The sequence below is a fragment of the Pantoea sp. VS1 genome (assembly GCF_002207995.1).
Taxonomy (GTDB): domain Bacteria; phylum Pseudomonadota; class Gammaproteobacteria; order Enterobacterales; family Enterobacteriaceae; genus Pantoea; species Pantoea dispersa.
Genome location: NZ_NHZE01000013.1, coordinates 1 through 110,681 on the forward strand (window position 1 = coordinate 1; position 110,681 = coordinate 110,681).

Sequence of the window (110,681 nt, forward strand, 5' to 3'; positions counted from 1 at the left end):
CGTATTATGACCGGGCAGAAAAGCGTATTATCCGAATCGACTGACCACAAAAAGTGTTACCTGTGTGCCCGGTCTGATCTGTTACCCATGTGCCCGGTCGTACCTGAATGCGCACCCTACAGAAAGCGTTGCCATGAATGCGTTGCCGCAGGCAGGTCGCCATGCATGCGCTGCATGTGACATCAGGTCGCCCTGAAGGCGACCTGACTGGACCGTTACTCGAATCCCACCACCGGATGCGGTTGGTAGACGCTCTCCAGCTCGGCGATATCGGTTGAACTCAGCTCCACGTCCACGGCTTTCACCAGTTCGGCAAACTGCTGCTCGCGCGAGGCACCAATAATCGGCGCGGTAACCACCGGCTTATGCAGCAGCCACGCCAGCGCCACCTGCGCGCGCGTCACGCCTTTGTCCGCAGCCACCGTTGCCAGCCGTTGCGCAATGGCCGCGTCATTCTCTTCGGTGCCGGTATAGAGTTTTTCCATTACGTTATCCGACACTGAACGCGCAGTGGTTTCTCCCCACGGACGCGTCAGCTTACCGCGCGCCAGCGGGCTCCACGGCAGCACCGCGATGCCTTCGCGCTGGCACAGCGGATGCATCTCCTTCTCTTCTTCGCGCTGAATCAGATTGTACTGATCCTGCATACTGACAAAACGCGCCCAGCCATGCTGCTGCTGTAACTGCAGCGCCTGCGCAAACTGTGTGGCATGCATCGAGGAAGCCCCGATGTAACGCGCTTTGCCTGACCGCACTACCTGATCGAGCGCTTCCAGCGTCTCTTCAATCGGCGTGGCGTAATCCCAGCGATGAATCTGCAGCAGATCGACATACTCCATGCCAAGCCGCGTCAGGCTGTCATCAATCGACTGCAGAATATTGGTGCGCGACAGCCCCTGCGACAGGTTGCTCAGCGGAAAATAGACTTTGGTCGCCACCACCACCCGATCGCGCTGCGCATAATCTTTGAGCGCGCGGCCGAGGATCTCCTCACTGCTGCCGTCGGAGTAGCTGTTAGCGGTGTCGAAGAAGTTGATGCCCGCGTCCAGCGCCTGCTTAATCAGCGGTCGGCTGCTCTCTTCCGGCAGCGTCCAGGCGTGGTTACCGCGCAGCGGATCGCCATAGGTCATACAGCCTAAACAGAGACGTGAAACCTGCAGATCGGTCTGGCCTAAACGAACGGTTTTCATGAAGGGCTCCTGCTCTTATGCGTGGGGTTTTACCCTCAAGCATAGCAGCAGGAGCGGGGAAGGGCGGTTACTGCGCCAGCCAGGCGGCGATTTGCTGCTGGATGCCTGCGGCGTCCAGCTGATAATCCTGACGCACTTCTTCCTGCGTCCCCTGCGGAATGAACTCATCCGGCAGGCCGAGGTTAAGTACCGGCACGCGCAGGCGTTTCGCCATCACGTATTCGTTGACGCCGCTGCCGGCACCGCCTTTGATCGCGCCTTCTTCCAGCGTAATCAGCGCGTCGTGGCTGGCCGCCAGCTCGCTAATCAGGGCTTCATCCAGCGGCTTAACAAAGCGCATGTCGACCAGCGTGGCGTTGAGCGCCTCGGCGGCGGCCTGCGCTTCCGGCAGCAGAGTACCAAAGTTGAGGATGGCCAGTTGCTCGCCGCGACGCCGGATGACCCCTTTGCCAAGCGGCAGGCTGGCCAGCGGTTCCAGCGTGGCGCCGGTGCCGGTGCCGCGCGGATAGCGCACCGCGCTCGGGCCATCCTGATAGTGGTAGCCGGTGTAAAGCATCTGGCGGCACTCGTTTTCATCGCTTGGCGTCATGATCACCATGCCCGGCACGCAGCGCAGATAGGCGATATCAAACGCCCCCTGGTGCGTCTGGCCGTCGGCACCCACGATACCGCCGCGATCGATAGCAAACAGTACCGGCAATTGCTGAATTGCCACGTCGTGAATCACCTGGTCGTAGGCGCGCTGCAGGAAGGTGGAGTAAATCGCCACCACCGGCTTATAACCGCCGATGGCCATGCCCGCGGCGAACGTCACCGCATGCTGCTCGGCGATCGCCACGTCAAAATACTGCTGCGGATAATCACGCGAGTAGCTCACCATGCCGGAGCCTTCGCGCATGGCCGGCGTCACCGCCATCAGCCGCGCATCGTCGGCGGCCATCTCGCTCAGCCAGTTACCAAAAATTTTCGAGTAGCTCGGCAGGCCCGGCGCGCTTTTCGGCAGCGAGCCGCTGGCCGGATCGAATTTTGGCACCGCGTGCCAGGTTATCGGATCTTCTTCCGCCGGCGCGTAGCCCTTGCCCTTTTTGGTCATGATGTGCAGGAACTGCGGCCCTTTCAGATCGCGCATATTCTTCAGCGTGCTGACCAGCGTCAGCACATCGTGACCGTCGACCGGACCGATATAGTTAAAGCCCAGCTCCTCAAACAGCGTGCCCGGTACCACCATGCCTTTCAGGTGCTCTTCGGTGCGCTTCACCAGCTCTTTGATCGGCGGCAGCCCGCCCAGCACGCGCTTGCCGCCTTCGCGCAGGCGTGAATAGGTTTTCCCCGAGAGAATCTGCGCCAGGCGATTGTTCAGCGCGCCCACGTTTTCAGAGATCGACATTTCGTTGTCGTTGAGGATCACCAGCATGTCCGGCTTGATATCACCGGCGTGGTTCATCGCTTCAAACGCCATGCCCGCGGTAATCGCGCCGTCGCCAATAATGCAGGCGGTGCGGCGACCTTTGCCTTCGCGTTCGGCGGCCACGGCCATGCCGAGACCGGCGCTGATGGACGTCGACGAGTGGCCCACGCTCAGCACGTCATATTCGCTTTCGCCGCGCCACGGGAACGGGTGCAGGCCATTTTTCTGGCGGATTGTGCCAATACGGTCGCGGCGGCCGGTCAGAATCTTGTGCGGATAGGCCTGATGGCCGACGTCCCACACCAGATGGTCAAACGGGGTGTTATACACATAATGCAACGCGACGGTCAGCTCGACGACGCCCAGACCCGATGCAAAGTGGCCGGACGAGCGGCTCACGCTGTCCAGCAGATACTGACGCAGCTCGTCGCACAGGTCCGGAAGTTTTTCTTTAGGCAGTAAACGTAATTCCTGAACCGTGCCTGCTAACGCCAGTGTCGGGTATTTTGCAATATCAAAACTCATCAGAGACTCATTATATAAGTTATTTATCGCGTTCAATTATAAAGCTGGCCAGCGCCTGCAGAGCGGACGTGTCATACGACTGTGCCGCCAGCACCTCCAGCGCGCCCAGTGCTTCGCGATAGAGATCCTGCGCTTTGGCCCGCGCGTTATCCAGTCCCAGCAGCGCCGGGTAAGTGCTTTTCCCCAGCGCCTGATCGGCTCCCTGGGTTTTGCCCAGAACGGCGGTATCGCCGACCACATCGAGGATGTCATCCTGCACCTGAAACGCCAGTCCGATGGCGTTGGCGTAGATATCCAGCTGCGGCAGCGCATCGCGGCCCGCTGCACCTGCTGTGAGGGCACCGAGACGCACGGCGGCGCGGATTAGCGCGCCGGTTTTGTGGCGATGGATCTGCTCCAGCTGGTTCAGGTCCACGGATTGGCCTTCGGCGGCTAAATCCAGCGCCTGGCCACCGCACATGCCGGCCACGCCGCTGGCCTGCGCCAGTTCGGAAATCATGGCAATGCGATCCTGCGGGCTTACGCCGGGCATCGGCTGGTCCGCAAGAATGGTAAACGCCAGGGTTTGCAGGGCATCGCCGGCCAGAATCGCCGTGTCTTCGCCATATTTGATATGGCAGGTTGGCTGCCCGCGACGTAACGCATCGTCGTCCATCGCCGGCAGGTCATCATGAATCAATGAGTAAGCGTGAATGCACTCCACCGCTGCGGCGGGGGCATCCAGGCTGGCCGCCTCGGCGCGCAGCATCTCGCCAGTGGCATACACCAGAAACGGGCGCAGGCGCTTACCGCCTAATAGTGCCCCATATTGCATGGCGTTCACCAGAGGAGAACTCTGAAAAGGAAGTGGATCTATTAAGCGCGTCAACGCCTGGTTCACGCGCTCATGGTAGGCGCGCTGCAGTTGCACGAAATCCATTACTCATTTTCCGGCGTGAAAGGGGTGAGCGGGGCGTCTTTGTCGTCGCTCAGCAGAATCTGCACGCGCTGTTCCGCCGCCTGCAGGGTTTGCTGGCCGCTGCGTGCCAGCTGTACGCCGCGCTCGAATTCATTCAGCGCCTCTTCCAGCGGCAGTTCGCCACTCTCCAGACGGCTGACAATCTGTTCCAGCTGCTGCAGTGCGTTTTCAAAACTCACGGGCGCTTCGGCTTTTTTCGGCATAATCAGTGTCGACTCACAGGTTGGGACATTATGTTGCAATCGGTCATGGTAGCCGACGGGCATTGATTAGCAAAATAATCAATGCGGCGAAGGTTGCTTACAGCAGTCACCCGACAAAGGTGATATACTTGCGCGCCTCGGATGCGGTGGCTGATGCCAACCCGCAATTATATGATTTTACCAGCTAAGTGTTGATGATTTTAGCACTTATTTGCCCAACGAAGCTGTGTCGCCATGAAGTTTATCATCAAGCTCTTCCCTGAAATCACCATCAAAAGTCAGTCGGTGCGCCTGCGCTTTATCAAAATTCTGACCGGTAATATCCGTAATACCCTGCGCACCCTCGACGAAGAGATCGCCGTGGTGCGCCACTGGGATCACATCGAAGTGCGCGCGAAGAAGGAAGCGCTGCGTGCCACCGTCACGGAAGAGCTGACGCGCATTCCCGGTATCCACCATGTGCTGGCGGTCGAAGACCGCGCCTATACCGACATGCACGATATCTTCGAGCAGACGCTGGCGCTCAACCGCGAGCGGCTGGAAGGCAAGAGCTTCTGCGTGCGCGTGAAGCGTCGCGGCAAGCACAGCTTTAGCTCGCAGGATGTGGAGCGCTACGTCGGCGGCGGTCTCAATCAGCACATTGAAAGCGCGCGCGTGCAGCTGAATCACCCGGATGTGACGGTGAATCTGGAGATTGAAGACGATCGTCTGCTGCTGATTACCGGCCGCTATGAAGGCCTGGGCGGCTTCCCGATCGGCACCCAGGAAGATGTGCTGTCGCTGATTTCCGGCGGCTTTGACTCCGGCGTCTCCAGCTATATGCTGATGCGCCGCGGCTGTCGCGTGCACTACTGCTTCTTTAACCTTGGCGGCGCGGCGCATGAAATCGGCGTGCGTCAGGTGGCGCACTATCTGTGGCAGCGTTTTGGCCGTTCACATCGCGTGCGTTTTGTCGCCATCAATTTTGAGCCGGTGGTGGGCGAGATTCTGGAAAAAGTTGATGACGGCCAGATGGGCGTGGTGCTGAAGCGCATGATGGTACGTGCGGCATCGATGGTGGCTGAGCGTTACGGCGTGCAGGCGCTGGTGACTGGTGAGGCGCTGGGCCAGGTCTCCAGCCAGACGCTGACTAACCTGCGTTTGATTGATAACGCGTCCGACACGCTGATTCTGCGCCCGCTGATCTCGCACGATAAAGAGCACATCATCAATATTGCGCGTCAGATCGGCACCGAAGACTTTGCCCGCACCATGCCGGAGTACTGCGGCGTGATTTCGAAAAGCCCCACGGTGAAAGCGGTGAAGGCGAAGATCGAAGCCGAAGAGCAGAACTTCGATTTCGACATTCTGCAGCGCGTGGTGCAGGAAGCCAGCAACGTCGATATCCGTGAAATTGCGGAGCAGACGGAAGAAGAAGTGGTGGAAGTGGAAACCGTGGCGTCATTCAGCGGCAACGATGTGGTGCTGGATATCCGTTCGATTGATGAACAGGACGACAAGCCGCTGGCGCTGACCGGCGTGGAAGTGAAATCGCTGCCGTTCTATAAGCTGAGCACCCAGTTCGGCGATCTCGATCAGAGCAGAACCTGGTTGCTGTACTGCGATCGCGGCGTGATGAGCCGGTTGCAGGCGTTGTATCTGCATGAGCAGGGCTTTAAGAACGTGAAGGTGTACCGTCCGTAACCGCGGCGGGAGTTAAGCCTGGCGCGCCTGATTTCGGATGCACGGGCAAAACCCGGTGCGCAGGAATGCGCACCCTGTAATCACCGCGACGAATAAAACTGTGCGCTGATCTCGTGGGGTCGCCATTGATGGCGACCTTTTTTACGCGCGTTCTTCAAATTCCTGATAATTATAAATCCCTGCCGCCAGCACCAGCTGTGACGCGACTTCACGCGCTTGCTCTTTATCCACCAGAAGATCAATCAGCTTCAGGGCAAAATCGATCGCCGTGCCCGGCCCCTGGCTGGTCAGCAGATTAACGCGCGGATCCCACACCACGCGGCGCTCCATCCATTTCTCCTCCGGAATGGTGTGCTTCAGGCCGGGAAAACCGGTCATGTTGCCCACCGGAAACAGGTCATGCGGTACCAGTACCGTGCCCGGCGCGGCACAGATCGCCGCGACGATTTTGCCTGACAGATGACACTGGCGTACCGTCTCCACCAGCAGCGGGCTGTCGCGGAAGGTTTCAGCGCCTTTGAGGCCGCCCGGCAGGACGATGGCGGCAAAATCGTTATCCGCCACTTCCACCAGCGGTGCGTCAGCCAGCAGGCGTACGCCGCGGGAGCAGACAATCTCGCGCGTGCCGTCGCTCTCCACGCTGGCGGTGGTCACCTTCAGGCCGGCGCGGACCAGCAGGTCAATGGTGGTGACCGCTTCTATCTCTTCACTGCCATGGGCCAGGCAAACCAGCACTGATGCGTTCGCGCTCATATTGGGACTCCTTGCGTTTAATCAGGTCGTACAGGCGGGTGTTTTCCGGCAGTGCAATCCCCTGCGCACGGGCGCGACGCAGCAGGTAGCCGGTAATGTAATCAATTTCAGTCTGACGCTGCGCACGCACATCCTGCAGCATTGAGGAGACGTTGGCGGCGGTGCTGTCGATGACGTCGTAAATAATGTCGCGCAGGTTATCCAGCGCAATGTGCTGGCCCTCGCGCTCCATCACCCAGGCCAGCTCCTCGCACAGCCGGTTAATCTGCTCCGGCCAGGCGCGCAGCGCGCCGTTCTGGCAGTCGTGCTCAACCGTCAGCGTGTTGATCACGCAGTTAACTGCCAGCTTGCGCCAGCTGGCGGACGCGATGTTATCGTGCCACGCTACGTCCGGCAGCGCCTGATGCAGAATATCGGCGATATCGCTCAGCGCCGCGCTTTCGCGGCTGGCAGGTCCGATGTGGGTGATGCCCTGCGCGACATGCTTGATCACCGTGCCGTCGCGCATCGCCGCGTGCGTGGTGATGCCGCGCAGCAGCGGCTGCTGCACTTCTTTGAGCTCTTCGATCGTACCCATGCCGTTGTGCAGCAGCAGGATCGGCGCGTGGCGCGGCAGCACGCTTTGCAGGTTTTTCACCGCAGGGGAAACCTGTGGCGCTTTCAGGGTCACCAGTAGCAGCTGGCTTTCGGCCAGAAACAGCGGATCGTTAGCGATGAAGGTGTGATTGCTGACGTGGCCCTGCGGATCGACCACGTTGACCGAACAGTACGGCTGCGGTACGCGCAGCCAGCCCTGAACGTCATGTCCCTGGCGTGCAAGGGCCGCGAGCCAGATTTGCCCCAGGGCGCCGCAACCCAACACGGTAATTTTCATTATGCCTCCCGCTGGCGGGTGGGTGAATGGGTGTCACACCCTTAATTATAGCTTTCCGCGTCGCGTGTTTTATTAGCGCGACAAGACGCGTATTATGCATGTCACTTTAGTATCAGGAGAAGAAAAGATGCCATCTTTCGATATCGTTTCCGAAGTCGAACTGCCGGAAGTGCGTAATGCGGTGGAGAATGCCAACCGTGAGATCTCAACCCGTTTCGATTTCCGCAACGTGAGCGCCAGCTTTGAGCTCAACGAAAAGAATGAGACCATCAAAGTCACCAGCGAATCGGATTTTCAGGTGAAGCAGCTGGTGGATATTCTGCGTGAAAAGCTGCTGAAGCGCGGCATTGAAGGCGCGGCGATTGAAGTACCGGAAGATATTGTCCATAGCGGCAAAAGCTGGAGCGTTGAAGCGAAGCTGAAAAAAGGCATCGAAAGCGATGTCGCGAAGAAAATCGTTAAGCTGATCAAAGACAGCAAACTGAAAGTGCAGACACAGATTCAGGGTGAAGAGCTGCGCGTCACCGGTAAATCCCGCGACGATCTGCAGGGTGCGATGGCGCTGGTGCGCGGTGGCAACCTGGGTCAGCCGTTCCAGTTCAAAAACTTCCGCGATTAATCCCCTCTGTCGCGCGCCGCACGACGATACAGCGTGCTGCGCGCGACCCCCAGCGCCTGCGCCGCTTTACTGATATTGCCGTCATAGCGCTGCAGCGTTTCACTGATCAGCTGTTCATCGTGGCGTTCGCGCAGCGGCGGGGCCGGCGGGCGGCGATACTCTGCCGGCAAGTGACTTTCCGTCAGCGTTTCGCCCTCATCGGCGAGCGCCAGCAGCACGCGCAGCAGACTGCGTAACTGGCGCACATTGCCCGGCCACGGCTGCTGCGCCAGCGCCGTCAGCAGCGCCGGAGACAGCTGTACGCCACGCTGCGCGGCTCCCAGTTCCTGCCATAAATCGCGGATAAACCCGGCGACGTTCGGCCAGGCGCGCAGCGGCGGAAGGGTCAGGGCGAACTCCTGCAGACGATAGAGTAAATCTTCACGAAATTCGCCGGCGGCCACGCGCTGGGCCAGATCGCGATGCGTGGCGCAAATCACGGCAAAATTCACCGGCCAGCTGCGACTGGAGCCGAGCGGCGCCACCTCTTTTTCCTGCAGCACGCGCAGCAAACGGGTCTGCAGCGTCAGCGGCATATCACCGATTTCATCCAGAAACAGCACGCCGTCATCCGCTTCGCGAATTTTGCCGATGTAGCCATTTTTACTGGCGCCGGTAAATGCGCCGGGCTGGTAGCCAAACAGTTCGGATTCAATCAGTGCTTCGGGGATGGCGGCACAGTTGATGGCGACAAACTTGCCCGTGCGCCAGCGGCTTTGCTGGTGCAGCGCGCGGCTGACATACTCCTTGCCGCTGCCGGTTTCACCATAAATGCACAGCGAAACGCCGGCATCCAGCAACCGCAGCATTTTTGCGCCGTCAGCTCCCAGCACGCGCGGCAGATCATGCGTGCGACTGTCCCGCACGCTGACGTGGCTGCGCTGCGGCGCGCGCAGGCGGAACCAGTAGCGCTGCGTGCCAATGTCGACCGCGGCGGGAACGCTGTTGGCCTGCTGCTGCAGTTGCGGAAACAGCTGCTGAAACGTCAGGCTGGCAAAGCGGTCGGCGCTGAGAGCCAGTTCGCGCATCGCCAGCCGGTTGGCTGCGGTCAGCACATTGTCAGAGAATACCAGCAGCAATTCATCACTGGTGTCGATGCCCTGCGGCTGCGGATGCAGACTGAGCAGCCACTGCTGCGGATGCAGGCTCTGCTTCACCCACAGGTACTCGATCTGCTTTGCCGCTGCTTTCACCCGGTTCAGGGTATGCGGATGCGGAAAGTGTGCCGGACCCGAGATATCCAGCACGCCGGCTATCTGTCCGTTGGGCATCTGCAACGGCATCGCGGCACAGTACAGACCCTGATTGCGCGTCAGGAAATGCTGCTGGCCATCAATTTCACAGCCGTCATCAATCGCCAGCGCGGTGCCAATCGCATTGGTGCCGCGTCCGCATTCACTCCACAAATTACCGGGTGCCAGGGCAAAGCGCTGGGCTTTCTCCAGCGCCTGCATATCGCCAAAGGTGTTCAGCACCAGCCCGCTGGCATCGGACAGGATCACCACCGACTGCGTCTCCGCCATCTGCTGCGCCAGCTGGCGGATGACCGGCTGCGCAAACTGCTGCAGCCCGGTGTTGCTGGCCAGCACATCGGCCAGCTCGCCCTGACGCACGCGCGGGAAATCGTCGGCGCTGCGCTCTAATCCATACAGCTGGCTGCGGAACCAGGAGTCGCTTAACAGCGGGTTGGCGTGCACGGCAGACGCGGCTGAATTTCCCTGCATGAGTGACCTCAGAACGGCGTGTAAGTGTTGCAACATTGTAGCGTTCGGGTTTCAGCACTGTTGCGATACGCAACACAGATACAGTGTTTGTCCCGGGGAACTGGCAGGGTTGCTGGCGGGGCATGAATTTATTTGATTGATAAATAATGCATTTATCGCTTTTGCGCCTGATGAGAAAAAACTGGCACGCGCGCTGCAATACCAACACAGGCAGTTGCGCTGCCTGTTCAGACCCTCTGACCTGATAATAAGGAGTTTGCGATGCGTTATGCACATCCCGGCACGCCCGGCGCGCTGGTCTCTTTCCAGGCGACCTACGGCAACTATATCGCCGGCAACTTCACCGAGCCGCTGAGCGGCCAGTACTTTATGAACACCTCGCCGGTAGACGGCAGCGATATTGCCGGGTTCCCGCGCTCCGACGCGCGCGACATTGATCTGGCGCTGGATGCGGCGCATCAGGCTGCGGATGCGTGGGGCAAAACCAGCGTACAGCAGCGCGCCAACCTGCTGCTGCAGGTGGCCGATCGTATGGAAGCCAGTCTTGAGAAGCTGGCGGTAGCGGAGAGCTGGGATAACGGTAAACCGATTCGCGAGACGCTCAACGCCGATCTGCCGCTGGCGGTCGACCATTTTCGCTATTTTGCCGGCTGCCTGCGCGCGCAGGAGGGCAGTACCGCCGAGATCGACGAAACCACGGTGGCCTATCACTTCCACGAGCCGCTGGGCGTGGTCGGACAGATCATCCCGTGGAACTTCCCGCTGCTCATGGCGGCGTGGAAGCTGGCACCGGCGCTGGCCGCCGGTAACTGCGTGGTGCTGAAACCGGCTGAGCAGACGCCGCTTGGTATTACGCTGCTGATGGAGCTGATTGGCGATCTGTTCCCGCCGGGCGTGCTGAATGTGGTGCAGGGCTTTGGCCGCGAAGCCGGCGAAGCGCTGGCCACCAGCAAGCGCATCGCTAAAATTGCCTTTACCGGATCCACGCCGGTCGGGCGGCATATCATGGCCTGTGCGGCGGAGAACATCATTCCCTGCACCGTCGAGCTGGGCGGCAAATCACCTAACATCTACTTCGCGGATGTGATGTCGGGCGAAGAGGCGTTCATCGAGAAAGCGGTCGAGGGGCTGGTGCTGGGCTTCTTTAATCAGGGCGAAGTCTGTACCTGTCCATCGCGCGCGTTGATTCATGAATCGATCTACCAGCCCTTTATGGAGCGGGTGCTGGCGAAGGTTGCCACCATTCGCCGTGGCGATCCGCTTGATACCGACACCATGATCGGTGCTCAGGCTTCCCGCCAGCAATTCGACAAAATCCTGTCCTATATCAACATCGCCCGTGAAGAAGGCGGTCAGATTCTGACAGGGGGCGAGCGTGCGCATATCGCCGCGGAGCTGGATAACGGATTCTACATCCAGCCCACCCTGATCAAGGGCAGCAACCAGATGCGCTGTTTCCAGGAGGAGATTTTTGGGCCAGTGATTGGCGTCACCACGTTCCACGATGAGGCAGAGGCGCTCGCTATCGCCAATGAAACCCAGTTTGGTCTGGGCGCGGGCGTGTGGACGCGCGATACCAATCTGGCGTATCGCATGGGCCGCGGCATCAAAGCCGGTCGCGTCTGGACCAACTGCTATCACATCTATCCCGCCCATGCGGCATTCGGTGGCTACAAGCAGTCGGGCGTCGGGCGTGAAACCCACAAAATGGCGCTCAGCGCCTATCAGCAAACCAAAAATCTGCTGGTCAGCTATGGCACAGCGCCACTGGGGCTGTTCTGAGTCCGCATCCGTTCAAATGGAGAGTGAAAGATGAATATGCAAATCAAAACCACCATGAAAGCCGCGATTGTGAAGGCGTTTGGTGAACCGCTGGTGATTGAGCAGGTGCCGGTGCCGTCCGTTGGGCCAGGACAGATTCTGGTGAAAATCGCCGCCACCGGCGTGTGCCACACCGACCTGCACGCCGCCGAAGGCGACTGGCCGATCAAGCCCAATCCGCCGTTTATTCCCGGCCATGAAGGCGTCGGGCAGGTGGTGGCCATTGGCGAAGGGGTGAAGCATCTCAAACTGGGTGATCGCGTCGGGGTACCGTGGCTCTACTCGGCGTGTGGCCACTGCGAGCACTGCCTCGACAGCTGGGAGACGCTGTGTCTGTCGCAGCAGAATGCCGGCTATTCGGTCAACGGCAGCTTTGCCGAGTACTGCCTGGCGGATGCCAACTACGTCGGCATCATTCCGGATAACGTTGAGTTTAATGAAGTGGCACCGATCCTGTGTGCCGGTGTGACGGTTTACAAAGGCCTGAAGATGACCGATACCAAACCGGGTGACTGGGTGGTGGTTTCCGGCATCGGCGGCCTGGGGCACATGGCTATTCAGTATGCGGTGGCGATGGGGCTTAACGTGGCGGCGGTCGATATCGACGACGATAAGCTGGCATTTGCCAAACGGCTCGGTGCCAGCGTGGTTGCCAATGCGAAGCAGGTCGATCCGGCGAAAGTGTTCCAGGAAAGTTTTGGCGGTGCGCACGGCGTGCTGGTGACGGCGGTCTCGCCAAAAGCGTTTGAACAGGCGATCGGCACGCTGCGTCGCGGCGGCACCATGGTGCTTAACGGCCTGCCACCAGGGAAATTCGATCTCTCGATCTTCGACATGGTGCTGGATGGCATCACGGTGCGCGGCTCAATTGTCGGCACGCGTAAAGATCTGCAGGAGGCGCTGGATTTTGCCGGTCGCCATAAGGTGAAAGCGAATGTCGCGGTTGAGCCGCTGACTAACATCAACGATATCTTTGCGCGCATGCACGCCGGTAAAATTGAAGGGCGTATTGTGGTGGATATGTCGCTGTAACGTCGCTGAGCGGACCGCGTGGAGCCAGATCATCGCGGTCCGCTGAGGCTAAATCATTAACTGCTGGCGAGCAGCGCCTCCAGCTCCACGCGGCTCGTCACTTTGCTGTCAATTTTAATGTAGGCGCTTTTCTCTTCCGGCACGATAAACACCGACGCCACGCCGGGCTGCGCGCGCAGCCGTTTCTCCAGATTCGGTACTGCCAGCACCGCATCACTCAGCACCAGGCGCAGGCTACTGACATACGGCGGCTCCTGCATCGACATGGCGACAAACAGCCACGCCGCAGCCACTATCGCGCCGACCAGAAACACCGTTTGCGCATCGAAGTGGCCGAAAATCCAGCCGCCCAGGCTGCCGCCAATCGCGACGCCAATAAACTGGCTGGTGGAATAAATCCCCATGGCCGTGCCTTTGTAGCCCGCCGGCGACTCTTTGCTGATCAGCGACGGCAGAATCGCTTCCATCAGGTTAAAGGCGAGGAAAAACAGCTGCACGCCAATCACCAGCGTCCAGAAGTGGCCCGCGGCGCCCCACAGTACAATTTCCGCGATGATGATCAGCGCCACGCAGCCGACAAACACCCGCTTCATGCGGCGCTTTACCTCGGCATAGATAATAAACGGCACCACGGCGACAAACGCCACCAGCATGGTCACCAGATACACTTTCCAGTGTTCAGCCGCCGGGAAGCCCGCCTGTTCAAACTGGCCCGGCAGCGCGACGAAGCTCGACATCAGCAAAATGTGCAGACAGAGAATGCCGATATTCAGCTTCAGCAATTTGGGATTGGCCAGCACCGCGCGAATGCTGCCTTTGACCATGCCGGATTCGCGGTTCAATACGTGGCCCGGCGCATTAGGCACGACCAGCAGGGTGATCACGATACCCAGGCTGGCGAGCAGGGCAATCATCCAGAACAGCGCGTGCAGACCCAGCGCGTGCGTGACAATCGGGCCGACCACCATGGCAATCGCAAAGGTAACGCCGAAGCTGATGCCGATAAACGCCATCGCTTTGGTGCGGTTCTGTTCACGGGTCAGGTCTGACAGCAGCGCCATCACCGCCGCGGCAATGGCACCGGAACCCTGCAGCGCGCGACCAAGGATAATGCCCCAGATGGAGGTGCTGGTGGCGGCAATAAGGCTACCGAGCACAAACAGCAGCAGGCCACCGACAATCAGCGGCTTGCGGCCAATACGGTCGGACAGCAGACCAAAGGGGATCTGAAACACGGCCTGTGCCAGACCATAAATACCAATTGCCAGACCGATCAACGTTTCGCTGGCGCCCTGTAAAGCCATACCGTAAGTGGTCAGTACCGGCAGGACCATAAACATTCCCAGCATGCGCAGGGAAAAAACTGTGCCTAAACCCCATGTTGCCCGAAGCTCAACTGGTGTCATTCTATTATCGTTCATTCCAACCTCTGTAAGTTTATGCCCCTGGGACTTCAGGTTGCAGCGGCACAGGTTGCGCGCCCTTATCTGCGACCCGGCTCACCGGGACATGCAGCGCTTATTTTAGAAAGCAGGGCAGGGCGGGTAAAACAATTGTTTTTAAGCAGTGGTAACAAAAAGAAAGGGCGCGAAATTCGCGCCCTTGTCCGGAGTAACGGTCTGACTTACCAGACGTAAGTCAGCAGGTCCTTAGAGGCCGGGGCCATAAAGTCCACCGACATCATCACGCTCAGCGCAGTGATGGCGACAATGGAGAACACGAACAGTTTACGCGCCCAAACTTTGTCGTTTGAGGTTTTGTAACCTGACAGTGCCATACCCAGCCACCACACGCTGACGGCGGCAGCCACCACCAGATATTTGTAGCCAGCATAACCGCCCAGCGACAGCATCAGCGTGGCAATCATGAACGCCAGGATGTACAGCGTAATATGATTTTTCGCCACGGAGATGCCTTTCACCACCGGCAGAACCGGAATATTGGCGGCCTGATAATCTTTGAAGCGGAAGATGGCAATCGCGTAGGAGTGCGGCATCTGCCACAGGCTAAAGATAGCCAGTAAGATTAACGCGCCAGCATCAAACTGGTTGGTCACCGCACAGTAGCCAATCACTGGCGGCGCAGCGCCAGAGAGGCTGCCAATCAGCGTGCCATAGACCGAATGACGCTTCATGTAGAGGCTGTAAATGCCGACATAGACGACGAAGCCCATCACCGCCAGCCACATGGCCAGCGGGTTAGCGCCAAAATACAGCAACGCAAAGCCAGCAATACCCAATGCGGTTGCATAAACCAGGCTTACTTTCGCCGAGATCAGGCCTTTGACCAGAACACGGTTCCGCGTTCTCTCCATTTTGATGTCGATGTCACGGTCAATCACATTGTTGAATACACAACCGGATGCGACCACCAGCGAAACGCCCACCAAAGCGACGAGAAACAGGGGGTAATCAATGCTGCCTTTTGAAGCCAGCAGGAATCCACCGATCACAGAAATTAAATTGCCGAAAATAATTCCTGGTTTTGTTACTTGCAGGTATTGCTTAATCATTACGCGTGACTCTTTAGTGGGCCATCATGTTGTAGTTGAGGTTCCACATAATCCACAGTGAGCCAATCACCACAATCAGGATAATGACCGCGGAGAAGACAATGGCCACCATGTTCCAGCCACCCTCGGATTTGCTGTCCAGATGCAGGAAGTAGACCAGGTGCACCAGCACCTGAACCACTGCACACACCAGAACCACACCCAGAATGGTGCCGTGAGAAGCACTGCCATCCATCACCATCCAGAACGGGATCGCCGTCAGGATGATCGAGAGGATGAAGCCGATCATGTAAGACTTCACGCTACCGTGAGATGCACCATGTTCGTTTACAGAATGACTCATTACATGGCCCCCATCAGATAGACAACGGTGAATACGCAGATCCACACCACATCCAGGAAGTGCCAGAACAGGCTCAGACACATGATACGGGTGCGGTTGGTGGCGCTCAGACCGCGTTTAGCGATCTGGAACATCAGCACGGCCATCCAGATCAGACCAGAGGTCACGTGCAGACCGTGCGTACCGACCAGCGTAAAGAAGCCAGACAGGAAGCCGCTGCGGTCAGGACCGAAACCTTCCTTGATCAGGTGATGGAATTCATAGATTTCCATCCCGATAAATCCGGCACCGAACAGGAAGGTCAACGCCAGCCAGCTGATGACCGAACCTTTGTTCTGGTTGTTCATCGCAATCACTGCCATACCATACGTGATGGAGCTCAGCAGCAGCAGCGCGGTTTCAACCAGCACAAACGGCAGTTCGAAGATATCTTTACCTGCCGGGCCACCGGCAGTGTTGTTAACCATGACCGCATAGGTCGCAAACAGGGTTGCGAAGATAATGCAGTCACTCATCAGGTAGATCCAGAAGCCAAAGACTTTATTGGCTCCCGCATCGTGATGCCCATGCTCCGCATGGGCGTCGTGGTGGTGTTTAACGGTTTCAGTTGACATTATTTCAGACCTGCTTTGCTGATGTCATCAAAGTGCTTCTTCTCGATCTGCTCGATTTCAGCAACCGGTACGTAGTAATCCACGTCTTCATCGAAGCTCTTCACAATCCAGGTCACGATGGTGCCAAGGAAAGTAAGACCTGCCAGCCACCAGATGTGCCAGATTAGGGCAAAACCGAAGACTGTCATGAAGGCAGCGATAACAATGGCCGCGCCGCTGTTTTTCGGCATATGAATTTCTTCATATTTTTCTGGCTGCTTGTACGCTTCGCCTTTCTCTTTCATTTCCCAGAACGCATCACGCTCGTGGATATGTGGGATCACAGCAAAGTTGTAGAACGGCGGAGGTGAAGAGGTTGCCCACTCCAGCGTACGGCCGCCCCACGGGTCACCGGTCAGATCGCGGTTCTGCTCACGGTCACGTACCGATACCCAGAACTGGATAAGCTGGCACAGGATACCGCAGGCGATCAGCGCTGCACCGCCTGCTGCAACTACCAGCAGAGAGTGGAACTGCGGATCGATGTCCTGGCTCAGACGACGGGTCATCCCCATGAAGCCCAGAGCGTACAGCGGCATAAAGGCAACGAAGAAGCCGATGATCCAGAACCAGAAAGCACGTTTGCCCCAGGTTTCGTTCAGGGTGAAGCCGAAGGCTTTCGGGAACCAGTAGGTCACGCCAGCCATACAACCGAACACCACACCACCGATGATAACGTTGTGGAAGTGTGCAATCAGGAACAGGCTGTTGTGCAGCACGAAGTCTGCGCCTGGTACCGCCAGCAGTACGCCGGTCATCCCACCAACGGAGAAGGTGACCAGGAAGCCGATGGTCCAAAGCATCGCCGAGTTGAACTCGATACGACCCTGATACATGGTGAACAGCCAGTTAAAGATTTTCACCCCGGTCGGAATCGCGATGATCATCGTCATGATACCGAAGAAGGCGTTAACGTTCGCACCGGCACCCATGGTGAAGAAGTGGTGCAGCCAAACGATGAACGACAGAACGGTAATGGCGATGGTTGCCCACACCAGCGAGGTGTAACCAAACAGACGCTTTTTCGAGAAGGTGGCCGTGACTTCAGAGAAGACACCAAACACCGGCAGAACGAGGATGTACACCTCCGGGTGACCCCAGACCCAGATCAGGTTGACGTACATCATCATGTTACCGCCCATATCATTGGTAAAGAAATGGAAGTCGAGGTAACGATCAAGCGTCAACAGTGCCAGCGTCACGGTCAGAACCGGGAACGCAGCGATAATCAGGACGTTAGTACACAGTGCTGCCCAGGTGAATACCGGCATCTTGAACAGGTCCATGCCCGGTGCACGCATCTTCAGAATGGTTACGAAGAAGTTGATACCGGTCAGCGTGGTACCAATACCGGAGAGCTGGAGACTCCAGATCCAGTAATCGACCCCGACGCCAGGACTGTATTCTGCCCCCGAGAGCGGTGGATAAGCCAGCCAGCCGGTCTGTGCGAATTCGCCCACACCCAGTGACAGGTTAACCAGGATCACACCGATAGCGGTGAACCAGAAGCTCAGGTTGTTCAGGAACGGGAAGGCAACGTCACGGGCACCGATTTGCAGCGGAACCGCGATGTTCATCAGACCCACCACGAAAGGCATCGCCACGAAGAAGATCATGATCACGCCGTGAGCGGTGAAGATCTGATCGTAGTGGTGCGGTGGCAGTATGCCTGCTTCCCCGGCGGAAGCCATCACCTGTTGGGTACGCATCATTACCGCATCGGCAAAGCCGCGCAGCAGCATGACAAAGGCCATGATGATGTACATGATACCCAGTTTTTTGTGGTCGATGGAGGTTAACCATTCAGACCACAGATACTGCCATTTACCGAAATAGGTAATAGCAGCGATCAGCGCCAGACCACCAATGATGATACCGGCGACCGTAACCATGATAATGGGTTCATGGTAGGGCACTGCATCCAGTGTTAATTTTCCGAACATCGTATTATTCCTCGGCTCCCGCAGCTGCGGCGTGATTCATGTCCATGCCTTCGTGCGACATGTCCATTTTCCCGTGGCTCATCATGAACTTATCAATAACCTGCTTGAACAGTTCCGGATTCGCAGTTGAGAAATATTCCACCGGGTGATTTTCACTTGGCGCAGCCAGTTTTTCGAAATCATCCATGGTGGTCAGCGTGTTAGGTGCCGCTTTAACTTTGGCAACCCACTGCTGGAATTCCGCATCGTCTTTGGTGGCAATGGCTTTGAACTTCATGCCAGAGAAACCGCGACCGCTGAAGTTAGCAGAGATACCGTCGAACGTACCTGGCTCGTTGGCGATCAGGTGCAGTTTGGTCTGCATACCCGCCATGGCGTAGATCTGGCTGCCGAGCGTAGGAATAAAGAAGGAGTTCATGACGGAGTTCGAGGTGATCTTGAAGTTCACCGGAGTATTTGCCGGGAAGGCAATCTGGTTGACGGTTGCAATACCCTGTTCCGGGTAGATGAACAGCCATTTCCAGTCCAGTGCCACTACGTCGATCTCAACCGGTTTCACGTCAGAGGCCAGCGGTTTGCTCGGCTCCAGCGCGTGGGTTGATTTCCAGGTCAGCACGCCGAGGAAGAGAATGATCAGGATCGGAATGGTCCAGACCACGGCTTCCACTTTGTTAGAGTGTGACCAGTTAGGGCTATACTTCGCGTTGGTATTGGTTGCCCGATATTTCCAGGCGAACACAACAGCCATTAAGACTGCCGGAATAACGACGATCATCATCAAGCCGAAAGCTGTCAGAATCAGTGAACGTTGCTCCAGTGCAATCTGTCCCTTGGGATTTAACAACGCACTATCGCAGCCGCTGAGTAATACAGCGCCTGCAATTAATGACAAAATCCCCAAACTTTTATTGTATTTCCTGAGTCTCATTTAACGACCTCAATGACAAAGGGCTCTATTGTCGTTTAAGTGTGCGCGCATTTTACGGGAAGGTTTATGCAGTGTAAACCAGCTTAAGGATGTGTCAGAAGGCTGTTGACACCTTTTGCTAAGGGTGTCACAGATGTTGCGCAGGGTGACAAATTATTAACTGCGACAAGCAGTTGGCGGCAATATAACAAAAACCAATGACATTAACCGCAGAGAAAACAGGGAAAGCATAAACCGGAGTTTTAATACTCATTTATTTAACAATTCTGCATCATTTTGGCGATGAAATTTCTACAAATTAATTGCTCACCGGATTTAAATATTACGCAGGATTGTTAATTTAATGTTTCTATTTCGCGTTAAAAAAAATGCTATCGCTTAAAATTCGCCAGGAGCTATTTTTAAGCGATTTATCCCCGTCTGGCAAATAGCGCAGCGTTAATGTGCACGATTTGACGCTGTTTTTCTTAATGCCAGCCAGTCCAGCATCACGCCGAGTAGCACCGCCAGCAGCGCCAGCGCCATCCCTGCCTCAAACAGATGGGTTGGCAGCGTCGCGCTGTGCCAGATATCCGCCGCACGCAGTGCCAGCGTCAGCAGCCAGAGCGCCAGCAGCGTACAGCCCGTCGCGAACAGGCGTACCGTCCAGCGATAACCCTGTGGCCACAGGCTGCGCTTCATGAATTCACCGCTGTGCTGCATTGCCTGTAGCGTGCCGCGACACGCCCACAGCAGCAGCAGGCCTGGTACGGCGGCCACCACGGTAAAGGCATAAAATACCGGCCAGCCCCATAGTTCGACCAGCCAGCCAGCCGCCGGACCGACATACACGCGTCCAACCGCTGACAGCGCTGACAGCAGCGCGAACTGCGTGGCCGAGAACGATTTGTTGCACAGCGTCATCAGCAACGCCACAAAGGCGGCGGTGCCCATGCCACCGCACAGGTTTTCGATAAATACCGCGCTGGCCATGCTCCACAGATGCGGTGGCGTTACCGCCAGCAGCCAGTAAGCGAAATTAGATACCGCCTGCAGCACGCCGAAGATCATCAGCGCGCGGAACAGGCTCAGGCGCTGCATCAGCACGCCGCCGTACAGCGCACCAATAATAGTCGCCAGCAGGCCGAGCGTTTTATTCACCAGACCGACATCACCGGCGCTGAAGCCCACGCCGCGAATCAGGAAAGTGGTGGTGAGCGAAGCGGCGAACGCGTCGCCCAGCTTGTAGAGAATGATTAAGGTGATCAGCAGCCAGGCGTTGTTGCGCTGAAAGAAATCCTTCAGCGGAAACGCGACGGCCTGACGCAGCGAGTGCGGCTCGCGCACCGGCGCCTCAGGTTCACGCGCCAGCAGCGTAGCGATCAGACCGGGCACCATCAGCAGCGCCATCAGCCAGTAGGTGGCCTGCCAGCCGAGATAGCGATCCGCCAGCCACAGCGCCAGGCCGCCGGAAATCAGCATCGCCAGCCGGTAACCGAGCACGGTAATCGCCGCGCCGCTGCCACGCTCTTCCGGCGGCAGCACATCGGTTTTCCACGCATCAAACACAATATCCTGCGAGGCTGAGCAGAAAGCCACCAGCACCGCCAGCGCCGCCAGCAGGGTAAGGTCGCGTGACGGCTGCATAAAGCCCATCGCCACAATGCCGGCAATCAGCGCTAACTGCGTGACCAGCAGCCAGCCGCGCCGCCGGCCAAGAAAGGGCGGGGTATAGCGATCCATCATCGGCGACCACAGGAACTTAAACACGTAAGCCTGACCGACGAGGGAGAAGAAACCAATGGTTTTCAGGTCGACATTCTCTACCGTCATCCAGGCCTGGAGCGTACCGGCGGTCAGCGCCAGCGGCAGACCGGAAGCGAAACCGAGCAGCAGCAGGACCGCAGCGTTACGTTGGGTAAAAATACGCAGATAGTGAGATGTCATAGCCAGCCTGAAATGAAGCCCGGTCAGCGGGGACCGGGCAGGTTACTGCGGAAAATTAACGCGCGTTTTGCTTGATGAAGTTATTGACGCTGGTGTCCTGCGCCATATCGGCAATCACGTCGCTCAGGGTCGAGTTAACCGCGTTGGTGATCTTATCGTTAGTGGCGCTGAAGGCACCCTCTACGCTGTAAGTCTGACGGTAGTTTTTCACCTGCTTGTTGCCGTTTTTCGCGGTAGCGATAATAGAGATATCCGCTTTGGTGGTGATGCTGTAACGCACGTTGCCCTGCGTAACATCGGCGTACAGGCCATTAACCACGATCTGCAGATCCACCGCGCCGTTCGGGCCAATCATGTAGCCGCGCGAGGTCATCTGCTTCTCCAGCACTTCCTGCAGCAGGAAACGCAGGTCACGTGATGGGGTCAGGGTGATCAGCTGGCCATCGCGGTTCACTTTGGCCAGCGCCTGATCGCTGCGCTGATCGGCACCGTTAACGCTGACGGTAACGCCCATCAGGCTCGGATCCTGCTGTGGCAGCTGGATTTTTGGCTGGATGTTTAGCGTGGTGTTATTGCTGGCGCAGCCGGCCAAAATAAAGGCAGCCAGCAGAGGGAATAACAGTTTTTTCAACATACTCATTCTCGTTAGCATATGGGTTGGTTTGCAAAACTGCGGCCATCATAGCATTGCGGCACGGCGAAAAAAGCCCCGCACCAGGGGAAATTGATTGTAAAGGATTTTTTCGGACAGCCGGACGCGGTAACCGATTGACCGACAGCCTGAGCAGGCTAAGATGCGCAGCGCAGCAGGATTTATTTCCTGCCAGACTGCGGGAAAGGTAAAAAACCTACTAATATTTAAACAGATGGGGCACAGCGCTCGCCGTAGAGGAGTGTTAACAATGATTCGCGAACAAATAGAAGAAAAGCTGCGTAACGCTTTTGAGCCTGCACATCTCGAAGTGCATGACGAAAGCTATCGTCATAACGTGCCTGCCGGTTCTGAAAGTCACTTCAAAGTGGTGATCGTCAGCGACCTTTTCACCGGACAGCGCTTCCTGCAGCGTCACCGCGCCATTTATGGTGAGCTGGCGACCGAACTGGCAGGCAGCGTCCATGCGCTGGCGCTGCATACCTACACGCGCAAAGAGTGGGATGGACTGCAGGATACCGTACTCGCCTCACCGAACTGTCGCGGTGCCGGTACGCTGGCCTGAGTTTTCCTCTCCAGCTTCCTCCAAAACGGCCTGCGGGCCGTTTTTTCTTACCTCAATGATGCACAAACGCGATCTGCGGCGCAAAAAAGCAGCAAAACCGTTAAAAAGTGGTGAGTTTGCAGCCTCGACTCATTCCGGGGATGCCGCTATAATGCGGCGTCTATTTTTCCGGAATGTCTTCGGGACGCTTCTGGTGACAGGGATTAGGTTCTGCCTGCAGAGGCCGTCCCGGTTGTTGGATACGGCGCATTAATTGTGTGGTGTCTGAAGTTGACCGAGCACGTGATTTTTTGAGGTAACAAGATGACAGTTTCAGTAGAAACCACTCAGGGTCTGGGCCGTCGCATTTCGATTACTGTTCCTAAGGACAGCATCGAAAGCGCAGTGAAGAAAGAACTGGTGGAAGTGGCTAAGAAAGTCCGTATCGACGGTTTCCGTAAAGGCAAAGTGCCGGCTACCATCATTAATCAGCGCTACGGTGCCTCTGTTCGTCAGGACGTCCTGAGCGAGCTGATGACGCGTAACTTCGTTGACGCCATCATCAAAGAGAAGATCAACCCAGCTGGCGCACCGAACTACGTGCCGGGTGAGTATAAAGAAGGTGAAGATTTCACCTACGCGGTTGAGTTCGAAGTGTATCCGGAAGTTGAGCTGAAAGGCCTGGATGCAATCGAGGTCGAAAAACCGGTGGTTGAAGTGACCGACGCTGACGTCGACACCATGCTGGAAACCCTGCAGAAGCAGCAGGCGACCTGGAAAGAGACTGATGCCGCTGCATCAGCAGAAGATCGCGCGACCATCGATTTCACCGGCTCTGTAGACGGCGAAGAGTTCGAAGGCGGCAAAGCGTCTGACTTCGTGCTGGCGATGGGTCAGGGTCGTATGATCCCAGGCTTCGAAGAAGGCATCACTGGCAAGAAAGCCGGCGACACCTTCACCATCGACGTGAAATTCCCGGATGACTACCACGCGGAAAACCTGAAAGGCAAAGATGCGAAGTTCGACATCGTGCTGAAGAAAGTGGAAACCCGCGAACTGCCGGAGCTGACCGCTGAATTCATCAAGCGTTTCGGCGTGGAAGATGGCTCCATTGAAGGTCTGCGCGCTGAAGTGCGTAAGAACATGGAGCGCGAACTGAAAGGCGCTATCCGTAACCGCGTGAAGACGCAGGCGATTGACGGTCTGGTTAACGCGAACGAAATCGACGTGCCAGTGGCACTGATCGACAGCGAAATCGACGTTCTGCGTCGTCAGGCTGCACAGCGTTTCGGCGGCAACGAGAAGCAGGCGCTGGAACTGCCACGTGAACTGTTCGAAGAGCAGGCAAAACGTCGCGTTGTGGTCGGTCTGCTGCTGGGCGAAGTAATTCGCATCAACGAGCTGAAAGCCGATGAAGATCGCGTTAAAGCGCTGATCGAAGAGATGGCTTCTGCGTACGAAGATCCGCAGGAAGTGATCGAGTTCTACAGCAAAAACAGCGAGCTGATGAACAACATGCGCAACGTTGCGCTGGAAGAGCAGGCGGTTGAAGCGGTACTGGCGAAAGCCAAAGTAACTGACAAAGCCACTAACTTCCAGGAGCTGATGAACCAGACCTCTGCGGCCTGATTCGTGAGTTAACCCTGAGTGCTAAAGCCCGCGACCGCTGTGTCGCGGGCTTTTTCGTTTCTGGCGGAAACCAACCACATTTGTGCGCTATTTGACTAATTAATCGGCAAATTCTTCGCTAAGCTGTTTTTCCGTGTTAGCGAATGGGGAAAAGGTTGTTATGCTTGAAACAACTGGGCTGCATCCCCAGATACAGGGAGAATGCGTGAAAACAGTAAGACTGGCTGATTAACCGTCCTGTTATGTCGGAACGAGACCGCTGCGCATAGTTTTCGCCGCGCGCCTCGCGTAAAATCGGTACAGAATGTTGCCAATGAAATTTATCAGGAGACGGTAATGTCATACAGTGGCGATCGTGAATTTACTGCACCAACCAATGCGCTGGTGCCAATGGTGGTCGAACAAACCTCGCGCGGCGAGCGTTCTTACGACATCTACTCCCGCCTGCTTAAAGAGCGCGTGATCTTCCTGACCGGTCAGGTTGAGGATCACATGGCGAACCTGATTGTGGCGCAGATGCTGTTTCTGGAAGCTGAGAATCCTGAAAAAGACATTTACCTCTACATTAACTCGCCAGGTGGTGTAATTACCGCCGGTATGTCGATTTATGACACAATGAAGTTCATCAAGCCGGACGTGAGCACCATCTGTATGGGCCAGGCCTGTTCGATGGGCGCATTCCTGCTGACGGCGGGGACCAAAGGCAAGCGCTTCTGTCTGCCAAACTCACGCGTGATGATTCACCAGCCGCTGGGCGGTTATCAGGGCCAGGCGACGGACATTGAGATCCACGCGCGTGAAATCCTGAAAGTGAAGCAGCGTATGAATGAGCTGATGGCGGAACATACCGGCAAATCGCTGGAGCAGATTGAACGCGACACCGAGCGCGATCGTTTCCTCTCTGCCAGCGAAGCGGTAGAGTATGGCCTGGTCGACTCCATCCTGACGCATCGCCAATAAGACACATCTGTCTGCCCCTTACGCTATAGTTAACGGGTGCAGACAGGTGAGTTGCATGCATATCGGCCGTTGCTGTGCGGCCATTGCCGTACACCAATTAGGTCTGAGAACGAAAAGAGGTTAGCTGATGACAGATAAGCGCAAAGACGGTTCAGGTAAGTTGCTGTACTGCTCTTTCTGCGGCAAAAGCCAGCATGAAGTCCGTAAGCTGATTGCCGGGCCGTCAGTGTATATTTGCGACGAATGTGTCGATCTTTGTAACGACATCATTCGCGAAGAGATTAAAGAAGTGGCCCCGCACCGCGAGCGCAGCGCGCTCCCGACGCCGCATGAGATCCGCCATCACCTTGACGATTATGTTATCGGTCAGGAGAAGGCGAAAAAAGTGCTGGCGGTGGCGGTGTACAACCACTACAAACGTCTGCGTAACGGCGACACCAGCAACGGGATTGAACTGGGCAAAAGTAACATTCTGCTGATCGGTCCAACCGGTAGCGGTAAGACCCTGCTGGCGGAAACGCTGGCGCGCCTGCTGGATGTGCCTTTCACCATGGCGGATGCTACTACGCTGACCGAAGCCGGTTACGTGGGCGAGGATGTGGAAAACATCATCCAGAAACTGCTGCAGAAGTGCGACTACGACGTACAGAAAGCGCAGCGCGGCATCGTGTACATCGATGAAATCGATAAGATTTCCCGTAAATCAGACAACCCGTCTATCACCCGTGATGTGTCAGGTGAAGGCGTGCAGCAGGCGCTGCTGAAACTGATTGAAGGCACAGTGGCTGCCGTGCCGCCGCAGGGTGGACGTAAGCATCCGCAGCAGGAGTTTCTGCAGGTCGACACCTCGAAAATCCTGTTTATCTGTGGCGGTGCGTTTGCCGGCCTCGATAAAGTGATTTCACAGCGTGTTGAAACCGGCTCCGGTATTGGCTTTGGTGCGACTGTCAAAGGTAAATCGCAGAAAGCCAGCGAAGGCGAGTTGCTGTCACAGGTTGAGCCGGAAGATCTGATCAAATTTGGTCTGATTCCGGAGTTCATTGGTCGTCTGCCGGTGGTGGCGACGCTCAACGAGCTGAGCGAAGAAGCGCTGATCCAGATCCTGCGTGAACCGAAAAACGCGCTGACCAAGCAGTATCAGGCGCTGTTTAACCTGGAAGGCGTGGAGCTGGAGTTCCGTGACGAAGCGCTGACGGCGATTGCGAAAAAAGCGAACTCGCGTAAAACCGGGGCACGTGGTCTGCGTTCTATCGTAGAAGCGGCGCTGCTCGAAACCATGTACGACCTGCCATCAATGGAAGGCGTAGAGAAAGTGGTGATCGATGAGTCAGTAATCGAGGGGCAATCTGACCCGATGCTGATTTACGGTAAGCATGAAGCCCAGGCTTCTGGCGAATAAATAATCAATTACACCACGTTGTTATCTTAAAAAAGGGGAAAATGTTTCCCCTTTTATTTTTCTCACCTCTGTGACATTGAATGTCGTGCAAGCATCCCCATATACTCATAATCCTGTGGGTCTAACTGCATACAGCCTGTATCACGCGGTTCCCATCACCTGGCGGACATTAAACTAAGAGAGAGCTCTATGAATCCTGAGCGTTCTGAACGCATTGAAATCCCCGTGTTGCCGTTGCGCGACGTGGTGGTTTATCCGCACATGGTAATTCCGTTGTTTGTTGGTCGGGAAAAATCGATTCGTTGCCTCGAAGCGGCGATGGATCATGACAAGAAGATCATGCTGGTTGCCCAGAAAGAGGCTTCAACGGATGAACCTGGTATTAACGATCTCTTCGCAGTAGGGACCGTTGCTTCCGTACTGCAGATGCTGAAACTGCCAGACGGCACCGTTAAGGTGCTGGTGGAAGGTCTTCAGCGCGCACACATCACCACTTTAGCGGACAATGGCGACCACTTTGTTGCCCAGGCCGAATACCTGATCTCGCCGGAAATTGAAGAGCGCGAGCAGGAAGTGCTGGTGCGTACCGCCATCAATCAGTTTGAAGGCTATATCAAGCTGAACAAAAAAATCCCGCCGGAGGTGCTGACTTCACTCAACAGCATCGACGACGCGGCGCGTCTCGCCGACACCGTCGCGGCGCATATGCCGCTTAAGCTGGCTGATAAACAGTCAGTGCTGGAGATGTCCGACATCAATGAGCGTCTGGAATATCTCATGGCGATGATGGAATCGGAAATCGATCTGCTGCAGGTTGAGAAGCGTATTCGCAACCGCGTTAAAAAGCAGATGGAGAAAAGCCAGCGCGAGTACTATCTGAATGAGCAAATGAAAGCGATTCAGAAAGAGCTGGGCGAGATGGATGATGCGCCGGATGAATACGAAGCGCTGAAACGCAAAATCGACGCGGCGAAAATGCCGGCTGAGGCGCGCGAGAAGGCCGAAGCCGAACTGCAGAAGCTGAAGATGATGTCACCGATGTCAGCGGAAGCCACCGTGGTGCGCGGCTACATCGACTGGATGGTGCAGGTACCGTGGAACGCGCGCAGCAAGGTGAAAAAAGACCTGCGGAAAGCGCAGGAGACGCTGGATACCGACCATTACGGTCTGGAGCGCGTGAAAGACCGCATCCTTGAGTATCTTGCGGTGCAGAGTCGCGTCAGCAAAATCAAAGGGCCGATTCTGTGTCTGGTCGGACCGCCGGGCGTGGGTAAAACCTCGCTGGGACAGTCAATCGCTAAAGCCACCGGCCGTAAATATGTGCGTATGGCGCTGGGCGGCGTGCGTGATGAAGCGGAAATCCGCGGCCACCGTCGTACCTATATCGGGTCGATGCCGGGCAAACTGATCCAGAAAATGGCCAAAGTCGGCGTGAAAAACCCGCTGTTCCTGCTGGATGAGATCGACAAAATGTCATCCGACATGCGCGGCGATCCGGCTTCAGCGCTGCTGGAGGTACTGGATCCGGAGCAGAACATTGCGTTCAACGATCACTATCTGGAAGTGGATTACGATCTGTCAGATGTGATGTTTGTGGCTACCTCTAACTCCATGAACATTCCGGCTCCGCTACTGGATCGTATGGAAGTGATCCGTCTCTCCGGCTACACCGAAGATGAGAAGCTCAACATCGCTAAACAGCACCTGCTGCCGAAGCAGATCGAGCGTAATGCGCTGAAAGAGAAAGAGATCAGCGTTGACGATAGCGCCATTATCGGCATTATCCGCTATTACACCCGTGAAGCGGGCGTGCGTAGCCTGGAGCGCGAACTCTCCAAGCTGTGCCGTAAAGCGGTGAAAGCGCTGCTGATGGACAAAGCGAAAAAGAGCATCAAAATCAACGGCGAAAACCTCAAGGATTTCCTGGGTGTGCAGCGCTTTGATTACGGCCGTGCCGACAGCGAAAACCGTGTTGGTCAGGTCACCGGCCTGGCGTGGACCGAAGTGGGCGGCGATCTGCTCACCATCGAAACCGCCTGCGTGCCGGGCAAAGGCAAGCTGACCTACACCGGTTCACTCGGTGAGGTGATGCAGGAGTCAATCCAGGCGGCGCTGACGGTAGTCCGCGCCCGTGCGGAAAAACTCGGCATCAACGGTGACTTCTACGAGAAGCGTGACATCCACGTGCACGTACCGGAAGGAGCGACGCCGAAAGATGGTCCAAGCGCCGGTATCGCGATGTGTACCGCGCTGGTCTCCTGTCTGACCGGTAACCCGGTGCGTTCGGACGTGGCGATGACCGGCGAGATCACGCTGCGCGGTCAGGTACTGCCGATTGGTGGCCTGAAAGAGAAACTGCTGGCGGCGCATCGCGGCGGCATCAAAACCGTGCTGATCCCGGACGAAAACAAGCGCGATCTGGAAGAGATTCCACAGAACGTGATTGCCGATCTGTCGATCCATCCGGTGAAGCGTATTGAAGAAGTGCTGAGCCTGGCGCTGGAAAATGCCCCGTACGGGATGCAGGTTGCCACGGCAAAATAGTGATTAGCGACAAAAAGCGCTAAAAAGCGAAGCTGGCAGGCCAAATCGGGCTTGCCAGCTTTTTTTTGTGCCGCTAATTTAGGGGGCTGCTGGATCAACGATTAAGATGAATACCGTTGTTTCAGCTCCACAGGCTTGATATAACTGGCTGCGCGTTCGCACCGGGCGGGAAGCGCGGGTGCGAGTGAATAATAAAAGAGGGGATGAAGAGAGTGAATAAGTCACAGTTGATCGACAAAATTGCTGCAGACGCTGACATTTCTAAAGCGGCAGCGGGACGTGTGTTAGATGCATTCATGGGCTCCGTTTCTGACGCGCTGAAAGGCGGTGACGAAGTGGCACTGGTCGGTTTCGGTACCTTCTCTGTACGCGAGCGTGCTGCCCGCACCGGCCGTAACCCACAAACCGGTAAAGAAATCACCATCCCGGCTGGTAAAGTACCGGGCTTCCGTGCAGGTAAAGCACTGAAAGACGCCGTCAATTAATGACCGCTGACCTGTCCATCGAAGCATTTTCTTCCATGGATTGAGGACGAAAAAGGCGTTCTCATGTAACATACGGGCACATCATTTTTGATGTGCCTTTTTTTATCTTGATGCGCGACTTTAGCCGCTGGCTTCAGTCTCCGCATGGTTGCCAGCTGCCAGCCTGAACCGCAGCTGCACGATGATGACATCGTGTCAGAGCTTTACATCCACACTACAGCGGAGTGTTGTCATACCATGATGGACAATTTACGCGCGGCGTCGAACCATGTCGTGCTCAAGATCATTCTGGGATTGATCATCCTGTCATTCGTACTGACCGGGGTGGGCAACTACCTGATTGGCGGTAACAGCGATTACGCTGCCAAAGTGAACGGCCATGAAATTAGCCGCGGTGAGCTGGAACAGGCGTTTAACAACGAGCGCAACCGTCAGCAGCAGATGCTGGGCGACCAGTTCTCGCAGCTGGCCAGCAACGACGGCTACATGCAGCAGATGCGCCAGCAGGCGCTGTCACAGCTGATCGATCAGGCGCTGCTCGATCAGTACATCAAAGATCTGCACATTGGCATCAGCGACGATCAGGTGAAGCAGGCTATTTTCAATCAGCAGGCTTTCCAGACCAACGGTAAGTTCGACAACGCGAAATACAACGGCCTGATCGCCAGCATGGGCTTCAGTGCCGATCAGTACGCCGAAGCGCTGCGCAAGCAGCTGGCGACGCAGCAGCTGATCAACGCCATCGCCAATACCGACTTCATGCTGAAGGGTGAAACCAGCAAGCTGGTGGATCTGGTCTCGCAGCAGCGCGAGATTCGTCAGGCGGTGATTGACGTTAATGCGCTGGCCGCGAAACAAACCGCCAGCGACGACGAAATCAATCAGTACTACCAGCAGCATCAGAGCAGCTTTATGGCACCTGAGCAGTTCCGCGTCAGCTATATCAAAATGGATGCGGCCAGCCTGCAGGAGAACGCCAGCGAAGCGGATATTCAGAGCTGGTACGATCAGCACAAAGCCGACTATTCACAGCCGCAGCGCAACCGTTACAGCATCATTCAGACCAAAACCGAAGCCGATGCCAACGCGGTGCTGGATGCGCTGAAAAAGGGCGAGGATTTCGCCACGCTGGCGAAGAGCAAATCCATCGACCCAATCTCTGCGCGTAAAGGCGGCGACATGGGCTGGCTGGAGCCGAACACCACGCCGGATGAGCTGAAAAACGCCAACCTGACGCAGAAAGGTCAGCTGTCTGGCGTGATCAAGTCCTCAGTAGGTTTCCTGGTGGTGCGTCTGGACGATATCCAGCCAGAGCAGGTTAAACCGCTGGCGGAGGTGCACGATGCGGTGGCGGATAAAGTGAAGCAGGAAAAAGCCGTCGACGCCTTCTATAAGATGCAGCAGAAGGTGAGCGAAGCCGCCAGCAACGACAACGAATCCCTGGCGGGCGCCGCACAGGCATCTGGCCTGAAAGTAGTGGAAACGGGCTGGATCACCCGCGATAACGTGCCGGCCGATCTCGATTTCGATGCGGTTAAACAGGCGATCTTCAACGGTGGCCTGACCGGTCAGAACGGCGCGCCGGGCAACAACTCCGACATCATCAGCGTTGATGGCGATCGGGCGTTTGTGTTGCGCATCAGCGAGCACAAACCGGAAGCGGTTAAACCGCTTGATCAGGTCAAAGCGCAGATTGCCGACAGCCTGAAGCATGACAAAGCGACGCAGCAGGCCAAAGCGCAGGCAGACAAACTGCTGACCGAGCTGAAAGCGGGCAAACAGGACGCGCTGCAGGCGGCTGGCCTGACGCTGAGCGCCAGCAAAACCGTCGATCGCAACGCGCAGGATCCGGTGGCACAGGCCGCATTCAACCTGCCACAGCCAGCGGATAACAAGCCGTCTTGGGGTGTCAGCGAAGATATGCAGGGCAACGTGGTGCTGGTCGCGCTGGATAAGGTCAGCGCGGGCAACATGCCGCAGGCGCAGATCGATGAAATGGTAAAAGGCGTGACGCAAAACAACGCGCAGATTGCCTTTGAAGCGCTGCTGGAAAACCTGCGTAAAGAGGCGAAGATTAAGTACGGCGCCGCCGCACAAAACCAGTAAGCCTCACAAAAAAAGGTAAACTGCTGCAATACCGAAAGGCCGCTTCTGCGGCCTTTTCCATTTCTGATCATCGCCTTTTGAGTGCGTTTCTCGCTTGTGCCACCCTGCAGTGGCTGTCAAACACAAGGAGAAACACAGCATGGTTAAATCAACATTTCGTGCCTTTTGCATCACGCTGGCGCTGGGCGGCGCGCTCTGGACCAGCGGACTGGCGGCGGCGGAAAGCCCCAGTGAAACGCAGGCGACGCAGGTGTCCACGCCGCAGCCGGAACAGGTCAGCATCAATCAGGCCACGGCCGAGCAGCTGGCCGCCGCCATGAACGGTATTGGACTGAAAAAAGCGCAGGCGATTGTCAGCTATCGTGAGCAGTACGGGCCCTTCAGCGCCATCGAGCAGCTGAAAGAAGTGCCGGGTATTGGCAGTGCGCTGGTGGAGCGGAACAGCGCGCGGCTGAAATTGTGAAGCGGCTCGCGACTCTGAAGGATTGCTAAAGCGGCCCATCAGGCTGTGCTATGCTCAACAGGTCCAACCAGTTGTCATTCACAGCCTGAACAGGAGCTATCATGCAAACCACCATCAAAGTGCGCGGCTATCATCTTGACGTCTATCAGCATGTGAACAATGCGCGCTACCTGGAATTTCTGGAAGAGGCGCGCTGGCAGTGGCTGGAAGATGCCGATGCCTTTCACTGGCTGCTGGAGCAGCAGCTGGCATTTGTGGTGGTGAATATCAACATTAACTATCGTCGTCCGGCGGTGCTGGGCGACGTGCTGCACATTGAGAGCGAGGTCTCGCAGCTCAACGGCAAAAGCGGCATTATTTTACAGCGGGTGGTGCTGGCAGGAGACAACACGCTGGTGGCGGATGCGGCGCTGACTTTCGTCTGCATCGATTTGCGCACGCAAAAAACCGTGCTGCTGGAAGGGGAGTTACGTGAACGCCTGGCGGCATTGATGACCGCGACTTCCTGAGCTGGCATGCCCAGAAAGCACGCCAGCCCGCAGCGCGGCCGCAATCAGCGCAGGCCGCTTTTCTGTTTCATCGCCGCCATCACGCTGGCCGCATTGGCCTGGTAATCGGCCAGGCCGCGTGCGCGCAGGTGGCAGGCCGCACACTCACCACAGCCGTCGCCTTTGACGCCGTTGTAGCAGGTTAGCGTCTCAGAGCGGACCAGCGGCAGCTGCTGCCAGTAGTCCGCCAGCGCCCAGGTTTCTGCTTTATTCAGCCACATCAGCGGCGTTTCAAAACGCACGTCGCGCGCCATGCCCAGGCTGACAGCGTTGTTCAGCGCTTTGACAAACTCGTCACGGCAATCCGGGTAGCCGGAAAAATCGGTTTCACACACGCCGGTGATCACCGCTTCGGCTTCCACCTGATAGGCATAAATTGAGGCCAGCGTCAGAAACAGGATGTTACGCCCCGGCACGAAGGTGCTGGGCAGGCCGCTGGCCTGTGGATTGTAGGCTGGCACCGGGATGTTATCGCGCGTCAGGCTGCTGACCGCCAGTTCATTGAGCAGCGTTACGTCCAGCACTTTGTGCGCCCGCGCGCCCAGCTGGTGCGCCAGCCCTGCGGCGACGCTGATCTCTTCGCGATGGCGCTGACCATAATCAAAGGTCACGCAGTGCACTTCATCATACTGCTGCAGCGCCTGAATCAGACAGGTGGTGGAGTCTTGTCCGCCACTGAATACGACAACGGCTCGTTTCATGTTTTCTTCCCCATAAATCAGTGCGCCTATGGTACTGGCTCCGGCGCGGGCTGAACAGCACCGCCTGCGGCAGGCGGCGGGATCCAGGCGCGGGTGAAATCGAACCAGCCCATGCTGTTAAGCTGAATACCTTCGACGCCTGGCGGAGCAAACACCTGGTAGCGATAGTTAAACAGCGGCAGCAGATGGCCGTCGCGCATTAGCTGCTGAAACAGCTGATGAATCGCGGCGCTGCGCAGTGCCGGACTGGCCTGACGGGCGATAGCGTGCAGCGGTGCCTGCAGCACCGCCGGACGCAGCGGTTGCCAGGCCGCATCATTTTCCAGCCAGTTCACCAGGGTAAACTGCGGCGCATCACCAATCAGACGGTCGCCCATGATGATGTCGGCGTCACTCAGATCGATGTCGTCGCGCCAGCTTTTGACGTCGTGAAATACGCAGGTGAGGGTACAGCCCTGTGCCGCCAGCAGCGGCACCAGCGCCTGCGCCATGACGTGCAGTTCGATGGGCAGGTGATAATGCAGCGTTAGCGTTGCGGGCAGTGGGCCATCCGGGCGGTGCGGGGCGGGCAGCGGCCAGCCGGGCAGCAGCTCTGCGATTGGCGTAATTAAGCCTTCATCCAGCGGCAGCTGCTGAATAACGCCGCTGTGCTGAATCAGCGCGAGCAGCGTTTTGGCCTGCGCCTGGCTGAAGCGAGCCGAGAAACGCGGCGCCAGATAACAGAAACCGAGACTGATGCTGCGATCCACCGGCCGCAGCGTGTCCAGCTCGTCGGGATCGCCAATGGCGATCTGCACCGGATGGCGACAGCTGGTGCCCAGCCCGCGATCGAACAGCTGCGGCGTAATCCAGTATTCCACCACCTGAATCAGCGGACGCTGATGGTGCCAGCGCGCATGGCTCTCCAGCCGCACCAGCTCGCGGGTAAAGTGCGTCAGGCGCCACGGTCCGCTGCCGGTATCGGCATGCTCCGGATGCGGCAGCAGGCAAAACTGATGCGCCAGCCGCTGCGGCAGCCAGTAATCGCTGGTGCGTAGCCGGATACGCAGCGCCAGCGGATGTGGCGCATCGATGTGTTCCACCGCCGCCAGCAGACGGCCGCCCTGCGGCGTCTGCATGATACGTTGCAGCTGCTGAACCAGCTGTGCCGCCTGCACCGGTTCGTCGTTGTGCCAGCTGAGCAGTGGCCGCAGCCAGAAATACCATTCGCGGCCCTGCGCATCGTGCTGCCAGTGATGTGCCAGATCGCCCTCGACATCATCCGCGTTAAAGCGCGTCAGGCCGGAAAAAATCTGGCGTACCAGATGCTGCTCGGCGCGTCCGGTGAGCTGCAGCGGATCCAGCGCCTCCATCGCGCGATAATAGGGAATGCGCAGCACCGGCGCCTGATTCTGCCACTGGCCGCCCATCAGTGGGCGCAGCATTTTCACCAGCCGTTCAGGCGCGACATCCAGTACCTGCAGTGCCTGTACCGCTTCACCGGCTGCCAGCTGCTGGCTGAGCAATTGCTGACGCAGCTGTTCGGGAGAGAGCAGAAAGCGCAGTTCGCCCTGTTTACCGCGTCCCGCCGCACCGTGCCACTGCAGCCAGCCCGCCTGCTGCCACTGCCGCAGCAGGGTACGCACGTGGCGCTCGCTGCAATAGCAGTGCTGCGCCATGGCCGCAACGCTGATGCGCTGCGCTTCGCCCTGGCTAAGCTGCCACAGGCGCTGAAACTGATTAACCCGATGAAGCTGTCGCATGATTAAACCCGGAACAGTTTTTTGAAAGTATTCACTATTAGTTCCGTAATTACCAGGCGATAGTAAACCCCTCATTCAGACCGGAGAGTTGCTATGGCCCGCCTCGCGGCATTTGATATGGACGGTACACTGCTGCTGCCTACCCACCGTTTAGGTGCGGAGACGCTGCAGAGCCTCAACGCCCTACACCAGCGTGGCGTTACACTGGCGTTTGCCACGGGGCGTCACCTGCTGGATATGCAGGCAGTACGTCAGCAGATCACCTTGCCCGCCTGGCTGATCACCGGTAACGGCACGCGCATTCACGATGTCGAGGGCAGGCAGCTGTACGGCTGTGATTTAGCGCCGTCGGTGGCGGAAGAGGTGTTGCACAGTCACTGGCAAACCCCCGCGTCGATCCACATCTTTAATGACGAAGGCTGGTTTACCGATAAACCGCTTCCGGGATTGCTGGAAGCGCACGCGATGAGCGGATTTCACTATCAGCTGCGTGATTTACGCCGCATGCCGGCACATGAAGTCACCAAGATCTGCTTTATCGCGCCGTATGAGATGCTGCTGGCGCTGAAGATTGAACTGCAACAGGCGCTCGGCGATCGCGCCAGCCTGTGCTTCTCCGCCAGGGAGTGTCTGGAAGTTTTGCCGGTGGATTGCCACAAAGGCGCCGCGCTGGCGCGGCTGTGCCAGCATCTGTCGCTGTCGCTGGCGGATTGCATGGCATTTGGCGATGCGATGAACGACCGCGAAATGCTGGAGCGCGTCGGGCGCGGTTTTATCATGGGCAACGCCATGCATCAGCTGAAAACCTCGCTGCCCCATTTACCGATTATTGGCCATTGCGAGACACAGGCGGTGTCTCACTACTTAAATCACTGGATGACCACACCACACCTCGATTATTCCCCCGAATGCTGAGGCTTACAGTGAACCGGACAGGATGTCCGGTTTTTTATTGCAGCTCGCGCTGCCACGCCTGAATATCGCCGATCTGCTCAGCGACCCACTGCGGATTGTAATAGGTATCCGGATAGCGCTCGCCGCTGTCACACAGCAGCGTGACCAGCGCGGCGGACTGCCCCTGCGCACGCAGCCGTTTTGCCACCTGCAGCATGCCCCAGAAATTGGTGCCGGTAGAGGCACCCGGACGCCGGCCGAGAATCTGCTCCAGCCTTAACATGGCCGCCACGGTGGCGCCGTCGGGCACTTTCATCATTTCGTCAATCACATCCGGTAAAAACGACGGCTCAACGCGCGGGCGACCAATCCCCTCAATCAGGCTGCCGCGCTCGCTGCGCAGCGTACGATCGCGGCTGTGCCAGTAATCGAAAAACACCGAGTGTTGCGGATCGACCACCAGCAGGCGCGTGTCGTGGCCCTGATAGCGGATGTAGCGCCCCAGCGTAGCCGAGGTGCCGCCGGTGCCGGCGCTCATGATCAGGGTGTGTGGCACCGGGAAAGGTTCATGCGCCATCTGGCGGAAAATGCTTTCGGCGATATTGTTGTTGCCGCGCCAGTCGGTAGCGCGTTCGGCGTAGGTAAACTGGTCCATAAAATGGCCGTTGAGTTCACGCGCCAGGCGCTCGGATTCGCTGTACAGCTGGCACGGATCGGCCACGAAGTGGCACTCCCCGCCGTAAAAGCGGATCAGCTCGATTTTGCGCCGTGCGGTACTGGCTGGCATCACGGCGATAAACGGCAGGCCAAGGAGGCGGGCAAAATAGGCTTCCGACACCGCGGTGCTGCCGGAGGAGGCTTCGATGATCGGCGTATTTTCTCCAATCCAGCCATTGGCCAGACCATAGAGAAACAGCGAACGCGCCAGGCGATGTTTCAGGCTGCCGCTTGGATGGGTGCTTTCATCCTTAAGATAAAAGCGAATGCCGGGGAAATCGTCCAGCGTAAAACGGATCAGGTGCGTATCAGCGGAGCGCTGAAAGTCGGCGTTAATTTCATTGATAGCGTGGCGAACCCAGGGCGTTTGCATGGTGCGATTCCGGCAGCGAGATTGCGCTCAGTGTAAGGCACTGGCAGGAAAAAGAGGTTGCTAAAATTTGGTTATAATTGGCAAATAAGAGAAAATTTTTCTCCTGAGGTGGCGAATGCTAGATAAAACTGACCGCACACTGCTGGCGCTGCTGCAAAAAGACTGCACGCTGTCGCTGCAGGCGCTGGCCGATGCGGTGAATCTCACCACCACACCGTGCTGGAAACGCCTGAAAAAGCTGGAAGATGATGGCATTATTCGGGCGCGCGTCGCGTTGCTGGATGGTGAAAAGCTCGGCCTGTCGCTCACCGCCTTTATGCTGATCAAAACCCAGCAGCACAGCAGCGACTGGTTTCAGCAGTTTGTCGCGGTGGTACAGCAGATGCCGGAAGTGATGGCCTTTTACCGCATGGCGGGCGAGTACGACTACCTGCTGCGCATTCAGGTGGCCGATATGAAGAGCTACGACGCGTTTTACAAGCGTCTGGTTAACGGCGTGCCGGGACTGATTGACGTCACCTCCAGCTTCGCTATGGAAGAGATTAAATACACCACCGCCTTGCCGGTAGCGCCCTGAACGGGCATCACAAGAGATTGTTTTGTGCGATTATTCAGCCAGTTAAGTTGGTATTTTTTGCGCGAGTGGCGGCGCTATCTGGGCGCCATCAGCTTGCTGATTATCATTGCGCTGCTGCAGCTGCTGCCTCCGCATCTGGTCGGCGTGATTGTCGACGGCGTGACCCAGCACAGCCTGACGCGCGGCGAAATTTTTCTGTGGATCGGCGTGATGCTGGTGACCGCAGTGATTGTCTATTTGCTGCGCTACGTCTGGCGCGTGCTGCTGTTCGGCGCCTCTTACCAGCTGGCAGTGGAGCTGCGCGAAGATTTTTACCGCCAGCTTAGCCGCCAGCATCCGGCGTTTTACCTGCGCCACCGTACCGGCGATCTGATTGCGCGCGCGACCAACGATGTCGATCGCGTGGTGTTTGCCGCGGGTGAAGGGGTGCTGACGCTGGTGGATTCGCTGGTGATGGGGCTGGTCGTGCTGGCGGTAATGAGCGTGCAGATCAGCTGGGAGCTGACGCTGCTGGCGCTGATTCCCATGCCGATTATGGCGCTGGTGATCCAGAAAGACGGCGCGCGCCTGCATCAGCGCTTCAAAGTGGCGCAGGCGGCGTTCTCCAGCCTGAACGATCAAACGCAGGAGAGTCTGACCAGCATCCGCATGATCAAAGCCTTTGGCCTGGAAGATCATCAGTCGAGCCAGTTTGCCGATATCGCCAGCGACACCGGCCGCAAAAATCTGCACGTGGCGCGCGTCGATGCGCGCTTCGATCCCATCATTTATATCGCCGTGGGCTTTTCGAATTTGCTGGCGATTGGCGGTGGCGGCTGGATGGTGTGGCACGGTTCACTGACGCTCGGGCAGCTCACCAGCTTCGTCATGTACTTAGGGCTGATGATTTGGCCGATGCTGGCGCTGGCGTGGATGATTAACATCGTCGAGCGCGGCAGCGCGGCGTGGAGCCGTATTGGTGCGCTGCTGGCGGAAGCGCCTGCGGTTGAGGATGGTCAGCAGCCACTGCCGGCGGAAGCGGGCGTGCTGCAGGTGGCGATCCGCGCCTTCCACTATCCGGCGAGCAGCGCGCCGGTGCTGAGCGACGTGCATTTCCAGCTACAACCGGGGCAGATGCTTGGGCTGTGCGGGCCTAACGGCTGCGGCAAAAGCACGCTGCTGAGCCTGATTCAGCGCCATTTTGATATCGATCAGGGCGAGATTTGCTATCACGCCATTCCGCTGCCGCAACTGCGGCTGGACAGCTGGCGCAGCCGGCTGGCGGTGGTCAGTCAGACACCGTTCCTGTTTTCCGATACCGTTGCGAATAACCTGGCGCTGGGCCGCCCGGAGGCAACACAGGAAGAGATTGAGCGCGTGGCGCAGATGGCCTGCGTGCACGATGACATACTGCGTTTGCCGCAGGGGTACGCGACCGAAGTGGGTGAGCGCGGCGTCATGCTCTCTGGCGGGCAGAAACAGCGCATCGCCATTGCGCGTGCGCTGTTGCTCAACGCGGAGATTCTGATCCTCGACGATGCGCTGTCGGCGGTTGATGGCCGTACCGAACATGAAATCCTGCATAACCTGCGCCTGTGGGGCAAAGGGCGCACGCTGATCATTAGCGCGCATCGACTGTCGGCGCTGACCGAAGCCAGCGAGATTCTGGTATTGCAGCAGGGCGCAGTGGCACAGCGCGGCGATCACGATACGCTGGCGGCGCAGCCGGGCTGGTATCGCGATATGTATCGCTATCAGCAGCTGGAAGCCGCACTGGATGAGGACGAGGCAGAACAGGGAGCCGACCATGGCTAAATCGCAACGCTTATGGCCAACGCTGAAACGCCTGCTGGCCTACGGTAAACCGTGGCGCAAATCGCTGTGGCTGGCCGTCGGCATGCTGTGGATCGCTGCCGCTGCCGAAGTCACCGGTCCGGTGCTGGTGAGTTATTTTATCGATAACCTGGTGGCAAAACACCAGATGCCGTGGGGCATCGTGGCCGGGCTGCTGGTGGGCTTTGTGCTGCTGCAGCTGCTGGCAGCGGGCCTGCACTATTTCCAGGCGCTGCTGTTTAACCGCGCGGCGATTGGCGTTGTGCAGCAACTGCGCGTCGACGTGATGAATGCGGCGCTGCGCCAGCCGCTCAGTGCTTTCGACACTCAGCCGGTGGGGCAGATTATTTCGCGCGTCACCAACGACACCGAAGTGATCAAAGATCTTTACGTCACGGTGGTGGCCACTGTGCTGCGCAGCGCTGCGCTGATTGGCGCGATGCTGGTGGCGATGTTTGCACTCGACTGGCGTATGGCGCTGGTGGCGCTGGTGATTTTCCCGCTGGTGTTAACGGTGATGCTGATCTATCAGCGCTACAGCACGCCGATTGCGCGCCGCGTACGTAGCTATCTGGCCGAGATCAATAATGGCTTCAACGAAGTGATTAACGGCATGAGTGTGATCCAGCAGTTTCGCCAGCAGGCGCGCTTTGGCGAGCGCATGGGCGAAGCCAGCCGTTCACACTATCTGGCGCGGATGGAGACGCTGCGGCTGGACGGCTTCCTGCTGCGTCCGCTGCTCAGCCTGTTTTCTGCACTGATTTTGTGCGGTCTGCTGATGCTGTTCAGCTTTGCCACGCCGGGTGTGTTTGAGGTTGGCGTGCTCTACGCCTTTATCACTTATCTTGGTCGCCTTAACGAGCCACTGATTGAGCTCACCACGCAGCAGTCAATGCTGCAGCAGGCGGTGGTGTCGGGCGAACGTATTTTTGAACTGATGGATGCGGCGCAGCAGGGCTACGGCAGTGACGTTCAGCCGCTGGCTTCCGGGCGTATCACCCTGCGCGATGTCAGCTTTGCCTACCGCGACAACCGCGACGTGCTCAGCCATATCGATCTCGAGGTGCCGGCGCGCGGCTTCGTGGCACTGGTCGGTCATACCGGCAGTGGCAAAAGCACTTTAGCCAATCTGCTGATGGGCTACTATCCGGTGACGCGCGGCAGCATTGAGCTGGATGGCCGCCCGCTGCGCCAGCTGACGCACAATGCGCTGCGCGGCAGCGTGGCGATGGTGCAGCAGGATCCGGTGGTACTGGCCGATACGCTATTGGCCAACGTGCGCCTGGGACGCGATATCAGCGAAGAGGATGTGTGGCGCGCGCTGGAGAAGGTGCAGCTGGCACCGCTGGCCCGCGCGATGCGCGACGGTATTCATACCCGGCTCGGTGAGCAGGGGAACACGCTGTCGGTCGGGCAGAAGCAGCTGCTGGCGCTGGCGCGCGTGCTAGTGTCGCTTCCGCAGATTCTGATCCTCGATGAGGCCACTGCCAATATCGACTCAGGCACCGAGCAGGCGATTCAGCAGGCGCTGCGTACGTTGCGCCAGCACAGCACGCTGGTGGTGATTGCTCACCGTCTTTCCACCATCACCGAAGCGGATCAGATTCTGGTGCTGCACCGTGGTCAGGTAGTCGAACGCGGTACGCACACCGAACTGCTGGCGCAGCAGGGCCGTTACTGGCAGATGTACCAGCTGCAGCAGGCTGGCGATGAACTCGCGGCGGGCATACCCGCAACCGCAGAGGGGTGATTTGCACCTTTTTTGCGCAGATTTATCGGAATGTTCTGTATTGATGCACTCCTTTGAGGCCGCAAGCACCAAAGGAGTGCAGTAAAGTCCCACCTTTCTGTTTTTCCGAATGAAAACCTTGCCCGTTACGCCATACCGGAGCGCGATACTCTGCGCCCGGCAGCCTTAGCGCCCACTTTTGCCATTTGTGGCACAGCCTTTGCTTAACTCTCTGCGTGTCCGCGAAGACTCACCTATTTTTATATCCGGAGGGGAACGTATGAAGCTGGTTACCGTGGTAATCAAACCATTTAAGCTGGAGGACGTGCGTGAAGCCTTATCCTCCATTGGCATTCAGGGCCTGACCGTGACCGAAGTGAAAGGCTTCGGTCGTCAGAAAGGCCATGCAGAACTGTACCGCGGTGCCGAGTACAGCGTTAACTTCCTGCCAAAAGTAAAAATCGATATTGCGATTGCGGACGATCAGCTGGATGAAGTGGTGGATGTGATCAGCAAAGCCGCGTACACCGGCAAAATTGGCGACGGCAAAATTTTCGTCGCGGAACTGCAGCGCGTGATTCGTATTCGTACCGGCGAGACCGACGAAGCAGCACTGTAACTGGGGCTCTGAATTGTGATGGGATGGAAAGAAATGAATAAAGTAATGACTAAGTTGGGCCTCACCAGCCTGGCGCTGTTACCGTCTCTTGCGATGGCAGCTGCGCCTGCCGTAGCGGATAAAGCCGATAACGCGTTTATGATGATTTGTACCGCGCTGGTACTGTTCATGACAATTCCCGGCATTGCCCTGTTTTACGGCGGCCTGATTCGCGGCAAAAACGTGCTGTCGATGCTGACGCAGGTCGCGGTGACGTTCGCGTTAGTGTGCGTACTGTGGATCGTCTACGGCTACTCGCTGGCGTTCAGTGAAGGCAACGCCTTCTTCGGTAACTTCCAGTGGGCGATGCTGAAAAATATCGAGCTGAAAGCGGTGATGGGCAGCTTCTATCAGTACATTCACGTGGCGTTCCAGGCTTCCTTTGCCTGTATCACCGTGGGGCTGATTGTTGGTTCGCTGGCTGAGCGTATTCGCTTCTCCGCGGTACTGATTTTCGTACTGGTGTGGCTGACGCTGGCCTATCTGCCTATCGCACATATGGTGTGGGCTGGCGGCTTCCTGGCACAGGATGGCGCGCTGGACTTCGCTGGCGGTACCGTGGTGCACATCAACGCCGCCGTTGCGGGTCTGGTTGGTGCTTACCTGGTAGGCAAGCGTGCTGGCTTCGGTAAAGAAGCGTTCAAACCGCATAACCTGCCGATGGTGTTTACCGGTACCGCGATTCTGTACGTTGGCTGGTTCGGCTTCAACGCCGGCTCTGCGTCTTCCGCGAACGAAATCGCGGCGCTGGCCTTCCTGAATACCGTGGTGGCCACTGCGGGTGCCGTGCTGTCGTGGGTGTTTGGTGAGTGGGCGCTGCGCGGTAAGCCTTCACTGCTGGGTGCGTCTTCTGGCTTCATCGCCGGTCTGGTTGCCATCACGCCAGCCTGTGGTTATGTCGGCGTCGGCGGCGCACTGATTATCGGTCTGGCCGGTGGCCTGGCAGGTATCTGGGGTGTGACCACGCTGAAGAAATGGCTGCGCGTGGATGACCCGTGCGACGTGTTCGGTGTGCACGGCGTGTGTGGCATCCTCGGTTGTGTCCTGACCGGCGTGTTTGCCTCCTCGTCACTGGGCGGCGTGGGCTACGCAGAAGGCGTGACCATGGGCCATCAGGTTTGGGTTCAGCTGTTCAGCTGTGGCCTGACCATCGTCTGGTCTGGCGTGGTCGCATTCATCGGCTTCAAGCTGGCAGATATGATTGTTGGCCTGCGCGTACCGGAAGAACAGGAACGTGAAGGTCTGGATGTGAACAGCCACGGCGAGAACGCTTACAACCAGTAAGTGCCGGCTGGCAGAAGAGCAGTGCGCTATAACTATAATGATGAGAAAGGGGCGAGATAATCGCCCCTTTTTTTATGCTTCGCGCTGACGCATCACCCCTTCCTGCACCGTCGTCGCCACCAGCGTGCCGTCCTGGCTGAAGAACTCACCGCGCACGAAGCCGCGCGCGCCGGACGCTGAGGTGCTTACCACGCTGTACAGGAGCCACTCCGAGAGATCGAATGGACGGTGGAACCACATGGAGTGGTCAATCGTCGCCACCTGCATATCCGGCTCAAGGAAGCCTTTGCCATGCGGCTGCAGCGCGACCGGCAGAAAGTTGAGATCGGAAGCGTAGCCCAGCAGATATTGATGAATGCGGCGATCGTCCGGCAGCTGGCCATTGGCACGCACCCAGACCTGGCGCAGCGGCTCATCAACGTGGCCTTTCAGCGGATTATGGATCTGCACCGGACGGATATCCAGCGGGCGCTCGGCGAGGAATTTTTCTTTCAGCTTGAGCGGCAGGTGCGCAGCCAGCCGGTGGGCGAGATCCTGCTCGGAGGGCAGGTTATCGGGTCCGGGCACCTGCGGCATGCTGTTCTGATGTTCGAAGCCATCTTCCGGTGCCTGAAAGGAGGCGGTCATGTAGAAGATCGGCTGACCGTTCTGTACGGCGCTGACGCGGCGGGCGCTGAAGCTTTTGCCGTCGCGCAGGGTTTCCACATCGTAAATAATGGCTTTCTGGCTGTCGCCCGGGCGCAGAAAGTAGCTGTGGAACGAGTGGATAATACGGGCTTCCGGCACGGTTTGTTTTGCCGCATACAGCGCCTGTCCCACCACCTGGCCGCCAAACACCTGGCGCAGGCCGAGATCTTCACTCTGGCCGCGAAACAGACCCTCTTCCAGTTTTTCCAGATTCAATAAATTAAGCAGGTTGTGCAGTGCCTGGCTCATAACGGATTCCTCAGTGATGCCAATGGCGTCAGTGTGAAAGATCCGACCAGTTTGCGCAACGCTTTTACCCGGTTTTCAGCAGGATGGCGGGGCTTCAGGCGCAAAGCGGATTTTTGTGCCAGAATTAACAGCAATCGGCGGTGGAAAACCCAGCCAATAAATTTACCGCCGACAATCATAGTGTTCATAAGGAGACGACATCGATGAAACTCTGGCATGTAATTAGCGGTATGACACTGGCGGTGGCAATCACAGGCTGTGCCGATCACAGTAAACCCGTGCCGACGCCAACTTTAGGCGCCAGCGTGGCCGGGCAGCCGTCGGCGATTGCCCAGCCAAACGTAAGCGGTTCCGTCTATATTCGCCAGCGTATTGCGCTGCCGCCGGATGCGGTGCTGACCGTGACGCTGGCCGATGCGTCACTGGCGGACGCGCCGTCCAAAGTGCTGTCACAGCGTGTGGTTCGCACCGAGGGCAAACAGGCGCCGTTCCAGTTTGTGCTGCCCTTTAACCCGGCTGATATCCAGCCGAACGCGCGCATTTTGCTGAGCGCAGCGATCACCATCGACGGCAAGCTGGCGTTTATCACCGATACGGTGAAACCGGTGATTAATCAGGGTGGAACGAAAGCGGAACTGCTGCTGGTACCGGTGACCAATATGGCGATGCCAACCCAGCCGGGCGCTGCTACCACCGTGCCTTCGACGTCGCCAACCCAGGTTACGCCGTCAGCCTCCGTGCCGGCACCAACCAGTCTGTAACACACCCATCGCAGCAGACAGGCTCCCGGGCCCGCTGCCGTGAAGTAAAGCGTCACACGCCAGGGATGGCGTGTGCCGAGCGATCAGGGACGAGACAACGGCTTTACGTAACGGCTGCGGGCTCGGGGGCCACATTTTGCACCGCTTGCATTAATACTCCCAGCGATACTTCGCCAGTTCGATTTCTCCTGCATCACTCACTTCAATACCTTCGGCTTCCAGCGCATCGCGCTGACGAAAAAGATCATCGCCCTGCAGCGAAATACGACCATGACGATTTATCACGCGGAACCACGGCAGTTTGCTGCCTGGCGGCAAGCGCCGCAGCACGCCGCCCACCTGACGTGCGGCACGCGGTGAACCGGCCAGCAGCGCGACATCGCCGTAGGTCGTCACTTTACCGGCAGGAATAGCGGCAACAATTTGCCAGACGCGCTCGGAAAAATTGCTCTGTTCACTCACTGGCGCACCTCGTCTGCGGGAAAAGCGCCACTTTAGCATGCGATTGCGGCTATCTGCAGGGTTTTGCCGCCGGCCTGTTCAAGAAACCAACGGTTGCCCGGCCTGCGCTTGCAATTGCCAGGGGCTTCCCCGATAATGCCAGCGCTCTCAACATGAGAGCTCGTCAATGGGGGCCCTGTTGGTTCTCCCGCAACGCTAACTTGTGAACTCGGTCAGGTCCGGAAGGAAGCAGCCGCAGCAGGCGACGCGTGTGCCGGGATGTAGCTGGCAGGGCCTCCACCATTTCTGCCCATGTAAAATCCCTGCGCGCAATGCGGCACAGCACCGTATCGGCACTCCTTTGCCTGCCTGTCATCCGTGGAAATAGGTGAGTAACGAAGCGACCTGCGGGGAGAAAACTTAGCGGACGTATTTCCAGACAGATCCGGGCACTTTGTCATAGAGCTTGTTCATGGTCAGCTCGGCCAGACGGTGATCGGCTGCGGAGTAGAATACCGCTAACTCATCATCGGGTAATTCATACTTGTTCTTTTCAATCACCCGTTCAAGGGTGTCAATTGAGCGACAACGACGCAGTCGCATCAAATAGTCTGTTTTGGTTAAGGCTGGGTTGCTCATAAATAAACCGGTCTCACTCTGATGCTAAAAGGAATGGCTGGGTTGCTGGAGATAAGCGCACTCTTCGGCAAACAGATTAAATAAGCGTTTTGCTGAACGTTGCCACCGTTGAAGATCCTGCGTATTGATTCCATAGCTGCTAAACAGCATAAAGGTATCATCAAGATATTCATCGATTTGCGTAATCAGCGCTTCATCTTCAACATGCTTAATTTTGTAATTCATCGTGAAAGAGGCGATATGCTCAATCAAATCGTTGAGCTGTAAATTGCCTGGCGAAGTGGGATCATTAACCCAGCCGTGATGGCTGTCGGTTAGCGTCGCCATACTTTCGTCAAACAGGTTCTCACACAGAAATTTAAGCTGGGCAATATCATGCCGTTTCGGTGAGTATTCGTCCATCTTTTTCCCCTCCATAGCGAGCACAGTTACCGCGACGCGGCGAGATTTGGAAAAGCTACCAGGGAGCGATCACGAATAAAAAGAATTCAGCGACCTTTTAAATATAATCCACAATCATTAGTTTTGCTCACCCAATTACTAAATATTACAATTCGTCGCACGGTGACGGGCGGGTATTGTCTATCACCTCAAACACCAGCGCACCGGGCGTTGTCTGGAACATAACTTCTTCACGTTGGGTAAAGGTTTCATTTAAATCAAGGCAGGGATTAAATAAATCCCACGTGAAATCGTAAAGCATTTTAAATCGTTTGTGGCCGATGGGCTGAATGGAAATAATGGTAAAACTGTCCGGAACTAATTGCGCGTTTTGAGAATACCACTGTAAATCGCCGGCAAGGTCCTGGGCTATTTTGAGAATATTCCCCTGGATAATCTGGCGTAACTTACCGCAATCATCCTCATTCACATCAATATCACTATGAATAATAGACTGCATTCTGCATCCCGTAAAAAGCAAGGAGAGTTCTATCATTGGCTTTCAGCCCGGACATTGCAAGCCATTGGTAAACAGAAAGGGCGATTGCTGCGATGGGCGTTGGCTTGATGGCACAAATCGCCCAGGCGTATCGCCGCTGATCAACTTTTGAAACACTTTCGTCCGCGCGTCGCGATGATGCCATCAGGTAGTATATTGTTATGTTATAACATTTTGGTTGCCTATCATGAATCACAGTGGATTACTTCTCTCGCTCGGCGGGCGCCTGCTGGTAGCGCTACTGCTGAGTAGCCTGCTGGCTTTAGCCATCGTCTGGGGCCTGCACCAATGATGCGTTTTCATCGTCTGCAGGGCGGCTATCAGGGCAGGGCTGTGACGCCGGTGGTGAATGGCGAACTGGCGGCCGGCAGCATGACGGCACTGGTCGGGGCCAACGGTACGGGCAAATCAACCTTGCTCAAAACTATCGCCGGACTGCTGCCGCCAGTGGCGGGACGCTGTGAACTGCAGCTGCCGCGAAAAGCGCTGGGCTGGTTGCCGCAGCGCAGCGAGCTGGACACCCGCTTCCCGCTCACCGTCTATGAGCTGGTGGCAATGGGCTGCTGGCCGCGCTGCGGCTGGTTCGGTGGCATCACGCGTGCGCTGAGGCAGGAGATTGATGCGGCGCTGGAGGCGGTGCAGATGCGCGACTTCGCCACTGCGCAGCCCGCGATGCTATCCGGCGGGCAGTTGCAGCGCGTACTGTTTGCGCGCCTGATGCTTCAGCGCAGTCAGCTCTGGCTGCTGGACGAACCCTTCAACGGCATTGATACGCCGACGATAACCTTACTGATGTCGATTCTCGAACAGCAGCAGCGGGCGGGCACCACGCTGCTGGTGGTGCTGCACGACAAGCTGCTGGTGGCGCGCCATTTTCGTGACGTGCTGTCGCTGGATGAGCGTGACAGTGCGCAGCAACCGCGGCTGTGTCGGGTGGCGTCATGACGTTACTCCAGCCGTTTATTGAGTTTGGTTTTATGCGCCGGGCGCTGGTGGCCTGCATGGCGCTGGCGATCAGTGCGACGCCGCTCGGCGTCTTTCTCTCGCTGCGCCGTATGAGCCTGGTGGGCGATGCGCTGTCCCATGCGGTACTGCCGGGCGCCGCCATCGGCTATCTGGTGTCCGGCCTGTCGCTGGTGGCGATGGGCATTGGCGGCCTGATTGCCGGGCTGGCGGTGGCGCTGCTGTCCGGTGCGGTCAGCCGTTACACCCACCTGAAGGAGGATGCCAGCTTTTCCGGCTTCTATCTGGGTTCGCTGGCGCTCGGCGTCACGCTGGTATCACTGCGCGGTTCCAGTGTCGATCTGCTGCACGTGTTGTTCGGCTCGCTGCTGGCGGTGGATAACGGCGCGATTGTGCTGGTTGGCAGCATCGCCGCGTTCACCCTGCTGATGCTGGCCGTGATCTTCCGGCCGCTGGTCATTGATGCCTTTGATCCTGATTTTCTGCGTGCGCAGGGAAAATGGAGCGCACCGCTGGTGCACGGTATTTTCCTCACGCTGGTGGTGCTGAATCTGGTGGCGGGTTTTCAGGTGCTCGGCACGCTGATGTCCGTTGGGCTGATGATGCTGCCCGCCACCAGCGCGCGCTTCTGGAGCCGTCACCTTACGCGCATGCTGGCGATTGCCATGCTGCTGGCGCTGATCGCCGCCTTTATCGGCCTGCTGCTCTCCTGGCACTATGCCCTGCCTGCCGGACCGGCGGTGGTACTGAGTGCGGCCGTACTGTTTTTGCTGTCTGTGTTGACAGGACCATGTGGCGGCCTGCTGCGCCGTCGATAATAAGATGACAAGGGGATAGGTATGAAGAAGTTACCGTTGAGTCTGGCGATTGGCGCGATGCTGATTAGCCCGCTAACGCTGGCAAAAACCGTTGATGCCGTAGCCAGTTTTACCGTGCTGGCAGACATCGTTAAACAGGTCGGCGGCGATCACGTTAAGGTGAAATCGCTGGTGGGGCCGGATGGCGATCCGCACACCTTTGAGCCCACGCCGCAGGATAGTCAGGCGCTGGCGCAGGCCGATGTGGTGTTCGTCAGCGGGCTGGGCATGGAAGGCTGGATGGACCGGCTGATTAGCGCGTCCGGCTACAAGGGCACGGTGGTGGTCGCCTCGAACGGCGTCAATACGCGCAAAATGGAGGAGGATGGCAAAACCATCACCGATCCACACGCGTGGAACAGCATGCACAACGGCGTGATCTACGCCACCAACGTGATGAACGCGCTGATCAAAGCCGATCCGGACGATGCCGCCGACATCCGTCACAGCGGTGAACGCTATATTCAGCAGTTGCAGAAGCTGGATAGCTGGGCCAAAAGTGAATTTGCCGGCGTGGCGCAAAGTAAACGCAAGGTGCTCACCAGCCATGATGCCTTTGGCTACTTCGGCCAGCGCTACGGCGTGACATTCCTCGCGCCGGTGGGCTTCTCAACCGAAGCGGAAGCCAGCGCCAGCGATGTCGCCGCTATCATCAAACAGCTCCGGGCCGAGCACATCACGACCTACTTTATGGAGAACCAGACCGATCCGCGTCTGGTGAAACAGATCGCCAGTGAAACCGGTGCGCAACCCGGTGGCGAGCTCTATCCTGAAGCGCTGTCAGCGGCCAGCGGACCGGCGCCCACCTATGAGGCGGCGTTTAAGCACAACGTGGAAACTCTGCTGCACAGCATGAAGTAAAAAAAAGGCCGGGGAGCATCCCGGCCAATTATCACGACACTTTCCTAACGTTTTTTCTTTCTTCCCTGCACCGCCTTAAAGCGCGGGTTGGTTTTGCAAATCACATAAATACGACCTTTACGCCGCACGACTTTGCAATCTTTGTGACGGGTCTTGGCAGACCGCAATGAACTGACAACTTGCATGTGGCTGAACTCCGGTTATTTGCTGCGCGTCAGGAAGCTGCCAAAACGCTTGTTGAAGCGTGCGGCGCTGCCCTCTTTGGCAAACTCTTTCTGTTTACCGGTGTAGTAAACGTGCGACTTCGACGACACATCAAGCGTGACGTACGGCAGCTCTTCGCCCTCAAACTGAATGGTACGATCGGTCTGAATCGTTGAGCCGACTTTGAAGTATTCGTCGACGGTGGTGTCATGGAACACCACAGGACGGTAGTGCGGATGAATGTTTGGTTTCATAATAGCGCTCTCATGTAATGTTATAATATAACAATATTATGAACCTCACGCCGCAGGATTGCAACCACGCGTCCGGTGCGGCTTTGTCATGGGACGAGCGGGCAGGGGAGTGCGCAATAAAAAAGGCCGCTTGCGCGGCCTTTTAGCAGAGAGAAACTATCAGTGAGGGTGATCCACCGGATGGCCCTGTTCCAGCTCAGACTTGTTCTTGCTGAAACGGCGGCGCACCACTACGAAGAACACCGGCACGAAGAAGATCGCCAGCGCGGTGGCCGTCACCATCCCGCCCATCACGCCGGTACCGACGGCGTTCTGTGCGCCGGAGCCGGCACCGCTGCTGATCGCCAGCGGCAGTACGCCGAGGATGAACGCCAGCGACGTCATCAGAATCGGACGCAGACGCATACGTGAGGCTTCCAGCGTCGACTCGACCAGCCCTTTGCCTTCCTTCTCCATCAAATCCTTGGCGAATTCGACGATCAGGATGGCGTTCTTCGCCGAGAGACCAATGGTGGTCAACAGACCCACCACAAAGTACACGTCGTTACTCAGACCGCGCAGCGTGGTGAAGAGCAGGGCGCCAATCACACCCAGCGGCACCACCAGCATGACCGCGAACGGAATCGACCAGCTCTCATACAGCGCGGCCAGACACAGGAACACCACAATCAGCGAAATGGCGTACAGTGCAGGCGCCTGGTTGCCGGACAGGCGTTCCTGATAGGACATGCCGGTCCAGTCGTAGCCGATACCCGCAGGCAGCTTCGAGGCGAGGCTCTCCATCAGGTTCATGGCATCACCCGAGCTCTTGCCCGGTGCTGCCTGACCCAGGATCTCCATTGATGGCAGACCGTTGTAACGCTCCAGACGCGGTGAACCATACTGCCACTTCGCCGAAGAGAAGGCAGAGAACGGCACCATGGTCCCGGCGCTATTGCGCACGTACCATTTGCTGATGTCATCCGGCAGCATGCGCGAGTCGGCCTGACCCATCACGTACACTTTCTTCACGCGACCACGGTCGATGAAGTCGTTGACGTAAGAACCGCCCCAGGCCGCACCCAGCGTGGTGTTGATGTCAGACAGCGACACACCAAGCGCCTGCGCTTTTTCCTGATCGATAATCAGTTTGTACTGCGGCGTATCTTCCAGCCCGTTCGGACGCACGCCCACCAGCGTATCCGGATGCTGGGCAATCATGCCAAACAGCTGGTTACGCGCGGCGGTCAGCTTCTCATGGCCGAGGTTACCCTGATCGATCAGCTGGAAGTCGAAACCGGTGGCGTTACCCAGTTCGATAATGGCCGGCAGGTTGAACGGGAACACCATGGCATCTTTGATCTGACCCAGCGCCTGCATCGCACGTCCGGCAATCGCCGGCACTTTCAGGCTGGCATCACCACGCTCATCCCATGGCTTCAGGCTGACGAAGGCGATACCGGTGTTCTGTCCACGACCGGCGAAGCCAAAGCCGTTAACGGTAAACACCGAATTCACGCTGTCTTTCTCTTTGGTCAGGAAGTAATCCGTAACCTGATCCAGCACCTTCTGAGTACGTTCCTGGGTCGCACCGGCAGGCAGTTGCGCCTGCGCAAGTAACAGCCCCTGATCCTCTTCCGGCAGGAACGAGGTAGGCAGTTTCAGGAACAGGTAAGCCATGCCGACCACAATCAGCAGATAAATCAGCAGATAGCGACCGGTGCTGCGCACAATGTGGCCGACGCTGTCGACGTAATGGTTGGTGCTCTTATCAAACAGGCGGTTAAACCAGCCGAAGAAACCGGTGGTTTTGCCGTGTTCGCCTTTTTTGATGGGCTTCAGCATGGTGGCACACAGCGCTGGCGTCAGAATCAACGCCACCAGCACCGACAGCGCCATCGCCGAAACGATGGTGATCGAGAACTGACGATAAATCACCCCGGTTGAGCCGCCGAAGAACGCCATCGGGATAAATACCGCTGACAGCACCAGCGCGATGCCAACCAGCGCGCCCTGAATCTGTTCCATCGAGCGTTTGGTGGCTTCTTTTGGCGGTAATCCCTCTTCCGCCATGACGCGCTCAACGTTTTCCACCACCACGATGGCGTCATCAACTAACAGGCCGATGGCGAGCACCATGCCGAACATCGTCAGGGTGTTTATCGAGTAGCCAAAGGCACTGATGATGGCAAAGGTGCCCAGCAGCACCACCGGCACGGCGATGGTAGGAATCAGCGTCGCGCGGAAGTTCTGCAGGAACAGATACATTACCAGGAACACCAGCACGATGGCTTCGAACAGCGTTTTCACCACTTCGAAAATGGAGATCTTAACGAATGGCGTGGTGTCGTACGGGTAAACGGTTTTCATGCCGGCCGGGAAGAACGGTTCCAGCTTAGCCAGTTCCGCTTTCACCGCGTCGGCGGTATCCAGTGCGTTGGCGCCAGTCGCCAGTTTGACACCGATACCGGAGGCTGGTTTGCCGTTATAGCGGGCAATGATCTCGTAGTTTTCACCACCGAGTTCAATCTTCGCGACATCGCGCAGGCGCACCTGTGAGCCGTCCTGATTGACCTTCAGCATGATGTTGCCGAACTCTTCGGTCGAGGTCAGTCGCGTCTGGGCAATGATCGAGGCGTTAAGCTGCTGACCTGGCACCGGTGGGGTACCGCCCAGCTGACCAGCGGCCACCTGGGTGTTCTGGGTTTGCAGCGCGCTGATCACATCCACCGGCGTCAGCTGGTAGTTGTTAAGCTTGTGCGGATCGAGCCAGATACGCATCGCATACTGCGCACCAAACACCTGAGTATCACCGACGCCAGGCGTACGGCTGATCGGATCTTTGATGTTCGACGCTACGTAGTCTGAGATGTCGTTCTGCGTCATGCTGCCATCTTCGCTGACGAAACCGGCGACCATCAGGAAGCTGCTGGAGGATTTTTTCACCTGAATCCCCTGCTGCTGTACTTCCTGCGGCAGCAGCGGCATTGCCAGCTGCAGTTTGTTCTGCACCTGCACCTGAGCAATGTCGGCATCAGTGCCAGACTGGAAGGTTAGCGTCAGCGTCAGCGTACCAGAAGAGTCACTGCTCGAGGACATATACATCAGCCCGTCGATGCCGTTCATATTCTGTTCGATAACCTGCGTTACCGAATCCTGTAGCGTTTTCGCATCTGCACCCGGATAAGATGCCTGGATTTCAACTGCCGGCGGCGCAACGTTGGGATATTGCTCGATCGGCAGTTTGATAATCGATAGCGCACCCGCCAGCATAATAATGATGGCAAGCACCCAGGCAAAAATGGGGCGATCGATAAAGAACTTAGCCATGTATCAACGGCTCCTGTTTATGACGATGATTTAGCAGACTGAGATTCCGGTGCGGCTTTGGCATCATCTTTGACTTCCTGCGGCGTCACCTGAGCACCCGGTTTAGCACGCTGAATACCGACGGTAATCACGCGATCGCCCTCTTTCAGGCCATCGGTCACCAGCCATTTGTCGCCAAACGCCTGGTTCGCGGTAATCTTACGCACTTCAACTTTATTATCCGCGCCCACTACCATCGCGGTGGCTTCACCGGTTGGCGTGCGGGTTACGCCGGTCTGTGGTACCAGCAGCGCCGTTGGGTTAGTGCCCTCATCCAGACGTGCACGCACGAACATGCCCGGCAGCAAACGATGATCCGGATTCGGGAAAATCGCGCGCAGGGTAATCGAGCCGGTGGTTTCATCCACGGTAACATCAGAGAATTCCAGTGTGCCCGGCTGGCTGTATGCGCTACCGTTCTGCATCAGCAGGGTAACGTTAGCTTTGCCGTCGTTCTGTTTCAGCTGACCAGACTCCAGCTCGCCGCGCAGGCGCAGGAAATCATCGCTGGATTGGGTCACATCGACGTACATCGGATCGAGTTGCTGCACGGTCGCCAGCGCGGTGGTCTGGCCGTTCGACACCAGCGCACCTTCCGTCACCGAGGATTTACCAATGCGGCCGCTGATTGGCGAGGTCACTTTGGTGTACGCCAGGTTAATGCGGGCGGTTTCCACATAGGCCTGCGCCGCCTGTACGGCTGCGGCGGTCTGCGCGGCGGTGGCCGCGGCGTTATCGTAGTCCTGCTGGCTGATATATTTGGTACCCAGCAGTGGCTTGTAACGATTCACCGTCAGCTGGGCAACGCGCGCGTTGGCCTGCGCCTGGGCTAAATCGCCTTTTGCGCTGTCGTACGCGGCCTGATAGGTGGCGGGATCGATCTGGTACAGCGAATCGCCGGCTTTAACATCACTGCCTTCAACAAAATTACGCTTGAGAATGATACCTGACACCTGCGGACGCACTTCAGCCACGCGGAACGCCGAAGTACGGCCTGGCAGTTCGGTGGTGATTTTCAGGGGCTCGTTTTTTAACGTGACAACACCCACTTCCGGGGGCTGCTGCTGGGCGGCTTGCTGGGATTTATTATCATCACATCCTGTTAACAAAAAGCTGCCTGTAAGCATCACGGCGGCCGCCAGAGGCGCTAATCCTCTGTTTTTATTCATAAATAAACCTCTAGTGTCCGATATCAAATGATCAATGGATCACAAACCGTTAAACCCATTGCTGCGTTAAAACACGGGTCGTGCTATGGTACATACATTCACAAATGTATGTAAACTTGCCAGTTTGTAAAAACAGTCCTCTATGGCACGAAAAACCAAAGCGCAAGCACTTGAAACGCGACATCAAATTCTGGATGCCGCTTTAGCTCACTTTTCTGAACACGGTGTGGCCGCCACCTCACTGGCGGATATCGCCGCGGCCGCTGGCGTCACGCGCGGCGCTATCTACTGGCATTTTAAAAATAAAGCCGATCTGTTACAGGAGATCTGGCTGCGCTGCGACGCCGGGCTCGACGATGTGGAACTTGAGTATCAGACAAAATACCCTGGCGATCCACTTTCTGTAATGCGTTCGATGCTGATCTATATCCTTGAAGCCACAGCAAAGGATCCACAAAGACGCGCATTAATGGAGATTATCTTCCATAAATGTGAGTTCGTTGGCGAAATGTCGACGTTAATGGCGATGCAGCAGGGGCTGCTGCAGGCGTGTTATGACCGCATCGAAGAGGTGCTGCGCAGCTGTATCGAGGCCGGGCAGCTTCCGGCCAGCCTCAACACCCGCCAGGCGGCGCTGCTGATGCGCGGCTACATCAGCGGCATGATGGAGAGCTGGTTATTCAATCCGCAAAGTTTTGATCTGGTGAGTGAGGCGCCGCAGGTGGTCGAGGCCTTTATAGATATGTTGCGCCTGAGCCCGACGCTCGCCGGAACGCGCTAAGCGGTGCGTTCGGCCGCCAGCTTCTGCTCGTAATCGCGCTGGACAATCGCCAGCGCAGCCAGCACCGTGGCCGTGGGTACCTGGTTTTCCTCCAGCAGCTGAATTAAATCGACAGCCAGCTTGATGTCGTCCGGCGCGGTATCCAGCGTCATAGTGTCTCCTAAATACGTAGTTTAGCGGCGACCAGCAGCATCAGCAGGGCACCGGCCAGCGCCACGGCAAAGCCCGTCGGATGCAGCGTACCGAGGTCGCCCGTGGTGAAATACGTGGCGATGTAGCCGCCAATCAGCGCGCCGATCACCGCCAGCACCAGCGTCGGCACCAGTCCGCCGGGACGGCCGGGAAACACCCTCCGCTTCAGCCAGCCGGCAGCCAGGCCAATAATAATCCAGATGATAAGGGTCATGCTTCTCCTCCCGTCAGCGCTGTTTCCAGTATAGAGGAAAGCGAACGGCTTACGGCTGCGCCGCGATCTCCAGTTTATGCAGCGCGGCGCGGCAGCGCGCCAGCCGCTCCTGCAGAATCTCCACCTCGCGCATCAGCTGCTGCTGCACGCTCAGCGTTTCAGCTTGTGCCAGGTGCTGTTCGCGCTGCTGCAGCATGGCCAGCAATCGCGTTTCGTAGCCGCGGTACTCATCACGCTTCGGCTGCAGCGGATCGCGACACGGCCGTTCACGCACCACGCGCAGTTGCTGGCTACTGCACTCGCGCTGCAGCGCGGCAATCTGGTCCAGCACCTTCTGCGCCAGCCACTGGCGGCGCGACGCATCACTGTCGGACGCCGCGAGCTGCGCCGCATTGTGCTGCAGCTCTTGCAGATAGTCAGCCAGCCGCGTGCCTTTGCAGCGAAACAGCTGCGCGTCAAAGCGCGGCTGACGGCAGCTACCGTCCGGCTGCTGCGCAATCTGCTGGCGCAGCGTGTCAATCATTGCGTGCAGACGCTGTTGGGCGGGCAGTTGAGGCATCACTTCGATTCCGTCTGTGTTAACGTAGCGCTGTTGTGACATTTTTCAGGCATCTGGCATGCAGCGCATTTTACTGTTAAGCCTTGGCTGGCTGGCGATTGTGCTGGGCACGCTGGGCATTGTATTACCTTTACTACCGACCACGCCATTCGTGTTGCTGGCCGCCTGGTGTTTTGCCCGCTCGTCGCCACGCTTTCACCACTGGCTGCTGTGGCGCTCGCCGTTTGGCCGCTATCTGCGCCACTGGCAGCAGCATCGCGCCATGCCGCCCGGTGCCAAAAGCCGCGCCATGTTGCTGATTGTCATCACCTTTGCGGTTTCAATCTGGCTGGTGAAGCTGCTGTGGCTGCGCATCCTGCTCGGTGTGATGCTGGCGCTGCTGCTGCTCATGCTGTGGCGCATCCCGGTTGTAGCAGAAAGTGCGAACCCGCACGAACCGTAGCATCAGGGTTGCATTTAGCCGGCTGTTTGCTTAGATTTGGGCATCTTCGTGCGTGGCTTCCCTTTGAGAAACGACTTCGCTTAACCCGGTTTCCGGGTATTGGCGTTGTGGAAGCTGCGCGTTTTAGATATTTTTCCAGGCGTAACCTTTATGACCGCAACTGCGCAGCAGCTTGAACTGATCAAAAACAGCATCAAAAGCATTCCTGACTATCCGAAGCCGGGCATCCTGTTCCGTGACGTCACCAGTCTGATGGAAGATCCGCAGGCGTATGCCGCAGCGATCGCCATTCTGGTGGAGCGTTATCGTAATAAAGGCATCACCAAAGTGGTGGGCACCGAAGCGCGTGGCTTCCTGTTCGGGGCGCCGGTTGCGCTGGGTCTGGGCGTGGGATTTGTGCCGGTGCGCAAGCCGGGCAAACTGCCGCGTGAAACTTTCAGCGAAAGCTACGAACTGGAGTACGGTTCAGACGCGCTGGAATTGCACAAAGACGCCATCAAACCCGGCGATGTGGTGCTGGTAGTGGACGATCTGCTGGCTACCGGCGGCACCCTTGAAGCCACGGTGAAACTGATTCGTCGTGCGGGCGGTGCAGTTAAAGATGCCGCGTTCGTGATCAACCTGTTTGATTTAAGCGGCGAAGCGCGCCTGAACGCGCTGGGTATCGACTGCTACAGCCTGGTCAACTTCCCCGGCCACTAAGGCCATCGCGCCGCCAGCCTTGATGCCCGGCGGCGCCTCTCTTCGCACTCCCTGACAGGCGTATTCCGCCCTGAAGCGCAGCGCGCAACGTATCACGGGTATAGGCATATCCGGCTGTGGCTGTTACACTCCTGTCAAAATAAACAGGGTTTGCGTCACCGCATTTTTCCCCTAAGTCCCACGGCAGAATCGGCGCAACTGAGCGTGCTGCTGTGCCAGGTTAAACAACTCCAGTGATTGAATCCACATGAGCTATCAGGTACTTGCGCGAAAATGGCGTCCCCAGGCTTTCGCCGACGTAGTCGGTCAGGAACATGTGCTGACGGCGCTGGCCAACGGGTTGTCACTGGGACGCATCCATCATGCCTATCTGTTTTCCGGCACGCGCGGCGTGGGGAAAACCTCGATTGCGCGTCTGCTGGCCAAAGGTCTCAACTGCGAAACCGGTATCACGGCCACGCCCTGTGGACAGTGCGATAACTGTCGCGAGATTGAACAGGGGCGCTTTGTCGATCTGATTGAAATCGATGCCGCCTCGCGCACCAAAGTGGAAGACACGCGCGACCTGCTGGATAACGTGCAGTATGCGCCCGCACGCGGGCGCTTTAAGGTCTATCTGATCGATGAAGTGCACATGCTGTCGCGCCACAGCTTTAATGCGCTGCTGAAAACGCTGGAAGAGCCGCCGTCGCATGTGAAATTCCTGCTGGCGACCACCGATCCGCAGAAGCTGCCGGTAACCATTCTGTCGCGCTGCCTGCAGTTCCACCTGAAAGCCCTCGACGTCGAACAGATTCAGCAGCAGCTGGCGCACGTGCTGCAGCAGGAGCAGATTGACGCCGAGCCGCGCGCGCTGCATCTGCTGGCGCGCGCCGCCGACGGCAGTATGCGCGATGCGCTCAGCCTCACCGATCAGGCGATTGCCATGGGGCAGGGCAGCGTCACGCGCGACAGCGTGGCGCAAATGCTGGGCACGCTGGATGATGAGCAGCCGCTGGCGCTGATTGAAGCGCTGGTGGAAGGCAACGGCGAACAGGTGATGGCGCTGCTGAATCAGGCCGCATCGCGCGGCGTGGAGTGGGAGGCGCTGCTGGTGGAGATGCTGCGTTTGCTGCACCGTATCGCGATGGTCCAGCTGCTGCCCAGTTCGCTTGGCGAAGATGATGCCAGCCAGGCGCAGCGCCTGCGCGAACTGGCGCGCGTGCTGCCGCCTGCTGACGTTCAGCTTTATTATCAGACGCTGCTGATGGGGCGTAAAGATTTGCCGCTGGCGCCGGATCGCCGGCTGGGCGTGGAAATGACGCTGCTGCGTGCGCTGGCGTTTCATCCGCAGGCCACCATCGCTGAACCGGTAGCGCGCCCGTCGCTGACGCCGCAGGCCGCACCGGCCGTTGCCGCGCCAGCGCCTCAGACCAAAGCCGCCCCCGCTGTGGCCGCGCAGCCGCAGATGGCACCGCCGATGGATGAGTCGCCGCCGCCGGCCGATGATTATCCCGATATGGCACCGGCCCCGGATAACTTGCCCGACGCCACCAGTCAGCTGTTACAGGCGCGGACGCAGCTGCTGCGTCAGGGAGCCGGCAAAGCAAAAAAGAGTGAGCCGGCAGCGCGTTCCGCGCGGCCGGCAAACCCGGCGCTGGAACGTCTGGCAAGCGTCACCGAGCGCGTGCAACAGCGCGCGTCTGAACCGGCGGTAAAAGCGCCGGCGAAACCGGAAGCGTATCGCTGGAAAGCCCAGCAGCAGGAGGAGATCAAGCCGGAGCCGGTGGCGACGCCAAAAGCCTTGCGTTCTGCGCTGGAGCATGAGAAAACGCCAGAGCTGGCGCTCAAACTGGCGGAAGAGGCGCTGCAGCGCGACGCCTGGGCGGCGGAAATCGCCACGCTGACGCTGCCGAAGCTGGTCCAGCAGGTCGCGCTGAACGCGTGGAAAGAGGTGAATGAGCAGGGCGTGACGCTGCATTTGCGCAGCAGCCAGCGTCATCTCAACTCTGCCCCGGCGCGCCAGGCAATTCAGGACGCGCTGAGCCAGGCGGCCGGCCAGCCGGTTGAACTGACCATCGTGGAAGACGATAATCCGGCGGTATTGACGCCGCTGGAGTGGCGTCAGGCCATTTATGAAGAGAAGCTGGCGCAGGCGCGTCAGTCGATCGAAAGCGATACCCACATTCAGACGCTGCGTCGCTTCTTTGATGCGGACCTGGATGAAGAGAGTATCCGACCCGTATGATCACGCTGTCGCGCAGCGTTGCGCGCAGCCCCAGCAGAGAGAGAAAACTATGTTTGGTAAAGGCGGATTGGGCAACCTGATGAAACAGGCCCAGCAGATGCAGGATAAAATGGCCAAAGTTCAGGAAGAGATCGCCGCACTGGAAGTCACCGGCGAATCAGGGGCTGGCCTGGTCAAAGTGACCATCAACGGTGCGCACAACTGCCGCCGCGTGGAAGTCGATCCCAGCCTGCTGGAAGATGACAAAGAGATGCTGGAAGATCTGATCGCTGCGGCGTTCAACGATGCGGCGCGCCGTATTGATGAAACGCAGAAAGAGAAGATGGCGTCCGTCTCTGCCGGTATGCAGCTGCCGCCTGGCTTCAAGATGCCGTTCTGATGCAAACCAGTCCACTGCTTGAAGCTTTGATGGAGTCGCTGCGCTGTTTACCGGGTGTTGGCCCGAAATCGGCGCAACGCATGGCGTTTCATCTGTTGCAGCGCGATCGCAGCGGTGGCATGCGTCTGGCGCAGGCGCTGACCCGCGCCATGGCAGAAATCGGCCACTGTTCCGACTGCCGCACCTTCACCGAGCAGGAGATCTGCACCATCTGCGCCAATCCCCGCCGTCAGCAAAACGGCCAGATTTGCGTGGTGGAGAGCCCGGCGGATATCCACGCCATCGAGCAGACCGGCCAGTTTGGCGGTCGCTACTTTGTGCTGATGGGCCATCTGTCGCCGCTGGACGGCATCGGCCCTCAGGACATTGGCCTGGATCGGCTGGAGCAGCGCCTTGAACGTGAGACGCTGCAGGAGGTGATCCTCGCCACCAATCCCACGGTGGAAGGCGAAGCCACGGCTAACTATATCGCCGAGCTGTGCGGCCAGTATGGCGTCGACGCCAGCCGCATTGCGCACGGGGTTCCGGTTGGCGGTGAACTGGAAATGGTCGACGGCACAACGCTGTCGCACTCGCTTGCCGGACGGCACAAGATTAAATTCTGACCACTTGCCGGTATCCTGCTGCGATACCGGCTTGAAATTCTTCCCGCCATCCCCATTTCACTCTCAACAATTGATCAACCCCGATTCTGTTGAGGTAGCAATGACCATGAAAGGACAAGAGACGCGTGGCTTCCAGTCAGAGGTAAAACAACTTCTGCACCTGATGATCCATTCCCTCTATTCAAACAAAGAGATTTTCCTGCGTGAACTGATCTCCAACGCCTCCGATGCGGCTGACAAGCTGCGCTTCCGCGCACTTTCGACGCCGGATCTGTACGAAGGCGATGGCGACCTGCGCGTGCGTATCTCGGTCGACAAGGAAAAACGCACGCTGACGCTGAGCGATAACGGCATCGGGATGCGCCGTGATGAGGTGATTGAAAACCTCGGCACCATCGCGAAATCCGGTACCAAAGCGTTTCTGGAATCGATGGGTTCCGATCAGGCGAAAGACAGCCAGCTGATCGGCCAGTTCGGCGTCGGTTTCTACTCGGCGTTTATCGTGGCTGACAAAGTGACGGTACGCACCCGTGCTGCGGGCGCCAAAGCCGACGAAGGCGTGTTCTGGGAATCTGCCGGCGAAGGCGAATATACGCTGGCGGAGATTGAGAAAGCCGATCGCGGTACCGAAATTACGCTGCACTTCCGTGAAGGCGAAGATGACTTCCTCGACGCGTGGCGCGTGCGCAACGTGATCAGCAAATATTCCGATCACATCGCGCTGCCGGTGGAGATCGAGACCAAAGACGAAGAGAACGATACCGTCACCTGGGAGAAGATCAACAAAGCCCAGGCGCTGTGGACGCGCAACAAAGGCGAAATCAGCGACGAAGAGTACAACGAGTTCTACAAACACATCGCCCATGATTTCAGCGATCCGGCCATCTGGAGCCACAACCGCGTCGAAGGTAAGCAGGAGTACACCAGCCTGCTGTACATCCCGTCGCGTGCGCCCTTCGACATGTGGAACCGCGACAGCAAGCACGGTCTGAAACTGTACGTGCAGCGCGTCTTCATCATGGATGACGCGGAACAGTTCATGCCGAACTACCTGCGCTTTGTGCGTGGCCTGATAGATTCCAGCGATCTGCCGCTCAACGTTTCCCGTGAGATCCTGCAGGACAGCCGCGTCACGCAGAGCCTGCGCGCCGCGCTGACCAAACGCAGCCTGCAGATGCTGGAAAAACTGGCCAAAGACGACGCAGAGAAATATCAGCAGTTCTGGAAAGAGTTCGGTCTGGTGCTGAAAGAGGGCCCGGCGGAAGATCCTGCCAACCAGGAGGCGATTGCTAAACTGCTGCGTTTCGCCACCACCCAGAGCGAAGGCGCGGCGCAGACCGTTTCACTGGAAGATTACGTTAGCCGCATGGTTGAAGGGCAGGAGAAGATTTACTACATCACTGCCGACAGCTATGCCGCAGCGAAAAGCAGCCCGCATCTGGAGCTGTTCCGTAAGAAAGGCATCGAGGTCCTGCTGCTGTCCGATCGTATCGACGAGTGGATGATGAGCTACCTGACGGAGTTCGATGGCAAAGCGTTCCAGTCGGTGAGCAAAGCGGATGAGTCGCTGAGCAAGCTGGCGGACGAAGAGACGGAAGCACAGAAGGAAGCGGAAAAAGCGCTGGAGCCGTTTGTTGATCGCGTGAAAACCCTGCTGGGCGAGCGCGTTAAAGAGGTGCGCCTGACCCATCGCCTTACCGACACGCCGGCGATTGTCACCACTGACGCCAACGAAATGACCACGCAGATGGCGAAGCTGTTCGCCGCGGCCGGTCAGGATGTGCCGGAAGTGAAGTACATCTTTGAGATCAACCCGGAGCATACGCTGGTGAAACGCGTGGCTGATACCCAGGATGAAGCGCGCTTTGCGGAGTGGGTTGAACTGCTGCTGGATCAGGCGCTGCTGGCCGAGCGCGGCACGCTGGACGATCCTAACCAGTTTATCCGCCGCATGAATCAGTTGCTGACGGCGTAACGCGGTGCGGTAATCGGAACGGTCGGCATGAATGCCGACCTTTTTTTATTTATGCCGCCCTTGCTTACTTCAGCGCTTCATCCCGAAGCCAATCCCGGAACAACGTAATCTCCGCATCGTGCTGGCGTGACCGCTTGGTCATCATCCAGGTGGCACGGTCGGCGCGCACAAACCCCAGCGGCGCAATCAGCGTGCCGTCGTTCAGCTCCTGACGCACCAGCAGGCGCGGCGCCACAATCACGCCCAGCCCGTTTCTCGCGGCCTGAATCGCCAGCGTCAGATTATCGAAATGTTTGCCCAGCCAAAAATTACCGCGCACGCCGCTGATCTTCGCCCATTCGGCCCAGGCCTGCAGGCGGGTATCGGCGTGCAAAAGCGGCAGCGACGCCAGATCCTGCTCGCTGTGAAAACGCGCCGCGTACTGTGGGGCGCACAGCGGGCCAACGTAATCATCGCTGATGAGCGAGGCATCTATGTCGTCGTCCGGCGCCTGTTCATAACTGAGGATCAGCACATCGGTGTGTTCGCTGCGCAGCTGAGCAATCTCGCCCTGCGGCTGAAATTGCACTTCAATATCGGGATAGCGCTGGTAAAAGCTGCTGATGCGCGGAATCAGCCACTGGGATAAAAAACTTGGGGTACAGGCGACGCTCAGATGATTGCGCATCCCGGTGCGAATACTTACGCAGGTGGTAGAGAGTTCGCTAAAGGCTTTCTGGCAGCTCACCAGCAGACGTTCGCCGTGAGAGGTTAAGCGCACGCGCCCGTTAGTGCGGATGAACAGGGGTTTGCCCATCCAGCTCTCCAGCTGGCGAATCTGATGGCTGATGGCGCTGTGGGTGACATGGAGACATTCGGCCGCGACGCTAAAGCTGCAATGCAGCGCCGCCTGATGAAAATAGTGCAGTGCACGTAACGACGGAAGCGCGGTCATACTCATCCCCTGTGTAAAAACCTAACAGGGATTGTCAGTTTATATCATTTTAATGTCCAGCCGCATTAACCTAACCTTTCCTGCTTAATCTGGCGGGTTGACGGACCGGCTGCGCTGTGTACAGCAGCGGCGATGTCCGCTGCCAGCGCCAGCTTCACACAGCAGAATAACCAAGAGAAATGTCACGTGATGACTTCACAACAGGCTACTGCCATGGCGGCGGCGCGCGATCGGCTGCGCGGCTTGCTGTCCCGTCACTATCGGCTGGAAAATTACGATCTGTTTTTTGCCCCTTCACTGCACATCGCGCGCGTGCTGCTCTCGCAACTGTTTCTGCGCCAGGAGCAGGCGCGCAATCAGACGCGCTACGCCGCGCAATATCCGGTCAGCGAACTTAGCGTGCTGCCGGCCCTGCCGATGATGGCGGGCAATATCGCGCTGGTCGATCACGTCGATATGCAGCAGGGCCGGGTGCGCAATCTCAGTGCCTGCCAGAGCCAGGGCGTGACGCACGCGTCCGGCTCCTTCGCCAGCGTGTTGCATAAACGACTCATCAGCGAGGCGCGACTGTTTGTCACCCAGCTGAATCAGCATGCGATGCTGAGCGACGATCTGGTGCTGATTGCGCTGCGTACCCATGATTTTAGTACGCTGGTGCGCAGCGAACTGCGGCTGTTCGAACAGGGACTGGCGCTGGGTGACGCGCCGGAACGCGCGCTGGAGTGCATGGCGCAGGACGACTGGCAGCCCTTCAACGTTGCCAGTGTCGATAGCCTGACGCTGGATACGCCGTTCACGCTGCAGTCGATTCACCAGCCCGGCCTGCCGTTTGCGCTGCTGCCCTTGCCGCCCGGCAGTGCGCTGCCAGCGTTGCCCGCGGATATGCAACTGCTGCCCGCGCCGCATCGCCTGTTTTTGCCGGTCAGCGTACGCGGCAACGGCAATAAGCCGCAGAACGTCACCGCTGCGCTAAAAAAACGGCTGCGCGAGGTGCTCAGAGACAGCCGAAATTCTTAAAAACGCGCCTGCTACTGGCGCACCGCGCTAAAGCAGGTCAAAGTAGGCCTTTCAGCGCCCGGGGGCCCGTTGCCTTGTGGTGTGCGGGTCATAATGGTATGTTCTTGGCCTTCTCAGATTGATCAATGCGATTCGCAAGGGGAATTACGCAATGCGTATTATTCTGCTCGGGGCACCGGGCGCAGGTAAGGGCACTCAGGCTCAATTCATCATGGAGAAATACGGTATTCCGCAGATCTCCACGGGCGACATGTTGCGTGCGGCTGTCAAAGCCGGCACCGAATTGGGCCAGCAGGCGAAAGCCATCATGGATGCCGGTAAACTGGTAACGGACGAGCTGGTGATTGCGCTGGTTAAAGAGCGTATCGCGCAGGAAGACTGCAAAAACGGCTTCCTGCTCGATGGTTTCCCACGCACCATTCCGCAGGCTGACGCCATGAAAGAGGCGGGCATCAAGGTGGATTACGTGCTCGAGTTCGCCGTACCGGACGAACTGATTGTCGATCGCATTGTCGGCCGCCGCGTGCATGCGCCGTCAGGCCGCGTTTACCACATCAAATACAATCCGCCAAAAGTGGAAGGTAAAGACGACGTGACCGGCGAAGAGCTGACCACGCGTAAAGACGACCAGGAAGAGACCGTGCGTAAGCGTCTGGTGGAATACCATCAGCTGACCGCGCCGCTGATTGCTTACTACAGCAAAGAAGCCGAAGCCGGTAACACCGAATACCACAAAATCGACGGCACCCGCCAGGTGACCGAAGTGAGTGCACAGCTGGCCGATATCCTCGGCTAAGTGGTGACCAGGGCCGGTTGTCCGGCCCTTTTGCAGCAATTGCTTTCCCCCTCCGCTTTTTCCGCTACAATTTCCCCCGATTCAGAACCATTGTCTGCGACTTCAAGGAAATACAATGAGGCAAGATAAGCCTGGGGTTTTACTGGTTAACTTAGGTACACCAGACGCACCGACCACCGCGGCGGTGAAACGCTATCTGAAACAGTTCCTCGGCGATCCGCGCGTGGTGGATACGCCGCGCTGGCTGTGGTGGCCGATTCTCAATTTCATCATTCTGCCGTTCCGCTCGCCGCGTGTTTCGAAGCTGTACGCATCGGTGTGGATGGACGAAGGTTCCCCGCTGATGGTGTTCAGCAAGCGGCAGCGTGCCGCGCTGGCGCAGCGGCTGGATATGCCGGTAGAGCTGGGCATGAGTTACGGCCAGCCGAGCCTTAACAGTGCGGTTGAGCGTCTGCTGGCGCAGGGCGTTACCAAATTCATCGTGCTGCCGCTCTATCCGCAGTTCTCCTGCTCCACGGTGGCGGCAGTGTGGGATGGCCTGGCGGCCAGCTTTAAACCGCTGCGTTCCCTGCCGGAAGTGGCGTTTATCCGCGATTACGCCGAACATCCGGCCTATATCGCCGCGCTGAAGGCCTCGGTGGAGCGCTCGTTTGCCCAACACGGCGAGCCGGATCTGCTGGTGCTCTCTTACCACGGCATTCCGCAGCGCTTCGCCAATGAAGGCGACGATTATCCGCTGCGCTGCAAAGACACCACCGACGCCCTGGCCGCCGCGCTCGGCATTGCGCCGCATAAAATCATGATGACCTTCCAGTCGCGCTTTGGCCGCGAGCCTTGGCTGATGCCGTACACGGATGAGACCATGAAAAGCCTGCCGGCCAAAGGGATCAAACATGTGCAGGTGATGAGTCCGGGCTTTGCGGCGGACTGCCTCGAGACGCTGGAGGAGATCAGCGGCGAAAACTGCGAAATCTTCCTGCACGCTGGCGGCGAGAAATTTGAATACATTCCGGCGCTTAATGCGGATGATGAGCACATCGAGATGATGGTGCAGCTGGTACAAGCGCGCCGCTAAGGGTGCGGCAGAGAATGTGATATCATTCTCTGCCTGATTTTCCCTGACGGCAGCTTTCATGAAATTTCCCGGCAAACGCAAATCCAAACACTATTTCCCCGTCAACGCGCGCGATCCGCTGCTGCAGGCTTCCCAGCAGGAGCAGGAAGAGGGCAGCTGGGTGGTGGGTATCGACCAGACGCTGGTGGATATCGAAGCCAAAGTCGATGACGACTTCCTGCAGCGCTATGGTCTGAGCGCCGGTCATTCGCTGGTGATCGACGATGCGACCGCCGAAGCGCTGTACAACGAGCTAATGCGCGAGCAGCTGATCAGCCACCAGTTTGCCGGCGGTACCATCGGTAATACGCTGCACAACTACTCGGTGCTGGCTGATGACCGTTCGGTGCTGCTCGGCGTGATGTGTAACAACATCCAGATTGGCGGTTACGCCTATCGCTACCTGTGCAATACCTCCAGCCGCATGGATCTTAACTTCCTGCAGGGCGTCGATGGTGCCATTGGCCGCTGCTTTACCCTGATCGGCGAGCAGGGCGAGCGCACCTTTGCCATCAGCCCTGGTCTGATGAACCAGCTGCAGGCCGCCAGTATTCCGGAAGAGGTGATTGCCGGTGCGTCGGCGCTGGTGCTGACATCCTACCTGGTGCGCTGTCAGCCGGGCGAACCGATGCCGGAAGCGACGCTGCGGGCCATTGAGTTCGCCAAAAAGCACAATGTACCGGTGGTGCTGACGCTGGGTACCAAATATGTGATTCAGGATAACCCGCAGTTCTGGCGCGATTTTCTGCGCGAACACGTCTCGATTGTGGCGATGAATGAAGAGGAAGCGCTCGCGCTGACCGGCGAAGCGGATCCGCTGCTGGCCTCCAACATGGCGCTGGACTGGGTCGATCTGGTGCTGTGTACCGCCGGACCGACCGGGCTGTATATGGCTGGGTTCACCGAAGAGGCGTTTAAGCGCAAAACCAATCATCCGCTGTTGCCGGGGGCGATTGCCGAGTTCAACCAGTTTGAGTTCAGCCGCGCCATGCGTCATCAGGATTGCCAGCAGCCGCTGCGGATCTTCTCGCACATTGCGCCTTACATGGGCGGTCCGGAGAAGATCATGAACACCAACGGTGCCGGTGATGGCGCGCTGGCGGCGCTGCTGCACGATATTACCGCCAACAATTTCCACCGTCAGAAAGTGCCAAACTCCAGCAAACACGCCCGCGAATACCTGACCTACTCGTCGCTGGCGCAGGTGTGCAAATATGCCAACCGCGTTAGTTATCAGGTGCTGAACCAGCACTCACCGCGTCTGACGCGCGGGCTGCCGGAGCGGGAAGACAGTTTAGAGGAGTCTTACTGGGACAGGTAATAACGAACCCGTAGCGGCGCAATTTATTGCGCATTCTTCAGCGGTGATATGGCTTTAGTATGCGCAATAAATTGCGCCGCTACGGTGTAATAATGTCTTTAAATCGGGCACTCGCGCACAATCGGGTTTTGCGCGATCTCTTCCTGCAATACATGCAGCATACTGTTGGCAATCTCCCGCTCGCCCATCACCACGCGATTGGCGCCACGCTCCATGATATAGGCCACTTCGTCGTCGTAATGCGCCCGGGCGATAATCTCAATATCTGCCCGCTTTTCGCGCGCGGCGGTAACAATTTCCCCGGCTTCATAGCCGTTGGGGATGGTCAGCAGCAGCCAGCGCGCGCAGTCAAGACGCGCTAAATCCATGGTATCGACTCGCGCCGCGTTGCCCAGCACGGCTTTGATGCCCTGTTCGCGCAGCGCTTCGACGCGCGGGCGCGAATTCTCCACCACCACCAGCGGCACATCAGCTTCCATCAGCTGCTGTCCCAGCAGGCTGCCGACGCGACCGTAACCCACAATCACCGCATGATTGCAGATATCCACCGGAATCTGCTTCTCTTCTTCAATTGCCTCTTCCAGCGTCTGCTCTTCCATGGTCTCGGTTTTATCGAGGTAGCGCTCCAGCACGGTAAACAGAATCGGGTTAAGCATGATGGAGAGAATCGCCGCCGCCAGCACCAGGTTGCGGCCTTCATCGCTCAGCATACCGAGCGAAATCCCCAGTCCGGCGAGGATAAAAGCGAATTCGCCAATCTGCGCCAGGCTGACGGAGATGGTCAGCGCGGTGCGCCGCGAGTGGCCGAGCAGCGTGACCAGCAGCCAGGCGGCAATCGATTTACCCAGCACGATAATGGCCAGCGCACCCAGCACCGCCAGCGGCTGCTCCAGCAGGATCATCGGGTCGAACAGCATGCCGACCGAGACAAAAAACAGCACGGCAAACGCATCGCGCAGCGGCAGCGTGTCGTGTGCCGCCCGGTGGCTGAGCTCTGATTCATTCAGCACCATGCCGGCAAAAAAGGCGCCGAGGGCAAAGGAAACATCAAAGAATTCCACCGCGCCAAACGCGATACCCAGCGCCAGCGCCAGTACCGACAGCGTAAACAGCTCGCGTGAACCGGTGGCGGCGCTTTTGGCCAGAATCCACGGCACCACGCGGCGGCCGACCACCATCATCAGCACCATAAAGGCAGCGACTTTGCCGATGGTCAGTAACAGGTCCCACGCCAGCAGCGTCGGGCTGGCATTTCCCTGCTCCAGCATGCCGGCGATGGCCGGCAGCAGCACCAGCGTCAGCACCATCACCAGGTCTTCGACGATCAGCCAGCCGATGGCGATTTGCCCGCGCTGGCTATCAATCAGTTGACGCTCTTCCAGCGCGCGCAGCAGCACCACGGTACTGGCGGTAGAGAGACACAGGCCAAACACCAGGCCGGTCATCCATGACCAGCCCATCGCCCATGACAGACCCATTCCCAGCAGCGTGGCGACCGCGATCTGCGCGATGGCACCGGGAATGGCAATCGACTTTACCGACATCAAATCCTTAAGCGAGAAGTGCAGACCGACGCCGAACATCAGCAGAATGACGCCGAGTTCTGCCAGTTCGGGGGCCAGATTGGTATCCGCGACGAAGCCCGGGGTAAAAGGACCCGCCAGCACGCCGGCCAGCAGATAGCCGACCAGCGGCGAGATGCGCAGGCGATTCGCCAGCATACCAAGGAGAAATGCGAGGACCAGACCTCCGACAATGGTGGTGATCAACGGGGTAGTGTGATGCATGCCTGTCTCCTTGTGTGCAAATGTATCCGCTTGTAACAACCTAGTGTAATGCACAATCGTTCGCCGCGTTTAAACATTTGAGCGGTGAAAGACGAAAAAATTGAAAAAATGAGACAAAAACGCAGCCGAAGCGCTATTTTCCTCAGTTATCTCAGCATATCGGCAGGATTTCTGCAGAATGGAGGGGGCAGAGAAAAATAGTTGCCCCCCGAAATGGCTCAGCGCTGCTGCTGATCAGGTAAGAAAGCGGTCAACAGGCCAATAAGTGGCAGCCAGGCGCAGATTTGATACACCCATTCGATACTGGTGTGGTCGGCTACTACGCCCAGGACCGCCGCGCCGAGGCCGCCCATGCCAAAAGCAAAACCGAAAAACAGCCCGGAAACCATGCCAATACGCCCGGGCAGCAGCTCCTGGGCATAGACCAGAATGGCGGAAAACGCCGAGGCCAGGATCAGGCCAATTATTACGCTCAGCACGCTGGTCCACATCAGGCTGGCATGCGGTAACAGCAGGGTAAACGGCGCCACGCCGAGAATCGATCCCCAGATGACATATTTCCGCCCGATTTTATCGCCTATCGGCCCACCGATAATGGTGCCGGCGGCGACCGCGCCGAGAAAGGCAAACAGATGGAACTGCGAGGCCTGCACGGACAGCCCGAATTTGTGCATCAGATAGAAGGTGTAATAACTGCTCAGGCTGGTGAGGTAAAAGTACTTAGAGAAAATCAGCAGCAGCAGAATGCCGATGGCCAGCGCCACTTTATTGCGCGGCAGGGGGTTGCGCGGCCTGCTGGCAGCGCTGGCCTGCGTGGCGCGCTGCTGGTGGCTGTACCAGCGGCTCACCTGCAGCAGCACAATGATGCCGAGCAGCGCGGCCAGCATGAACCAGCTGAGATGGCCTTTGCCATAGGGCGCGACGATGATGGCGGCCAGCAGCGGCCCCAGTGCGCTGCCAAAGTTACCACCGACCTGAAACAGCGACTGAGCCAGCCCGTGGCGGCCGCCGGAGGCCATGCGCGCCACGCGCGACGATTCCGGATGAAACACCGATGAGCCGCAGCCAACCAGCGCCGCGGCCAGCAGCACCTGCGGATAAGTGCTGGCAAAGGTCAGCAGCACCAGACCGAACAGGGTAAACCCCATCCCGACCGGCAGTGACCAGGGTTTCGGATATTTGTCGGTGTAATAGCCAATCAGCGGTTGTAATAATGAGGCCGTAACCTGATACGTCAGCGTAATCAAACCAATTTGCACAAAGCTGAGGCTGAAATCTTTCTGCAGCAGCGGATAGATCGCCAGTAATAGCGATTGCAGCATATCGTTCAGCAGATGCGCGAGACTGATGGCACCAAGAATGCCAAAAGCGGTACGCCCGGTGCGCCGCGTCGGGGTTAGCGTCTGTTCACTTGCCATAAAGATCCTGAAGGGGTGGGAATTTCGTTATCAGATTGTTACGTCATGCATGACTGTATTCGCCTTTGGCCTTGAGTTAAAGGGCGAACTGTGCGACACAGAAGGGCGAAAAAGCACATCCGGCGCACCGCCCGGTAAAAAACGCAGAATAAGGAGATCGGCTTTGTTGTTATCACCGCACAGAGGGCGCTGGCTGGCGCTGATTATGCTGCTGTTGCCGCTGCTGGCGCAGGCGTGGCAGCCTGACCGCAGCTATCGCTTCAGCATTTTGCACACCAACGATCATCACGGCCATTTCTGGGCCAACGCGCAGGGTGAATATGGTCTGGCTGCGCAAAAAACGCTGATGGATCAGCAGCGGTATGATGTACAGGCCAAAGGCGGCGGCGCGCTGATTCTGTCGGCGGGCGACGTTAACACCGGCGTGCCGGAATCGGATGTGCTGAACGCCGAGCCGGACATTCGTGGCATGAACCTCATCGGCTATGATGCGATGGCGCTCGGTAACCACGAATTCGACAAACCGCTCAGCGTGCTGCAAAAGCAGCAGAAATGGGCGAAGTTCCCTTTCCTTGCCGCCAACATTTATGCCAAAGGCAGCGATAAGCGCCTGTTTAAGCCGTGGGCGATTTTTAATCGCATGGGGCTGAAAATTGCGGTAATCGGCCTGACCACCACTGACACGCTGCGCATCGCCAATCCGCAAAACGTGGCGCAGATAGAGATTCGCGATCCGGTGAAAGAGACGGAAAAAGCGGTGGCGGAACTGCGCGCCAGCGACAAGCCGGATGTGATTATCGCGCTGACGCACATGGGACACTACGACGACGGGCAGCATGGCAGCAACGCACCGGGCGATGTGGAGCTGGCGCGCAGCCTGCCGCCGGGCACGGTTAATGTGATCGTCGGCGGGCATTCGCACGATGCAGTGTGCATGGCAAAAGAGAACGTCAGCGTGGCGGATTATCAGCCCGGACAGCCGTGTCAGCCGGATCGCCAGAACGGCGTGTGGATCGTGCAGGCGAAAGAGTGGGGGAAATTTGTCGGTCGCGGCGATTTCACCTTCCGCAATGGTGAGCTGACGCTGGATAACTATCAGCTGATTCCGGTCAACCTTAAGCACAAGGTGAAGAACCTTGATGGCAGCGAAACGTGGCTGCCGTATCAGGAAGCGATAGCGCAGAACGGCGCAATGATGAAGCTGCTGACGCCGTATCAGCTGCGCGCCGGCAAACAGCTGGCGGTCAACGTGGGTCGCAGCGACAGCGTGTTTGAAGGCGACCGCAGCAAGGTGCGCTTTGAACAAATGCCGCTGGCTCAGCTGATCCTGCGTGCGCAGATGGCGGCTACTCAGGCCGACTTTGCCGTTATCAGCGGCGGCGGTATTCGTACCTCGCTGGCGCAGGGCGAGATCAGCTGGCGCGATCTGTTGCAGATCCAGCCGTTTGGCAATCAGGTGGTGTCCGTGACGCTGACGGGCAAAGAGCTGCTGAACTACCTGGCGACGGTGGCGAATATCAAAGCCGATTCCGGCGGTTTCGCGCAGTTCAGCAACATCAGCCTGGTGGCCGATGGCAAAAGCGTCAGCGCAGTGAAAATCAATGGCGAGCCGCTGCAGCTGGATAAAACCTATCGCATGGCCACCAACAGCTTTAACGCCAGCGGCGGCGACGGCTACCCGGTGATTGATGGCCATGCTGGTTTCCGCAACAGCGGCCTGCGTGATGCCGAGGTGCTGCGCAGCTATGTCAGTCAGCACTCACCGCTGCGCGTCGCCGATTATGCGCCACCGCAGATTGTGCACCTGACACCGCAGCAGGTTGAGGAGCGCGACAAAGCGCTGGAGAAGCAAAAGAAGCGCAGCTATCCGCAGATGATCCTGGCATGGATCTGGCCGCGCGCGGCGCACGAGTGACAAAACGGGCGGCACTTCAGCCGCCCGTGGTTTTTCAGGCGCGGCAGGATTTCTGGCTCACCCAGCGCTGGCGCAGCTTATCCCATGCCCAGTTGTAAGCCATGGTGTAGGGCAGAAAGAACAGAAAGAACGCCACTTCCAGCAGGAAAGCCTCCAGCAGCGAAATGTGCAACATCCACGCGGCAATCGGCAGGCCAATAAGGATAAAACCGCCCTCAAAGCCGAGCGCATGCAGCGCGCGCAGGCCGAGACCGCGCTGGCGCTGCGGCGGACAGAGGCGGTCAAAACCGCTGTTATAAATGATGTTCCACAGCATGGCGACGGTCGACAGCATAATCGCCAGCGCGCCCATCTGAAACAGCGGTTTATCCATGACCCAGGCGGCCAGCGGCGCAACCGTGACGATCGCTAACCCTTCAAAGCCTGCGGCATGACAAAAACGTTCTTTCAGTGAACGGGTACGCATATAAACCTCCTTTTGAGTAACGCCACGCATTTTCTCACTGCACAATGCTAAGATAAAATGATTACCTATCGATAAAAGCGATGGTTCAGCATGAAGTACTCACCAGAATCCCTTGAGGCATTTGTCCAGACCGTCGCCAGCGGCTCGTTTTCTGCAGCGGCGCGTGCGCTGGCAAAAAGTCAGTCCACCATCAGTAGCGCGGTGGCCAATCTCGAAGATGACTTAGGCTTTGCGCTGTTTGATCGCAGCGGTCGCCAGCCGGTGCTGACCGCTCAGGGCCAGCGCGCGCTGGCGCAGGTGCAGCAAATTCTTGCTGCCAGCCAGCGGCTGGATGAACTGGCGGTGCGGCTGTCGCAGGGCGTTGAGCCGCGCCTCAGCCTGGCCATTTCCGACTTCTGGCAGGCCGATCACCATGAAAATCTGCTGACGCGCTTTGAGGCGCGCTATCCGGATATCGAATTTGAATGCATGATTGCAGAAGATGAGGATGTGCTGGATTTACTGCAGGCCGGGCGCGTACATCTTGGCGTGGTGCGCGCCCAGCCGCGTTTGCCGCCGGATCTGGCGGTGGCGCGACTGCAGGTTGAAGCGCAAATGGCGATTTTCCTGCATCAGGATCACCCGCTGGCAGCCCGTTCGCAGGTGAGCGAGGCGCAGCTGGGCGAATTGCGTCAGCTGCGGCTCAATACCTGGGTGGAAACCCGCCAGCCGCTGCCGGCGGGCCGCACCTGGTCGGCCCCAACTTATCTGTTGTTGCTGGAGATGGCGGAGCAGGGGTTTGGCTGGAGCGTACTGCCGCGCTGGCTGGTGCAGCAGTTTGGTCATCAGGTCTTGCACGAGCTGCCGGTGCCGGGCTGGCCGCAGCATATTGCGGTGGATGTCATCTGGTCGCGGCGCAATCCGCCGGGCCCGGCCGGGCGCTGGATGATCGACCAGCTGTGCGCGCAGCAGCCTGATTAATCGCGGCGCGCCACGTCAGCCAGCGTGGCATCCAGCAGCCGTGCCAGATCCTGCGCGGCCAGTTCGATATCCAGCCCGCGCTTGCCGCCGGAAATAAAGATGGTCGGGAATTCGCTGGCCTGCTGATCGATCACCGTCGGCAGCCGCTTTTTCTGCCCCAGCGGACTGATGCCACCCACCAGATAGCCGGTGACGCGCTGCGCCAGTTGCGGATCGGCCATGTCGGCTTTCTTCGCCCCCAGCGCTTTGGCGACTTTTTTCAAATCCAGCTGTGAGGAGACCGGCGTCACCGCTACTGCCAGCGCTTTGCCATCACCGTTAAGCGCCACCAGCAGGGTTTTAAACACCTGGCGCGCATCCAGGTTGAGCTTGCGCACCGCCTCGTCACCGAAGTGGGTTTCATGGCTGTCATGCTCATAGGGATGCAGGGTAAAAGCGACCTGTTGTTTTTCCAGCAGTTTTACGGCGGGTGTCATATTCAATCCTTGCTACGAAAATTCTTATCTCGGTTTGCGTGAAAGTACTGGCGAAAATCTGAACTTTGCGCGAAAATTGGCCGGCGCCAGTCACCCTGGCGATAACCAAAATCATAAACAAATTCCTCTTTGACGGGCCGATAGCAATATTGGCCTTCTTTTTTTATGCCTTCAGCAGCTGCGGCAAATTGTCTTCGCCGTACAGATGCAGTGCACCGACCGCCACCACATAGCGCCCGCGCGGCAGCGCCAGCAGCAGCTCGCGCCAGTGCTGATTACGGTTGCGCATCAGGGTATCGTTCAGTTCACTACTGAACGTAGTCGGCAGCGCCACCGGCTGACTGGCGGGCGGCGCATCCAGCCACCAGCTGATCATGGTTTGCAGCAGTCGCGCGTTGGTGTGCCAGTGTTCCAGCGTATCCAGCAGCAGCGCCAGGCCATCCTGCGGTAGTGATTTCAGCAACGCGATCTGCATTTCCGGCCCTTCCAGCTCAATAATGCGTTTTCCTGCCGCCTGCGCTGCCTGCAGCAGCTGATAGTCAATACCGTACTGCGGTCGCAGCCCCAGCCGCTGCGCCTGCTGCGCCTGCAGCATCAGCGCAATTTGCCAGAACGGCAGGCTATCAAACAGCGCGATGTTCAGTGACAGCTCATCGCACAGCGCCGTCAGCTGCTGCAGCGTCTCTGGCGTCAGCCGCGTTGCCAGCGGCGGATACGCTTCACCCTCACTAAACGGTGAACTGCCGCGGGTAATATCCGCTTCCACCACCAGCGCATCGGCTTTCTGCAGCTGGCGCAGCAAGCCGGCCGGCAGCGGTTGCATATCGCGCGTGCCCATATGAATACTGCCAGCCAGATGCAGACGGCGGTCTCCGAGTCTGATATCCATGGCGGGCCAGCTGTAGCTGGCGGGGAACAGGCTGCTGGCCAGTTGTTGCAGGCGGTGCCACACACTGCGTCTCATGCCGTGTCCTTTTTAAGTCAAAAATCCATGCTAGCGATTTCGCTCAGCGAAAGACAGGGCAGAGGTTGCTATTGCCGCTGCGCCGGTTTAAAGCGCAGCAAACGGTTAGCATTGCTCACCACAGTGATCGACGACAGCGCCATGGCGGCACCGGCGACGATGGGGCTGAGCAGCACGCCGGTAAATGGATAGAGCACGCCGGCAGCAATCGGAATGCCCAGGCTGTTATAGACAAAGGCACCCAGCAGATTCTGCCGCATATTGCGCAGCGTGGCGTTGGCCATCGCCAGCGCGTCGGCCACGCAGTGCAGATCGTTGCGCATCAGCGCCATCGCCGCGGTTTCAACCGCCACATCGCTGCCGCCGCCCATGGCGATCCCCACATCCGCCTGCGCCAGCGCCGGGGCGTCGTTGATGCCGTCGCCCACCATCACCACGCTGCGCCCCTGCTGTTGCAGCAGCGCAATCGCCTGCGCTTTACCGTCCGGCAGCACGCCAGCGATCACCTCATCAATGCCCGCTTCGGCAGCGATGGCTTCGGCAGTGGTCTGATGGTCACCGGTCAGCATGATCAGACGGTAGCCCAGCTGATGCAGCCGCTGTAGCGCCGCACGGCTCTCCGGACGCAGCTGGTCACGCAGGGCGATCAGGCCCAGCAACTGCTGCTGATCCGCCAGCAGCACCGGCGTGGCGCCCTGCGCGGCGAGTCGCGCAATATCCTGCTGTGCGGCGCGCAGGTCGATGTGCTGCTCTTCCAGCAGCGCCGCATTGCCCAGCAGCAGCGTTCTGTCAGCGACAGTAGCACTCACGCCTTTGCCGCGTATTGTACGAAATTGCGCAACGCGGGCGTCGCTGACGGTCGGTGCGGCGGCGACGATGGCCTTCGCCAGCGGATGCCCCGATCCCAGCTCCAGCTGGGCCGCGGCCTGCAGTACCTGCTGACGATCCCAGTCGCTGTACAGCAGCACCTCGCTGACCTGCGGCGTACCCTGGGTCAGGGTGCCGGTTTTATCAAACACAATGGTGTCGACTTCACTGGCCCGCTGCAGCGCATCGGCATCGCGCACCAGCACGCCCAGCTCGGCGGCGCGGCCGACGCCCGCGATCACCGACATCGGCGTGGCTAAGCCCAGCGCACATGGGCAGGCGATAATCAGCACCGTAGTGACAATCACCAGCGTATAGGCCAGCTGCGGCTGCGGCCCGACAACATACCAGACCGCTCCGCTGAGCAGGGCAATCGCCACCACCACCGGCACAAACACCGCCGAGATGCGATCGGCCAGCCGGCCCATTTCCGGCTTGCTGCTCTGCGCCTGACGCACCAGATTGATAATACGGGCCAGCGTGGTATGGCTGCCGGTGGCGCGGGCGGTGAACTGTAGCGATCCGTCCTGCACCAGCGTCCCGGCATAAATCTTATCGCCAGGACGGCGCGACTGCGGCAGCGCTTCGCCGGTGAGCATCGCTTCATCAAGCCAGGCTTCGCCGCGGCTGACTTCGCCGTCCACCGGTACGCGATCGCCGGTGACCAGTTTCAGCGTCATGCCCGGTGTGATTTCACTGAGCGGCAGCGGCTTTTCCCCTTCGGCGGTGATCACGCAGGCCTGCGCCGGGGTTAAATCCAGCAGCCGCTCCAGCGCCTGTGAGGCGCGCTGGCGCGCGCGCTGTTCCAGCGCATGGCCGAGGTTAATCAGGCCGATGATCATCACGCTGGCTTCAAAATAAAGGTGGCGCGCCTGCGGCGGGAAAAATACCGGCCACAGCGCGACGCTCATCGAGTAGATCCAGGCCGCACCGGTACCGAGCGCGACCAGCGTGTCCATGGTGGCGGTAGCATGACGCAGGCTGCGCCACGCGCTGCGATAGAAGTGGCCGCCGGCAAGCGCCATCACCGCCAGCGTGACGGCACCGAGCACGCGCCAGAGCGTCTGATTGCTGTCGTTTAGCATCATGTGATCACCGACCATGCCCCAGACCATCATCGGCACGCCGACGATCAGCGCCAGCGCCGCCTGCCAGCTAAAGCGGCGCATCGCCTGCTGTGCGCTGACCTGCTGGCGCTCGCGCCGGGTTTGTTCATCTTCGATCACTTCCGCAGAATAACCCGCCTCGTCTACGGCGCTGACCAGCGCTGAGGGTACGGCATCGCCCAGCACCAGCGCGCTGCGCTCACCCAGATTGACGCGCGCCTGGCTCACGCCGGGCACTTTCTGTAACGCCTGCTCGACGCGGCTGACGCAGCTGGCGCAGCTCATCCCGCCAATCAGCAGGTGGTGCACCGCAAGACTCTCTTCTGCCGGCTGCGACTCCGTTGTCAGCGCCTCCGGCTGCGGCTCCTGAGCTGGCAACGGATCAGGCTTTGGGCTGGACGCCTCATTTTTCAGCGTGGCGTGATAACCAGCCTGCTCAACGGTGGCAATCAGATCGCTGGTGCTGGCTGCGCCGGTGACGCGCGCTTCCTGCTGCGTTACCTCGGCCTGTTCCACATCGCTGCGCTGTTCCAGCGCCTCTTTAACGCGTTTAACACAGTGGCCACAGGACAAGCCGTCCAGAGCCAGTAATTGTGTGTGTGACATCATCAACTCCTCGTTTATCAGGTTTGACTCGCTGCAAGGTTTGCATTAGTTATAAAGCCTAAACCTTCCATTCAGGGGAAGGTCAAGGGGCAGAGATGAACATCAGCGATGTAGCAAAAAAAACCGGGCTGACCAGCAAAGCGATTCGTTTTTACGAACAGAAAGGGGTGGTTACGCCGCCGTTACGCAGTGACAACGGCTATCGTAGTTACGCCGCGCACCATCTGGATGAGCTTAATTTTCTGCGCCAGGCGCGGCAGGTGGGCTTCACACTCGAGGAGTGTCGCGAACTGGTCGCGCTGTTTAATAACCCGGCGCGCCACAGTGCCGATGTCAAAGCGCGTACCCTGCAGAAGGCGGATGAGATCGCGGCGCATATTGAAGAGCTGCACGCGATGCGCGCGCGTCTGCTGGAACTGGCTGCAGCCTGCCCGGGCGATGACGGTGCCGAATGTCCCATCATCAATCACCTGGCGGGCTGCGGTCATCAGGAGGGTGGCAAACGCGGCTGAATCAGCAGCGTGATGCCTGACACGCCGGTCACGATCACCGGCGTGCCCGCCGGCAAATCTTCCTGCGCCTGCACGCGCCAGCTGCTGTCACCAATGCGCACATGACCGACGCCGTCTTTTAGCGCACTGTCTAACGTCAGGTGCTGGCCAATCAGCTGGCTGCCGCGCTGATTAAGTGTATTCGGCTGCTGCGCACTTTCGCGAAAGCGCATCCAGCGATACCAGAAAAACACGCACAGCAGCGTCAGAGTGGCGAACAACATGCCCTGGCTGGTCCATGAGAACGGAAACAGCCACTCAATGATCCCGACCAGCACCGCCGCCACACCGCTCCACAGCAGGTAACCGCTGGTGCCGAGCATCTCCGCAGCCAGCAGTAAACCGCCCAGCGTGAGCCAGAACCAGTGCGGATGCGCAATCAGCTCCATCAGCATCACGGTTTGCGCTCCTGACGGCTCTCTTTCAGCAGCTCGCTGATACCGGCCACCGAGCCGAGCAGGCTGCTGGCGTCGAGCGGCATCATCACCACTTTGCTGTTATTCGCTTCGCCAATTTTTTGCAGGGCATCGGTGTATTTCTGCGCCACGAAATAGTTAATCGCCTGGATATCTCCGGCAGAGATGGCTTCTGACACCATTCGCGTGGCGTTGGCCTCGGCTTCGGCCTGACGCTCGCGCGCTTCCGCCTGCAAAAAGGCGGAGGTACGTTCGCCTTCCGCTTTAAGGATTTGCGACTGCTTATCGCCCTCGGCGCGCAGGATGGCCGCCTGGCGTACGCCTTCGGCGGCGAGGATATCGGCACGTTTGGTACGCTCAGCCTTCATCTGCGCGTTCATGGCCGCTATCAGTTCCTGCGGCGGGCGCACGTCGCGGATTTCAATACGGGTAATTTTTACCCCCCACGGATTGGTCGCTTCATCCACAATGTGCAGCAGGCGGGTATTAATGTTATCGCGCTGCGACAGCATCTCATCCAGCTCCATGCCGCCGAGCACGGTGCGGATATTGGTCATGGTGAGGTTGATGATGGCCAGCTCAAGATTGCTGACTTCATAAGCGGCGCGCGCCGAATCCACCACCTGAATAAAGCACACTGCGTCGATGGTGACGTTGGCGTTATCTTTGGAGATGATCTCCTGCGACGGAATATCGAGGACCTGCTCCATCATATTGATCCGGCGACCAATACGATCCATGAACGGCACGACTAAATTCAGACCGGGCGGCAACGTTTTGGTGTAGCGGCCAAAGCGCTCCACCGTCCACTGGTAGCCCTGTGGCACAATTTTGACACCGGCCCACACGGTAACCAGCGCGAGCACGATGATGACGGGAATCACTGTTAACATATAACCTCCTGGCTGTCAGATTGTCGGGCCGAGTCGCTTCGGCCCGTTTACCGCGCGGTACCGGTCAGTACAGCAGCGAGTAGAGCTGGCGACGATAGCGCGAGGCGAGGGCATCGCCGGTGCCGAGGGCCGCCAGAATCTCCTGGAACATTTTGCGCACTTCGCCGTCACCGGCGCTGAGATCGCGCTTCAGAAAACCTAACAACAGCTCCAGCGCTTCTTCATTGCGGCCCACCTGATGCAGCTGTAACGCAAGTTTAGCAGCCAGACCGGCGTTGTCCGGTTCGCTTGCCATCTGCTCCTGCAGCTGCTGGATCTCCGGCGTGTCGGCGGCCTGTTTCAGCAGGTCGATTTGCGAAATCAGGCTCTGATAGCGCGTATCCTGATCCTGCAACGGCACCACAGCCAGCACCGCTTCGGCTTCTTCGCTGCGGTTCAGGGTGATCAGGACTTCTGCCAGCAGAAAACCAATTTCACTGTTCTGATTGCTCAGCTGCCAGGCGTCTTTCAGCAGCGGTAGCGCATCCAGCGGCTTGCCTTCCTGCATCAGCTGCATCGCCTGCTGCGCCTTTAACTCCTCTTCACGCGGCAGGACTTTCTCCAGCAGCGCGCGAATCGCCTCTTCCGGCTGCGGGCCCTGGAAGCCATCGACCGGCTGGCCGTTCTGGAACAGGTAGACGGTCGGCAGAGAGCGCAGACCAAACTGCGATGCCACCAGCTGCTCTTTATCGCAATCCAGCTTCGCCAGAATAAACTGGCCGGCGTACTCCTGTGCCAGACGCTCCAGCACCGGCGTCAGCTGCTGGCAGTGCTGGCTGCGCTCCGACCAGAAGTAGAACAGTACCGGCAGCTGCATCGATTGCTCCAGCGTCTGCTGCAGGTTGGATTCGTTGATGTCGATAATCAAAGCGTGTGACATGAATACGTCTCTTGGCAGAAAGTGTGTTGAGGATATGGGGGCAAACGCCCCGGCTTCAAGTTCAATTCCGGCTTGCAGTTTAGTTACTGCGTAAAATGCGATCCAGCATCCAGCCCGGCAGCAGTCGTTTGAGCAGACTCATCGCCCAGGCGACCAGCGTCACCGGATAGCGCAGGCGCGGATGTTTACTCTCCAGCGCATGCCGCAGTTTCGGCAGAATCGCCTCCGGTGGCAGGCTAAAGCGCGCGGCGATACCGGGGTTGCGCACGGGCTTGTCGCGTTCGCCCTGCTGCACGTTTTCGGTAAACCGGGTGGTAATCGGGCCCGGCTCAATCAGGCTGACGCGCACGCCGCTGTGGCGCACTTCCATGCGCAGCGCATCGCTCCACGCCTCCAGCGCCCATTTACTGGCGGCATAAGCGCCGCGGCCCGGCGTTGAAATCAGGCCGAGCACCGAGCTGGTGTTGATAATCCGCCCGTCGCCGCTATTTTGCAGCGCCGGCAACAGGCGCAGCGTCAGCTGGTGGGTGCCAAAAAAGTTGGTGGAGAATTGCTGCTCCAGCTGCTGACGCGACACGCTGGTCAGCGGACCGTACTGGCCGAAGCCGCCGTTATTGAACAGCCCGTGCAGGCAGTGATCGGTGAGGGCCAGCACGCGATCGGCGGCGGCATCCACGCTGGCCGGATCGTCAAGATCCAGCTGGATGCCGGTGAAGCCGAGCTCATCCATGCGCGCCACATCGTCAGCGCGGCGACAGGCGGCCAGCACGCGATAGCCGCGCGCCAGCAGATCGTTGGCCGCCACCAGACCGATGCCGCTGGAGCAGCCGGTTATTAATACAGACTTTTGCATATCTTTACCTGTAATTGGGCTCGTCGCGGCGTTAATCATGCTTAACTAGCGGAGCCAGTTGCTCAGCCATCAGGTTGGCGATGAACGGCTGCGCATCCGGATTGGGGTGAATACCGTCCTGCTGCATCCACTCCGGCTTCAGATAAACCTGCTCCATAAAGAACGGTACCAGCGGAATATGATACTGCTGCGCGAGGCGCGGATAGAGCGCGCTGAACGCGTCGGTGTAGCGTCGGCCATAATTAGCCGGCAGACGAATTTGCATCAGCAGCGGCTGGGCGTTAGCGGCTTTGACCTGATCGATAATTTTACTCAGATCCTGCGCGATGTTTTGCGGCGGGAAGCCGCGCAGCCCATCGTTACCGCCCAATTCGATTAACACCCACTGCGGCTGATGCTGTTTTAATAGGCCCGGCAACCGCGCCAGCCCCTGACCGGCGGTATCACCGCTGATGCTGGCGTTAACCACTTTGGGCTGCTGTTGCCAGGTTTTGTCGAGCAGGCTCGGCCAGGCGGCGGTGGCGGACATGCGATAGCCGGCACTCAGGCTATCGCCGAGAATCAGCAGGGTATCGGCGGCGGCGATGCGCGACACCAGCAGCAGCAATAACAACAGGAAGGAATAATGCCAGCGGAAAACATTGTTGCAGTTCATCATCTTACTAAGTCCGTCGGTCAGGGAGAGCATCAGCTGACCATCCTTACCGGAGTTGAGCTGGTTGTCAAACCAGCCGAGACGCTGGCGCTGATCGGCGAGTCGGGATCCGGGAAATCCACCCTGCTGGGGATTCTCGCCGGACTGGATGATGGCAGCAGCGGCGAAGTGCATCTGCTGGGCCAGCCGCTGCACCAGATGAACGAAGAGCAGCGCGCCGCGTTACGTGCGCGTGAGGTTGGCTTTGTGTTTCAGTCCTTTATGCTGGTGCCCACGCTCAACGCGCTGGAGAACGTGCAGCTTCCGGCACTGCTGCGCGGAGACAGCGATCGCGACAGTCGCGCGCAGGCCACTGAATTACTGACGCAGCTCGGACTGAAAGATCGTCTGCACCATCTGCCGGCCCAGCTCTCCGGCGGCGAACAGCAGCGCGTGGCGCTGGCGCGCGCCTTCAGCGGCCGTCCCGGCCTGCTGTTTGCCGATGAGCCGACCGGTAACCTCGATCGCAAAACCGGCGATCGCATCGCCGATCTGCTGTTTTCGCTCAATCGCGATTTCGCTACCACGCTGATTCTGGTGACGCACGATGAGCAGCTGGCGGCACGCTGCGATCGTCGCCTGCGGCTGCGCGACGGCAAGCTGAGGGAGGAAGCATGATCTGGCGCTGGTTCTGGCGCGAGTGGCGTTCCCCCTCGCTGTTGATTGTCTGGCTGGCGCTAACGCTGGCGGTGGCCTGCGTGCTGGCGCTGGGCTCCATCAGCGATCGCATGGAGAAAGGGCTGAGCCAGCAGAGCCGTGACTTTATGGCCGGCGACCGCACGCTGCGCAGCAGTAAACCGGCACCGGATGCGTGGCTGGACAAAGCGCGCGAAGAGGGGCTGGCGGTCAGCCGGCAGCTCAGCTTTATGACCATGACCTTTGCGCAGGAGACACCGCAGCTGGCCGATGTCAAAGCGGTCGATGATGCGTACCCGATGTTCGGCACCCTGCAGACGGATCCGCCCGGCCTGCGTCCGGTGGCCGGAACGGTGCTGGCCGCGCCGCGTCTGCTGGCGCTGCTTAACCTGAAGGTCGGTGACCGCATTGACGTGGGCGATACCACGCTGCGCATTGCCGGCGAAGTGATTCAGGAGCCGGACGGCGGATTCAATCCGTTTCAGACGGCACCGCGTTTGCTGATGAACCTTGCTGACGTGGAGAAAACCGGCGCGATCCAGCCCGGTAGCCGGCTGAGCTGGCGCTATAAGTTTTCCGGCGAGTCGGCACCGCTGGCGCGCTATGATCGCTGGATTCAGCCGCAGTTGCAGGCCGGCGAGCGCTGGATCAGCGTGGAAAATTCCGAGGATGCGCTGGGCCGCTCAATGCAGCGTGCGCAGCAGTTCCTGCTGCTCTCAGCGCTGTTAACCCTGCTGCTGGCGATTGCCGCAGTGGCGGTCGCCATGAGTCATTACTGCCGCAGCCGTTACGATTTGGTGGCAGTGCTGAAAACGCTGGGCGCCACGCGTAAATCGCTGCAGCGGCTGATTATCGGTCAGTGGCTGGCCGTGCTGCTGCTGGCGGCCATCGCCGGCAGTGCGCTGGGGCAGGGCATTGAAGTCGCGCTGCTGCTGATGCTCAAACCGGTGCTGCCCGCCGCTTTACCGGCTGCCAGCGTCTGGCCGTGGCTGTGGGCGATTGGTGCGCTGGTGGTGATCTCGCTGCTGGTCGGGTTGCGTCCATACCGTCTGCTGATGGCCACACAGCCGCTGCGCGTGCTGCGTCGTGATGCGGTAGCCTCGCTGTGGCCGCTGCGTATTTATCTGCCGGTGATGGCGCTGGTGGTGGTAGCGCTCCTTGCGCTGCTGATGGGCGGCAGCAAAATGCTGTGGGCGCTGCTGGCTGGCGTGGTGATGCTGGCACTGCTGCTGGCGCTGCTCGGCTGGGGCACGCTCCTGCTGCTGCGCAGACTGGTGGTGCGTAATCTGGCGCTGCGCCTGGCGATCAACCGTCTGCTGCGTCAGCCCGCCATGACGCTCAGCCAGCTGGCGGCGTTTTCGCTCTCCTTTATGCTGCTGGCGTTATTGCTGGTGATGCGCGGCGATCTGCTCGATCGCTGGCAGCAGCAATTACCGGCGGATGCGCCCAACTATTTTCTGCTCAATCTGACCCAGCAGCAGGTGCCGCAGGTAGACGAGTTCCTGCGGCAGCATCAGGTTAACGCCGGAACCTTCTATCCGATCGTGCGGGCAAGGCTCACTGAGCTGAACGGCAAGCCGGCCGATCCCAACCTGGATAACGCGCTGAATCGCGAGCTTAATCTGACGTGGCAGGCGGAGCGTCCGGATCACAATCCGCTGCTGGCCGGCAGCTGGCCGCCGAAAGCCGGTGAAGTCTCGATGGAGGTCGAGCTGGCCGACCGTCTGGGCGTCAGGCTCGGCGACAGGCTGACATTTAGCGGCGATACGCAGCAGTTCAGCGCGACCATCACCAGTCTGCGCAAGGTCGACTGGGAGAGCCTGCGGCCAAACTTCTTCTTTATCTTCCCGCCGGGCGCGCTCGATCAGCAGCCACAAACCTGGCTGACCAGCTTCCGCATGGTGAACGATCCCGCGCTGCTGGCGCAGCTCAACCGCGCGTTCCCGACGCTGAGCCTGCTGGATGTCGGCAGCATGCTGAAGCAGATTGGACAGGTGCTGGCGCAGGTGAGCCAGGCGCTGGAGATCATGGTGATCCTGGTGACGGTTTGCGGTGTGTTGCTGCTGCTGGCGCAGATCCAGGTTGGCATGCGCCAGCGCCGGCAGGAGCTGGTGGTGTATCGCACGCTCGGTGCCAGCCAGCGCCTGCTGCGCGGTACGCTGTGGTGTGAGTTTGCGCTGCTTGGCGTGGTCGCCGGAATCGCGGCGGCGCTGGGGGCGGAAGCGGCACTGTGGGGACTTCAGCGTAAGATTTTTGATTTCCCGTGGCAGCCAGACTGGACGCTGTGGCTGGCGCTGCCGCTGTGTGGCGCGGCATTGCTGTCGCTGTGCGGCGGCTGGCTGGGTGTCCGCTTACTGAAGGGGAAAGCGCTGTTCAGGCGGTTTGATGCTGCCTGATGCCCTCACCCCAGCCCTCTCCCACGGGAGAGGGAGCCGATCGGGCCCGTATGCGTGATTCTGCACTTCAGAACGTTCAGGTGAGCGTCAAACGGGAAAATCGCAGCGCATGATTCCCTCTCCCACGGGAGAGGGGGCCGATCGAGCCTGTAACTTTAGGATGTTAAGGTGAGCGTCAAACTTAAAGGTCGCACCGTATAATCCCCTCTCCCTGTGGGAGAGGGCAAGGGTGAGGGGAACACCGCGGAACTACAGCTTCGCCACGGCCCACGCGATGCCGCTCGCATAGGCGTCAGGCAGCAGCGGTACCAGCGCATTGAGTGCGGCGGTGAGGCGTGCCGGATCGCTGTCGGTCAGATTCAGGTGCCCGACCTTACGTCCGGCGCGGACTTCTTTGTCGTACCAGTGCAGATGCACCAGCGGCTGCTGCAGCCAGTCGGTATTGAGGTCGGTGCCAATCAGGTTGACCATCACCGACGGCGCAAACATCACCGGCTGCGGCAGCGGCAGACCGAGCACGGCACGCAGGTGCAGTTCAAACTGGCTGATAGAGGCGCCATTCTGCGTCCAGTGGCCGCTGTTGTGCACGCGCGGTGCCAGCTCATTGATCAGCAAGCCCTGCGGCGTGACGAAACACTCCATCGCCATCACGCCCACGTATTTCAGCTCATGCATGATCGCGCTCAGCATCGCTTCCGCCTGCTGCTGTTGTGCGGCATCAGCCTGTGGAAAGGCAACGCTGGTCCGCAGAATACCGTCCTGATGCAGGTTGTGCGTCAGCGGATAAAACACCGTGCGGCCATCGTGCCCGCGCGCGCCCACCAGCGAGACTTCACCGCTGAAGTTAATACCCTGCTCAACGATGCACTCGCCGTAGCACTCATCCGGCAGCGTTGCGGTTTCGTCGGCGCGCAGGCGCCACTGGCCGCGGCCGTCGTAGCCGCCGGTGCGGCGCTTGACGATCGCCAGCTCGCCCAGCGTGCTAAACACCGCCGGCCACTCGCTTTTATCGGCCAGCAACTGCCACGGCGCGGTTGCCAGGTTGAGCTGATCGAGCAGCTGCTTTTGCGTCAGGCGATCGGCGAGGCGCGGAAAAATATCGCGATTGACGAACGCCGGATGGTTAGCCAGCTCGCGCGTCAGCGCGGTTTCCGGCCAGCGCTCGATTTCCGCGGTGATTACGCTTTGCGCGATCGGCAGTGCCGACGGCTCCGCGTCCAGTCCGACCGGATACACGGCGATGCCCAGCGGTTCGCCGGCCTGGCGCAGCATGCGGCCCAGCTGACCGTTGCCGAGTACGCAAACTGGCTTCATGCGTCCTCCCGCGGATCCGGATTATTCAGCACCTCATCGGTCTGGCTCTGACGCCAGGCGGCCAGGCGTGCAGCCAGATCGCGATCGTGAATCGCCAGGATCTGCGCTGCCAGCAGTGCGGCGTTGGCGGCACCGGCTTTACCGATGGCCAGCGTACCGACCGGAATGCCGCGCGGCATCTGTACGATGGAGTAGAGGCTATCCACGCCGCTCAGTGCTGCGCTCTGTACCGGTACGCCCAGCACCGGCAGCAGGGTTTTCGCCGCCAGCATGCCTGGCAGGTGCGCCGCACCACCGGCACCGGCGATGATCACCTGAAAACCGTTGTCGGCTGCGCGCTCTGCGAAGCTGAACAGCTTATCTGGCGTTCGGTGCGCAGAGACCACTTCAACGTGGAACGGGACATCCAGGCTGTTAAGGATTTCCTCGGCGAACTGCATGGTAGCCCAGTCACTTTTGGAACCCATGACGATGGCGATACGGGCCGGGGCGGCGTTGGATGACATGCGGTCAACTCCTGTGAATAATCAAACGAACCTGGCCGGGCGGGCAGGTAAAGAAGGGCACAGAGAATAGCACGAGACAGCGGCAAGGAAAACGGTTGCGTAGGCGGAAAACCGGCATTTCCGCCGCAAACAATCAGAAAGGAAATTCGATCAACTGCACGCCCTGTGCGTCCAGCTGAATCATTGATCCGCGCTCATGCCACGCGCCCAGCACCGCGCGTTGCGCTGGCGTGCCGGCGAGCTCGAACTGATGAATCGCCGGGCGATGGGTGTGGCCGTGAATCAGGATCGGCACCTGCTGGCGCGTCATCGCCGCGGCTACCGCCTGCGGATTGACGTCCATGATGCTCAGTGACTTGTGCTGGTTGGCCTGCTTACTGTCGGCCCGCATCCGCGCAGCAATGCGCATGCGCAGACGCAACGGCAGCGCGAGAAACAGCCGCTGCAGCCAGCGCTGATGCACTTTGGCGCGAAAACGCTGATAACCGTGATCGTCAGTACACAGCGTGTCGCCGTGCATCATCAGCACGCGCTGACCATAGCGCTCCAGCACCTGCTCTTCGGGCAGCAGCGTCATGCCGCTGGCGCGGGCAAACTGTTGACCTAACAGGAAGTCGCGATTGCCGTGAATGAAGAATTTGGGCACCGGCAGGGCACGCAGGGCTTCGGCGATCTGCTGATGCAGCGGATTAGGATCGTCATCGCCAATCCAGGCTTCAAACAGATCGCCAAGGATGTAAAGCGCATCACACTGCTGCGCTTCCCCCTGCAAAAAATGCAGAAAACCGGCAGTGATTGCCGGTTCTTCCTGACACAGATGTAAATCTGCGATAAACAGCGTGCGCGACATTACTCGCTGACGGTCACTTTCTGGATGATCACGTCATCAACCGGCACGTCCTGGTGCATGCCGCTGCGGCCGGTTTTCACTGCTTTGATTTTTTCGACCACGTCCATGCCTTCAACCACTTCAGCAAACACGCAGTAACCCCAGCCCTGCAGGCTTTCGTCACGGAAGTTCAGGAAGTCGTTATCGGCAACGTTGATGAAGAACTGTGCGGTAGCCGAGTGAGGAGCCTGGGTACGCGCCATCGCCAGCGTGCCTTTGGTGTTTTTCAGGCCGTTGTTGGCTTCGTTGCGGATGTCTGCTTTGGTGGCTTTCTGCTTCATGCCCGGCTCGAAACCGCCGCCCTGAATCATGAAACCGTTGATCACGCGGTGAAAAATGGTGTTGTCGTAGAAACCTTCACGGCAGTAGTCCAGGAAGTTCTGTACGGTAGCCGGCGCTTTGTCATCGAAGGTTTTGATTACGATATCGCCATGGTTCGTCTGGAAAGTGACCATTATATTCGTCCTGTGGAGGTTGTCGTCAGTATCAACTGCCGCACCGGCAAGGCGGCGGGGCATTTTTGTAGACGCCTCTTATATCACAATTTCCAATAACGCGTCAGTAAGGCAACGGCAGTTGCGAAGCGAGCGATGCACAAGTCGGAAAAATACGGCACAATAACCGGCTACATCAAGAAGGCGTATCCCGCACACGTAAACAACGGAATCGTTCAATGCTAAAGATCTATAACACCCTGAGTCGCCAGAAAGAGGAATTTAAACCCATTCATGCCGGTGAAATCGGTATGTACGTGTGTGGAATCACGGTTTACGACCTCTGTCATATCGGCCATGGGCGTACCTTTGTGGCATTCGACGTGGTCGCGCGTTACCTGCGTTACGTGGGCTATAAGCTGAAATACGTGCGTAATATCACTGATATCGATGACAAGATCATTAAACGTGCCAACGAAAACGGGGAAAGCATCGAAACGCTGACCAACCGGATGATCGCCGAAATGCACAAAGATTTTGCCGCGCTGGGTATTCTGCCGCCGGATCTCGAGCCGCGCGCCACGCGCCACATCGCGGAGATCATCGAACTGGTCGGCAAGCTGATCGATCGCGGCCATGCCTACGTGGCGGATAACGGCGACGTGATGTTTGATGTGCTGAGCGATAAAGATTACGGCGCGCTGTCGCGTCAGGATCTCGAACAGCTGCAGGCCGGCGCGCGCGTGGAAGTGGCGGAAGTGAAGCGCAACCCGATGGACTTTGTGCTGTGGAAAATGTCCAAGGCTGATGAGCCGGCGTGGAACTCACCGTGGGGCAATGGCCGTCCGGGCTGGCACATTGAGTGCTCGGCGATGAACTGCAAACAGCTTGGCACCCATTTCGACATCCACGGTGGCGGTTCAGACCTGATGTTCCCGCACCATGAGAACGAAGTGGCGCAGTCGACCTGTGCGCACGATGGCCCATACGTGAACTACTGGATGCACTCCGGCATGGTGATGGTTGACCGGGAAAAGATGTCGAAATCGCTCGGCAACTTCTTTACCGTGCGCGATGTGCTGCAGCACTACGATGCGGAAACCGTGCGCTACTTCCTGATGTCCGGCCACTATCGCAGCCAGCTCAACTATGGCGAAGATAACCTGAATCAGGCACGCGCGGCGCTGGAGCGCCTTTACACCGCGCTGCGCCATACCGATGCCAGCGCGACGCCGGCTGGCGGTGAGGCGTTTGAAGCCCGCTTCCGTACCGCCATGGACGATGATTTCAACACGCCGGAAGCTTACTCGGTGTTGTTTGATATGGCGCGTGAAGTCAATCGCCTGAAGGGTGAAGATAAAGCCGCCGCCGATGCGCTGGCCGCGAAACTGCGTCAGCTGGCCGATGTGCTGGGCATTCTGCAGCAGGATCCGGAGCAGTTCCTGCAGAGTGGCGCACAGGTGAATGCCGATGAAGTGGCGGAGATTGAACACTGGGTGAAAACCCGCGCCGATGCGCGCGCCGCGAAAGACTGGGCGCAGGCGGACATCGCACGTGACAAGCTGAACGAGCTGGGCGTTATCGTGGAAGATGGCCCGCAGGGGTCAAGCTGGCGCCGTAAATAACAAAAAGGGCGAACTGCGGTTCGCCCTTTTTTATACGGCTAACTTTAACCCACTGGTTATGGGTAATTAACCTGATGCACTTATCGTAGCGGCGCAATTCATTGCGCAATAAATTGCGCCGCTACAGGTCCGGATTTGCCTGGTAAAATCAGGCCACAACCGTTACGCGCTGACCGGCAAACTCGACCGTCTGACCGGGAAAAATCTTGCAGCGCTTACGCGTCTCAATAGCACCATCAACGCGCACTTCGCCTTCGTCGATCACCGCTTTGGCCTGCGCGCCGCTCTCCACCCAGCCTTCCAGCTTCAGCAGATCGCACAAATCAACGTGCGCATGTTTACCCAGTGAAAAACTCGCCATTATGCCTGCTCCACATCGTGATACTGCTCGCACGCCAGCAGCGTGTTCTCAATCAGCGTGGCGACCGTCATCGGGCCAACGCCACCCGGTACGGGCGTGATGTAAGCCGCGCGCTCAGAGGCTGACGCAAAATCCACATCACCAACCACTTTGCCGCTTTCCAGCCGGTTAATGCCGACATCAATCACAATCGCACCTGGTTTAATCCAGTCGCCCGGGATAAAGCCCGGCTTACCGACTGCCACTACCAGCAGATCGGCATGCTCAACGTGATGGCGCAGATCTTTAGTGAAACGGTGCGTGACGGTGGTGGTGCAGCCGGCCAGCAGCAGCTCCATACTCATCGGGCGACCGACAATGTTCGATGCGCCAACCACCACGGCGTTCATGCCGTAGGTATCGATGTTATAGCGCTCCAGCAGCGTCACGATGCCGCGTGGCGTACACGGACGCAGCTTAGGGGCGCGCTGGCACAAACGACCGACGTTATAAGGATGAAAGCCATCAACGTCTTTATCCGGCGTGATGCGCTCCAGCACTTTGACATTATCGATCCCGGCCGGCAGCGGCAGCTGCACCAGAATGCCATCGATAGCGTCGTCATTGTTCAGCTCATCGATCACCTCCAGCAGTTCAGCTTCGCTGGTGTTGGCGGGCAGGTTATAAGCGCGCGAGACAAAACCGACCTCTTCGCAGGCGCGGCGTTTGTTAGCGACATAGATCTGCGATGCCGGGTTTTCACCGACCAGCACCACGGCCAGGCCAGGGGCGCGTTTACCGGCAGCGAGACGCTGCTGCACTTTTTCGGCAACCTCAAGGCGCACCTGCTGCGCAATCGTTTTACCGTCAATAATTTTTGCTGCCATCAGAGAGGAAATCCATCTGTAGAGAGTTAAATCGGGGATGGCGCCTATTCTGTCAGAAGCGCGTGCGGCTGTCAGTCACAGATTCGTTTACGCGACCGGTTTCCCGATTTTTCGCCGTGGCGCGCGCCATGCTTAGCGCGTATTATGCCCGCCAGGCAATGATGTGGAACACGTGATGATTTGGTTGATGCTCGCCACGCTGGCGATAGTGTTTGTTGTGGGATTTCAGCTGCTGACCGCCGGTTCGCGCCACGCCGCGCAGTCGCTCAGCAAGCGGCTGCAGCTGCCGCCGGTGCATGTTGAATCACTGCTTGCGCAAATGGGCAAAGAGGCGGCAAACGAGTTCACCGATTACATTCGCGGCGACAACGAAGCGCACCTCAATAATGGCGCGGCGGTGCTGCTGATCTGGCAGGTGCTGATTGTTGATGGCAGCGATGAGAACGCACAGCGCTGGCATCACATTCTGACGAAGGCGGGGTTCTCCGCTCTGATTTCACGTCAGCAGGTGTTGCTGGCGCTGGGCTTTCTGCGCCAGCTGGAGCCGGACAGCCAGGAGCTGAATGCATTACGCGAGCAGTATAATGCGCGCTTTACGCCGCAGGGGATTGAACTGGAAGGGGAATCCGCGGAGGTGAGTAATCTGGTCTCGCTGAGCGAGTGGCGTCAGCGTCATTAAGGCGAATTGTTCATTCCCTCGACACTCTGCCGTCCGTTGGCGGCAAAAACGTTGACGCGCCAGCGTGCCGACGTATAATCCGACGCATCTTCTATGCGCCCTTAGCTCAGCTGGATAGAGCACCGGCCTTCTAAGCCGTAGGTCACAGGTTCGAATCCTGTAGGGCGTGCCAAATACTTTCAATGACTTACGCAAGCTTCAACCCTACCTGATTTTCTCCTTGTGTCGTATTTGTGTCGTTACCCCCTAAAAGTGAGTCAATTTTGCGCGCATGTTCGGTCAGGTGATTCGGTGCCAGGTGTGCATACCTGCGAACCATTTCGATGCTTTCCCATCCGCCCATTTCCTGCAATGCAGATAAGGGAACGCCGGACTGGATTAACCAGCTTGCCCACGTATGCCTCAGGTCGTGAAATCTGAAGTCATCAATACCGGCGCGCTGTAGCCCGATCTTCCATGCCTTGTTATCGACAATACCAGTGACCTGCCGCCGCCGACAAAGAAAGACCTCGATAATGTCGAAGCCTCCGAACCAGAAGCGCGCCGAGAGACAGCACGGAACACAGCTATGACAGATAGCGCAGGCAGCGGGTGCCGTAGTCGAGGGTTCTTACGATGGGGCAAACGATAGCGTTACGGACATCATAGACAGGCTGGAGCGCTATGCCGACCTGATAGAGCCATGGTCTGAAGCGTTATCGAAGCGACTCATCGACACGCTGGTTATTTCGGATGACGCCATGTGGCGTGACCGGTCGGAGCGTATATCTGCCGGCCTACGCGACCTTATGGATTCCAGCACCGGCGCGGTAATCCGCAGCATCATCGACGAGCAGGTAAAACTGTTCAAATCGCTCCCCTGCAGGCTGCCGATCACGTTTACGACATTCATTATCAGGCGATTGAAGCGATGGTGTCCGGCAAGCGCTTCAGCGTATGTCGACTGGTCAAAGCCGCCCAAGCTGGATGGCATGACCGGCCATGCTGGCCAGTTTCCTAATTGCGCTGCTTCTACAAGGTTGTAGTGACGGAAGATTGATTGATAAAGTCGCATGCTTTAACGTTGTTAATTAATAGATTTCTTCACAACCAATGGACAACGTGATGCATCCGAAGAGTTATCCTGATAAAGGGCAGATAAATCCGGGCAATTGCTTAGCTTTCGGCATAAGCCTAGACTCAAGGCACAGTAAGGCATGGGAGTTGGCAGAGATGCTTTTATTTGCCGATGAGCTGGCAAAGGCTGGTTTACAACGATACGTTAAATCTGTTTTCTACGATTCAAATGCTGACCTCTGCCAATTTGAGTTTACTGATGAAGTCGAAGAATTCAGCCCCATAGAAGATGAAATCAAAAAAGCTGCTATGAAAACCATTAGCCAGTTTGAATGGCATGGTAGCGTTGCTCATGGTGATACTCTGCAAAATCGGAATTTCCCTGATTTATGGAGTTCACACTGAGAACCCTGCTTAGGCAGGTTTTTTTTATGCCTGCAACAGGTGGTGCAATGCAATATTTCTTCACCACCCGCATCGGCAACACTCGATATGAGATGGCCGATGGCTCTCTGCTATGCAAAGACGTGCCTATCGCGCGGACCGGGTCACGGCATATGGGTTCGTATGGAATATGGCCCGATCACCTTTATCGGCTACATGAACATCACTGCGCTGAGCTCAGATGGTGGCACAAATGACATCATGTCGCTAACTACTGAGTTCAAAGTGGGTGACGCCAGTTCAATTTAGGTTATCGACACTGACGAGACCGTGCCGGCAACCGGTGTGACCGTAACTCCAGCAACGGCAAGTCTTGCTGTGAACGCAACCCGCCAACTGACGGCGCGGTGCAGCCGCGATCGCACCGGGACATGGACGACTTCAGACGCAATGAAGGCAACGGTAAGCAGCACTGGTTTGGTTACTGCCGTGGGCGCAGGCACCGCGACTATCACCTTCACTTCGACTGATGGCGGATACACCGCTACCTGCGCAGTTACAGTTACGGGTTCGTAACCATTAAAAAGGGCGGTTGCGACTGCCCTTTTTAATGATTCTGGAGAAACTATGGCTCCGGCAAAGGAAATAGGCGAATGCCTGATTACAGTAGGCGAGGATGACTATTTCTTCAGGCCATCATTCGAAAACATGATGCGAATCGGCAACCCGCAGGAGATAGTTCAGTCATTCTACGACCTTCACAGTGATGAACAATCATCACTGGTAAGGCGGTCTGTCGCTGCTTTTGGCGGTATTCCGGCTTGGCTGGTGAGCTGTCTGAGCCGCCCGCAGTCCAGTAAGTACGCTGTATACGCGGCTATGAATGTGCTGGCGGCGTGCTGCGATGAAGATATCAGCACCCTGATTGGCGAGTTAAGACCGGGGAATACCGGCAAGTGGCTATTCGTCTACTGGAAAGGCTTGATGCCGGTCAGTGATATGGTGCTGATCGCGCAGTCACTCATCCAGCATGGAATTATCGGTAAGGCGAAGGTAAGGAAATTTCAGCGCCATGAGGCCGGCCAGTCGTCATCTGAATTCAACGCATCCGAGTACATCAACGCAGCGCGTACTCACCTCGGCATGAGCAAGGAAGAGGCTGAGCGACTGACAATGACGGAGTTTCAGATGCTGCTGGCGGCGAAGTTTCCTGAGCAGAAGGGCTTCACATGAGAAGAGTATGATGCCGTTACTGATGACTTCCTTGAAAGGCAGGCGCCAAGAAGAGCTAAAGCTGCATAGCCATGTCTATGGATAACTGTATAGTTAGGGTGTTGACTTTGACCAGGATTTTGTGGTTGCACTAATTTATCAGCGATAATACACTTATGCTGTCTGACGTAACCGTCAATGGCTACTGCAACGACAATTGAGGAGTATCTATATTATGAGAAAATTTGACGAGTTCGAAGGCTTCTAAAAGCCATCATTGTTGCGATAACGGGGCTCTTGGCCCCGTTTTAACAAGGATAGTCCTATGCCGTTAAGTGAGAATTGGCAGTATGCGATTGCAGTTGCTCAGATAATATCATCCGTAGCTGTCTCAATCGGATTAGCTGTAGCAACCGCAACCATCATATACAACATCAAAACCGCAAAAAAGAGTCAAACCTCTGTATTCTTTTCTGAAAGCCGACACGACATCAAGTATCTTGAAGGCCAGCATGCGTTGAGTCAGGTTCATAATTCTGGGAAATCGTTTCGAGCTTACATTTTTCCACAAAGTGGAGATTTAACGGAAGATGAAAAAGCAGACCGGATTAAAATTCAATACTGTCTGAATTTTTACGAAAGATTAGCTGTAAGCATTAAAAATGGAAGCTATCACGAGCAGATGATAAAAGAAGTGTTCTATAGCTCTATAGTCCAGAATTTCGAATATTCGGAGCCATTTATCAAGGCACTGAGGGAAAAGAAAGGCAGAAACAGCTATTATCAAGAGTTTGAATGGTTAGCCAAAAGATGGAATAAAAATCCGCTGAAGGGCTCATAGAAAAGCCATCTCTATCATTTTAATCTTTTATCCTATTGCACCTGGGCATACTCATGTGGGTATTTGCACCACCTTGCACCCACTCCATGCTAAGATTTGCCCACTTTTACTTATGGGAATAGGGATATGAAATTAGCTTTAGCTGTGATGGGATTGCTGGTGTGCTCCGTGGTACATGCTGATACAGAAAGTGCTGCAAAAAACCTAAGCGAGTGCGTAACCCAATATGCAGACAGCCAGGTCGAAACCACCAAATCAGCTGGCATCATTACTGATGAAGCTTTTGATAAATGTAACGCTGAGCTCTCTGAGTACCATGATTCAATAGGCCCTGATAAAGCACAATGGTCTGGTTTAAATGCTCAACAAAAAGAAGCTATTATAAAAATTAGGGATCAGACAACGTCAAAAGTTCGTGAGAGTTTATCCTCACAGATCGTCACCTTCATCACAGAGTCGCGCAAAAACTCTTAAGCTGATTAACTGCGGGTTTGCTGCTTCCTATTGCACCAGATCCGCTTCAGGATTATCCCCATGCTTATTTATGGGGATAGGGGTATGGAGCTTCAGGGTTGACCCTGCCCCGAAATCCTGCTCCATTCAGAAACAGAATTCCGGCATGATATTTACTCCCCTGAGCGGAGGTTGTGCCGATGAAAAAGTCACGATTCACCGAAGAGTAGATTGTCTTTGCCCTGAAGCAGGCTGAGCCGGGTACGTCCGTACCGGAAGTCTGCCGCAGGCTGGACATTTCTGATGCCACGTTCTACACCTTGCGCAAAAAGTACGGCGGGATTCCTCCTCCAGAACTGAAACATATGCGGCAGCCTGAAGAGGAAAACCTTCGCCTGAAGAAGCTGGTTGCCGATCTGAGCCCCGGCAAAGCCATGCTGCAGGACGTTCTGGCAAAAAAGAGCTGACGCTGGCACGCCTGCGCGAGTAGGTCAGGGACTTACAGACCCGCTACGTTGCCAGTGAAAGACAGGTTTGCTTCGCGCTGAAGATCAGCCGCAGTTCGTTCCGGTACCGCTCCGTTGCGGCAGACGACAGCGCGCTGAGACTGTGCATCAGGGAGATAACCGAAACCCGCGTCCACTATGGCTACCGCAGGGTGCACGTTATGCTGAAACGGGAAGGCTGGCGCGATAATCACAAGCGCATTTACCGGCTTTACCGCGAGCAGGGATTATCGCTGCGGCTGAAACGCCCCCGCCGCAATAAATCTGCGCTGAAACGTCAATCCCAGCCGCAGGGGCTGTATCCCGGTCACGTATGGGGGATGGATTTTGTCTCCGATGCGCTGTCTGACGGTCGCCGGCTTCGCCTGCTGACGGTAATCGATCTCTGTACGCGCGAATGTCCGGGGATCTGCGTGGGTCAGAACCTGCGATGTTCAGAAGTGGCAGAGATGCTGGACATCATCACGTTGAGACGCCCGTTACCGCAGCTACTGAAAACAGATAATGGCTCTGAATTTGCGGGAAAAGTGCTGGACAGGTGGGTATACGAACGTGATATCCGGATTGACTTTTCACGGCCAGGCACGCCCACAGATAATGCCACGGTGGGATCATTCAACGGCAGGCTGCGTCAGGAGTGTCTGAACGAAAACGGGTTTATGTGCATGGAGGATGCCCGGTGCAAAATCGGGGCCTGACGCATACACTATAAACAGAGTCGTCCCCATTCTGCACTGGGCTGGATGACCCCGTCCGAATTCGCCGAAAAATCTGCCGGTTGCCAAAATAAGCTACCAACCTGAAGCCGGTTATTCCTGATTAAGCATGGATCATATTCGGGGTCAGGGTCAATCATGCCGGAATTCTGTTTCTAAATGGAGCAGGACTTCGGGGCAGGGTCAAATCGACAAACAGGCTCAAAGTAAGATGCTTAACGCCTGGTCAGTATCAAGAATTGCTGAAGTTAATATGAATCGAGCCGCCTTTGGGCGGTTTTTTATTGCCATCACAAATTGGATTCGGAAATATTCACTCCCATAGGAATGATGTCTTTTCTTGGTTGAACACAATACAGGCGCTATGCCATTCCTTGCCATCAAGCAGCATTTCTACGCACTGCGTAGGATAAAGGTCATCAGCAGGTTGAAACCGTTCATATTCTGAGTCAGCACTAAGCATCACATCGTGATTCACACTGACTATCCAACCATCTGGATTAGTGGGATTAGGTTCCCGGACACACAAAAGCCTAGCCTGAAAAAAATTATCAGGTAGGCCATCGAGCATACAGCTTCTTGCCCATTCAAGAAGTTCTTCTGTTGAATGTTCTGGCTTGGAGTCTTGTTGTTTTTGCTGGTTAGTGATTAGTCGCTTGAATGTGGTGAGAAAAGAAAACATACCGCCTCCTTGGCTTTGCCAAAGTTAACATATTTTTGCCATCACCATGGACTGTCTCATTTTGATGGCAATATATATCCGGAGAATAAAGAGGCTCTCAATGTCCGACACCTACCACATCACAATAACCACCAAATCTGGTGATACGCATGAAGGCCTGATGAACCGCTCACAGCCCGAAGTGGTTAATGGCTTTATCGGCATAGCTCGGGAAGATGGCGCGTGGGTATACCTCGCGCCGGAGACGTGCTTAAGATGGAGTACGCGTCGGTGGAATCCAAAAAACCGAGTAATGGATATAAGTGGCGACCAGCTAGTGCCCTGCTTACTAAGTATTCTCGCTTTCGAACTCAGATATTAATTGCTGAACCTTTTCACTGTAATTAGGCTCGCTAGCAAGAAATTCTTCTACTGATTGAGTGATTGTTTCCTCTTCCCATTTAAAGTGGCTAACAGGGATAGAACGACCAGTTCGAACGGAGTAACTGCCATCATCATGGCGGTCTAAAAATATGAAAGTCTCATTATCATGACCTTTGACTTTGTACGAGATTTGTTTTGAATTCATCCTTCAATCCTTCCTTGTGATAAAAAATGGCACTCACTGACAAACAAGAGATGTTCTGTCGCGAGTACCTCATCGATTTGAACGCCACGCAAGCGGCCATTCGAGCGGGGTACAGCGAAAAGACTGTCCGCACATCAGGTTGCGAAAACCTAACGAAACCTGACATTCAAAACAGAATCGCCGAACTTAAATCCGAGCGCAACGAGAAGGTTAATGTTGACGCTGCTTATGTGTTGAGGCGGCTCATAGAAATCGACGAAATGGACGTGCTCGACATTCTCCTCGCTAACGACGAACTAAAGCCGATCGCTCAGTGGCCCAAAGTTTGGCGCACCTCACTCTCTGGTATGGACGTCACCGAGATGGCTGGCGATGCTGCCGGGTTGCTGAAAAAAAATTAAATGGCATGACAAGGTCAAGAACCTCGAACTGCTTGGCAAGCATGTCACCGTCATGGCGTTTAAAGAGCAGGCAGCACACGAGCACACTGGCAAGAATGGCGGCCCGATTGAGGTTGCCACGCTGACCAAAGACGAATACAAAGCTGCGCGGCGGGAGATGCTTGAGGATGACGACTGCTGAGCAGAAGAACCATGCACGCCGCTTAGAGTGTGAAGAGGATGGGCTGTATTACGCCAGATACTTCTTTAAGCAACGCACCGGCGGCAAGATGATTGTCGCGCCGCACCACAAAGTCATACAGCAGACGCTAGATCGCGTTATCGCTGTCGAGATTAACCGGCTGATTATCAACGTTCCGCCTGGCTACACCAAAACTGAACTGGCAACAATCAACATGATGGGGCGGGGGCTGGCGTTAAACAACCGCGCGCGCTTCATGCATCTTTCATACTCGCACAACCTTGCACTGCTGAACTCATCAACTGCCCGAGGCATGATTAAGTCGAAATCATATCAGAGCATTTGGCCGATGGAGCTACGTGATGACGCTGACAGCAAGGCGATGTGGTGGAACGAATTCGGTGGCGGGGGGTATGCAGCATCAGCTGCTGGTCAGGTTACGGGTTTTCGTGCCGTCCATATGGAGCCTGGCTGGCAGGGTGCACTGATTATTGATGACCCGGTTAAGCCTGACGACGCGTACAGCAAAACGGTGCGCGATGGAGTTAAGAATCGCTTCAACGAAACCATCAAATCACGCCTGGCGATTGAAACCACGCCGATGATCGTGATTATGCAGCGCATCCACTATCATGACCTGAGCGGTTACCGGTGCGTTTTGCGCCCTGACTGACTTTGTCCTGAGCAGACCGTTGCTGCATAAGCGTAACCATAGGTAACAAAGTTCGCCGTTTAACCCCTGTATATCACGCCGTCAGTTCTGCCAGGCTATGCTCAGCATCACCGACATAACACGTATCTTTATGGAGATTTACGGCAATGAAAAAACAGTGGATTGCGGCCCTGGCAGCGGCAGGCCTTCTTTTAGTCGTTAGCGCCCAGGCAGAGGCAAAAGGGTGCCTGAAAGGCGCTGTCGCTGGCGGCGTGGCAGGTCATCTGGTTCATCATGGCGTTGCCGGAGCGGCAGCGGGCTGCGCGGTGGGCCACCACATGGCCGCCAAAAAACAGAAAGAGGCGGAACAAAAGCAACAGTAAACCATGGCAGCCGTATTCAGAGCGGGTGATAATCTTTTGCGACTGGCTGAGAGCGATGTCTGATTTAGCACTTGGCCAGAAATAAGTCTTATAAATATGAAAAGCGTCGCGGAGGACGCTTTTTAGGTTTTGCTGTCAGAGGCTGGGCTTTACATCGACAGTGTATGGAACTGAGTAGCTGCAGCTTCCAACTGGTGTCCTCTGCTTTGTGATGAGCCTTTGCCTCATCAGTAAGTTATCCAGGCCTGCAACTCTCCACTCAGAATCCAATATTCACCCGAATCATGATCATCTGATCGCGGGTGCGCTGTGCATCAAGCCCCAGCGTTCCCTGGTAAGCGATTCCGGGCGTGATATTGTGCGGCAGCAGAAAATCAATTGCGGTGCCTGCCGTTAACGTCTGGCGGCTCGGCTCGGTCAGCGGTACTCGCCACGTGTCGTTGCCCGTATCAGCATAACCCACGCGAGCGATACCATTGTTGCTGAGTGTCTGCGCATACTCCACACGGCCCTGCAAGCGCAGCGCGATTTGACCGCTCGTTACCCGATGTTCACCGCGCAGCCCGGCGCCACCAATGATCTGAGAATCCGTTTGCGGGGCATAAGCCAGACTATATGCGCCTGCGCCGGACTCACTGTAGCCATCAAGCCATGTGCGGTAATACTGCAGGCGGCCATAAGGTGACAACAGGCTATCTGTGGTTCGCAGTTCATAGCCTGAGGTCAGCGAGGCGAAAATCTGCCGTCCGGAGCGGCTGCCGCGAGCTTCACTGGTGGTGCCGGTGATGACGCGTTTGCTATCGAAGTCCATCACGCCATGCCCAAGCAGGCCGTCCACGAAGAACGTCCCTGGATGATAGCTGCCATACAGTGCTGTGCTGAATGCGCGCCCGTTGGTCCGCGTGCCGCTGTCGCCAATGTCGCTGACGTCACGGCCAAAACCAATACCTAATCCTGCCGCGACGGCGGAAGTGAAGCGGTAGTCGGCACCGGTAGACACGCCCACGGTGGTATGACTGAAATGCACGCCGCCGGCTTTATCGCCACCAAAATCAACATAGCCGCCTGTCCAGTAAGACAGGCGCTGTACCTGCCTGTCGGTGGAGAAGGGCAGCGCGGGGAGAGAGGGCTGCGCCGGGCGTTGATCATTGAAGGCTTTCTGCTGCCACGCGGTTGCCCACATTTTCTCGTCAGCATCATGCTCTGCCTGAGCCGATGGCAGCGAAAAGCGGATGCCGTTGATGTCCGAAGGGAGTTCGCCGCCGCTGTGTAACTGTTCCAGCCTGTCGCTGAAGTTTCGTAGCTGCGCGCGAGCGAAACTCTGCGCAGCACGATACTGAGCGCTGACCAGACCAATGACATCTGCATCCTGCGCAGGATTGGGACGGGCGGTAATCGTCAACGTCACGCTGGCCGGCGGCGTTGTGCCGGCAGGGCTGGTCAGCACATAGCGCAGTGCGACGCTGCCACTGGCCTGTGCGGCTGCGGTGAAAAACAGCTGAAACTCACTTCCCGACGCACGTATTTCGGCTTTGCCGAGGCTGCTTTCCGGTTGATCAAGCAACTGCGCGCCGGTAAACGGACCGCCTGTCGCACCGCTGGTCAGGTTCACCATGACCGACTGACCGGCAACAAGCGTGGCGCTGTGGTCAGTAGCCTGAGGCCCGGCAGCCGTCACCGACAGCGTGTAATTAACCCGCAGGGTAGCGCCAACAGCATCGGTAACCTGAACACTGAACTGGCTATTACCGGCTGCCTGTGGCACGCCGCTGAGCTGTCCATCAGCGAATGCCATGCCCGCAGGCAGCGTTCCGCCAGACAGCCAGCGATAGGGCGCGGTTCCTCCCGTCACGCTGAAAGTCTGTGCGTACATTTTTCCTGCTTCAGCCGGTGGCAGCTGACCGCCTGCGGGTTGTAGCTGCAGGACTGACTGCGTAGCTGCCGTGACAGCCAGGGTATAACTGGCTGTGCCGCGGTTACCCAGGCTGTCTGCTGCGGTGATCTGAAAGCGATAGTTCCCGGCTGCCTCAGGCGTGCCGGAGAGTTTGCCTGTCGGGCTGTCCAGGTTGATGCCTGCTGGCAGGTTAAGCGCGCTGAAGGAATAGGGAGCCGTCCCGCCTGCTGCGGTCACTGTTGTTGTCCAGTCGCTGCCGGCGGTTGCAAGCTGCAGCGTTCCGCCGGGTGGCGAAAGCGTCAGGACGGACTGCGACACGCTGATTAAAACCTGCGCGCTGCTGGAGGTTCCGCTACTGTTGCTGGCGGTGTAAGTGAGACTGTCGCTTCCCGAGAATCCTGCAGCAGGTTGGTACGTTATGCTGGTGCCGGATACGGTAATGCTGCCGTGTGAAGGTGGAGTAATGATGGTGATGGACGTCGCGACGCCGCCGGAAAGGCTGAGAGGCAGCGTATTGTTGCTGCTGTTGGCCGCGACCGTGGCTGCACTGTTGCTGGCTGAGGGGGCCGCAGCGTTGATAGTCAGCGTGTAGCTGGCGGAGCCGCTGGCCCCGAGGGCGTCCGTCGCGATGACCTGGAAGTGATAATTTCCTGCTGTTGCGGGCGTTCCGGACAGCGTACCGGCGGATGCGTTCAGCGACAGGCCAGGCGGCAAAGCGGTGCTGCTCCAGGTATACGGAGCCGTGCCGCCTGAGGCGGTGAGCGTCTGCGACCAGGCGTTGCCGACCGTCGCGGCGGACAGCGCACCCGATGCCGGTGACAGCGCCAGCGCCGGAGCGCTGACAGTCAGCGCTACGGTAGCATCCGCAGAGGTTCCCCCCCCATTTGCGGCATGCCAGACAAAGCTGTCGCTGCCGGAATAACCTGCTGCCGGCGTATACATCACGTCAGTACCTGAAACCGTGGCGCTACCGTGCGCCGGAGGCGTTACGAGAGTTACCGACGTCGCCGCCCCACCGCTGAGCGCCAGCGAAATAGTGTTATTGGTGCTGTTGGCCGCAACGGTTGAGCTGCTGTTTGCCGACGCTGGCGGCGCTTCTGCACGGGTCACGCTGATGCTGTACCCGCGGGTGGTGCCATCCTGCGCGCTCACCACCACGGAAATAGTGTTGCTTCCGACGTTCAGCGCGATGGCCTGCGAGGCCGACCCCGAAGCCACTGATGAGCCATTGACTGTCACCGTGGCATGGCTTTCATTCACCACCGGCGTTACCGTCACCGACGAAACATCGAAGTTAACCGATGCGCTGTAATTGCTGGTGGCGGCACTGAAAGAGGGTGAGAGCGCGCCGGCAGACAATGACAGACCTGACAACGTGGCATCGCTGGATGACGATGTTGCACTGGTACAGTTAAATACGAGGTTACTGATCTGTCCATGCGAGGTGGTAACCCGCACGGCCAGCCCGTTGGCCTCCAGACTGCCGGCCGGCACGGTGATTGTCACGGTGTGGGAAGAGGTTGAGGTTGAATTTGCGGCGTTGTAAGTCTGAGCATTACTCAGGTCAAAACGGGCCACGCTCAGACTGTCGGCGTTCATGGGAGTGCCGCCCGCAGCAGAACCGCTGTCGGTAAAGCTCAGCGTCAACGCGTCGCCAGCGGTAAAGTCCGAGGCAGGATACCTGTTGGCACTGTAAGACAGAGAGGTGGAACCTGACAGGGCATTAACGGTAGCACAGCCGTTAGATAACGCTGAGGCTGACGGAGTGATACCCCAAAAAAAAGCAGCCGTTATCAGCCAGGCGTAAATACGCCCGGCGGTTAAAGAAGCATTCATGCGCTACCCAGAGATGATTAATATTTTTATGTTTTTTATGTTACCGGGAAGCGACGATGACAAAAGCGTAATTAAGGGAGTAAAAACCGGCTATCACGCGGGTTAGGCAATAATCCGCGAGTGGGTTGTCTGAACTCATGCTGTCAGATCGGCTCAGGCTTTATCATCGAACCAGTTCTGAAACCCCGCTATTGCATCAGGCATCATGTCGCGTGCGCGTTCCATAATCAGGGTCTCCGCAGAGCGCAGTCCGTTCTGCGGGTGCGAGGCCTCGCACAGTGCCAGAGCCAGGTCTGAAGCATCAAGCATCGCCAGGTTGACTCCCACGCCAACCGGCGGCATCAGGTGAGCGGCATCGCCAATCAGGGTGATGCCCGGCCGTGGTGCCCAGCCAAAATCGGCGGGCAGGCTGTAAATCGGGCGTCTGACATAGTCACCGGTGGCGTTTACCACCAACTGCAGGGAAGCGGCCCAGTCGCGGTAGCTGTCGCGCACCCAGGCGGTGAGGCCGGAGGAGGCTATGTGTTGATCGATGACATCAGGGGCGCGCTTCATCGCCGCATAGACGCAAATCCTCCCGCCGCCGTTGCGTTGCGTGACCAGCGCCTGCGCACCGCCAAAGCTGAACGCGGTCCCGTTGCCGGCAATGCTGTTGATTTGGTCGGACGGGTGATCTATCCAGCCTTCGAAAAAGGTAATGCCGGTATAAACCGGACGTACCGGCGTCAGATAACGGCGGACCCGCGACCAGGCACCGTCTGCACCAATCACGATATCGGCTTCGTAGCGTCTGCCGTTTCTGAACACCAGCCCGTGCGCCTTTTGCTGGCCATAGTCAACGTAATGCAGTTTGTGATTCCACTGCAGGGTCTGCGGTAACAGGGCGCTCAGCAGCAGGTTTTTCAACTCACCGCGATCGATCTCCGGTTTATCCATTTCACCTTCCGGCGTGAATCTGTCGACCTCAATGTCTCCGGTAAGGTAATTCAGCATCCGGCTTTCCTGATCCTCATGCCTGGCGATACTGATGAACTGCTCCAGCAGGCCCGCTCTGCGCAGTGCCGCCTGGCCGCTGTCAGCATGCAAATCAAGCGAACCGCCCTGACTCCGCGCAGCATCCGTCGGCTCATCCTCAAACACCGTTACGTTAAAACCGTGGCGCTGAAGAATCACGGCCGCCGTGAGGCCTGCCGGGCCGCCGCCCACGATAGCGATAGTCAGTTTGTCCGACATGTCTGTTCTTCCCCGATGTAAAGCGGATACTGTATAATCACAAAGTTGACATATCAACTACGCGACGGGATAAATAATGGGCAGCACAGAGATTTCAGACGTAGAGTGGCAGGCATGGCGCGGATATCGCCGGCTTGCTGAAATCATCACCGGACGCATTGTCAGAGAGATCAATGAGGCGACCGGGTTGTCCGGCCCGGATTTCATGATCCTGATGGAAATCAACCGCAGTCCGCAGGGCGTACTGCTGCAGCGTGAGCTGCTGGAATACCTTGAATGGGACAAGTCGCGGCTATCGCACCAGCTTTCACGTATGGCCGCCCGGGATCTGGTACAGCGCAGCCGCGCGACTCGCGCAGGGATTTCAGTCCGCATGACAGAGGCCGGGAGCCAGCTGCTCGCCACCGCGCGGCCGATACATGCTGCGGGCGTGCGGCGAAATTTCCTCGATTTGCTGACGCCGGAAGACATCGAAGGGCTGATCGCCATCACCGGGCGGTTACGGCAGTCAGCCAGCGGTTTTATCGAATAATTCCCGGCCGATCAGCTTCAGACACTCCTTCTGCAACCGGCACAATCGCGGCAACCGTTGAAGGGATTATGTGAAAGAGTAATTAAAACAGAGGCTTGTATTTTTCGCGCTGTCAGGCTGTTGACAGCTTCTTCAGGCTAGCTCTAAATTGAGCAGTCGCTCTAATTTTGAGCCTGGTCCAGCCGCTGATGGTGAAAACAATGTTACTGAGAGCCTCTTCCTGTTTCTGGCGTTATCTGATGAAGAACCTTCTGACGTATGCTGCCATTTTGCTTGCCGGCGGGTTAGCCACCGTGAATATGGCCAGTGCCGCCGTCACCCATGTCGCTATCTATCGCGGCGGTGCCGGCTGTCCGGGCTGCTCCGAAATGGTCCGTAAATCGCTGGAACAGAGCGGTCTGCCGCTGGACATCGCGTATGTCGGAGAGCAGGAAAAAATAAAGGTCACGCAGGATAATCTCGCCACTTTTGATGTGTACATCCAGCCCGGAGGCGGGCAGGACATCCCCGGCGCCTTTGCTGCGCTGGGCGACGAAGGGGCTGAGGCCATACGTAAATTTGTCCGCAATGGAAAAAGCTTTCTCGGATTGTGCATGGGCGCGTATCTGGCCGATGAAAACTGGCTGGGGCTGATCCCCTCATCGCTGGACTCTGAAGTCATGCGCAAGGGGACTAACATACCCGACGAGGGCGATTACGTTGTCGATGTTGTCTGGCAGGGTAAAACCGAAAAATTTTATTATCAGGATGGTCCTTACCTGAATGCCGAAGACGCGCACGGCTTTGTCGCTCTGGCGCGCTATGCCAACGGTGATATCGCGCTGGCGAAATATACTTACGGTAAAGGCACGGTGCTCCTGAGCGGACCGCATCCGGAAGCGGATGAAAGCTGGATGGCGCCGGAGAAAAACAATCCGGCCTACACCTCAGCCGGCAGCAAGATGGCCAGGCTGTTTAATGATTTAAAGCCCGGGAGGTAAGCGGCTATGTGGAAAAATCCCTGCTAGCGACAAAGTTTCTGCAAGGCGGCCATTATCTCAAGAAAAAAATGTGTCCGCTTATCCGCAGAGTAGTTAAGAATAAGCGCGCTTGAGTAACCGTCAATCAGGGCGTGAAGATTACGCGCCACCTCGTCTTTACCTGCTTCGCTGAGGTGGCTAAATGCCTGGCCGGATAAGCCCTGACGGATGATCGCCGTCCACGTCTGAGTACTGGAGAGCAGCAGCTGCTCAAATTGCTTATCCCTTGCCGCCAGCGGCCACAACTCGAGGTAGATCAACCAGTGAGAAGCCGGCCCGTCTGGCAGGAGATAATCCACCAGCGCACGAAAAAAGGCGTCATGCTGTGAATCATCCCTCTTTTCGCTCTCTACAGAGAAAGCGGCAACGTCCTCATCCAGCATGAAAGCAATCGAGTCCAGCCTCAGCGCATCCCAGTTTTTGAAATAGTGGTAGATATGGCTGCGGGATATGCCCAGCGTATTGGTCAGATCGCGGGTTGAAACATTGTTGAAGCCGCGCTCCCGAAAAAGCTGCAGCGCCGCGAGAATGATATTTTTCTTAACCGTTTCTTTTTTCACGTTCAACCTTAAAAGACACCGTTGTCCTGAACGTTAATTCAGCAACCTGTCGCCGGACCTGCCTTTCTGCGTTACGCCTTAGCGTGTTTCTCTTTAACCAGCCAGCGTACCTTAGCAGAAAATTTTCCCCCTGTCGGGGGCGGGATTTCAGCAGGCCAGCCAGGATTTGAGCGCAGTGCGAGCGCGCGGCTGCGGCGCAAACATGCGCTGTGCTGTCAGGGCGGTGCAGAATTTTATTCAGTCGCCATCCGGTAAAATCGTGACCGGCCTCACACTTTCTCGTTTCTGACTATACTCAAACCTCCTTTTTATCCCGTCATTGACCAGGTCTTGAATCACCCATGGACGATAGCAAGCACAATCCTTCGCAGTCTCAATCCGATGATAGCGGCAGCCTGACGTTTACTGTTCAGCAGCGCCTGTTTTTTGTGGTGTTAGTCGCCACGATGGGCGCGCTCGCGTTTGGCTACGACACCGGCATTATTTCCGGCGCGCTGCCCTACATGACGCTGCCCGCCGCGCAGGGCGGTCTCGATCTCACGCCATTTACCGAAGGGCTGGTGACCTCTGCGCTCACCTTTGGCTCCGCGCTCGGCGCGTTCATCAGCGGTTATGTCTCGGACCGCTTTGGTCGCCGTATCACGTTACGCAGCCTTGCCCTGTTGTTCATTGCCGGGGCGTTAGGCACCACGGTTGCGCCGAATCTGGAAATCATGGTGGTGATGCGCTTTATTCTGGGGTTTGCGGTGGGCGGCGGATCGTCAACGGTTCCGGTCTTTATCGCTGAAATTGCCGGGCCTAAGCGCCGGGCACCGCTGGTCAGCCGCAACGAACTGATGATTGTGTCAGGGCAACTGCTGGCTTATGTCGTCAGCGCCGCCATGAGTTTGTTACTGCACGATCCGGGCATGTGGCGCTATATGCTGTCGCTGGCGATGATCCCCGGCATTCTGCTGTTTATTGGCACCTTTTTTGTCCCGGCCTCACCGCACTGGATGGTGGCGGAAGGGCGCTTTAATGAGGCGCTGCGTATCCTGCGCAAACTGCGGGAAAATCCGCGCGAGATTAAAAAAGAGATGGCAGAGATGCGGCAGAATGCCCGCGAAGCCCGTCAGGGGCCACCCGCGCGCGAACTGTTAAAAGAAAAATGGATTGTGCGTCTGCTGCTGCTGGGCTGCGGCATGGGCATCGTCGCGCAGTTTACCGGCGTCAACGCCTTCATGTATTACACGCCAGTCATTCTGAAAAGTACCGGGCTGGGCACCAGTGCTTCGATTGCGGCTACCATCGGCAACGGGGTGGTATCGGTACTGGCCACCTTTGCCGGCATTAAAGCCATCAGCCATTTCGGCCGGCGCCCGATGCTGATGACCGGGCTGTCGGTGGTGATTGCGATGCAGCTGGCGCTGGGCGCGGTGCTGGTTCTCATGCCACAAAGCCTGACGCAAAGCCTGCTGGCGCTGGCGTGTATTCTGGTGTTTCTGTTCTTTATGCAGATGTGCATTTCCCCGGTTTACTGGCTGCTGATGTCGGAGTTGTTTCCGATGAAAGTTCGCGGGGTATTAACCGGTTCAGCGGTAGCATTTCAGTGGATATGCAACGCCGTGGTGGCGCTGGCGTTTCCGCCTTTGCTGTCGCTAGTGGGTAATAAGGCGTTCTTTATCTTTGCCGCAATCAACGTAGCTTCCCTGGTGTTTATCGCGGTGATGTTGCCGGAAACCCGGGGGAAATCACTGGAAGAAATTGAATCCCACATGCGCGAGCATTTTGGTGAACCTGCGGATCAAGCCGCGTCATCAGGCTGAATCGTCGTCATGCTGAGGCAGGTTGCGCCAGCGCCTGCCGCCAGAAACCTTTGTCGCGGCACCCGCCGCGGCATTTTTTTATGCTCGCTAAAATCAATCCTGTTACAGGCTTCATTTCAGAACTTACCTGCACCGGTTCGCTCAATAGGGTCTACAGTGTGACGTGAGGTCCTCATCAACGTGAAATGGAGGAAGTAAATTTGTCTATTCAACACGACGGGAAAGGGCACGTCATTATTGGCGAAGCGGCACTAAGCCTGGCTTTGGGCAAAAAGAAGATCAGCGTTAATACGCTTATCGACGAGCTCAGACACATGAAACGCGCTGGCGGCAGCGACACACGCCTGTCCGCGATTTCAGAGGCGATCGGCTGGCTCAGAAGCTTTGATGAGCCTGAGCAGGCCGCGATCCATGTGCCGTACCTGCAGACGCTTGCAGGCCTGAACGACAAGAAGAACTGACGCCATAAGACGTAGTCCGGCTCTGGCCGGAAGACGACAACGTAGATGACCTCATCGGACGCGCGTTAGCGTGTACCGGCCGGAGAAAACTGTCAGGGATGACGTCTTCACCACCATCAAACCTCGTATTAACGATTATTGGCAACGCGGCATGTGGCAACGGATGCGGGTTTAGCGTCTGATGTGCAACGTGCTGAAGGTGAGCGGATGAAACAAACGATCAGCGACCAAACAGCATCGCCAGCAGGGATCGCGCCTGTTCCGCTTCGATGTCATCGTCCGTGTCATTGATGTGCCCGATAAGCTTGAGGCAGATCGCGGTGCGCGTCAGCCGACGTTCCTGACGCAAAATTTCAACGGTGATGCGTCCCAGTAGCGCAATCTGACGGGGATCGGTGACCTGACTGAAGTAACCGGCTAGTCCGGTATTGTGACAAGGCGGCAGCCCGTTGTTTCTCATTTGTCCACCTGCAGCACACGATCATCTTGTAGGGCGCAAAGTAACCGATACGATATCGTCTGTACAGCAACAATCCTCTCCCCGTGTCAGGTAATCAGCGGGTTGTCCAAACCGATACCGTTTTTCCTGCCGCTGAACCCACCCCTTACGCCGATTATTTCAGTACGTAAGCCCCTGAGATTAAGGTGTTAGCATTTTTTGCACAAGAACGTAGCTAATAAAGAAACAGTATTGCTGTACAAGTTTTATTTCTTTGTATAAGTTTACGCACAGAGAGAAGCGACGGTATTTTAACCATTCGAGGGGTTCATCATGCGTCAGAATGTTGCAAAATTTCCAGACAGCGCCAGTGAGATTGCCCGCTATTTCAGCAGAGCGACAGCACCTACTCAGCAGGAAACGCTGGGGCAGATTGTCGTTGAGATCCTGCGCGCAGGAAAAAACCTCAACCGTAAGGCGATCTGCACCAAACTGCTGAGACGCCTTGAGGTCGCGGCAAATTATGAAGAAGAGCGTCATTACCAGACGCTGATTGGCATGCTGTTTGAACGCTGATACGAAAAGGGATAATCGGTGGTACCTGCAGCATGCGCTTTATGACCCGGGAAGGGTCAGCCACTTGTCCGAAAGGGCACAGTCCCGCAGGGGGTGGGCATGCAGAGAAGTC

The 110,681-nt window shown here is 57.6% G+C and carries 108 protein-coding genes, 1 tRNA gene, 1 other RNA gene, 6 pseudogenes and 1 other annotated feature (1 of these 117 running past the window's edge); of the genes and pseudogenes, 59 read left to right on the forward strand and 57 right to left on the reverse strand.

The features are described from left to right. Positions 1–215: 215 nt before the first annotated feature. The 4 genes from CBW22_RS05920 to xseB form a co-directional block, all read right to left on the reverse strand. Positions 216–1,190, reverse strand: a complete 975-nt coding sequence (locus tag CBW22_RS05920) for an aldo/keto reductase (RefSeq protein ID WP_021507166.1) — start codon at positions 1,188–1,190, stop codon at positions 216–218. 67 nt (positions 1,191–1,257) lie between these two features. After that, the gene (dxs, locus tag CBW22_RS05925) at positions 1,258–3,123 is read right to left on the reverse strand and encodes a 1-deoxy-D-xylulose-5-phosphate synthase (protein WP_058775224.1); all 1,866 of its coding nucleotides are present in this window, start codon (positions 3,121–3,123) and stop codon (positions 1,258–1,260) included. Positions 3,124–3,142: 19 nt separating this feature from the next. Next, on the reverse strand, positions 3,143–4,042 hold the full coding sequence (ispA, locus tag CBW22_RS05930) for a (2E,6E)-farnesyl diphosphate synthase (protein ID WP_021507168.1): 900 nt from the start codon (positions 4,040–4,042) through the stop codon (positions 3,143–3,145). Then, positions 4,042–4,284, reverse strand: a complete 243-nt coding sequence (xseB, locus tag CBW22_RS05935; protein ID WP_021507169.1) for an exodeoxyribonuclease VII small subunit — start codon at positions 4,282–4,284, stop codon at positions 4,042–4,044. The genes ispA and xseB overlap by 1 nt, the downstream gene beginning before the upstream one ends. Before the next feature lie 234 nt (positions 4,285–4,518). On the opposite strand from xseB, the gene thiI reads away from it, so the two are divergent. Next, complete coding sequence (gene thiI, locus CBW22_RS05940; RefSeq protein WP_021507170.1) at positions 4,519–5,967, forward strand: tRNA uracil 4-sulfurtransferase ThiI; 1,449 nt, start codon at positions 4,519–4,521, stop codon at positions 5,965–5,967. Between the two features lie 141 nt (positions 5,968–6,108). Here thiI and yajL read toward each other — a convergent pair whose 3' ends face one another. Beyond that, complete coding sequence (gene yajL / locus CBW22_RS05945; protein WP_088516238.1) at positions 6,109–6,720, reverse strand: protein deglycase YajL; 612 nt, start codon at positions 6,718–6,720, stop codon at positions 6,109–6,111. Beyond that, a complete protein-coding gene (gene panE, locus CBW22_RS05950; RefSeq protein WP_058757963.1) occupies positions 6,674–7,594 on the reverse strand; it encodes a 2-dehydropantoate 2-reductase in 921 nt (306 codons plus the stop codon). Before panE ends, yajL begins: the two co-directional genes overlap by 47 nt. Positions 7,595–7,721: 127 nt before the next feature. On the opposite strand from panE, the gene CBW22_RS05955 reads away from it, so the two are divergent. After that, positions 7,722–8,213 carry a YajQ family cyclic di-GMP-binding protein gene (locus tag CBW22_RS05955; RefSeq protein ID WP_088516239.1) on the forward strand — a complete coding sequence of 164 codons (492 nt, stop codon included), beginning with the start codon at positions 7,722–7,724 and terminating at the stop codon, positions 8,211–8,213. Here the strand turns inward: CBW22_RS05955 and CBW22_RS05960 are convergent. Continuing rightward, on the reverse strand, positions 8,210–9,976 hold the full coding sequence (locus CBW22_RS05960) for a sigma-54-dependent Fis family transcriptional regulator (protein ID WP_088516240.1): 1,767 nt from the start codon (positions 9,974–9,976) through the stop codon (positions 8,210–8,212). The two genes, CBW22_RS05955 and CBW22_RS05960, sit on opposite strands and share 4 nt — an antisense overlap. A 261-nt stretch (positions 9,977–10,237) precedes the next feature. Here CBW22_RS05960 and exaC point away from each other — a divergent pair, with 261 nt between their 5' ends. Beyond that, positions 10,238–11,758, forward strand: a complete 1,521-nt coding sequence (gene exaC, locus CBW22_RS05965; protein ID WP_088516241.1) for an acetaldehyde dehydrogenase ExaC — start codon at positions 10,238–10,240, stop codon at positions 11,756–11,758. Positions 11,759–11,788: 30 nt separating this feature from the next. Continuing rightward, positions 11,789–12,829 (forward strand): alcohol dehydrogenase AdhP, encoded by a 1,041-nt coding sequence (gene adhP / locus CBW22_RS05970; protein WP_021507176.1) that lies wholly within the window; start codon positions 11,789–11,791, stop codon positions 12,827–12,829. Positions 12,830–12,885: 56 nt separating this feature from the next. On the opposite strand, the gene CBW22_RS05975 is transcribed toward adhP, so the two are convergent. From CBW22_RS05975 to CBW22_RS06010, 8 genes are all read right to left on the reverse strand, one after another. Further along, the gene (locus CBW22_RS05975; protein ID WP_031279651.1) at positions 12,886–14,250 is read right to left on the reverse strand and encodes an MFS transporter; all 1,365 of its coding nucleotides are present in this window, start codon (positions 14,248–14,250) and stop codon (positions 12,886–12,888) included. A 203-nt stretch (positions 14,251–14,453) separates the two neighbouring features. After that, on the reverse strand, positions 14,454–15,341 hold the full coding sequence (gene cyoE, locus CBW22_RS05980) for a heme o synthase (RefSeq protein ID WP_021507178.1): 888 nt from the start codon (positions 15,339–15,341) through the stop codon (positions 14,454–14,456). A gap of 13 nt (positions 15,342–15,354) precedes the next feature. After that, positions 15,355–15,684, reverse strand: a complete 330-nt coding sequence (locus CBW22_RS05985) for a cytochrome o ubiquinol oxidase subunit IV (protein ID WP_022549333.1) — start codon at positions 15,682–15,684, stop codon at positions 15,355–15,357. Then, on the reverse strand, positions 15,684–16,298 hold the full coding sequence (locus tag CBW22_RS05990) for a cytochrome o ubiquinol oxidase subunit III (RefSeq protein ID WP_021507179.1): 615 nt from the start codon (positions 16,296–16,298) through the stop codon (positions 15,684–15,686). The genes CBW22_RS05985 and CBW22_RS05990 overlap by 1 nt, the downstream gene beginning before the upstream one ends. Continuing rightward, entirely contained in the window at positions 16,298–18,280 is a 1,983-nt protein-coding gene (gene cyoB, locus CBW22_RS05995) for a cytochrome o ubiquinol oxidase subunit I (RefSeq protein ID WP_021507180.1), read from the reverse strand. The genes CBW22_RS05990 and cyoB overlap by 1 nt, the downstream gene beginning before the upstream one ends. Before the next feature lie 4 nt (positions 18,281–18,284). Beyond that, positions 18,285–19,208, reverse strand: a complete 924-nt coding sequence (cyoA, locus tag CBW22_RS06000) for a cytochrome o ubiquinol oxidase subunit II (protein ID WP_031279652.1) — start codon at positions 19,206–19,208, stop codon at positions 18,285–18,287. A 438-nt stretch (positions 19,209–19,646) separates the two neighbouring features. Beyond that, positions 19,647–21,134 (reverse strand): muropeptide MFS transporter AmpG, encoded by a 1,488-nt coding sequence (gene ampG / locus CBW22_RS06005; RefSeq protein WP_059010558.1) that lies wholly within the window; start codon positions 21,132–21,134, stop codon positions 19,647–19,649. Between the two features lie 55 nt (positions 21,135–21,189). Beyond that, a complete protein-coding gene (locus tag CBW22_RS06010) occupies positions 21,190–21,768 on the reverse strand; it encodes a lipoprotein (protein ID WP_021507183.1) in 579 nt (192 codons plus the stop codon). 268 nt (positions 21,769–22,036) lie between these two features. On the opposite strand from CBW22_RS06010, the gene bolA reads away from it, so the two are divergent. The 9 genes from bolA (at position 22,037) to CBW22_RS06055 (ending at position 32,425) form a co-directional block, all read left to right on the forward strand. Next, a complete protein-coding gene (gene bolA, locus CBW22_RS06015) occupies positions 22,037–22,351 on the forward strand; it encodes a transcriptional regulator BolA (RefSeq protein ID WP_058757958.1) in 315 nt (104 codons plus the stop codon). 303 nt (positions 22,352–22,654) lie between these two features. Further along, positions 22,655–23,959 (forward strand): trigger factor, encoded by a 1,305-nt coding sequence (gene tig / locus CBW22_RS06020; RefSeq protein ID WP_021507185.1) that lies wholly within the window; start codon positions 22,655–22,657, stop codon positions 23,957–23,959. Positions 23,960–24,295: 336 nt separating this feature from the next. Beyond that, positions 24,296–24,919, forward strand: coding sequence for an ATP-dependent Clp endopeptidase proteolytic subunit ClpP (clpP, locus tag CBW22_RS06025; RefSeq protein ID WP_010616837.1), 624 nt, complete (start codon positions 24,296–24,298; stop codon positions 24,917–24,919). Between the two features lie 127 nt (positions 24,920–25,046). After that, on the forward strand, positions 25,047–26,318 hold the full coding sequence (gene clpX, locus CBW22_RS06030) for an ATP-dependent protease ATP-binding subunit ClpX (RefSeq protein ID WP_021507186.1): 1,272 nt from the start codon (positions 25,047–25,049) through the stop codon (positions 26,316–26,318). A gap of 189 nt (positions 26,319–26,507) precedes the next feature. Continuing rightward, positions 26,508–28,862 carry an endopeptidase La gene (lon, locus tag CBW22_RS06035; protein ID WP_021507187.1) on the forward strand — a complete coding sequence of 785 codons (2,355 nt, stop codon included), beginning with the start codon at positions 26,508–26,510 and terminating at the stop codon, positions 28,860–28,862. Positions 28,863–29,074: 212 nt separating this feature from the next. Continuing rightward, positions 29,075–29,347 (forward strand): nucleoid-associated protein HU-beta, encoded by a 273-nt coding sequence (gene hupB / locus CBW22_RS06040; protein WP_014606441.1) that lies wholly within the window; start codon positions 29,075–29,077, stop codon positions 29,345–29,347. Positions 29,348–29,584: 237 nt separating this feature from the next. Beyond that, a complete protein-coding gene (gene ppiD, locus CBW22_RS06045; protein ID WP_088516477.1) occupies positions 29,585–31,453 on the forward strand; it encodes a peptidylprolyl isomerase in 1,869 nt (622 codons plus the stop codon). 139 nt (positions 31,454–31,592) lie between these two features. Beyond that, the gene (locus CBW22_RS06050) at positions 31,593–31,916 is read left to right on the forward strand and encodes a ComEA family DNA-binding protein (protein WP_021507189.1); all 324 of its coding nucleotides are present in this window, start codon (positions 31,593–31,595) and stop codon (positions 31,914–31,916) included. A gap of 101 nt (positions 31,917–32,017) precedes the next feature. Next, on the forward strand, positions 32,018–32,425 hold the full coding sequence (locus tag CBW22_RS06055; RefSeq protein WP_088516242.1) for an acyl-CoA thioesterase: 408 nt from the start codon (positions 32,018–32,020) through the stop codon (positions 32,423–32,425). 44 nt (positions 32,426–32,469) lie between these two features. On the opposite strand, the gene queC is transcribed toward CBW22_RS06055, so the two are convergent. Both queC and CBW22_RS06065 read right to left on the reverse strand, forming a co-directional pair. After that, positions 32,470–33,165 (reverse strand): 7-cyano-7-deazaguanine synthase QueC, encoded by a 696-nt coding sequence (gene queC / locus CBW22_RS06060; protein ID WP_088516243.1) that lies wholly within the window; start codon positions 33,163–33,165, stop codon positions 32,470–32,472. 26 nt (positions 33,166–33,191) lie between these two features. Further along, the gene (locus CBW22_RS06065) at positions 33,192–34,907 is read right to left on the reverse strand and encodes an SgrR family transcriptional regulator (protein ID WP_088516244.1); all 1,716 of its coding nucleotides are present in this window, start codon (positions 34,905–34,907) and stop codon (positions 33,192–33,194) included. 93 nt (positions 34,908–35,000) lie between these two features. Here CBW22_RS06065 and cof point away from each other — a divergent pair, with 93 nt between their 5' ends. After that, complete coding sequence (cof, locus tag CBW22_RS06070; protein WP_058757954.1) at positions 35,001–35,822, forward strand: HMP-PP phosphatase; 822 nt, start codon at positions 35,001–35,003, stop codon at positions 35,820–35,822. A gap of 34 nt (positions 35,823–35,856) precedes the next feature. On the opposite strand, the gene CBW22_RS06075 is transcribed toward cof, so the two are convergent. Next, on the reverse strand, positions 35,857–36,891 hold the full coding sequence (locus tag CBW22_RS06075) for a PLP-dependent cysteine synthase family protein (RefSeq protein ID WP_021507195.1): 1,035 nt from the start codon (positions 36,889–36,891) through the stop codon (positions 35,857–35,859). A 115-nt stretch (positions 36,892–37,006) separates the two neighbouring features. Between CBW22_RS06075 and CBW22_RS06080 the strand changes: the two genes are divergently transcribed. The 5 genes from CBW22_RS06080 to amtB all read left to right on the forward strand — a co-directional run bounded on the left by CBW22_RS06080 (position 37,007) and on the right by amtB (position 42,951). After that, positions 37,007–37,468, forward strand: coding sequence for an Lrp/AsnC family transcriptional regulator (locus tag CBW22_RS06080; protein WP_021507196.1), 462 nt, complete (start codon positions 37,007–37,009; stop codon positions 37,466–37,468). Between the two features lie 24 nt (positions 37,469–37,492). Then, positions 37,493–39,262 carry a SmdA family multidrug ABC transporter permease/ATP-binding protein gene (locus tag CBW22_RS06085; protein ID WP_088516245.1) on the forward strand — a complete coding sequence of 590 codons (1,770 nt, stop codon included), beginning with the start codon at positions 37,493–37,495 and terminating at the stop codon, positions 39,260–39,262. Continuing rightward, positions 39,255–41,030, forward strand: coding sequence for a SmdB family multidrug efflux ABC transporter permease/ATP-binding protein (locus CBW22_RS06090; RefSeq protein WP_088516246.1), 1,776 nt, complete (start codon positions 39,255–39,257; stop codon positions 41,028–41,030). Before CBW22_RS06085 ends, CBW22_RS06090 begins: the two co-directional genes overlap by 8 nt. A gap of 259 nt (positions 41,031–41,289) precedes the next feature. Beyond that, positions 41,290–41,628 carry a P-II family nitrogen regulator gene (gene glnK / locus CBW22_RS06095; RefSeq protein WP_007886947.1) on the forward strand — a complete coding sequence of 113 codons (339 nt, stop codon included), beginning with the start codon at positions 41,290–41,292 and terminating at the stop codon, positions 41,626–41,628. Between the two features lie 33 nt (positions 41,629–41,661). After that, on the forward strand, positions 41,662–42,951 hold the full coding sequence (amtB, locus tag CBW22_RS06100) for an ammonium transporter AmtB (protein ID WP_058757951.1): 1,290 nt from the start codon (positions 41,662–41,664) through the stop codon (positions 42,949–42,951). Positions 42,952–43,023: 72 nt separating this feature from the next. Here amtB and tesB read toward each other — a convergent pair whose 3' ends face one another. Next, entirely contained in the window at positions 43,024–43,887 is an 864-nt protein-coding gene (tesB, locus tag CBW22_RS06105; protein ID WP_088516247.1) for an acyl-CoA thioesterase II, read from the reverse strand. Then, positions 43,884–44,075 (reverse strand): hypothetical protein, encoded by a 192-nt coding sequence (locus CBW22_RS25960; RefSeq protein WP_125309056.1) that lies wholly within the window; start codon positions 44,073–44,075, stop codon positions 43,884–43,886. The genes tesB and CBW22_RS25960 overlap by 4 nt, the downstream gene beginning before the upstream one ends. Positions 44,076–44,090: 15 nt before the next feature. Here CBW22_RS25960 and CBW22_RS06110 point away from each other — a divergent pair, with 15 nt between their 5' ends. Then, positions 44,091–44,648 (forward strand): YbaY family lipoprotein, encoded by a 558-nt coding sequence (locus CBW22_RS06110; protein WP_021507201.1) that lies wholly within the window; start codon positions 44,091–44,093, stop codon positions 44,646–44,648. A 150-nt stretch (positions 44,649–44,798) separates the two neighbouring features. Here CBW22_RS06110 and CBW22_RS06115 read toward each other — a convergent pair whose 3' ends face one another. Further along, on the reverse strand, positions 44,799–45,110 hold the full coding sequence (locus CBW22_RS06115) for an MGMT family protein (protein WP_021507202.1): 312 nt from the start codon (positions 45,108–45,110) through the stop codon (positions 44,799–44,801). Between the two features lie 176 nt (positions 45,111–45,286). Between CBW22_RS06115 and ffs the strand changes: the two genes are divergently transcribed. Continuing rightward, positions 45,287–45,383, forward strand: an RNA gene (gene ffs / locus CBW22_RS06120) — signal recognition particle sRNA small type. Between the two features lie 126 nt (positions 45,384–45,509). Here ffs and CBW22_RS06125 read toward each other — a convergent pair. From CBW22_RS06125 to CBW22_RS06135, 3 genes are all read right to left on the reverse strand, one after another. Next, a complete protein-coding gene (locus tag CBW22_RS06125; RefSeq protein ID WP_021507203.1) occupies positions 45,510–45,728 on the reverse strand; it encodes an HHA domain-containing protein in 219 nt (72 codons plus the stop codon). A 24-nt stretch (positions 45,729–45,752) separates the two neighbouring features. Further along, entirely contained in the window at positions 45,753–46,130 is a 378-nt protein-coding gene (gene tomB, locus CBW22_RS06130; protein WP_021313568.1) for an Hha toxicity modulator TomB, read from the reverse strand. A 145-nt stretch (positions 46,131–46,275) separates the two neighbouring features. Continuing rightward, on the reverse strand, positions 46,276–46,629 hold the full coding sequence (locus tag CBW22_RS06135; protein ID WP_088516249.1) for a hypothetical protein: 354 nt from the start codon (positions 46,627–46,629) through the stop codon (positions 46,276–46,278). 327 nt (positions 46,630–46,956) lie between these two features. On the opposite strand from CBW22_RS06135, the gene CBW22_RS06140 reads away from it, so the two are divergent. The 3 genes from CBW22_RS06140 to CBW22_RS06150 are packed head-to-tail and all read left to right on the forward strand — an operon-like array spanning position 46,957 to position 49,349. Further along, positions 46,957–47,613, forward strand: a complete 657-nt coding sequence (locus CBW22_RS06140) for a metal ABC transporter ATP-binding protein (protein WP_021507205.1) — start codon at positions 46,957–46,959, stop codon at positions 47,611–47,613. After that, positions 47,610–48,449: a metal ABC transporter permease gene (locus CBW22_RS06145; RefSeq protein WP_021507206.1), complete on the forward strand. Its 840-nt coding sequence runs from the start codon at positions 47,610–47,612 to the stop codon at positions 48,447–48,449. The genes CBW22_RS06140 and CBW22_RS06145 overlap by 4 nt, the downstream gene beginning before the upstream one ends. Before the next feature lie 21 nt (positions 48,450–48,470). Beyond that, positions 48,471–49,349 (forward strand): metal ABC transporter substrate-binding protein, encoded by an 879-nt coding sequence (locus CBW22_RS06150; protein WP_058769397.1) that lies wholly within the window; start codon positions 48,471–48,473, stop codon positions 49,347–49,349. Positions 49,350–49,393: 44 nt separating this feature from the next. On the opposite strand, the gene ykgO is transcribed toward CBW22_RS06150, so the two are convergent. The 4 genes from ykgO to CBW22_RS06170 form a co-directional block, all read right to left on the reverse strand. Next, the gene (gene ykgO, locus CBW22_RS06155; RefSeq protein ID WP_010616859.1) at positions 49,394–49,534 is read right to left on the reverse strand and encodes a type B 50S ribosomal protein L36; all 141 of its coding nucleotides are present in this window, start codon (positions 49,532–49,534) and stop codon (positions 49,394–49,396) included. A gap of 15 nt (positions 49,535–49,549) precedes the next feature. Then, positions 49,550–49,807, reverse strand: coding sequence for a type B 50S ribosomal protein L31 (locus CBW22_RS06160; protein ID WP_021507208.1), 258 nt, complete (start codon positions 49,805–49,807; stop codon positions 49,550–49,552). A gap of 159 nt (positions 49,808–49,966) precedes the next feature. Beyond that, entirely contained in the window at positions 49,967–53,116 is a 3,150-nt protein-coding gene (locus CBW22_RS06165) for a multidrug efflux RND transporter permease subunit AcrB (protein WP_021507209.1), read from the reverse strand. A gap of 17 nt (positions 53,117–53,133) precedes the next feature. Next, complete coding sequence (locus CBW22_RS06170) at positions 53,134–54,324, reverse strand: efflux RND transporter periplasmic adaptor subunit (RefSeq protein WP_088516250.1); 1,191 nt, start codon at positions 54,322–54,324, stop codon at positions 53,134–53,136. A gap of 142 nt (positions 54,325–54,466) precedes the next feature. On the opposite strand from CBW22_RS06170, the gene acrR reads away from it, so the two are divergent. After that, entirely contained in the window at positions 54,467–55,105 is a 639-nt protein-coding gene (acrR, locus tag CBW22_RS06175) for a multidrug efflux transporter transcriptional repressor AcrR (protein ID WP_031279658.1), read from the forward strand. On the opposite strand, the gene rsmS is transcribed toward acrR, so the two are convergent. From rsmS to priC, 3 genes are read right to left on the reverse strand one after another with little or no spacing between them, the layout of a single operon-like run. Next, positions 55,102–55,257, reverse strand: coding sequence for a pleiotropic regulatory protein RsmS (rsmS, locus tag CBW22_RS06180; protein ID WP_021507212.1), 156 nt, complete (start codon positions 55,255–55,257; stop codon positions 55,102–55,104). The genes acrR and rsmS overlap by 4 nt on opposite strands. A gap of 8 nt (positions 55,258–55,265) precedes the next feature. Continuing rightward, on the reverse strand, positions 55,266–55,511 hold the full coding sequence (locus CBW22_RS06185) for a GlsB/YeaQ/YmgE family stress response membrane protein (RefSeq protein ID WP_010616865.1): 246 nt from the start codon (positions 55,509–55,511) through the stop codon (positions 55,266–55,268). Positions 55,512–55,560: 49 nt separating this feature from the next. Next, entirely contained in the window at positions 55,561–56,070 is a 510-nt protein-coding gene (gene priC, locus CBW22_RS06190) for a primosomal replication protein PriC (RefSeq protein WP_176428093.1), read from the reverse strand. A gap of 58 nt (positions 56,071–56,128) precedes the next feature. Here priC and CBW22_RS06195 point away from each other — a divergent pair, with 58 nt between their 5' ends. The 6 genes from CBW22_RS06195 to htpG all read left to right on the forward strand — a co-directional run bounded on the left by CBW22_RS06195 (position 56,129) and on the right by htpG (position 62,400). Next, complete coding sequence (locus CBW22_RS06195) at positions 56,129–56,512, forward strand: DUF454 family protein (RefSeq protein ID WP_058775241.1); 384 nt, start codon at positions 56,129–56,131, stop codon at positions 56,510–56,512. 150 nt (positions 56,513–56,662) lie between these two features. Beyond that, the gene (apt, locus tag CBW22_RS06200; protein ID WP_088516251.1) at positions 56,663–57,214 is read left to right on the forward strand and encodes an adenine phosphoribosyltransferase; all 552 of its coding nucleotides are present in this window, start codon (positions 56,663–56,665) and stop codon (positions 57,212–57,214) included. A 247-nt stretch (positions 57,215–57,461) separates the two neighbouring features. Beyond that, positions 57,462–59,441 (forward strand): DNA polymerase III subunit gamma/tau, encoded by a 1,980-nt coding sequence (gene dnaX / locus CBW22_RS06205; protein ID WP_058769400.1) that lies wholly within the window; start codon positions 57,462–57,464, stop codon positions 59,439–59,441. After that, positions 58,783–58,844: a sequence feature (DnaX frameshifting element), on the forward strand. (Overlaps the previous gene by 62 nt.) Before the next feature lie 49 nt (positions 59,442–59,490). Next, positions 59,491–59,820, forward strand: a complete 330-nt coding sequence (locus tag CBW22_RS06210; RefSeq protein WP_010616869.1) for a YbaB/EbfC family nucleoid-associated protein — start codon at positions 59,491–59,493, stop codon at positions 59,818–59,820. Beyond that, complete coding sequence (recR, locus tag CBW22_RS06215) at positions 59,820–60,425, forward strand: recombination mediator RecR (protein ID WP_031279660.1); 606 nt, start codon at positions 59,820–59,822, stop codon at positions 60,423–60,425. The genes CBW22_RS06210 and recR overlap by 1 nt, the downstream gene beginning before the upstream one ends. 106 nt (positions 60,426–60,531) lie before the next feature. Continuing rightward, positions 60,532–62,400 carry a molecular chaperone HtpG gene (gene htpG, locus CBW22_RS06220; RefSeq protein WP_176428088.1) on the forward strand — a complete coding sequence of 623 codons (1,869 nt, stop codon included), beginning with the start codon at positions 60,532–60,534 and terminating at the stop codon, positions 62,398–62,400. Positions 62,401–62,464: 64 nt separating this feature from the next. Here the strand turns inward: htpG and CBW22_RS06225 are convergent, their stop codons facing one another. After that, positions 62,465–63,334 carry a LysR substrate-binding domain-containing protein gene (locus CBW22_RS06225; protein ID WP_058769402.1) on the reverse strand — a complete coding sequence of 290 codons (870 nt, stop codon included), beginning with the start codon at positions 63,332–63,334 and terminating at the stop codon, positions 62,465–62,467. Between the two features lie 189 nt (positions 63,335–63,523). On the opposite strand from CBW22_RS06225, the gene CBW22_RS06230 reads away from it, so the two are divergent. The 4 genes from CBW22_RS06230 (at position 63,524) to CBW22_RS06245 (ending at position 67,582) form a co-directional block, all read left to right on the forward strand. Further along, on the forward strand, positions 63,524–64,351 hold the full coding sequence (locus tag CBW22_RS06230) for a DUF6024 family protein (protein ID WP_088516479.1): 828 nt from the start codon (positions 63,524–63,526) through the stop codon (positions 64,349–64,351). A gap of 151 nt (positions 64,352–64,502) precedes the next feature. Further along, entirely contained in the window at positions 64,503–65,147 is a 645-nt protein-coding gene (adk, locus tag CBW22_RS06235; protein WP_021507222.1) for an adenylate kinase, read from the forward strand. Between the two features lie 115 nt (positions 65,148–65,262). Then, a complete protein-coding gene (hemH, locus tag CBW22_RS06240) occupies positions 65,263–66,222 on the forward strand; it encodes a ferrochelatase (protein WP_088516253.1) in 960 nt (319 codons plus the stop codon). Positions 66,223–66,280: 58 nt separating this feature from the next. Next, a complete protein-coding gene (locus CBW22_RS06245; protein WP_088516254.1) occupies positions 66,281–67,582 on the forward strand; it encodes an inosine/guanosine kinase in 1,302 nt (433 codons plus the stop codon). A gap of 98 nt (positions 67,583–67,680) precedes the next feature. Here the strand turns inward: CBW22_RS06245 and ybaL are convergent, their stop codons facing one another. After that, on the reverse strand, positions 67,681–69,369 hold the full coding sequence (gene ybaL / locus CBW22_RS06250) for a YbaL family putative K(+) efflux transporter (protein WP_021508650.1): 1,689 nt from the start codon (positions 69,367–69,369) through the stop codon (positions 67,681–67,683). Positions 69,370–69,587: 218 nt separating this feature from the next. Next, the gene (locus CBW22_RS06255; RefSeq protein ID WP_058769404.1) at positions 69,588–70,787 is read right to left on the reverse strand and encodes an MFS transporter; all 1,200 of its coding nucleotides are present in this window, start codon (positions 70,785–70,787) and stop codon (positions 69,588–69,590) included. A gap of 163 nt (positions 70,788–70,950) precedes the next feature. Here CBW22_RS06255 and ushA point away from each other — a divergent pair, with 163 nt between their 5' ends. Beyond that, positions 70,951–72,702, forward strand: a complete 1,752-nt coding sequence (gene ushA, locus CBW22_RS06260) for a bifunctional UDP-sugar hydrolase/5'-nucleotidase UshA (protein ID WP_088516255.1) — start codon at positions 70,951–70,953, stop codon at positions 72,700–72,702. Positions 72,703–72,736: 34 nt separating this feature from the next. Here the strand turns inward: ushA and CBW22_RS06265 are convergent, their stop codons facing one another. Continuing rightward, positions 72,737–73,168, reverse strand: a complete 432-nt coding sequence (locus CBW22_RS06265; RefSeq protein ID WP_058781228.1) for a multidrug/biocide efflux PACE transporter — start codon at positions 73,166–73,168, stop codon at positions 72,737–72,739. A gap of 90 nt (positions 73,169–73,258) precedes the next feature. Between CBW22_RS06265 and CBW22_RS06270 the strand changes: the two genes are divergently transcribed. After that, positions 73,259–74,128 (forward strand): LysR family transcriptional regulator, encoded by an 870-nt coding sequence (locus tag CBW22_RS06270; protein ID WP_088516256.1) that lies wholly within the window; start codon positions 73,259–73,261, stop codon positions 74,126–74,128. Here CBW22_RS06270 and ybaK read toward each other — a convergent pair. The 3 genes from ybaK to copA all read right to left on the reverse strand — a co-directional run bounded on the left by ybaK (position 74,125) and on the right by copA (position 78,147). Next, the gene (gene ybaK / locus CBW22_RS06275) at positions 74,125–74,604 is read right to left on the reverse strand and encodes a Cys-tRNA(Pro)/Cys-tRNA(Cys) deacylase YbaK (RefSeq protein WP_021508645.1); all 480 of its coding nucleotides are present in this window, start codon (positions 74,602–74,604) and stop codon (positions 74,125–74,127) included. The genes CBW22_RS06270 and ybaK overlap by 4 nt on opposite strands. A gap of 163 nt (positions 74,605–74,767) precedes the next feature. Next, a complete protein-coding gene (locus tag CBW22_RS06280; protein ID WP_088516257.1) occupies positions 74,768–75,568 on the reverse strand; it encodes a TraB/GumN family protein in 801 nt (266 codons plus the stop codon). Between the two features lie 68 nt (positions 75,569–75,636). After that, positions 75,637–78,147, reverse strand: coding sequence for a copper-exporting P-type ATPase CopA (copA, locus tag CBW22_RS06285; protein WP_088516258.1), 2,511 nt, complete (start codon positions 78,145–78,147; stop codon positions 75,637–75,639). A gap of 95 nt (positions 78,148–78,242) precedes the next feature. On the opposite strand from copA, the gene cueR reads away from it, so the two are divergent. Next, entirely contained in the window at positions 78,243–78,659 is a 417-nt protein-coding gene (cueR, locus tag CBW22_RS06290) for a Cu(I)-responsive transcriptional regulator (protein WP_088516259.1), read from the forward strand. On the opposite strand, the gene CBW22_RS06295 is transcribed toward cueR, so the two are convergent. From CBW22_RS06295 to tesA, 5 genes are all read right to left on the reverse strand, one after another. Beyond that, positions 78,635–79,093 carry an NfeD family protein gene (locus CBW22_RS06295; RefSeq protein ID WP_058769407.1) on the reverse strand — a complete coding sequence of 153 codons (459 nt, stop codon included), beginning with the start codon at positions 79,091–79,093 and terminating at the stop codon, positions 78,635–78,637. The two genes, cueR and CBW22_RS06295, sit on opposite strands and share 25 nt — an antisense overlap. Then, complete coding sequence (locus CBW22_RS06300) at positions 79,093–80,007, reverse strand: SPFH domain-containing protein (protein ID WP_021508640.1); 915 nt, start codon at positions 80,005–80,007, stop codon at positions 79,093–79,095. The genes CBW22_RS06295 and CBW22_RS06300 overlap by 1 nt, the downstream gene beginning before the upstream one ends. Positions 80,008–80,071: 64 nt before the next feature. Beyond that, entirely contained in the window at positions 80,072–80,926 is an 855-nt protein-coding gene (locus CBW22_RS06305) for a thioredoxin family protein (protein ID WP_021508639.1), read from the reverse strand. Positions 80,927–81,005: 79 nt separating this feature from the next. After that, positions 81,006–81,779 (reverse strand): SDR family oxidoreductase, encoded by a 774-nt coding sequence (locus CBW22_RS06310; protein WP_058769408.1) that lies wholly within the window; start codon positions 81,777–81,779, stop codon positions 81,006–81,008. A gap of 31 nt (positions 81,780–81,810) precedes the next feature. Then, positions 81,811–82,437, reverse strand: a complete 627-nt coding sequence (tesA, locus tag CBW22_RS06315) for a multifunctional acyl-CoA thioesterase I/protease I/lysophospholipase L1 (protein WP_021508637.1) — start codon at positions 82,435–82,437, stop codon at positions 81,811–81,813. Between tesA and ybbA the strand changes: the two genes are divergently transcribed. Then, on the forward strand, positions 82,405–83,091 hold the full coding sequence (gene ybbA, locus CBW22_RS06320; protein WP_088516480.1) for a putative ABC transporter ATP-binding protein YbbA: 687 nt from the start codon (positions 82,405–82,407) through the stop codon (positions 83,089–83,091). The genes tesA and ybbA overlap by 33 nt on opposite strands. After that, positions 83,088–85,505 (forward strand): putative ABC transporter permease subunit YbbP, encoded by a 2,418-nt coding sequence (gene ybbP / locus CBW22_RS06325; RefSeq protein WP_088516260.1) that lies wholly within the window; start codon positions 83,088–83,090, stop codon positions 85,503–85,505. Before ybbA ends, ybbP begins: the two co-directional genes overlap by 4 nt. 249 nt (positions 85,506–85,754) lie before the next feature. On the opposite strand, the gene purK is transcribed toward ybbP, so the two are convergent. From purK to ppiB, 4 genes are all read right to left on the reverse strand, one after another. After that, on the reverse strand, positions 85,755–86,819 hold the full coding sequence (gene purK / locus CBW22_RS06330) for a 5-(carboxyamino)imidazole ribonucleotide synthase (RefSeq protein WP_088516261.1): 1,065 nt from the start codon (positions 86,817–86,819) through the stop codon (positions 85,755–85,757). Continuing rightward, positions 86,816–87,325 (reverse strand): 5-(carboxyamino)imidazole ribonucleotide mutase, encoded by a 510-nt coding sequence (purE, locus tag CBW22_RS06335; protein WP_021508633.1) that lies wholly within the window; start codon positions 87,323–87,325, stop codon positions 86,816–86,818. The genes purK and purE overlap by 4 nt, the downstream gene beginning before the upstream one ends. A gap of 133 nt (positions 87,326–87,458) precedes the next feature. Next, positions 87,459–88,175, reverse strand: a complete 717-nt coding sequence (locus CBW22_RS06340) for a UDP-2,3-diacylglucosamine diphosphatase (protein WP_088516262.1) — start codon at positions 88,173–88,175, stop codon at positions 87,459–87,461. Next, complete coding sequence (gene ppiB / locus CBW22_RS06345) at positions 88,175–88,669, reverse strand: peptidylprolyl isomerase B (protein ID WP_021508631.1); 495 nt, start codon at positions 88,667–88,669, stop codon at positions 88,175–88,177. Before ppiB ends, CBW22_RS06340 begins: the two co-directional genes overlap by 1 nt. Positions 88,670–88,887: 218 nt before the next feature. Between ppiB and cysS the strand changes: the two genes are divergently transcribed. After that, positions 88,888–90,273, forward strand: coding sequence for a cysteine--tRNA ligase (gene cysS / locus CBW22_RS06350; RefSeq protein ID WP_021508630.1), 1,386 nt, complete (start codon positions 88,888–88,890; stop codon positions 90,271–90,273). A 148-nt stretch (positions 90,274–90,421) separates the two neighbouring features. On the opposite strand, the gene ybcJ is transcribed toward cysS, so the two are convergent. Next, a complete protein-coding gene (gene ybcJ / locus CBW22_RS06355) occupies positions 90,422–90,634 on the reverse strand; it encodes a ribosome-associated protein YbcJ (RefSeq protein ID WP_010618497.1) in 213 nt (70 codons plus the stop codon). Continuing rightward, complete coding sequence (gene folD / locus CBW22_RS06360) at positions 90,634–91,500, reverse strand: bifunctional methylenetetrahydrofolate dehydrogenase/methenyltetrahydrofolate cyclohydrolase FolD (RefSeq protein WP_088516263.1); 867 nt, start codon at positions 91,498–91,500, stop codon at positions 90,634–90,636. The genes ybcJ and folD overlap by 1 nt, the downstream gene beginning before the upstream one ends. A 175-nt stretch (positions 91,501–91,675) precedes the next feature. On the opposite strand from folD, the gene CBW22_RS06365 reads away from it, so the two are divergent. Together CBW22_RS06365 and CBW22_RS06370 are read left to right on the forward strand one after the other, a co-directional pair. Continuing rightward, on the forward strand, positions 91,676–92,179 hold the full coding sequence (locus CBW22_RS06365; protein WP_088516264.1) for a DUF1198 family protein: 504 nt from the start codon (positions 91,676–91,678) through the stop codon (positions 92,177–92,179). Between the two features lie 95 nt (positions 92,180–92,274). After that, a tRNA-Arg gene (locus tag CBW22_RS06370) sits at positions 92,275–92,351 on the forward strand. Positions 92,352–92,366: 15 nt separating this feature from the next. Here the strand turns inward: CBW22_RS06370 and CBW22_RS06375 are convergent. Continuing rightward, a pseudogene (locus CBW22_RS06375) lies at positions 92,367–92,648 on the reverse strand (site-specific integrase); the annotation flags it as partial. Between the two features lie 192 nt (positions 92,649–92,840). Beyond that, positions 92,841–93,233, reverse strand: coding sequence for a hypothetical protein (locus CBW22_RS26265; RefSeq protein WP_176428090.1), 393 nt, complete (start codon positions 93,231–93,233; stop codon positions 92,841–92,843). A 50-nt stretch (positions 93,234–93,283) separates the two neighbouring features. Between CBW22_RS26265 and CBW22_RS25965 the strand changes: the two genes are divergently transcribed. From CBW22_RS25965 to CBW22_RS26630, 7 genes and pseudogenes are all read left to right on the forward strand, one after another. Then, positions 93,284–93,640, forward strand: coding sequence for a hypothetical protein (locus CBW22_RS25965; protein ID WP_141097294.1), 357 nt, complete (start codon positions 93,284–93,286; stop codon positions 93,638–93,640). Positions 93,641–93,687: 47 nt separating this feature from the next. Beyond that, positions 93,688–93,801: pseudogene (locus tag CBW22_RS26620) on the forward strand (hypothetical protein); the annotation flags it as partial. A 163-nt stretch (positions 93,802–93,964) separates the two neighbouring features. Then, entirely contained in the window at positions 93,965–94,195 is a 231-nt protein-coding gene (locus CBW22_RS26625) for an Ig-like domain-containing protein (RefSeq protein ID WP_254919477.1), read from the forward strand. Positions 94,196–94,246: 51 nt separating this feature from the next. After that, positions 94,247–94,921, forward strand: a pseudogene (locus tag CBW22_RS06390) (DUF6246 family protein). A 235-nt stretch (positions 94,922–95,156) separates the two neighbouring features. Further along, complete coding sequence (locus CBW22_RS06395; protein ID WP_088516265.1) at positions 95,157–95,672, forward strand: DUF4760 domain-containing protein; 516 nt, start codon at positions 95,157–95,159, stop codon at positions 95,670–95,672. A 126-nt stretch (positions 95,673–95,798) separates the two neighbouring features. After that, positions 95,799–96,146 carry a hypothetical protein gene (locus tag CBW22_RS06400; RefSeq protein ID WP_088516266.1) on the forward strand — a complete coding sequence of 116 codons (348 nt, stop codon included), beginning with the start codon at positions 95,799–95,801 and terminating at the stop codon, positions 96,144–96,146. Between the two features lie 209 nt (positions 96,147–96,355). Then, positions 96,356–97,434, forward strand: a pseudogene (locus tag CBW22_RS26630) (IS3 family transposase). Between the two features lie 226 nt (positions 97,435–97,660). On the opposite strand, the gene CBW22_RS06415 reads toward CBW22_RS26630, so the two are convergent. Further along, positions 97,661–98,029 carry a hypothetical protein gene (locus tag CBW22_RS06415; RefSeq protein ID WP_088516268.1) on the reverse strand — a complete coding sequence of 123 codons (369 nt, stop codon included), beginning with the start codon at positions 98,027–98,029 and terminating at the stop codon, positions 97,661–97,663. Between the two features lie 328 nt (positions 98,030–98,357). Next, positions 98,358–98,597, reverse strand: a complete 240-nt coding sequence (locus CBW22_RS06420; protein ID WP_088516269.1) for a hypothetical protein — start codon at positions 98,595–98,597, stop codon at positions 98,358–98,360. Positions 98,598–98,623: 26 nt separating this feature from the next. Between CBW22_RS06420 and CBW22_RS06425 the strand changes: the two are divergent. The 3 genes and pseudogenes from CBW22_RS06425 to CBW22_RS06435 all read left to right on the forward strand — a co-directional run bounded on the left by CBW22_RS06425 (position 98,624) and on the right by CBW22_RS06435 (position 100,214). Beyond that, positions 98,624–99,179, forward strand: a pseudogene (locus tag CBW22_RS06425) (terminase small subunit). Beyond that, positions 99,166–99,828 (forward strand): annotated as a pseudogene (locus CBW22_RS06430) (DNA-packaging protein); the annotation flags it as partial. The pseudogenes CBW22_RS06425 and CBW22_RS06430, both read left to right, overlap by 14 nt. Positions 99,829–99,998: 170 nt before the next feature. Beyond that, the gene (locus tag CBW22_RS06435) at positions 99,999–100,214 is read left to right on the forward strand and encodes a hypothetical protein (RefSeq protein ID WP_021508621.1); all 216 of its coding nucleotides are present in this window, start codon (positions 99,999–100,001) and stop codon (positions 100,212–100,214) included. Positions 100,215–100,473: 259 nt separating this feature from the next. Here the strand turns inward: CBW22_RS06435 and CBW22_RS26270 are convergent, their stop codons facing one another. Beyond that, a complete protein-coding gene (locus CBW22_RS26270; protein WP_176428091.1) occupies positions 100,474–103,707 on the reverse strand; it encodes an autotransporter domain-containing protein in 3,234 nt (1,077 codons plus the stop codon). Positions 103,708–104,097: 390 nt separating this feature from the next. Then, a complete protein-coding gene (locus tag CBW22_RS06445; RefSeq protein ID WP_088516271.1) occupies positions 104,098–105,177 on the reverse strand; it encodes an FAD-dependent oxidoreductase in 1,080 nt (359 codons plus the stop codon). A 76-nt stretch (positions 105,178–105,253) separates the two neighbouring features. On the opposite strand from CBW22_RS06445, the gene CBW22_RS06450 reads away from it, so the two are divergent. After that, positions 105,254–105,709, forward strand: a complete 456-nt coding sequence (locus CBW22_RS06450; protein WP_088516272.1) for a MarR family winged helix-turn-helix transcriptional regulator — start codon at positions 105,254–105,256, stop codon at positions 105,707–105,709. 239 nt (positions 105,710–105,948) lie between these two features. Then, the gene (locus tag CBW22_RS06455; protein ID WP_441339109.1) at positions 105,949–106,689 is read left to right on the forward strand and encodes a BPL-N domain-containing protein; all 741 of its coding nucleotides are present in this window, start codon (positions 105,949–105,951) and stop codon (positions 106,687–106,689) included. 23 nt (positions 106,690–106,712) lie between these two features. Here the strand turns inward: CBW22_RS06455 and CBW22_RS06460 are convergent, their stop codons facing one another. After that, positions 106,713–107,288 carry a TetR/AcrR family transcriptional regulator gene (locus CBW22_RS06460; RefSeq protein WP_168926246.1) on the reverse strand — a complete coding sequence of 192 codons (576 nt, stop codon included), beginning with the start codon at positions 107,286–107,288 and terminating at the stop codon, positions 106,713–106,715. A gap of 341 nt (positions 107,289–107,629) precedes the next feature. Between CBW22_RS06460 and CBW22_RS06465 the strand changes: the two genes are divergently transcribed. Both CBW22_RS06465 and CBW22_RS06470 read left to right on the forward strand, forming a co-directional pair. Next, a complete protein-coding gene (locus tag CBW22_RS06465; protein WP_254919479.1) occupies positions 107,630–109,093 on the forward strand; it encodes a sugar porter family MFS transporter in 1,464 nt (487 codons plus the stop codon). A 200-nt stretch (positions 109,094–109,293) separates the two neighbouring features. Beyond that, positions 109,294–109,554, forward strand: coding sequence for a hypothetical protein (locus CBW22_RS06470; RefSeq protein WP_088516482.1), 261 nt, complete (start codon positions 109,294–109,296; stop codon positions 109,552–109,554). Positions 109,555–109,774: 220 nt separating this feature from the next. On the opposite strand, the gene CBW22_RS06475 is transcribed toward CBW22_RS06470, so the two are convergent. Continuing rightward, complete coding sequence (locus CBW22_RS06475; RefSeq protein ID WP_058775260.1) at positions 109,775–110,014, reverse strand: biofilm development regulator YmgB/AriR family protein; 240 nt, start codon at positions 110,012–110,014, stop codon at positions 109,775–109,777. 312 nt (positions 110,015–110,326) lie between these two features. On the opposite strand from CBW22_RS06475, the gene ycgZ reads away from it, so the two are divergent. Next, positions 110,327–110,569 (forward strand): regulatory protein YcgZ, encoded by a 243-nt coding sequence (ycgZ, locus tag CBW22_RS06480; RefSeq protein WP_021508613.1) that lies wholly within the window; start codon positions 110,327–110,329, stop codon positions 110,567–110,569. A gap of 99 nt (positions 110,570–110,668) precedes the next feature. Next, positions 110,669–110,681 carry the start of a hypothetical protein gene (locus tag CBW22_RS06485; RefSeq protein ID WP_058757918.1) on the forward strand. 257 nt of this gene lie beyond the right edge of the window, so 13 of the gene's 270 nt are visible here — the first part of the coding sequence; the start codon lies at positions 110,669–110,671; its stop codon lies beyond the right edge, outside the window.

Excerpts from the sequence above, each read along its gene's own strand:
- CBW22_RS05920 (WP_021507166.1), bottom strand. The coding sequence starts at position 1,190 with ATGAAAACCGTTCGTTTAGGCCAGACCGATCTGCAGGTTTCACGTCTC.
- dxs (WP_058775224.1), bottom strand. The coding sequence starts at position 3,123 with ATGAGTTTTGATATTGCAAAATACCCGACACTGGCGTTAGCAGGCACG.
- ispA (WP_021507168.1), bottom strand. The coding sequence starts at position 4,042 with ATGGATTTCGTGCAACTGCAGCGCGCCTACCATGAGCGCGTGAACCAG.
- xseB (WP_021507169.1), bottom strand. The coding sequence starts at position 4,284 with ATGCCGAAAAAAGCCGAAGCGCCCGTGAGTTTTGAAAACGCACTGCAG.
- thiI (WP_021507170.1), top strand. The coding sequence starts at position 4,519 with ATGAAGTTTATCATCAAGCTCTTCCCTGAAATCACCATCAAAAGTCAG.
- yajL (WP_088516238.1), bottom strand. The coding sequence starts at position 6,720 with ATGAGCGCGAACGCATCAGTGCTGGTTTGCCTGGCCCATGGCAGTGAA.
- panE (WP_058757963.1), bottom strand. The coding sequence starts at position 7,594 with ATGAAAATTACCGTGTTGGGTTGCGGCGCCCTGGGGCAAATCTGGCTC.
- CBW22_RS05955 (WP_088516239.1), top strand. The coding sequence starts at position 7,722 with ATGCCATCTTTCGATATCGTTTCCGAAGTCGAACTGCCGGAAGTGCGT.
- CBW22_RS05960 (WP_088516240.1), bottom strand. The coding sequence starts at position 9,976 with ATGCAGGGAAATTCAGCCGCGTCTGCCGTGCACGCCAACCCGCTGTTA.
- exaC (WP_088516241.1), top strand. The coding sequence starts at position 10,238 with ATGCGTTATGCACATCCCGGCACGCCCGGCGCGCTGGTCTCTTTCCAG.
- adhP (WP_021507176.1), top strand. The coding sequence starts at position 11,789 with ATGAATATGCAAATCAAAACCACCATGAAAGCCGCGATTGTGAAGGCG.
- CBW22_RS05975 (WP_031279651.1), bottom strand. The coding sequence starts at position 14,250 with ATGAACGATAATAGAATGACACCAGTTGAGCTTCGGGCAACATGGGGT.
- cyoE (WP_021507178.1), bottom strand. The coding sequence starts at position 15,341 with ATGATTAAGCAATACCTGCAAGTAACAAAACCAGGAATTATTTTCGGC.
- CBW22_RS05985 (WP_022549333.1), bottom strand. The coding sequence starts at position 15,684 with ATGAGTCATTCTGTAAACGAACATGGTGCATCTCACGGTAGCGTGAAG.
- CBW22_RS05990 (WP_021507179.1), bottom strand. The coding sequence starts at position 16,298 with ATGTCAACTGAAACCGTTAAACACCACCACGACGCCCATGCGGAGCAT.
- cyoB (WP_021507180.1), bottom strand. The coding sequence starts at position 18,280 with ATGTTCGGAAAATTAACACTGGATGCAGTGCCCTACCATGAACCCATT.
- cyoA (WP_031279652.1), bottom strand. The coding sequence starts at position 19,208 with ATGAGACTCAGGAAATACAATAAAAGTTTGGGGATTTTGTCATTAATT.
- ampG (WP_059010558.1), bottom strand. The coding sequence starts at position 21,134 with ATGACATCTCACTATCTGCGTATTTTTACCCAACGTAACGCTGCGGTC.
- CBW22_RS06010 (WP_021507183.1), bottom strand. The coding sequence starts at position 21,768 with ATGTTGAAAAAACTGTTATTCCCTCTGCTGGCTGCCTTTATTTTGGCC.
- bolA (WP_058757958.1), top strand. The coding sequence starts at position 22,037 with ATGATTCGCGAACAAATAGAAGAAAAGCTGCGTAACGCTTTTGAGCCT.
- tig (WP_021507185.1), top strand. The coding sequence starts at position 22,655 with ATGACAGTTTCAGTAGAAACCACTCAGGGTCTGGGCCGTCGCATTTCG.
- clpP (WP_010616837.1), top strand. The coding sequence starts at position 24,296 with ATGTCATACAGTGGCGATCGTGAATTTACTGCACCAACCAATGCGCTG.
- clpX (WP_021507186.1), top strand. The coding sequence starts at position 25,047 with ATGACAGATAAGCGCAAAGACGGTTCAGGTAAGTTGCTGTACTGCTCT.
- lon (WP_021507187.1), top strand. The coding sequence starts at position 26,508 with ATGAATCCTGAGCGTTCTGAACGCATTGAAATCCCCGTGTTGCCGTTG.
- ppiD (WP_088516477.1), top strand. The coding sequence starts at position 29,585 with ATGATGGACAATTTACGCGCGGCGTCGAACCATGTCGTGCTCAAGATC.
- CBW22_RS06050 (WP_021507189.1), top strand. The coding sequence starts at position 31,593 with ATGGTTAAATCAACATTTCGTGCCTTTTGCATCACGCTGGCGCTGGGC.
- CBW22_RS06055 (WP_088516242.1), top strand. The coding sequence starts at position 32,018 with ATGCAAACCACCATCAAAGTGCGCGGCTATCATCTTGACGTCTATCAG.
- queC (WP_088516243.1), bottom strand. The coding sequence starts at position 33,165 with ATGAAACGAGCCGTTGTCGTATTCAGTGGCGGACAAGACTCCACCACC.
- CBW22_RS06065 (WP_088516244.1), bottom strand. The coding sequence starts at position 34,907 with ATGCGACAGCTTCATCGGGTTAATCAGTTTCAGCGCCTGTGGCAGCTT.
- cof (WP_058757954.1), top strand. The coding sequence starts at position 35,001 with ATGGCCCGCCTCGCGGCATTTGATATGGACGGTACACTGCTGCTGCCT.
- CBW22_RS06075 (WP_021507195.1), bottom strand. The coding sequence starts at position 36,891 with ATGCAAACGCCCTGGGTTCGCCACGCTATCAATGAAATTAACGCCGAC.
- CBW22_RS06080 (WP_021507196.1), top strand. The coding sequence starts at position 37,007 with ATGCTAGATAAAACTGACCGCACACTGCTGGCGCTGCTGCAAAAAGAC.
- CBW22_RS06090 (WP_088516246.1), top strand. The coding sequence starts at position 39,255 with ATGGCTAAATCGCAACGCTTATGGCCAACGCTGAAACGCCTGCTGGCC.
- glnK (WP_007886947.1), top strand. The coding sequence starts at position 41,290 with ATGAAGCTGGTTACCGTGGTAATCAAACCATTTAAGCTGGAGGACGTG.
- amtB (WP_058757951.1), top strand. The coding sequence starts at position 41,662 with ATGAATAAAGTAATGACTAAGTTGGGCCTCACCAGCCTGGCGCTGTTA.
- tesB (WP_088516247.1), bottom strand. The coding sequence starts at position 43,887 with ATGAGCCAGGCACTGCACAACCTGCTTAATTTATTGAATCTGGAAAAA.
- CBW22_RS25960 (WP_125309056.1), bottom strand. The coding sequence starts at position 44,075 with ATGAACACTATGATTGTCGGCGGTAAATTTATTGGCTGGGTTTTCCAC.
- CBW22_RS06110 (WP_021507201.1), top strand. The coding sequence starts at position 44,091 with ATGAAACTCTGGCATGTAATTAGCGGTATGACACTGGCGGTGGCAATC.
- CBW22_RS06125 (WP_021507203.1), bottom strand. The coding sequence starts at position 45,728 with ATGAGCAACCCAGCCTTAACCAAAACAGACTATTTGATGCGACTGCGT.
- tomB (WP_021313568.1), bottom strand. The coding sequence starts at position 46,130 with ATGGACGAATACTCACCGAAACGGCATGATATTGCCCAGCTTAAATTT.
- CBW22_RS06135 (WP_088516249.1), bottom strand. The coding sequence starts at position 46,629 with ATGCAGTCTATTATTCATAGTGATATTGATGTGAATGAGGATGATTGC.
- CBW22_RS06140 (WP_021507205.1), top strand. The coding sequence starts at position 46,957 with ATGATGCGTTTTCATCGTCTGCAGGGCGGCTATCAGGGCAGGGCTGTG.
- CBW22_RS06145 (WP_021507206.1), top strand. The coding sequence starts at position 47,610 with ATGACGTTACTCCAGCCGTTTATTGAGTTTGGTTTTATGCGCCGGGCG.
- CBW22_RS06150 (WP_058769397.1), top strand. The coding sequence starts at position 48,471 with ATGAAGAAGTTACCGTTGAGTCTGGCGATTGGCGCGATGCTGATTAGC.
- ykgO (WP_010616859.1), bottom strand. The coding sequence starts at position 49,534 with ATGCAAGTTGTCAGTTCATTGCGGTCTGCCAAGACCCGTCACAAAGAT.
- CBW22_RS06160 (WP_021507208.1), bottom strand. The coding sequence starts at position 49,807 with ATGAAACCAAACATTCATCCGCACTACCGTCCTGTGGTGTTCCATGAC.
- CBW22_RS06165 (WP_021507209.1), bottom strand. The coding sequence starts at position 53,116 with ATGGCTAAGTTCTTTATCGATCGCCCCATTTTTGCCTGGGTGCTTGCC.
- CBW22_RS06170 (WP_088516250.1), bottom strand. The coding sequence starts at position 54,324 with ATGAATAAAAACAGAGGATTAGCGCCTCTGGCGGCCGCCGTGATGCTT.
- acrR (WP_031279658.1), top strand. The coding sequence starts at position 54,467 with ATGGCACGAAAAACCAAAGCGCAAGCACTTGAAACGCGACATCAAATT.
- rsmS (WP_021507212.1), bottom strand. The coding sequence starts at position 55,257 with ATGACGCTGGATACCGCGCCGGACGACATCAAGCTGGCTGTCGATTTA.
- CBW22_RS06185 (WP_010616865.1), bottom strand. The coding sequence starts at position 55,511 with ATGACCCTTATCATCTGGATTATTATTGGCCTGGCTGCCGGCTGGCTG.
- priC (WP_176428093.1), bottom strand. The coding sequence starts at position 56,070 with ATGCCTCAACTGCCCGCCCAACAGCGTCTGCACGCAATGATTGACACG.
- CBW22_RS06195 (WP_058775241.1), top strand. The coding sequence starts at position 56,129 with ATGCAGCGCATTTTACTGTTAAGCCTTGGCTGGCTGGCGATTGTGCTG.
- apt (WP_088516251.1), top strand. The coding sequence starts at position 56,663 with ATGACCGCAACTGCGCAGCAGCTTGAACTGATCAAAAACAGCATCAAA.
- dnaX (WP_058769400.1), top strand. The coding sequence starts at position 57,462 with ATGAGCTATCAGGTACTTGCGCGAAAATGGCGTCCCCAGGCTTTCGCC.
- CBW22_RS06210 (WP_010616869.1), top strand. The coding sequence starts at position 59,491 with ATGTTTGGTAAAGGCGGATTGGGCAACCTGATGAAACAGGCCCAGCAG.
- recR (WP_031279660.1), top strand. The coding sequence starts at position 59,820 with ATGCAAACCAGTCCACTGCTTGAAGCTTTGATGGAGTCGCTGCGCTGT.
- htpG (WP_176428088.1), top strand. The coding sequence starts at position 60,532 with ATGAAAGGACAAGAGACGCGTGGCTTCCAGTCAGAGGTAAAACAACTT.
- CBW22_RS06225 (WP_058769402.1), bottom strand. The coding sequence starts at position 63,334 with ATGACCGCGCTTCCGTCGTTACGTGCACTGCACTATTTTCATCAGGCG.
- CBW22_RS06230 (WP_088516479.1), top strand. The coding sequence starts at position 63,524 with ATGACTTCACAACAGGCTACTGCCATGGCGGCGGCGCGCGATCGGCTG.
- adk (WP_021507222.1), top strand. The coding sequence starts at position 64,503 with ATGCGTATTATTCTGCTCGGGGCACCGGGCGCAGGTAAGGGCACTCAG.
- hemH (WP_088516253.1), top strand. The coding sequence starts at position 65,263 with ATGAGGCAAGATAAGCCTGGGGTTTTACTGGTTAACTTAGGTACACCA.
- CBW22_RS06245 (WP_088516254.1), top strand. The coding sequence starts at position 66,281 with ATGAAATTTCCCGGCAAACGCAAATCCAAACACTATTTCCCCGTCAAC.
- ybaL (WP_021508650.1), bottom strand. The coding sequence starts at position 69,369 with ATGCATCACACTACCCCGTTGATCACCACCATTGTCGGAGGTCTGGTC.
- CBW22_RS06255 (WP_058769404.1), bottom strand. The coding sequence starts at position 70,787 with ATGGCAAGTGAACAGACGCTAACCCCGACGCGGCGCACCGGGCGTACC.
- CBW22_RS06265 (WP_058781228.1), bottom strand. The coding sequence starts at position 73,168 with ATGCGTACCCGTTCACTGAAAGAACGTTTTTGTCATGCCGCAGGCTTT.
- CBW22_RS06270 (WP_088516256.1), top strand. The coding sequence starts at position 73,259 with ATGAAGTACTCACCAGAATCCCTTGAGGCATTTGTCCAGACCGTCGCC.
- ybaK (WP_021508645.1), bottom strand. The coding sequence starts at position 74,604 with ATGACACCCGCCGTAAAACTGCTGGAAAAACAACAGGTCGCTTTTACC.
- CBW22_RS06280 (WP_088516257.1), bottom strand. The coding sequence starts at position 75,568 with ATGAGACGCAGTGTGTGGCACCGCCTGCAACAACTGGCCAGCAGCCTG.
- copA (WP_088516258.1), bottom strand. The coding sequence starts at position 78,147 with ATGTCACACACACAATTACTGGCTCTGGACGGCTTGTCCTGTGGCCAC.
- cueR (WP_088516259.1), top strand. The coding sequence starts at position 78,243 with ATGAACATCAGCGATGTAGCAAAAAAAACCGGGCTGACCAGCAAAGCG.
- CBW22_RS06295 (WP_058769407.1), bottom strand. The coding sequence starts at position 79,093 with ATGCTGATGGAGCTGATTGCGCATCCGCACTGGTTCTGGCTCACGCTG.
- CBW22_RS06300 (WP_021508640.1), bottom strand. The coding sequence starts at position 80,007 with ATGTTAACAGTGATTCCCGTCATCATCGTGCTCGCGCTGGTTACCGTG.
- CBW22_RS06305 (WP_021508639.1), bottom strand. The coding sequence starts at position 80,926 with ATGTCACACGCTTTGATTATCGACATCAACGAATCCAACCTGCAGCAG.
- CBW22_RS06310 (WP_058769408.1), bottom strand. The coding sequence starts at position 81,779 with ATGCAAAAGTCTGTATTAATAACCGGCTGCTCCAGCGGCATCGGTCTG.
- ybbA (WP_088516480.1), top strand. The coding sequence starts at position 82,405 with ATGCCAGCGGAAAACATTGTTGCAGTTCATCATCTTACTAAGTCCGTC.
- tesA (WP_021508637.1), bottom strand. The coding sequence starts at position 82,437 with ATGATGAACTGCAACAATGTTTTCCGCTGGCATTATTCCTTCCTGTTG.
- ybbP (WP_088516260.1), top strand. The coding sequence starts at position 83,088 with ATGATCTGGCGCTGGTTCTGGCGCGAGTGGCGTTCCCCCTCGCTGTTG.
- purK (WP_088516261.1), bottom strand. The coding sequence starts at position 86,819 with ATGAAGCCAGTTTGCGTACTCGGCAACGGTCAGCTGGGCCGCATGCTG.
- purE (WP_021508633.1), bottom strand. The coding sequence starts at position 87,325 with ATGTCATCCAACGCCGCCCCGGCCCGTATCGCCATCGTCATGGGTTCC.
- CBW22_RS06340 (WP_088516262.1), bottom strand. The coding sequence starts at position 88,175 with ATGTCGCGCACGCTGTTTATCGCAGATTTACATCTGTGTCAGGAAGAA.
- ppiB (WP_021508631.1), bottom strand. The coding sequence starts at position 88,669 with ATGGTCACTTTCCAGACGAACCATGGCGATATCGTAATCAAAACCTTC.
- cysS (WP_021508630.1), top strand. The coding sequence starts at position 88,888 with ATGCTAAAGATCTATAACACCCTGAGTCGCCAGAAAGAGGAATTTAAA.
- ybcJ (WP_010618497.1), bottom strand. The coding sequence starts at position 90,634 with ATGGCGAGTTTTTCACTGGGTAAACATGCGCACGTTGATTTGTGCGAT.
- folD (WP_088516263.1), bottom strand. The coding sequence starts at position 91,500 with ATGGCAGCAAAAATTATTGACGGTAAAACGATTGCGCAGCAGGTGCGC.
- CBW22_RS06365 (WP_088516264.1), top strand. The coding sequence starts at position 91,676 with ATGATTTGGTTGATGCTCGCCACGCTGGCGATAGTGTTTGTTGTGGGA.
- CBW22_RS26265 (WP_176428090.1), bottom strand. The coding sequence starts at position 93,233 with ATGCGACTTTATCAATCAATCTTCCGTCACTACAACCTTGTAGAAGCA.
- CBW22_RS25965 (WP_141097294.1), top strand. The coding sequence starts at position 93,284 with ATGCATCCGAAGAGTTATCCTGATAAAGGGCAGATAAATCCGGGCAAT.
- CBW22_RS06395 (WP_088516265.1), top strand. The coding sequence starts at position 95,157 with ATGCCGTTAAGTGAGAATTGGCAGTATGCGATTGCAGTTGCTCAGATA.
- CBW22_RS06400 (WP_088516266.1), top strand. The coding sequence starts at position 95,799 with ATGAAATTAGCTTTAGCTGTGATGGGATTGCTGGTGTGCTCCGTGGTA.
- CBW22_RS06415 (WP_088516268.1), bottom strand. The coding sequence starts at position 98,029 with ATGTTTTCTTTTCTCACCACATTCAAGCGACTAATCACTAACCAGCAA.
- CBW22_RS06420 (WP_088516269.1), bottom strand. The coding sequence starts at position 98,597 with ATGAATTCAAAACAAATCTCGTACAAAGTCAAAGGTCATGATAATGAG.
- CBW22_RS06435 (WP_021508621.1), top strand. The coding sequence starts at position 99,999 with ATGAAAAAACAGTGGATTGCGGCCCTGGCAGCGGCAGGCCTTCTTTTA.
- CBW22_RS26270 (WP_176428091.1), bottom strand. The coding sequence starts at position 103,707 with ATGAACGCCGACAGTCTGAGCGTGGCCCGTTTTGACCTGAGTAATGCT.
- CBW22_RS06445 (WP_088516271.1), bottom strand. The coding sequence starts at position 105,177 with ATGTCGGACAAACTGACTATCGCTATCGTGGGCGGCGGCCCGGCAGGC.
- CBW22_RS06450 (WP_088516272.1), top strand. The coding sequence starts at position 105,254 with ATGGGCAGCACAGAGATTTCAGACGTAGAGTGGCAGGCATGGCGCGGA.
- CBW22_RS06455 (WP_441339109.1), top strand. The coding sequence starts at position 105,949 with ATGAAGAACCTTCTGACGTATGCTGCCATTTTGCTTGCCGGCGGGTTA.
- CBW22_RS06465 (WP_254919479.1), top strand. The coding sequence starts at position 107,630 with ATGGACGATAGCAAGCACAATCCTTCGCAGTCTCAATCCGATGATAGC.
- CBW22_RS06475 (WP_058775260.1), bottom strand. The coding sequence starts at position 110,014 with ATGAGAAACAACGGGCTGCCGCCTTGTCACAATACCGGACTAGCCGGT.
- ycgZ (WP_021508613.1), top strand. The coding sequence starts at position 110,327 with ATGCGTCAGAATGTTGCAAAATTTCCAGACAGCGCCAGTGAGATTGCC.